The organism is Zavarzinella sp. (assembly GCA_041399155.1).
GTDB lineage: Bacteria > Planctomycetota > Planctomycetia > Gemmatales > Gemmataceae > JAWKTI01.
Genome location: JAWKTI010000006.1, coordinates 115344 through 230686, shown reverse-complemented (window position 1 = coordinate 230686; position 115343 = coordinate 115344). Strand labels below are relative to the sequence as shown.

General features: G+C 50.3%; 114 protein-coding genes and 1 tRNA gene (2 of these 115 cut by a window edge). 58 read left to right on the top strand and 57 right to left on the bottom strand.

Annotated elements, in window-relative coordinates:
* The 11 genes from R3B84_23150 to R3B84_23100 all read left to right on the top strand — a co-directional run.
* A protein-coding gene (locus R3B84_23150) for a universal stress protein (protein MEZ6143477.1) crosses the window boundary here: on the top strand, window positions 1-488 show its 3' portion. 442 nt of this gene lie to the left of the window's left edge; only the last 488 of its 930 coding nucleotides appear in the window; its start codon lies beyond the left edge, outside the window; it ends in the stop codon at window positions 486-488.
* Window positions 489-883: 395 nt separating this feature from the next.
* Window positions 884-1606: a uracil-DNA glycosylase gene (locus R3B84_23145; protein ID MEZ6143476.1), complete on the top strand. Its 723-nt coding sequence runs from the start codon at window positions 884-886 to the stop codon at window positions 1604-1606.
* A gap of 367 nt (window positions 1607-1973) precedes the next feature.
* On the top strand, window positions 1974-2396 hold the full coding sequence (locus R3B84_23140) for a hypothetical protein (GenBank protein MEZ6143475.1): 423 nt from the start codon (window positions 1974-1976) through the stop codon (window positions 2394-2396).
* 117 nt (window positions 2397-2513) lie between these two features.
* A complete protein-coding gene (locus R3B84_23135) occupies window positions 2514-2741 on the top strand; it encodes a hypothetical protein (protein ID MEZ6143474.1) in 228 nt (75 codons plus the stop codon).
* Window positions 2741-3343 (top strand): Imm7 family immunity protein, encoded by a 603-nt coding sequence (locus R3B84_23130; protein MEZ6143473.1) that lies wholly within the window; start codon window positions 2741-2743, stop codon window positions 3341-3343. Before R3B84_23135 ends, R3B84_23130 begins: the two co-directional genes overlap by 1 nt.
* 240 nt (window positions 3344-3583) lie before the next feature.
* Window positions 3584-3940, top strand: coding sequence for a hypothetical protein (locus tag R3B84_23125; GenBank protein ID MEZ6143472.1), 357 nt, complete (start codon window positions 3584-3586; stop codon window positions 3938-3940).
* 327 nt (window positions 3941-4267) lie between these two features.
* Window positions 4268-4498, top strand: a complete 231-nt coding sequence (locus R3B84_23120) for an addiction module protein (protein MEZ6143471.1) — start codon at window positions 4268-4270, stop codon at window positions 4496-4498.
* Window positions 4476-4778: a hypothetical protein gene (locus R3B84_23115; protein ID MEZ6143470.1), complete on the top strand. Its 303-nt coding sequence runs from the start codon at window positions 4476-4478 to the stop codon at window positions 4776-4778. The genes R3B84_23120 and R3B84_23115 overlap by 23 nt, the downstream gene beginning before the upstream one ends.
* A gap of 196 nt (window positions 4779-4974) precedes the next feature.
* Entirely contained in the window at window positions 4975-5532 is a 558-nt protein-coding gene (locus R3B84_23110) for a hypothetical protein (protein MEZ6143469.1), read from the top strand.
* Between the two features lie 252 nt (window positions 5533-5784).
* Window positions 5785-6441 (top strand): hypothetical protein, encoded by a 657-nt coding sequence (locus tag R3B84_23105; protein MEZ6143468.1) that lies wholly within the window; start codon window positions 5785-5787, stop codon window positions 6439-6441.
* Window positions 6442-6734: 293 nt separating this feature from the next.
* On the top strand, window positions 6735-6965 hold the full coding sequence (locus tag R3B84_23100) for a DUF4177 domain-containing protein (GenBank protein ID MEZ6143467.1): 231 nt from the start codon (window positions 6735-6737) through the stop codon (window positions 6963-6965).
* Window positions 6966-7094: 129 nt separating this feature from the next.
* Here R3B84_23100 and R3B84_23095 read toward each other — a convergent pair whose 3' ends face one another.
* The 9 genes from R3B84_23095 to dusB all read right to left on the bottom strand — a co-directional run bounded on the left by R3B84_23095 (window position 7095) and on the right by dusB (window position 17506).
* Window positions 7095-10454 (bottom strand): DUF1592 domain-containing protein, encoded by a 3360-nt coding sequence (locus R3B84_23095; protein MEZ6143466.1) that lies wholly within the window; start codon window positions 10452-10454, stop codon window positions 7095-7097.
* A 357-nt stretch (window positions 10455-10811) separates the two neighbouring features.
* Window positions 10812-10967 (bottom strand): hypothetical protein, encoded by a 156-nt coding sequence (locus R3B84_23090; protein MEZ6143465.1) that lies wholly within the window; start codon window positions 10965-10967, stop codon window positions 10812-10814.
* A gap of 39 nt (window positions 10968-11006) precedes the next feature.
* The gene (locus tag R3B84_23085) at window positions 11007-11237 is read right to left on the bottom strand and encodes a hypothetical protein (protein MEZ6143464.1); all 231 of its coding nucleotides are present in this window, start codon (window positions 11235-11237) and stop codon (window positions 11007-11009) included.
* Window positions 11238-11406: 169 nt separating this feature from the next.
* On the bottom strand, window positions 11407-12393 hold the full coding sequence (locus R3B84_23080) for a hypothetical protein (GenBank protein ID MEZ6143463.1): 987 nt from the start codon (window positions 12391-12393) through the stop codon (window positions 11407-11409).
* 109 nt (window positions 12394-12502) lie between these two features.
* A complete protein-coding gene (locus R3B84_23075; protein MEZ6143462.1) occupies window positions 12503-13465 on the bottom strand; it encodes a hypothetical protein in 963 nt (320 codons plus the stop codon).
* A gap of 280 nt (window positions 13466-13745) precedes the next feature.
* Complete coding sequence (locus R3B84_23070; GenBank protein MEZ6143461.1) at window positions 13746-14663, bottom strand: YegS/Rv2252/BmrU family lipid kinase; 918 nt, start codon at window positions 14661-14663, stop codon at window positions 13746-13748.
* Window positions 14664-14862: 199 nt separating this feature from the next.
* Window positions 14863-15294 carry a hypothetical protein gene (locus R3B84_23065; GenBank protein ID MEZ6143460.1) on the bottom strand — a complete coding sequence of 144 codons (432 nt, stop codon included), beginning with the start codon at window positions 15292-15294 and terminating at the stop codon, window positions 14863-14865.
* A 71-nt stretch (window positions 15295-15365) separates the two neighbouring features.
* A complete protein-coding gene (locus tag R3B84_23060; GenBank protein MEZ6143459.1) occupies window positions 15366-16223 on the bottom strand; it encodes a TIGR02452 family protein in 858 nt (285 codons plus the stop codon).
* Window positions 16224-16399: 176 nt separating this feature from the next.
* Complete coding sequence (gene dusB / locus R3B84_23055; GenBank protein ID MEZ6143458.1) at window positions 16400-17506, bottom strand: tRNA dihydrouridine synthase DusB; 1107 nt, start codon at window positions 17504-17506, stop codon at window positions 16400-16402.
* A gap of 154 nt (window positions 17507-17660) precedes the next feature.
* Between dusB and R3B84_23050 the strand changes: the two genes are divergently transcribed.
* The 7 genes from R3B84_23050 (at window position 17661) to R3B84_23020 (ending at window position 26108) form a co-directional block, all read left to right on the top strand.
* Window positions 17661-19100, top strand: a complete 1440-nt coding sequence (locus tag R3B84_23050) for a sulfatase-like hydrolase/transferase (GenBank protein ID MEZ6143457.1) — start codon at window positions 17661-17663, stop codon at window positions 19098-19100.
* A gap of 260 nt (window positions 19101-19360) precedes the next feature.
* A complete protein-coding gene (locus R3B84_23045; protein ID MEZ6143456.1) occupies window positions 19361-19582 on the top strand; it encodes a hypothetical protein in 222 nt (73 codons plus the stop codon).
* A 147-nt stretch (window positions 19583-19729) separates the two neighbouring features.
* A complete protein-coding gene (locus tag R3B84_23040) occupies window positions 19730-22144 on the top strand; it encodes a hypothetical protein (protein MEZ6143455.1) in 2415 nt (804 codons plus the stop codon).
* 365 nt (window positions 22145-22509) lie between these two features.
* A complete protein-coding gene (locus tag R3B84_23035) occupies window positions 22510-23178 on the top strand; it encodes a hypothetical protein (GenBank protein MEZ6143454.1) in 669 nt (222 codons plus the stop codon).
* Between the two features lie 446 nt (window positions 23179-23624).
* Window positions 23625-24701: a peptide chain release factor 1 gene (gene prfA / locus R3B84_23030; GenBank protein MEZ6143453.1), complete on the top strand. Its 1077-nt coding sequence runs from the start codon at window positions 23625-23627 to the stop codon at window positions 24699-24701.
* 56 nt (window positions 24702-24757) lie between these two features.
* Window positions 24758-25627: a peptide chain release factor N(5)-glutamine methyltransferase gene (gene prmC, locus R3B84_23025; GenBank protein MEZ6143452.1), complete on the top strand. Its 870-nt coding sequence runs from the start codon at window positions 24758-24760 to the stop codon at window positions 25625-25627.
* Window positions 25628-25886: 259 nt separating this feature from the next.
* On the top strand, window positions 25887-26108 hold the full coding sequence (locus R3B84_23020; protein MEZ6143451.1) for a hypothetical protein: 222 nt from the start codon (window positions 25887-25889) through the stop codon (window positions 26106-26108).
* A 16-nt stretch (window positions 26109-26124) separates the two neighbouring features.
* Here the strand turns inward: R3B84_23020 and R3B84_23015 are convergent, their stop codons facing one another.
* The 6 genes from R3B84_23015 to R3B84_22990 form a co-directional block, all read right to left on the bottom strand.
* Window positions 26125-26532 (bottom strand): hypothetical protein, encoded by a 408-nt coding sequence (locus R3B84_23015; GenBank protein MEZ6143450.1) that lies wholly within the window; start codon window positions 26530-26532, stop codon window positions 26125-26127.
* Between the two features lie 248 nt (window positions 26533-26780).
* Window positions 26781-29171: an RDD family protein gene (locus R3B84_23010; GenBank protein ID MEZ6143449.1), complete on the bottom strand. Its 2391-nt coding sequence runs from the start codon at window positions 29169-29171 to the stop codon at window positions 26781-26783.
* Window positions 29168-29875 carry a protein kinase gene (locus R3B84_23005; GenBank protein MEZ6143448.1) on the bottom strand — a complete coding sequence of 236 codons (708 nt, stop codon included), beginning with the start codon at window positions 29873-29875 and terminating at the stop codon, window positions 29168-29170. Before R3B84_23005 ends, R3B84_23010 begins: the two co-directional genes overlap by 4 nt.
* 234 nt (window positions 29876-30109) lie before the next feature.
* Window positions 30110-31552 carry a hypothetical protein gene (locus tag R3B84_23000; GenBank protein ID MEZ6143447.1) on the bottom strand — a complete coding sequence of 481 codons (1443 nt, stop codon included), beginning with the start codon at window positions 31550-31552 and terminating at the stop codon, window positions 30110-30112.
* Window positions 31553-31912: 360 nt separating this feature from the next.
* Window positions 31913-32473: a TIGR03067 domain-containing protein gene (locus tag R3B84_22995; protein ID MEZ6143446.1), complete on the bottom strand. Its 561-nt coding sequence runs from the start codon at window positions 32471-32473 to the stop codon at window positions 31913-31915.
* A 751-nt stretch (window positions 32474-33224) separates the two neighbouring features.
* Window positions 33225-33554, bottom strand: a complete 330-nt coding sequence (locus R3B84_22990; protein ID MEZ6143445.1) for a hypothetical protein — start codon at window positions 33552-33554, stop codon at window positions 33225-33227.
* Between the two features lie 86 nt (window positions 33555-33640).
* Between R3B84_22990 and R3B84_22985 the strand changes: the two genes are divergently transcribed.
* The 4 genes from R3B84_22985 (at window position 33641) to R3B84_22970 (ending at window position 36149) form a co-directional block, all read left to right on the top strand.
* A complete protein-coding gene (locus R3B84_22985; protein ID MEZ6143444.1) occupies window positions 33641-33997 on the top strand; it encodes an AHH domain-containing protein in 357 nt (118 codons plus the stop codon).
* A 2-nt stretch (window positions 33998-33999) separates the two neighbouring features.
* On the top strand, window positions 34000-34545 hold the full coding sequence (locus R3B84_22980; protein MEZ6143443.1) for a hypothetical protein: 546 nt from the start codon (window positions 34000-34002) through the stop codon (window positions 34543-34545).
* Window positions 34546-34823: 278 nt separating this feature from the next.
* The gene (locus tag R3B84_22975; protein MEZ6143442.1) at window positions 34824-35372 is read left to right on the top strand and encodes a hypothetical protein; all 549 of its coding nucleotides are present in this window, start codon (window positions 34824-34826) and stop codon (window positions 35370-35372) included.
* 183 nt (window positions 35373-35555) lie between these two features.
* Window positions 35556-36149, top strand: a complete 594-nt coding sequence (locus tag R3B84_22970; protein ID MEZ6143441.1) for an SMI1/KNR4 family protein — start codon at window positions 35556-35558, stop codon at window positions 36147-36149.
* Window positions 36150-36317: 168 nt separating this feature from the next.
* Here R3B84_22970 and R3B84_22965 read toward each other — a convergent pair whose 3' ends face one another.
* Window positions 36318-36539 (bottom strand): hypothetical protein, encoded by a 222-nt coding sequence (locus R3B84_22965; GenBank protein ID MEZ6143440.1) that lies wholly within the window; start codon window positions 36537-36539, stop codon window positions 36318-36320.
* 195 nt (window positions 36540-36734) lie between these two features.
* On the opposite strand from R3B84_22965, the gene R3B84_22960 reads away from it, so the two are divergent.
* The 3 genes from R3B84_22960 to R3B84_22950 all read left to right on the top strand — a co-directional run bounded on the left by R3B84_22960 (window position 36735) and on the right by R3B84_22950 (window position 38277).
* A complete protein-coding gene (locus R3B84_22960; GenBank protein MEZ6143439.1) occupies window positions 36735-36974 on the top strand; it encodes a hypothetical protein in 240 nt (79 codons plus the stop codon).
* Between the two features lie 6 nt (window positions 36975-36980).
* Window positions 36981-37760, top strand: a complete 780-nt coding sequence (locus tag R3B84_22955) for a hypothetical protein (GenBank protein MEZ6143438.1) — start codon at window positions 36981-36983, stop codon at window positions 37758-37760.
* 211 nt (window positions 37761-37971) lie between these two features.
* Complete coding sequence (locus tag R3B84_22950) at window positions 37972-38277, top strand: polymorphic toxin-type HINT domain-containing protein (GenBank protein MEZ6143437.1); 306 nt, start codon at window positions 37972-37974, stop codon at window positions 38275-38277.
* A 311-nt stretch (window positions 38278-38588) separates the two neighbouring features.
* Here the strand turns inward: R3B84_22950 and R3B84_22945 are convergent, their stop codons facing one another.
* Window positions 38589-38738 carry a hypothetical protein gene (locus R3B84_22945; GenBank protein ID MEZ6143436.1) on the bottom strand — a complete coding sequence of 50 codons (150 nt, stop codon included), beginning with the start codon at window positions 38736-38738 and terminating at the stop codon, window positions 38589-38591.
* On the opposite strand from R3B84_22945, the gene R3B84_22940 reads away from it, so the two are divergent.
* The 3 genes from R3B84_22940 (at window position 38685) to R3B84_22930 (ending at window position 43981) form a co-directional block, all read left to right on the top strand.
* Window positions 38685-39461 carry an IS630 family transposase gene (locus tag R3B84_22940; GenBank protein ID MEZ6143435.1) on the top strand — a complete coding sequence of 259 codons (777 nt, stop codon included), beginning with the start codon at window positions 38685-38687 and terminating at the stop codon, window positions 39459-39461. The two genes, R3B84_22945 and R3B84_22940, sit on opposite strands and share 54 nt — an antisense overlap.
* A 122-nt stretch (window positions 39462-39583) precedes the next feature.
* Window positions 39584-42574, top strand: coding sequence for a DUF1553 domain-containing protein (locus tag R3B84_22935; GenBank protein ID MEZ6143434.1), 2991 nt, complete (start codon window positions 39584-39586; stop codon window positions 42572-42574).
* Window positions 42575-42577: 3 nt separating this feature from the next.
* Entirely contained in the window at window positions 42578-43981 is a 1404-nt protein-coding gene (locus tag R3B84_22930; protein ID MEZ6143433.1) for a DUF1501 domain-containing protein, read from the top strand.
* A gap of 440 nt (window positions 43982-44421) precedes the next feature.
* Here the strand turns inward: R3B84_22930 and R3B84_22925 are convergent, their stop codons facing one another.
* On the bottom strand, window positions 44422-45909 hold the full coding sequence (locus R3B84_22925) for a sulfatase (GenBank protein MEZ6143432.1): 1488 nt from the start codon (window positions 45907-45909) through the stop codon (window positions 44422-44424).
* 238 nt (window positions 45910-46147) lie between these two features.
* On the opposite strand from R3B84_22925, the gene R3B84_22920 reads away from it, so the two are divergent.
* The 8 genes from R3B84_22920 (at window position 46148) to R3B84_22885 (ending at window position 54828) form a co-directional block, all read left to right on the top strand.
* Window positions 46148-46474: a DUF971 domain-containing protein gene (locus tag R3B84_22920; protein MEZ6143431.1), complete on the top strand. Its 327-nt coding sequence runs from the start codon at window positions 46148-46150 to the stop codon at window positions 46472-46474.
* Between the two features lies 1 nt (window position 46475).
* Window positions 46476-47285, top strand: coding sequence for an Mrp/NBP35 family ATP-binding protein (locus R3B84_22915; protein ID MEZ6143430.1), 810 nt, complete (start codon window positions 46476-46478; stop codon window positions 47283-47285).
* A gap of 17 nt (window positions 47286-47302) precedes the next feature.
* A complete protein-coding gene (locus R3B84_22910; protein ID MEZ6143429.1) occupies window positions 47303-47524 on the top strand; it encodes a hypothetical protein in 222 nt (73 codons plus the stop codon).
* Between the two features lie 600 nt (window positions 47525-48124).
* On the top strand, window positions 48125-49129 hold the full coding sequence (locus R3B84_22905) for a DUF1559 domain-containing protein (protein ID MEZ6143428.1): 1005 nt from the start codon (window positions 48125-48127) through the stop codon (window positions 49127-49129).
* 329 nt (window positions 49130-49458) lie between these two features.
* On the top strand, window positions 49459-50463 hold the full coding sequence (locus R3B84_22900; protein ID MEZ6143427.1) for a DUF1559 domain-containing protein: 1005 nt from the start codon (window positions 49459-49461) through the stop codon (window positions 50461-50463).
* A 318-nt stretch (window positions 50464-50781) separates the two neighbouring features.
* Window positions 50782-51189, top strand: coding sequence for a GxxExxY protein (locus R3B84_22895; protein ID MEZ6143426.1), 408 nt, complete (start codon window positions 50782-50784; stop codon window positions 51187-51189).
* A gap of 447 nt (window positions 51190-51636) precedes the next feature.
* Entirely contained in the window at window positions 51637-53517 is a 1881-nt protein-coding gene (locus R3B84_22890; protein ID MEZ6143425.1) for a hypothetical protein, read from the top strand.
* Between the two features lie 27 nt (window positions 53518-53544).
* Window positions 53545-54828, top strand: coding sequence for a hypothetical protein (locus R3B84_22885; GenBank protein ID MEZ6143424.1), 1284 nt, complete (start codon window positions 53545-53547; stop codon window positions 54826-54828).
* Between the two features lie 204 nt (window positions 54829-55032).
* Here the strand turns inward: R3B84_22885 and R3B84_22880 are convergent, their stop codons facing one another.
* The 6 genes from R3B84_22880 to R3B84_22855 all read right to left on the bottom strand — a co-directional run bounded on the left by R3B84_22880 (window position 55033) and on the right by R3B84_22855 (window position 61395).
* On the bottom strand, window positions 55033-56139 hold the full coding sequence (locus R3B84_22880; GenBank protein MEZ6143423.1) for a type III polyketide synthase: 1107 nt from the start codon (window positions 56137-56139) through the stop codon (window positions 55033-55035).
* A gap of 2 nt (window positions 56140-56141) precedes the next feature.
* Window positions 56142-57077: a hydroxymethylbilane synthase gene (gene hemC, locus R3B84_22875; GenBank protein ID MEZ6143422.1), complete on the bottom strand. Its 936-nt coding sequence runs from the start codon at window positions 57075-57077 to the stop codon at window positions 56142-56144.
* 143 nt (window positions 57078-57220) lie between these two features.
* On the bottom strand, window positions 57221-58543 hold the full coding sequence (locus tag R3B84_22870; GenBank protein MEZ6143421.1) for a PP2C family serine/threonine-protein phosphatase: 1323 nt from the start codon (window positions 58541-58543) through the stop codon (window positions 57221-57223).
* An 84-nt stretch (window positions 58544-58627) separates the two neighbouring features.
* Window positions 58628-59242 (bottom strand): tyrosine-protein phosphatase, encoded by a 615-nt coding sequence (locus R3B84_22865; protein ID MEZ6143420.1) that lies wholly within the window; start codon window positions 59240-59242, stop codon window positions 58628-58630.
* 39 nt (window positions 59243-59281) lie between these two features.
* Window positions 59282-60595 carry a hypothetical protein gene (locus tag R3B84_22860; protein MEZ6143419.1) on the bottom strand — a complete coding sequence of 438 codons (1314 nt, stop codon included), beginning with the start codon at window positions 60593-60595 and terminating at the stop codon, window positions 59282-59284.
* A gap of 50 nt (window positions 60596-60645) precedes the next feature.
* Entirely contained in the window at window positions 60646-61395 is a 750-nt protein-coding gene (locus R3B84_22855) for an SDR family NAD(P)-dependent oxidoreductase (protein MEZ6143418.1), read from the bottom strand.
* 240 nt (window positions 61396-61635) lie between these two features.
* Here R3B84_22855 and R3B84_22850 point away from each other — a divergent pair, with 240 nt between their 5' ends.
* Window positions 61636-62652 carry a serine protease gene (locus R3B84_22850; protein ID MEZ6143417.1) on the top strand — a complete coding sequence of 339 codons (1017 nt, stop codon included), beginning with the start codon at window positions 61636-61638 and terminating at the stop codon, window positions 62650-62652.
* A gap of 116 nt (window positions 62653-62768) precedes the next feature.
* On the opposite strand, the gene R3B84_22845 is transcribed toward R3B84_22850, so the two are convergent.
* Entirely contained in the window at window positions 62769-63176 is a 408-nt protein-coding gene (locus R3B84_22845) for a hypothetical protein (protein ID MEZ6143416.1), read from the bottom strand.
* Between the two features lie 574 nt (window positions 63177-63750).
* Between R3B84_22845 and R3B84_22840 the strand changes: the two genes are divergently transcribed.
* Window positions 63751-65268 carry a hypothetical protein gene (locus tag R3B84_22840; protein ID MEZ6143415.1) on the top strand — a complete coding sequence of 506 codons (1518 nt, stop codon included), beginning with the start codon at window positions 63751-63753 and terminating at the stop codon, window positions 65266-65268.
* Here R3B84_22840 and R3B84_22835 read toward each other — a convergent pair.
* The 3 genes from R3B84_22835 to R3B84_22825 form a co-directional block, all read right to left on the bottom strand.
* Window positions 65253-66227 (bottom strand): hypothetical protein, encoded by a 975-nt coding sequence (locus R3B84_22835; GenBank protein MEZ6143414.1) that lies wholly within the window; start codon window positions 66225-66227, stop codon window positions 65253-65255. The two genes, R3B84_22840 and R3B84_22835, sit on opposite strands and share 16 nt — an antisense overlap.
* Window positions 66228-66594: 367 nt before the next feature.
* Window positions 66595-67737, bottom strand: coding sequence for a trypsin-like peptidase domain-containing protein (locus R3B84_22830; protein MEZ6143413.1), 1143 nt, complete (start codon window positions 67735-67737; stop codon window positions 66595-66597).
* Between the two features lie 146 nt (window positions 67738-67883).
* A complete protein-coding gene (locus R3B84_22825) occupies window positions 67884-68783 on the bottom strand; it encodes an alpha/beta hydrolase (GenBank protein MEZ6143412.1) in 900 nt (299 codons plus the stop codon).
* Window positions 68784-69177: 394 nt separating this feature from the next.
* Here R3B84_22825 and R3B84_22820 point away from each other — a divergent pair, with 394 nt between their 5' ends.
* From R3B84_22820 to R3B84_22805, 4 genes are all read left to right on the top strand, one after another.
* The gene (locus R3B84_22820) at window positions 69178-69702 is read left to right on the top strand and encodes a sigma factor (GenBank protein MEZ6143411.1); all 525 of its coding nucleotides are present in this window, start codon (window positions 69178-69180) and stop codon (window positions 69700-69702) included.
* Window positions 69702-69977 (top strand): sigma factor-like helix-turn-helix DNA-binding protein, encoded by a 276-nt coding sequence (locus R3B84_22815; protein MEZ6143410.1) that lies wholly within the window; start codon window positions 69702-69704, stop codon window positions 69975-69977. The genes R3B84_22820 and R3B84_22815 overlap by 1 nt, the downstream gene beginning before the upstream one ends.
* Window positions 69978-70482: 505 nt before the next feature.
* The gene (locus R3B84_22810) at window positions 70483-70671 is read left to right on the top strand and encodes a hypothetical protein (GenBank protein MEZ6143409.1); all 189 of its coding nucleotides are present in this window, start codon (window positions 70483-70485) and stop codon (window positions 70669-70671) included.
* Window positions 70672-70783: 112 nt separating this feature from the next.
* Window positions 70784-70948, top strand: coding sequence for a hypothetical protein (locus R3B84_22805; GenBank protein ID MEZ6143408.1), 165 nt, complete (start codon window positions 70784-70786; stop codon window positions 70946-70948).
* Window positions 70949-70955: 7 nt separating this feature from the next.
* On the opposite strand, the gene R3B84_22800 is transcribed toward R3B84_22805, so the two are convergent.
* Both R3B84_22800 and R3B84_22795 read right to left on the bottom strand, forming a co-directional pair.
* The gene (locus tag R3B84_22800; GenBank protein ID MEZ6143407.1) at window positions 70956-71360 is read right to left on the bottom strand and encodes a DUF5684 domain-containing protein; all 405 of its coding nucleotides are present in this window, start codon (window positions 71358-71360) and stop codon (window positions 70956-70958) included.
* A gap of 187 nt (window positions 71361-71547) precedes the next feature.
* On the bottom strand, window positions 71548-73035 hold the full coding sequence (locus tag R3B84_22795; protein ID MEZ6143406.1) for a DUF1501 domain-containing protein: 1488 nt from the start codon (window positions 73033-73035) through the stop codon (window positions 71548-71550).
* A gap of 378 nt (window positions 73036-73413) precedes the next feature.
* Here R3B84_22795 and R3B84_22790 point away from each other — a divergent pair, with 378 nt between their 5' ends.
* The 3 genes from R3B84_22790 to R3B84_22780 all read left to right on the top strand — a co-directional run bounded on the left by R3B84_22790 (window position 73414) and on the right by R3B84_22780 (window position 77333).
* Window positions 73414-74808, top strand: coding sequence for an MFS transporter (locus R3B84_22790; GenBank protein MEZ6143405.1), 1395 nt, complete (start codon window positions 73414-73416; stop codon window positions 74806-74808).
* A 190-nt stretch (window positions 74809-74998) separates the two neighbouring features.
* A complete protein-coding gene (locus tag R3B84_22785) occupies window positions 74999-75823 on the top strand; it encodes a hypothetical protein (protein MEZ6143404.1) in 825 nt (274 codons plus the stop codon).
* A gap of 109 nt (window positions 75824-75932) precedes the next feature.
* Window positions 75933-77333 carry a sulfatase gene (locus R3B84_22780; GenBank protein ID MEZ6143403.1) on the top strand — a complete coding sequence of 467 codons (1401 nt, stop codon included), beginning with the start codon at window positions 75933-75935 and terminating at the stop codon, window positions 77331-77333.
* 96 nt (window positions 77334-77429) lie between these two features.
* Here the strand turns inward: R3B84_22780 and R3B84_22775 are convergent, their stop codons facing one another.
* Window positions 77430-79781, bottom strand: coding sequence for a DNA translocase FtsK 4TM domain-containing protein (locus tag R3B84_22775; GenBank protein MEZ6143402.1), 2352 nt, complete (start codon window positions 79779-79781; stop codon window positions 77430-77432).
* A 139-nt stretch (window positions 79782-79920) separates the two neighbouring features.
* Here R3B84_22775 and R3B84_22770 point away from each other — a divergent pair, with 139 nt between their 5' ends.
* The 4 genes from R3B84_22770 to R3B84_22755 all read left to right on the top strand — a co-directional run bounded on the left by R3B84_22770 (window position 79921) and on the right by R3B84_22755 (window position 82510).
* Window positions 79921-80373, top strand: coding sequence for a tRNA (cytidine(34)-2'-O)-methyltransferase (locus R3B84_22770; GenBank protein ID MEZ6143401.1), 453 nt, complete (start codon window positions 79921-79923; stop codon window positions 80371-80373).
* Between the two features lie 83 nt (window positions 80374-80456).
* The gene (locus R3B84_22765) at window positions 80457-80765 is read left to right on the top strand and encodes a hypothetical protein (protein MEZ6143400.1); all 309 of its coding nucleotides are present in this window, start codon (window positions 80457-80459) and stop codon (window positions 80763-80765) included.
* A gap of 181 nt (window positions 80766-80946) precedes the next feature.
* The gene (locus tag R3B84_22760) at window positions 80947-81633 is read left to right on the top strand and encodes a lycopene cyclase domain-containing protein (protein ID MEZ6143399.1); all 687 of its coding nucleotides are present in this window, start codon (window positions 80947-80949) and stop codon (window positions 81631-81633) included.
* A 46-nt stretch (window positions 81634-81679) separates the two neighbouring features.
* A complete protein-coding gene (locus R3B84_22755; GenBank protein ID MEZ6143398.1) occupies window positions 81680-82510 on the top strand; it encodes a formylglycine-generating enzyme family protein in 831 nt (276 codons plus the stop codon).
* Between the two features lie 69 nt (window positions 82511-82579).
* Here R3B84_22755 and R3B84_22750 read toward each other — a convergent pair whose 3' ends face one another.
* The 15 genes from R3B84_22750 to R3B84_22680 form a co-directional block, all read right to left on the bottom strand.
* A complete protein-coding gene (locus tag R3B84_22750) occupies window positions 82580-84133 on the bottom strand; it encodes a hypothetical protein (protein MEZ6143397.1) in 1554 nt (517 codons plus the stop codon).
* A 179-nt stretch (window positions 84134-84312) separates the two neighbouring features.
* Window positions 84313-85440, bottom strand: a complete 1128-nt coding sequence (locus R3B84_22745) for an AI-2E family transporter (GenBank protein ID MEZ6143396.1) — start codon at window positions 85438-85440, stop codon at window positions 84313-84315.
* Window positions 85441-85464: 24 nt separating this feature from the next.
* The gene (locus tag R3B84_22740) at window positions 85465-86343 is read right to left on the bottom strand and encodes a bifunctional 5,10-methylenetetrahydrofolate dehydrogenase/5,10-methenyltetrahydrofolate cyclohydrolase (protein MEZ6143395.1); all 879 of its coding nucleotides are present in this window, start codon (window positions 86341-86343) and stop codon (window positions 85465-85467) included.
* Between the two features lie 39 nt (window positions 86344-86382).
* Window positions 86383-87318, bottom strand: a complete 936-nt coding sequence (locus R3B84_22735) for a transketolase C-terminal domain-containing protein (GenBank protein ID MEZ6143394.1) — start codon at window positions 87316-87318, stop codon at window positions 86383-86385.
* A 33-nt stretch (window positions 87319-87351) separates the two neighbouring features.
* Entirely contained in the window at window positions 87352-88179 is an 828-nt protein-coding gene (locus tag R3B84_22730) for a transketolase (protein ID MEZ6143393.1), read from the bottom strand.
* A 213-nt stretch (window positions 88180-88392) separates the two neighbouring features.
* Complete coding sequence (locus R3B84_22725; GenBank protein ID MEZ6143392.1) at window positions 88393-89916, bottom strand: HD domain-containing phosphohydrolase; 1524 nt, start codon at window positions 89914-89916, stop codon at window positions 88393-88395.
* 567 nt (window positions 89917-90483) lie between these two features.
* Window positions 90484-90996: a hypothetical protein gene (locus R3B84_22720; protein ID MEZ6143391.1), complete on the bottom strand. Its 513-nt coding sequence runs from the start codon at window positions 90994-90996 to the stop codon at window positions 90484-90486.
* Window positions 90997-91128: 132 nt separating this feature from the next.
* Complete coding sequence (gene ilvB, locus R3B84_22715) at window positions 91129-92877, bottom strand: biosynthetic-type acetolactate synthase large subunit (GenBank protein ID MEZ6143390.1); 1749 nt, start codon at window positions 92875-92877, stop codon at window positions 91129-91131.
* A gap of 245 nt (window positions 92878-93122) precedes the next feature.
* Window positions 93123-93713 carry a 2OG-Fe(II) oxygenase gene (locus tag R3B84_22710; GenBank protein MEZ6143389.1) on the bottom strand — a complete coding sequence of 197 codons (591 nt, stop codon included), beginning with the start codon at window positions 93711-93713 and terminating at the stop codon, window positions 93123-93125.
* Between the two features lie 30 nt (window positions 93714-93743).
* Window positions 93744-94322 (bottom strand): hypothetical protein, encoded by a 579-nt coding sequence (locus tag R3B84_22705; GenBank protein ID MEZ6143388.1) that lies wholly within the window; start codon window positions 94320-94322, stop codon window positions 93744-93746.
* Between the two features lie 89 nt (window positions 94323-94411).
* Window positions 94412-94867, bottom strand: coding sequence for a DUF3592 domain-containing protein (locus R3B84_22700; GenBank protein ID MEZ6143387.1), 456 nt, complete (start codon window positions 94865-94867; stop codon window positions 94412-94414).
* A gap of 270 nt (window positions 94868-95137) precedes the next feature.
* The gene (locus R3B84_22695; protein ID MEZ6143386.1) at window positions 95138-96355 is read right to left on the bottom strand and encodes a glycosyltransferase family 87 protein; all 1218 of its coding nucleotides are present in this window, start codon (window positions 96353-96355) and stop codon (window positions 95138-95140) included.
* Window positions 96352-96612, bottom strand: a complete 261-nt coding sequence (locus R3B84_22690; protein ID MEZ6143385.1) for a hypothetical protein — start codon at window positions 96610-96612, stop codon at window positions 96352-96354. The genes R3B84_22695 and R3B84_22690 overlap by 4 nt, the downstream gene beginning before the upstream one ends.
* Window positions 96609-97415: a 3-dehydroquinate synthase family protein gene (locus R3B84_22685; protein ID MEZ6143384.1), complete on the bottom strand. Its 807-nt coding sequence runs from the start codon at window positions 97413-97415 to the stop codon at window positions 96609-96611. The genes R3B84_22690 and R3B84_22685 overlap by 4 nt, the downstream gene beginning before the upstream one ends.
* Window positions 97416-97502: 87 nt before the next feature.
* Window positions 97503-98519, bottom strand: coding sequence for an RNA polymerase sigma factor RpoD/SigA (locus R3B84_22680; GenBank protein MEZ6143383.1), 1017 nt, complete (start codon window positions 98517-98519; stop codon window positions 97503-97505).
* Between the two features lie 800 nt (window positions 98520-99319).
* Between R3B84_22680 and R3B84_22675 the strand changes: the two genes are divergently transcribed.
* On the top strand, window positions 99320-100360 hold the full coding sequence (locus R3B84_22675; protein ID MEZ6143382.1) for a diguanylate cyclase: 1041 nt from the start codon (window positions 99320-99322) through the stop codon (window positions 100358-100360).
* Window positions 100361-100513: 153 nt separating this feature from the next.
* Here R3B84_22675 and clpX read toward each other — a convergent pair whose 3' ends face one another.
* From clpX to R3B84_22650, 5 genes are all read right to left on the bottom strand, one after another.
* Window positions 100514-101857 carry an ATP-dependent Clp protease ATP-binding subunit ClpX gene (clpX, locus tag R3B84_22670; GenBank protein ID MEZ6143381.1) on the bottom strand — a complete coding sequence of 448 codons (1344 nt, stop codon included), beginning with the start codon at window positions 101855-101857 and terminating at the stop codon, window positions 100514-100516.
* 143 nt (window positions 101858-102000) lie between these two features.
* Window positions 102001-102348, bottom strand: a complete 348-nt coding sequence (locus R3B84_22665; protein MEZ6143380.1) for a hypothetical protein — start codon at window positions 102346-102348, stop codon at window positions 102001-102003.
* A 203-nt stretch (window positions 102349-102551) separates the two neighbouring features.
* Window positions 102552-103706 carry a nickel pincer cofactor biosynthesis protein LarC gene (gene larC / locus R3B84_22660; protein MEZ6143379.1) on the bottom strand — a complete coding sequence of 385 codons (1155 nt, stop codon included), beginning with the start codon at window positions 103704-103706 and terminating at the stop codon, window positions 102552-102554.
* A gap of 187 nt (window positions 103707-103893) precedes the next feature.
* Window positions 103894-103966, bottom strand: a tRNA-Val gene (locus tag R3B84_22655).
* Between the two features lie 81 nt (window positions 103967-104047).
* Window positions 104048-104335 carry a twin-arginine translocase TatA/TatE family subunit gene (locus R3B84_22650; GenBank protein ID MEZ6143378.1) on the bottom strand — a complete coding sequence of 96 codons (288 nt, stop codon included), beginning with the start codon at window positions 104333-104335 and terminating at the stop codon, window positions 104048-104050.
* Window positions 104336-104687: 352 nt separating this feature from the next.
* On the opposite strand from R3B84_22650, the gene R3B84_22645 reads away from it, so the two are divergent.
* Window positions 104688-106148: a HEAT repeat domain-containing protein gene (locus R3B84_22645; GenBank protein ID MEZ6143377.1), complete on the top strand. Its 1461-nt coding sequence runs from the start codon at window positions 104688-104690 to the stop codon at window positions 106146-106148.
* Window positions 106149-106386: 238 nt separating this feature from the next.
* Here the strand turns inward: R3B84_22645 and R3B84_22640 are convergent, their stop codons facing one another.
* The 4 genes from R3B84_22640 to rpmI form a co-directional block, all read right to left on the bottom strand.
* On the bottom strand, window positions 106387-107133 hold the full coding sequence (locus R3B84_22640; GenBank protein ID MEZ6143376.1) for a DUF2071 domain-containing protein: 747 nt from the start codon (window positions 107131-107133) through the stop codon (window positions 106387-106389).
* A 44-nt stretch (window positions 107134-107177) separates the two neighbouring features.
* Window positions 107178-107495, bottom strand: coding sequence for a quaternary ammonium compound efflux SMR transporter SugE (gene sugE, locus R3B84_22635; protein ID MEZ6143375.1), 318 nt, complete (start codon window positions 107493-107495; stop codon window positions 107178-107180).
* 118 nt (window positions 107496-107613) lie between these two features.
* Complete coding sequence (gene rplT / locus R3B84_22630; protein ID MEZ6143374.1) at window positions 107614-107982, bottom strand: 50S ribosomal protein L20; 369 nt, start codon at window positions 107980-107982, stop codon at window positions 107614-107616.
* 52 nt (window positions 107983-108034) lie between these two features.
* A complete protein-coding gene (gene rpmI / locus R3B84_22625) occupies window positions 108035-108235 on the bottom strand; it encodes a 50S ribosomal protein L35 (protein MEZ6143373.1) in 201 nt (66 codons plus the stop codon).
* Between the two features lie 845 nt (window positions 108236-109080).
* Here rpmI and R3B84_22620 point away from each other — a divergent pair.
* Together R3B84_22620 and R3B84_22615 are read left to right on the top strand one after the other, a co-directional pair.
* Window positions 109081-110004, top strand: coding sequence for a polymorphic toxin-type HINT domain-containing protein (locus tag R3B84_22620; GenBank protein MEZ6143372.1), 924 nt, complete (start codon window positions 109081-109083; stop codon window positions 110002-110004).
* A gap of 15 nt (window positions 110005-110019) precedes the next feature.
* Window positions 110020-110514, top strand: coding sequence for a HEAT repeat domain-containing protein (locus R3B84_22615; GenBank protein ID MEZ6143371.1), 495 nt, complete (start codon window positions 110020-110022; stop codon window positions 110512-110514).
* A 392-nt stretch (window positions 110515-110906) separates the two neighbouring features.
* Here R3B84_22615 and R3B84_22610 read toward each other — a convergent pair whose 3' ends face one another.
* Window positions 110907-111056: a hypothetical protein gene (locus tag R3B84_22610; GenBank protein MEZ6143370.1), complete on the bottom strand. Its 150-nt coding sequence runs from the start codon at window positions 111054-111056 to the stop codon at window positions 110907-110909.
* Between R3B84_22610 and R3B84_22605 the strand changes: the two genes are divergently transcribed.
* The 5 genes from R3B84_22605 (at window position 111003) to R3B84_22585 (ending at window position 115052) form a co-directional block, all read left to right on the top strand.
* Entirely contained in the window at window positions 111003-111779 is a 777-nt protein-coding gene (locus R3B84_22605) for an IS630 family transposase (GenBank protein MEZ6143369.1), read from the top strand. The genes R3B84_22610 and R3B84_22605 overlap by 54 nt on opposite strands.
* A gap of 178 nt (window positions 111780-111957) precedes the next feature.
* Complete coding sequence (locus R3B84_22600; GenBank protein MEZ6143368.1) at window positions 111958-112134, top strand: hypothetical protein; 177 nt, start codon at window positions 111958-111960, stop codon at window positions 112132-112134.
* 54 nt (window positions 112135-112188) lie between these two features.
* Window positions 112189-112665 carry a polymorphic toxin-type HINT domain-containing protein gene (locus R3B84_22595; GenBank protein ID MEZ6143367.1) on the top strand — a complete coding sequence of 159 codons (477 nt, stop codon included), beginning with the start codon at window positions 112189-112191 and terminating at the stop codon, window positions 112663-112665.
* A gap of 1076 nt (window positions 112666-113741) precedes the next feature.
* A complete protein-coding gene (locus tag R3B84_22590) occupies window positions 113742-114113 on the top strand; it encodes a hypothetical protein (protein ID MEZ6143366.1) in 372 nt (123 codons plus the stop codon).
* Window positions 114114-114392: 279 nt separating this feature from the next.
* Window positions 114393-115052, top strand: a complete 660-nt coding sequence (locus R3B84_22585) for an SMI1/KNR4 family protein (protein MEZ6143365.1) — start codon at window positions 114393-114395, stop codon at window positions 115050-115052.
* A gap of 53 nt (window positions 115053-115105) precedes the next feature.
* On the opposite strand, the gene R3B84_22580 is transcribed toward R3B84_22585, so the two are convergent.
* A protein-coding gene (locus R3B84_22580) for an SRPBCC family protein (protein ID MEZ6143364.1) crosses the window boundary here: on the bottom strand, window positions 115106-115343 show its 3' end. It continues 263 nt past the right edge of the window; only the last 238 of its 501 coding nucleotides appear in the window; the start codon falls outside the window, past its right edge; it ends in the stop codon at window positions 115106-115108.

Below are 115343 nucleotides of genomic sequence, written 5' to 3'. Positions count from 1 at the left end.
CCGACCCGGAACAACAGCCCACAGGGACGCCAACGATCAAGCATGTCGTGATTCCTTTGGATGGTTCGCGATTTGCTGAACAGGCACTGGCACCGGGTTTCGCACTGGCGAAAGAGTTTCAAGCGAGTGTTACGCTCTTATTGGTACTCGATTCGGTGGAAGATATTCGCGGCCTGATTGCCCGCATCAACAAACCCGGCCTCGACCTGGAACTGATTGAAAGGGCATTGCCTGCTGCCAAAGCGTATGTTCAGGGGGTTGCAGAGCAGCATTCGCACTGCGGCTTGCCCATTGAACAGAGAGTGCTGGAGCATGGCACCGCCTCTGCAGAAATCCTTGCCCAGGCTGGGTCACCAGAAACTCTGATCGCACTTGCCAGCCATGGGCATGGTGGGCTTTCGCGAATGCTCTTTGGCTCTGTCGCAGATAAGGTAGTTCGCGGTGCCGTTGGCCCTGTCCTGATTGTCCGTGCCGCCGATGAAGAATAAGATCGGCTATTCTGCATAACAATCTAGTACCTTCACCACTGGTTTGTTTTCATTCGATGCCTCCTTCAACAATATTTCCCCCGCACATATATTGCACGTGCGTATATTAATATATCCACTATCTGTATACTTGCTCAGTTTTTCTTAATTCCTGCATGATATCCTTCTGATTTTTCATCGCCATAAGTTCTGTGCATACAGTAGTTTGTGGCAATCACAATTATTTTGTGAAAAATCTCAAACTAACATTCAGGCGAATGTTTGACTGTACGTTTTCGTAGCCCACATTACACTCATGACCACAGTGCAGCAGCACACACAAATCCTATTATTGGGCCCCTTTTGCACAAAAAAAATAAACTGTCTCCAGAATCACCATTTTGTGGGGCCGCACAGTGCAGGCAGGACTATTCGACGAAGTACCAAATGAACCACGTGAACTTCCCCCACTGGGTGCCGAGTGGCTTGACGCGCTAACAGATGAATTTTCGCAGGATTACTGGCACACATTACATGAATTTGTCGCAGCAGAACGCGAAAGCCAAACGGTGTATCCTCCTGCAGAGCAAGTGTTTACGGCATTTCAATGGACACCGCTTTCCCAGGTGCGGGTGGTAATTCTGGGGCAGGACCCCTACCCAGGGAAAGGACAGGGCCACGGCCTGGCATTCTCCGTGCTGCCTGGTGTCCGCATCCCCGCTTCATTGCGAAATATCTATCAGGAATTGCAGGATGACCTGGGTATCGCACCGGTCAAGCATGGATTTTTGGAAAGCTGGGCAAAACAGGGGGTGTTTATGCTCAACACTGTGCTGACGGTTCGGGACGGCAAGCCCAACTCTCACAAAGGCAAAGGGTGGGAAAAATTCACCGATCAGGTCTTGAAGTGCATTAATGATCGCCTGCCAGACACCGTGATTGTCCTGTGGGGTGCGTCTGCACAGAAAAAGAAGCAAATCCTTACCAGCAAAGAACTTACGCTGATCGAATCGGCCCACCCGTCGCCACTGTCTGCCCACAGTGGCTTTTTTGGCAGTAAACCGTTTTCGGCTATCAACCGGGCGTTAACGGAAAAAGGAAAACCACCCATCGACTGGCAATTGCCCACGAGCGTTTAATCAAAATCAGACGAGACAGCGACCTGATTACCTTGAGACAATTGTGCCCACCATCATCATTCCTGCGAAGGCGGGAACCAATAGCAGAACCCGAAGGGCGTCCAATAAACAGACACCCACCACAGACCGTCATTCCCGCGTAAGCGGGAATCCAGTTTTACCCATGTAGTGTATCTTTCTGTATTGCAATCTGGTTTTTTCCTTGCACCCCTTAGATCTGCAGAGTAAAATAATGTCCAATGAGGACGTTCCTCATGATGTATCTTTGCATGCGCGTTGGAATATATCACACAAAAAGTGATAGGCAGAATCGCTGACAGAATAGACGGAATTTAATTCTGTCTAATTATAGTTAGGCCACAAAACCATGGGCATACTTAGCGACTTTCTGATCGGCGACGATGACACGGCGAAGGCGTATGACGGTATCTCCGCATTCGCGGACGAGGATCGGTGCCAGTTTCGGCGAATCACACCGCTCGAGGCCGCAGGTATTCTTAGTGTTTTGCGCGGCGGCGGGGATTCGGTCGAACTGATTGGCGAGTTCCCACTGCTGACCGAAGAAGATGCGGAGATGTGGACCATGCGTGTACCGACTGACATGGTGACTTCTCTAGCAGCACTAGAGGGTGATAAGTTGGCTGAGACAGCGAGCGCCTGTGCCGATGCAACGGTCGAAGAACTGGGATGGTCGAAAGAAGATTTTGAGCCTGTTCTTCGAGATCTTCACAACCTCGCGTTGCGTGCGCAAACAGATCAGAAGCAGATGTACCTGTGGAACTCGCTGTGAGTGTGGCCTAACCACCGGATGCAGTTGACCGGCTGCGCCCGCGATATGATGGGGTTGTCGGTTTGGAGCCTGTTCTCCGCGGGTGGCCGGCAACTGAGCCTTTTACGTTAGGTGCCAGTGGCGCCCACGTCGCAAAAGACCATCGAGGCGATCTACTGCGTTCCTGACGAAGTTCCAGTCGTTCAGGTATTTCTCGCAGGAACGGGACCTCAGATCGCCGAGATTTCAGCCGTCGATGGTCGCATTGTGATCGAGTTGCTTCAACACGGCCAAGGCACCTATCCGCTCATCCCGGTTGATGAGTTAGAGGCTGTGTTTCGCATCGCTCGTGAGCGGCTGCTCTGATGGCACCTAACCACCGGCTGCAGTTGACCGTCTGCGCCCGCGATATGATGTTGTTGTTGGTTTGGAGCCTGCTCTCCGCGGGCGGCCGGCAACTGAGCCTTTTACGTTCGCTGCAAGACGAGGAAAGAATGCTCGTTGGCTACGGCTGGTGTGTCCTCCGATCCTCACGTGAGGTGTATCGCACGGCAGACATTGACTCCGTGGACACCATTGATGATCAGGTCGACGCAGCCGATCGCGAACTGTGGGCTCATTTTCGCCAATGGATGGCAACGCATGATGAGTGCTACATCAAATGGGATCTACACGAAAACCTCAACAATCATCGTGGCATCCTGATGTTCTGTGTTTCTCGAAACCATCGTGCGTCCCATGTTTGGGGCATGATTCAATGGATTGCAGAGCATGGCACAGGCAGTTATGGACTCCTTTACGTGCATGACGACGAAGACCAGATCGGCAATCCTCATTACGGTCGCGGAGCCGACGATTTTTCAAATGCGTTTCGGGTACATCGCATCTCGAATGGATGCGTTACGGAGATGTCCGACCCGTTTCTTTCACCAATTGTACCTACGCTAAATCCAAGCGATTTGGCATAATCAGCAGCGAACAAGGCCGTGAACCGGAGCACTCAATTACGCGGCAATTGAAATCAAAGCCTTCCGTTCGTGCCCGGTTACGGCAGGCGTTAAGCCGGCCTGCTGCCGGCTTAACGGGGTCCGCGATTGAGCATATACTAAAAGTGACGGCCGCAAGTGGCCTAACATGCGATTGGAGCAGGATTCGCTTCGTATTCACTCCGCGACTCTGCTCAATCGCGGACCCGTTATCCGACTCAGATGAAACCAACTGAAAAGCACGGCTTCCCCGACGCTGATGTCCTTGAGTGGCGCCTGACTGACAGTGAACTGTTCGTGCGCATGTCGGACGTTCATTATGACGGATTTCTACGTGGCCCAGCGCAGCTACGATTTCCGCTACTATGCCCAGCTTCGGCGATGTACTACGAGCATGAATCGAATGTCTGGGCCGATTGTACCAGCGTTGAGCCACTCAAAGACTTGTGCGAATTCCACTTCAAGATGCGTTTCATGTACTCGCTGAAGGGGTTTGGTCGCGATACCGGTCGATGGTTGGCGGTCAGTATTCATTCTGATTCTGCCGACATTAGCTGGGATAGGCAAACCGTCGGATAACAAAAAATGCACCCGAGTCGCGAAGTCTGGCGTTTTGACAATGGAGAATCTCTCGTCGCGACCGGGTGATTTTGGTCTTTAAGCCGGCCTGCGGCCAGTTGAACGGGTCCGCGATTGAGAATATAGTAAAGGTAACGGCTGCAAGATCGAAACGAGCCAGATATTACTCACCGACATGCTTTCGCGGACTTTCTCGATCACAGGTCAGCCATCCTTTTGAATCCTTGTTTTTTTGTGCGGAGACTGAGTGATGGCCGTTCGTCTTGAAACAACAGTACTTTGCTGATCGCTGGCTCTTGGGATATAATACTGCTCGGAGGAAAACCAATGTCACTTGAAAGCATGCTCGCTGCACTTACACACCAGGAGAAACTCGATGCAATGAACATTCTGTGGCGGGACTTATCCGCGAATCCGGCGGGCATGTCTTCGCCCGATTGGCACGGTGATGTATTGTCCGAGCGGATGAAGAACCCATCCAGCAAACCTAGCTTGTCGCTTGATGCTGCTTTCGATGAAGTCCGGGAGCGGCTTAATGAACGTCGAACTCAGGGATGAGGCGCTTGATGATCTTGAGAATGGTGCCATTTTTTATGGCGAGCAATGTGTGGGTTTGGATGATTATTTCCTCACATGCTTGCGAGAAGACATCAAGAAACTTGAGACGACCGGTGGTGTTCACGAAAAGTACCATGGATTTTACAGGTCGCTATCAAATCGTTTTCCCTATGCAATCTACTACCTGATTGTGGAAGAAGTTGTTGATGTTGTCGCGGTTTTGGATTGTCGTCAAGACCCCGCGAAACTGAACACTCGACTCGGACGAACTAAGCGTTGAACGCGAGCGTGTCCGCGATTGAGCATATAGTAAAGGTGACGGCCTCAAGCGGCCTAAGTGAGCGATTGGAGCAGGAATCGCTTCGTATTCATTTCCGCGACTCTGCTCAATCGCGGAAACCGTTCGCTGGCAATGTCCATTTGACCAAGAATGAATACGCACGCGAGCAATAAACCCTTTGGTGAAAGAGGTCCATGTGTCGATCAAAGCGCGACTCGACGGCGTCACAAATGGATTGCACTCGAAGTGGCTGTCGGACACCATATCGGGTCGGCCGATGTTTGCCTACGTAAGTGATCTCAAGACTTGGGAGAGGCTTCACGTACTGTTCTCTCCCAAGGAGATCAAAACGGAGACGGCTGCGGTGGACGTATTTCCTGCAAACTGCCTCCCGATCGCCGTGGACCTGGGCTGCAATTACTTCGTGCTCACCGACGCAGGGGCCGTCACCTATTTCGATTATTCGGGCTTCTATTCAACGGACCAGGACGGTATAAACGTCTATCCCGTCGCGGCCACCTTCGAGCGTTTCGTCTCGGAGATCCGTGAGGGATATCAATCACCGTCAGGATCCCGAACCGCCAACCTGCTGCGGGCCGATTCTCAGATCGGCGGGACAGAGCGAGACGATATCTGGCATTTCGCCAAGCAGTCGCTCCAGTGTATCGAACGCAAGACTTTCACCAAATTCTTCGTTTCCGAGTACCGGACGGAGCCGAAATCCGAGGATGAGGATGAGGATGAGGATGACTGACGGCGTAGAACCAGCGGATGAAGTTTACCATGGTCGCCATTCCGGTTTCGCGCGGCATGAAGGTTGCAAGCGGCCCCGGCAGCTTAGCCTTTCCGTAAAGCCGGCCTGCGCCTTGCTTAACGACGCCGCGATTGAGCATATACTAAAAGTGACGGCCGCAAGTGGCCTAAGTGAGCGATTGGAGCAGGAACCGCTTCGTATTCACTCCGCGACTCTGCTCAATCGCGGACCCCGTTATCCGGCAGGAGCATCATGGCCAACGAGGAGCTTCTTCAGCAGACGTATGCCTCGCGGGACCGGTATGCCGCATCTCTGGGCACCGTCAACCCCGACGTTCTCGCGCCGCTGATCAACCCGACATTCATGGGCGGCCCGTCGTGGCCCGATCTTCGTCAAGCTTGGCGTGTCGTCCGGCGCGGCAGAGGCACGATCGTGATGAGCGACGGGCTCGCCGATCCGTTTTCGGATGAACCCGACAAGAACTCGGGCTTCGAACTCGAAGTCCTTGCCGAGACGTCCGACGAGCTTCCGGACCCAGTACAGGCGAGTTGGCTTTTTGACTTGGCGTATCAGGTGTCCCAGCAATGCGCTTATCACGGCGGCGTGCGTGCGCTGATCGATCGGCTGGGACTTATCTCGCTTGAATTGCCGATGTCCGTGGTCCTTGAACCGGTCGCGACCAGCAATGACACTGCCGGAGTTCTGCTGGGGATTACCCCGCCCGACTTTCCTCAGGAGTTTGAAGGTCCCTGTGGGATCGTGCGCATCGTCACGGCTAAGCTGCTTTGGCCAAGCGAATTGGACTACGCGGCCGCGGAGGGAAAACTTGGTCGCGAGGAACTTGCCAAGCGGTTCGCAGCGGACGGGACGCACCACCGATCGTCGCTGCTACGCCGGCCAGTCGTTTGAATGGTCACGTCGGTCAGGCCGCCGGATAACCCGCCGATGCACCGGACCGGGCCGGCAGTGTAGTTTCTGGCCGTCGAGCTCCGCTCGGTGCCGGCCCGGCCGGTGATCGGCCCTACGTTAAGCCAGCCTGCGACCGGCTTTACTGGGTCCGCGATTGAGCATATAGTAAAGGTGACGGCCGCAAGCTGCCTAACCACCGATTGGAGCAGGAATCGCTTCGTATCTACTCCGCGACTTTGCTCAATCGCGGACCCCGTTATGCGGCGGAGGCCTTGGGTCACGGAGGGGTGCTCGTGAGGCGGTGGGAGTACAAGACGATCAAGTTCGAGGCCGAGGGGTTCTGGCAGGGCGGCAAGATCGACGCCACCCGGCTGGAAGCCGCCCTGACCCAGTTGGGTGCGGTCGGCTGGGAGCTGGTCACCATCGTGACCGCCACGGCCGGCCAGGGGTGGACTAAGGACATCGTCGCCGTCCTCAAGCGCAGCCCGGAGGTCACCCCAGTATCTTCCTCTACTGAAAACTAACGTTTCATTACATCACGGTTGAAGCATCCGAACTCTGATAGGTAAAAGTGCTGATTCAGTGCGTTACGTTAGCGTCTGCTGCGGGCGTCAATTTCAACAATTTGCCTGCATTTCGTGCACCAAAAGGCACTATTTCGGCACCTGGGCGGTCAGCGGGCGTTTGTTCAAAAACTGTGGGCTCAGAATCACCGTTTCAAACAATACAGAAAACTTGTAGTCATTCTTTTTCAACTCTGCGGCCATCTGTTCCAGCAGTGGCTGGTCAGAAAGCTGCACCGATCGACCGAGCGCATAGCCCAGAAAATGCCGACAGAGCGTATCCACATAATCCTGCTGGCGGTGCTCCTTCACATAACGAATCAGGCCGGGAATGCCGTTCAGCTCTTCCCCACCTGGTAGTGAGACTTTCTGATCGATGGGCCGGTTTGCCAGGTCTTTGGTGCGGCTTCGGCCCAGTGGATCGAACCCTTCCAGTGCCACGCCAAGGTGGTCGAAATGCACATGGCACATCGCACAGCGGGGGTCTTTCGTATGATCCTGCAACAATTGGCGAATGCTTTTACTGGCAGTTTTTTCGCTGTTGGGCAGTTGTGCCACATCCGCAGGTGGGGGCGGGAAGTGCTGCCCTAACAGATGATGCACCATCCAGAAACCACGCTTTACCGGGCTGGTGCGTTCACCAGATGAATTTTTAGTGAGAATGGCTGCCGTGCCCAGCAATCCCCCACGTCCCATGGCGTTCAGGCCATCAATCGGCAGCCATAAATCCTGATCGGTGGGGAGGGTGCCTGCAGCAGCCATGCGTTCCCGCCAGAGTTGTTTCTGTGCGGCATATTGACTGTTCATGCCGTAATGCTTCGCCAGTGCCTCATTAATGAAAGTGCGGTCGGACATCACCACTTCCAGCACGGAACGATCTTCCTGAATTAACCACGACAACAGCCTGATCGGTTCCTGGTAAATCGCCTCCCGCAGTTTGTCATCGTAACCAGGGAAGGCAGCGGCATTAATCGGATCTTTTTCCCGATAATCGCGAAACCGCAGCCACTGCCCGAAGAACTCCTCCGCAAAAGCAGCGGACCTGGGGTCGTGAAGCATTCGCCGCACCTGCTTTTTCAAAAATCCGGGATTGCGCAACGTGCCCTTGGCCGCATGCGACATCAGTTCTTCATCTGGCACGGATGACCAGATCAGTAGGCTCAGGCGGGTTGCCAGCTCAACATCCGTGCGTGGGGTGGGCTGATTTGCCTGCACCGGCGTTTGATAAATGTAGAAGAAGTGGGGCGACATCAGGATGCCAGTCAGTGTGCCTCGCAGGGCCTCTTCAACAGATTGCCCCTGCTTGCGAAAATCATGATAGGTTTTTAATAATTGCTGTTTTTCAGCAACTGTCAGATACTTCCGATAGGCTTTGCTGGCGAGACTGGCCAATTGATCCAGTGCCAGCGATTCGGCAGTGGTTAAAGTTTTCTCATGAGTTGCCAACCCTTGCCGCACCTGGGCGAAAAAGCGGCTGATCATCACATAATTCAAATTATTCTTTAATGATTCGGGCGTAGAATCGAGTTTCACGCCCATCTTCTCGTAGTAAACTTTCTCAAACCGGCCCAGAAGTTCTTCCTTTACCAGGCGGGGATCTTCGGCACGCAGAAAGTCGAAGCGTTTATCCTGTAATACGTGGCGTTCGGAGCGTTCAAACCAGACAAACCCCCGCAACAGATTTTCCGCACTGCTGGTCACGAAATCCATTTCCTGCCACAATCGGTTCAGGTGGGCCGTCTGCTGTTCGTCCAGTACCTTGTTGACCAGTGGTAAATCGTCCCGAAAGAAGCCTTCCACCAGGTGGAAGCCCGCAGCCAGCCCACGAGAGCCATCCACATAGAAAAATCGATTCGGAAACACCTGGCACAACCGCTGGGCAGAATCGAGCAGTTTTTGCCGTTGTGGGTTATCGGGGTGCAGCACCGTCGCCACGACAGGTGGCTGATTTTCTGCCAGCAAGCCATTCGAAAGCTGCACGTAATACCCACACGATTTGTCGGTGGGATCGGCTTCCAGTGCCAGCAGCAACCGCTTATTATTCAGCTCTGGCAATAAATTTGCGGGGAAACGAAAATCGATCGTGGTGGGGCCGGACAGCACCAATCCTTTGGGCGAAATTGCCCCACCGGTGGGGTGTTTGCCGAAAGGCAGTTTCTGCCAAACTTTGGGCTGATGCTCTTTTAGCCAGTCAAACAGGTCCACCACTTGTTGCTTTTCGCGGTCCTTCTCATTTTTGGGAAACGTATCGGCGGTGGTCAAAATCAGCTCTTTACAGAGCAGCAGGCCCACCTTCTTCGGGTCCATGGGTGCGATTCGCAGGGTAAGGATGACCTGCTTTTCATCCTGAATTTTTTTCGAAGTGCGAAATCGCTCCGAACTAATCGACTGTGCGTTCACAAATCGGCTGACATCGCACTGATCTCGCTGTTGGGCAACCTGGTCACGGAAGTAAAGGTGGTTAATCGGCCAGTTGCCTGCGTTCGAACGGATTAGCTGGGGTTCGCGGTAACCGAACCGCTCCCGCGTATTGAGAACCAGCGTGGTAAACTGTCGAACTTTCTCTGGAATTGCCGTTGCCGATTCCGGTGGGGGTAATTCCTGCCAGGCGAGGCCTAATTGCTGCACCGCACCCACCTCGTTGTGGGCATTTGCCAGAAAATCGGCAACCAGCTTGAGATATTTGCCACTGAGACGCTGCTCTGCCGCCCACTGTTCCACGGTTTTGGTTTTTGATTCCGCAGAACGATAGCGATACCGCCACGCTGCCACAATATAATCGGCGGGATTGACCTGGTGCTGCTGATAAAAATCGATAATTGCCTGTTCGGTGAGTTTTTTTCGTTCGTTGTACGAGGTCACTTCAAACGGCGCGAAGGTGATGCCGTTGGGCTTGAGCACCAGATGGTTCGACACTTCCTGAGCTGCCTGCAGGTATTTTTTTAACAGGCTGGGCGACATTGTCAGCGATTCGCCCGTATTGTCAAATCCCTCTCCACCAGCGGGATCGGGTGGGAAGCTGCGAGTTGGCCGAATATCCACGCCGGTCAGGTCGCGAATACTGCGATTGTACTCCGAGTTCGACAGTCGACGTGGCAGCACCACACCTGGGTCACCCGCCTGTTTTCGGGCTTCGGCAAACAGCACCGTTTCGATACTGCGGACCACCTGGTTCCGCTCATCAATCGTGGGCTGTGGGGTGTCTTCGGGTGGCATTTCCCCACCCCGGATGAATTTGATCACATGATCCCACTTGCGGAAGTTGGCAATGATATCTGTTGAAGAAGTGAACTTTTCCAGGTTCAACTCCCCACGTGCGGTGCGTTGGTTATGGCACGAGGTGCAGTATTTTTTCATAAATGGCTGGATGGCTGTCGCATAATCGTCCGCATGCAATGGCACCACGGATGCAGTAAGAGCGAGAACCAGCAGAAAACGACAACAATTCATGGGAACTGTCAACCTCCGTGGGACAATGCAGTAGGTTCATTGTCGGAACACGATTGAAAACCGGCGGGTAAGCGATGGTGGCAAAACGACATATCTGGGTCGGTTCGTCCTGTTGACGAACAAGCCTGTACCATCAACTTCAGTATATACCCAATATGTGAAACGTAGCACTGGCATCCCGCCTGTGGCTGAACTCATGGGCGAGACGCCCATGTTACCCAGAGTTGTACATTCTTTATTGGTGAATCGTAGCACGGGCGTCCCGCCCGTGGCAGAACTCATGGGCGAGACGCCCATGTTACCCAGGACATCGACGGAAAAAGTCAAAGCAAAAACCACTAACGAAAATGCAACAGATTACTCTGTCGTTGTCCCAGTCACTTCAAAACTGCGGTCTTTGAGGCCGTTTTCTTCCAGAAACAGCACCAGGGGCATAGCAAACTCGCCAACTGCTTTCACATCGATCATTCCCCTGAGGACAACTGTTTCGCCGGGTGCTACGGTCAGTGGCATGGCATGCGATTGCTCCAAACTGAAGCAGGCACGCAGGCCTCAGCCCCCACCATAATTTAAAATCCGTCTGGGTTCTTTCGAAATATTGGTGATCGTTACATCAAACCGGTTTACACCAGTTTTGAAGCCCTCTGTGGGGGATTTCTGCACCACAAACTTGGGCTTTTTCTTTTCCAGTTCGGTGCGATAGTCCTGCCAGGCCAGCACCCCTGCCGCAACGCTCAGCAGTGCTGCCAACAGAAAAAGAGATCGATAAATCCAGCGAATCATGAGAGCCTCATTAAAACTGGGGACAATGGGCGTCGCACCTATCGTTCGGCAATGGTGGCCAGCGAAGGCATGAGATTATTCTCATGATAGCCGATAAACCGCACGGAACCATCGGCAATTCAATCAGCGTCATTGCACGTTGAACAATTCGATCAGGCGACATCGTTGATTATTCCACGGTGGTGGGGGTTACGGTTTTCAACCGCGCTCTTTTGGCCCACACGCGGAACAGGATAGCAAGCAACGAGGTCAGAATCACCCCACCCAGCAGCCAGTGCCACAATGGCCTCGGATCACGCCAGACAACACCTTCTGGCTCTGGCAATCCGTAATGGGAGAGTCGAAATTGCTTTGGATCGATGTCTTGAGCAATCTTCGCATCATAGTTTGTTACTGTTTCACCATAAACAGAGAACTGATTTGTTGAATCTTTATTCTTAGCTGTAGATTTCTTTAGCTGGATTAGTGGCACATCATCAGTGCTGTAAGTATAATTTGTTTCAACGACAACTTCTTCAGCACTTGATTTGTTATCAACGATCGTTACTAATGAACGATTAATACAATAAAAATTGGTAGGATCAAGAAAAAGTTTACCCTGATGAGTACGATACGGATGACCTCTGTAGCGGTAGATGTATGAAAAATTGATGACAAAGTAACCATTGTCTTGTTCTAATTCAACTACAGTAACATCCGGATGGTTTACAAACTCTGGCAATGAAATATTCTCATAGGTAAAATGAGGTGAAGTAATCGAGTAGTATTTTGGCCGTTCCTGTTTTGTTGAGTCCATCAGTTTTGTGTTAATAAGCACTGCTTCTTTACTGGGTATTTTTTGTGCTAAAGAAAAGGAGTAATACTGATTGATACCATAAACTTCTAAATATTTATCTTCGGCATAACCCATAGTAGCGATAATCAGACTATTCAATTTAGTTTGAATGCACTGCCGGATGTTTCTTTGTGTTCGTGTTCCGCTAGTGATCTGCTCATCCGATGTTGACTGAATATTAGGCTCGTAATCAGCAAAGTACTTGTGCCATTGCACTTTTGCTGTGTCGAGGTCGTTTGCACTGGACAATCCTGGAACTGAAAAACAGCCAAGAACCATCAGAATGCAAGATTGCAGTGTGTAAAGTAAGATGGACTTCATGTGCGACTTTTTATTTCTGGTGTTACCGTTGTTACTTTTCGTATGAAAAGATTCTGCATTTCAAACCCTTCGGCCATGTCACCGCCAGAGCAACAACCAAATAAGCGAATTAGTTCGTGGGGCTGGGGGTAACAGTTTTCAACCGCGCCCTTATGGCCCACACACGGAACAGGATAGCAAGTAACGAGGCCAGAATCACCCCACCCAGCAGCCAGTGCCACAACGGCCGAGGCCTCTCCCACACGACCCCTTCGGGTTCGGGAAGGCCATACTTGGTAATCCGAAAGTCTACTGGATTGACCTTCGCGTTGTAGTCAATTTTTTCGATATCTATTCGGTCAACAGATAAATATTTATCTGGAAGCTCGTTTCGAATAACCACGCCACTGAGATTCTGGTTGTTGTAGACAACCTTGGCATTCACTTGAAATGCAGTTCCTAGTATATTGTAAGAATAGGATAAGAGTCGATGACCATTGTTAGGATCAACAGTAATTTTTGTGTTTACAAGACTTACTCGAAATTCTTTTTTCGGGTCTGCTACCTGAATGTCTGGTACAGAAATAATTAATTTGTTATTATCATCAAACTCAAATAGTGTCTTGGGATTCTCGAGCAAAGTTTTTAGTTCATGCCCACCCACGGCAAGCACGAACTCTATAGGCATCATCGTACGCCTCTTGAGGGTCATTTGTATTTGCTCAAGACCCTCATCAGAATTCAAATCAACTTGTGTCGCTTTCCATGATTTATTGTCGTTCGATGTAATCTCATAGAAATATTTGTCATTATAGGATATCACCAGGTACTTAGCCAATTTATCAATTCTTGGGAAAGAAATCAGCTCTGAAATACAGTGATAGAAAGCTGGCGATTTATGAATAGTTAGCTTTTCTTTTTCTGTTTCAACGCCATTATCTGTTCTGGTGCGTTCTATCGACGCTGTTGAATAGGTAGTTACATCTGACTGCCATTGCAAAATTGATCTTTTTGCCAGCTCTACATCTGGACTCGCTGCCAGCGATACAGATGAGAGCAAATTCACGAAAAGTAATAAAGCTAATCTTTTCATTTGTTAGATCCAACGAAATTTTCTGGGTGGCTGCGAAAACCACCCAATTGCAGGGAGTGCGGTGAATGATGCCCCGTATATTTTGAGGCACGCAGTACACAGCAGGAAAACTGCGATAATGATTCGAATAACTAACCAGAACATCGGGCGTCCGGGCTGTAGTGGTATCCCACTTCACTTCTCAAAAAGCATTATAAACACACACATGCAAGTAAAAAATCAATTTTTTTTGATTTTTACTGATTGTGTTGTCGTCTGCTTTTTGAATTTTATGCCATTTTTACACTTTGTTGCTCTGCGTCACCAGTGGGCAGGCGGGTGGGAGCCAGATCGGAATCTGTTGTTCTGCAATTTCAATCCGGCAGTGGCTGGTGCTGCATGGTTCGCCATCAATCGATAGTTGAAACTCGGTGTCGGAACGAAGTTCGATCCAGGGAGTTTGCAGCACCTGAATTAATGAATCCGGCCCACTGTTGCCAAACAGAAAATCAAGGAATAACCCTGGGCTGTCAAGAAATGACGCACTGGGAATGACCCGCACATCCAGAAGACGATCATTCAGCAGAGCGTTGGGTGCAATCTGGAAGCCCCCACCGGCACGTCGACCGTTGGCAATCGACAGAAACAGAATGTCGCCTTGCCATTCCCAGTCGGCTGTTTTCAAGAACAATTCCCGCCGTGGCTGGTTCAGCAGCATCGTTAGTGCGTGAAATGTGTAGGCCGTTTTTCCTAATATAGCCTTGATTTCTTCCGGTGTGTTCGCAGTAACTTCGGCACCGAAACCACCTGTGATCGCGTTGACAAAAAACTGAGCTGGCGTGGGCGATACATTGTCGGCCAGCGTGGTAAACCTGCCCACATCCACGGGATGCAGCACACCGCTCTGCATCGCTGCCCATGCCGCTAGCGGATCATTCGCGGGTAACCCGCAGGCGGTGGCGAAATCGTTGCCGGTACCCAATGGCATCAGCCCCAGTGAGACTGCGTGGTGAGGGGCTTTACAAAGCAGATTCACCGCCAGATTAATCGTGCCGTCGCCACCCGCTGCCACCATTCGCTCGATGGTTGCCAGTTGTTTCAGGTCCACCGTGCGGGAATCCCACAGTTGGGGTGGTTCACCTGGCCATTCCGGCAGAAGTTCAGGCAGTAACTCGCTGGCCTTGCGATTCTGAACCACCGCAGTTCGTAATGATGCCATCTAATGCTCAAAAATTAGTGGGTGGGAACAATAAATGAGTGAAATTTCATTCATATTCCCCGCACCGAGCGGATGTCGCTGGTGGAGGATCAAATCATTTTATGTGGGGATGGAAACTTGCAATGAAAGGACAAGAGTTTAGACAACGATGCAATCGCAAAAATTCTATCCGACCTACGCTTTCATCGTCGGTTGAAAATTACTCAGACGGGGATGACTCCTCGGCATCGTATGGCTGATTTCTGTCTGCATAGAGTGTCCATCGTAAAGTTGCCCCCACTGCTGCCAGCCGTGATAAAGTCTCTGTGGAAAGTTGCTGTCGGAAGGCAAATGGTTCTTCCCGACAATCATAGCCAATATCAAACACGCGCAACGAAGATGCATCCCAGGCAGACCGCCATTGGGGCTCAAGCGATTCAACGGCAGACAACATTGAATTGATACTCTGTTCAGCTTCGGTGAACCAACCCCCACCCCAGGAGAAGCCACAAAACCACTCAACTTTCGATATCTGCACCACACGCCGCATCAACGCGAGCCCACGTTTTTCAAGCTGCTCAGCAAGTGCAGTTAAATCATCAGGTGATGTCAGATCAAGATCGGTATTCCGGTATTCCGTTTGTTCATCCATTTTGACCAACTCCGTTAGCACAATCAAGGCAATGTGAATAATCTGACTGATTCATGAATGTACGATAGCGTTCAGCTGGTTGCAAATTGATTGACAAATGGGCTAATTGTGCCCAGTGCATCAGAATGATCGAGCACAGCGAAGATCACAGTGCGGAATACGTTGCGGAAACGATCATCCTCGACAAGAAAATGATGAAACCACTTCGCGATGTTTGCAGGATCATTTCTGAATACTCCACAACCCCATGCACCCAGAATCATTGCATCGTGACCGTGGGTAACAGCCACTGCAAGAACCCGTTCGATCCTTTCAAGCATCGTTGCTTCAATCTGATCGAGTTTTTTCGTTTCGTTTCGGCGAATCGCACCTGCATTCACCGCCGGTGCAGTGATGATTGAAGTCAGGTATGGTTCTGGCAGCAGGTCATCATCATCGTTTCGAAACACAGGCACTTTTGGAGAGTAAATCATGTGATGAGTGTACAGACAGGTTCCACAATTGCGATTGCTGTCGTAGTATCCACGAACAGGATTGATGCAGGCATAAAGTCCTGAAGCCCGTGCCAGGCTTTCTTCCTGAGCCTGACTTCCATTGAGAAAACCACCCCCGGCATTCTTAGCGGAAGCGAAATTAAGGCAAAGCGGATGCAGAATGTTTTGTTCCAGTGCGAAGTGCCTTGCTGTCTCGAAGGTGGTGGCATTCACGACCTGGAACGTGGTATTCTGGCTGTAGCGGGTATTACTAAACTGAATCGTTGAAATCAGCCTGTCGAGAGACGCTGGGGTGTAAAGAATGGTGTCACGGACTGCCGCTTCCAGTTGATCTGCAATGCGCACGACTACACCATTTGGAGTCTGATATTCACCAAAAGTAAGTATTTCAACTGTTTGCTGGGCGATCAACGCACGCGTTTTGCGACTGGGCAATGCACATCCTTCATTATCGAAAAATCATCTTTTGATGACACATCGTGCCAGAAACTGGTTCGCATCAATTCAACTTTTGCCATGCTGCTTCGGATTTTCCTGCGATGGCCTTCACCAGTGCCACGTCAATTGAATTGTGCGGATACAACTTGCTTACTTTAAAGTGCATTTTCTCCTTACCAGTGGGCGATGGGGCCTTTGGGTACGGGAATGTTGGCGTCGCCAGCGTCCCATTCCACCCAGCCTTCTGGTGGGCCTTGTTGCAGCAACTGCTTCGCAATCGCTTCCAGTTGACCCACCGAACTGAGCATCACCAATAGTTGCTGGATATGCTTGCCGGTGCGTAACGCCTTCGCATACCAGGTGGCAATTTTGCGAAACTGCAGGCAGGCACCGTATTCCCCGCGCCAGGCCACCAGTCGGTACAGGTGGTCCATCATGAAGTGAATCCGTTCCTCGTAACTGCCACGTGGGCCTGGGTCGCCGGTGCGTACCCAGTTATCCAACTGGCGAAAAATCCATGGGTTTGCCAGTGCCCCACGGCCGATCGCAATCGCCTGACAACCGGTCACTTCGATCATTCGCTGGGCATCTTCAATCGTGCGGACATCCCCATTCCCGATTACAGGAATCCGATCGACTGCCTGCACCACCTGACGGATTCCTTCCAGATCGACGGTACCGGAAAACCCCTGCTCCCGGGTGCGGCCATGGATCGTGATTGCCTGAACGCCCACCTGCTCGAACTGATGGGCAAATTCCGGTGCGGTAATCTGGGTGGCATCCCACCCCAGCCGCATTTTGACGGTGACCGGAATCGACACCGCATCCACAATTCGCTTGATCATCTCGACGGTGCTGCCGGAAGTGTCGCACATCATTGCCGAGCCACCGCCTGTTTTCACCACTTTGCGAACGGGGCAGCCCATATTAATGTCAATCAGGTCGGCACCGTAATCCTGCACCCACTTTGCCGCCTGGGCCATTTCGTCTGGTTTGGAACCAAATAACTGCACCGAAAGTGGCTTGTCGTCGTCGTTAGTGGCCAGCAATTCCAGCGTTTTGCGAATCTGCTCCACCACAGCACGTGCGTTGACCAGATCGGTGGTGCACAACCCCACGCCACCGGCACCACGTATCGCAGTGCGGAAGGCTACGTTCGTATACCCAGCAAGTGGGGCAAGGCAAAATCGACTTTTCAACCCCACTGAACCAATGGAAAACGACTGGTGCCAAACCTCAGGCAACGTGGGAGATAACTGTTCTGATATTTGTATGCTCAAATGAAAAAACAACCTTCAAGGCTTTGATTGCCCGTTTGTATTCCATTAGTAAGGATAGCAGGCACCGAAAATGGTTCCAATGTGGAAAAATCGCGGGTAAGCATGCTTTATTCAGTGTATAATCGCGCTCGTTCCTGATAAATGCTTAACAATCATGAAGATACGAACGTTTTATTTAATATCAGCATTCTGTTTTATAACAGAATTTGTTCCCACCCTGTACGGTGCCACTGATCGCCCGAACGTTGTTTTGTTGGTTGTTGATGATCTGGGATATGGTGAACCGGGATGCTACGGTGGCACATCGATCCCCACGCCAAATCTGGATCAGATTTCCAAAGAAGGGGTGCGATTTACGCAGGCGTATGTCACAGCGTCATATTGTGCACCCTCGCGGGCAGCAATCATGACAGGTCGATTACAGCACCGCTTTGGCTTCACCACCAATCCGGTGGGGGCAATGAACTGCGAACCCGGCGTGGGTCTGCCCGTTTCCGAAACCACTCTGGCACAAATGCTGGTGAATGCGGGCTACCACACCAGCCTGGTGGGGAAATGGCATCTGGGTGGCACCGCACCAATGCATCCGATGCGACGAGGTTTTCAGGAATTTTTTGGCTTTCTGCACGAAGGGCATACTTACTGCCCGCCACCGTATGAGGGTGTTACCAGTTTCTGGCGACGCAAAGCCTTACCAGATGGCAAGTTAGGTCGATCGACTTCGAAGGACGGCAAGCAGATCTACTCGACGCACATGGGAACGCACGAACCACCCTACGATGCGGATAACCCACTGCTGCGTGGGAGTCAGCCAGTAGAAGAAAAGGCATTTCTGACCGATGCGCTTACACGTGAGGGAATTGACTTTGTAGGAAGGCACCGGGATGAACCATTTTTTCTGTACCTTGCCTACAACGCAGTGCACAGCCCGATGCAGGCACCGGACAAATACATGAAGAAATTCTCACATATTGAAGATGTGCACCGCCGGTTATTTGCGGCAATGCTGAGCAATCTGGATGACAACGTGGGTCATCTGTTGGCGACACTGAAAAAGTGGGAATTAGATGAAAATACTCTCATTATTGTCTTGAGCGATAACGGAGGCCCCACCAAAGAACTGACTTCCCGAAACGACCCACTGAGTGGAGGAAAAGGAAATCTGTTGGAAGGTGGTATCCGCGTGCCGATGTTGGTCCGTTGGAAAGGTAAGATCCCTGCGGGCCAAACGTGCACAGATGTGGTGTGGTCGCCAGATATTGTCCCCACAGTGCTTGGAGCATGCAACATCGCCGCACCAAAAAAGGTTTCAGATGGATTGAACCTGTTGCCATTGTTGAAGCGAGAGGCATCACTGCCAACCCGCACCATGATGTGGGAAATGGGACAATGGCAGGCACTTCGACATGGGAATGACAAAATCGTCCGTCAGCGACGCACCGGAAAGGAAGCCTGGCAACTTTACAGCCTGCAAAAAGATATTGCCGAAAAGCACGATCTGGCAGCAACGCTCCCACAGAAAGTAGAAGAACTGGCAACACAGTTTGAACAATGGCAGCAACTCATGAAAACTGAGAACAATTTTCAGAAATAGCGATCATCCACTGGAACAGATATCTGCTGCTGATTCACCTTGGAATGTGCACCACTCAAAATTATTAAGATTCCGGTGAAACCGATTTAAGCAGAAAGCATAATTTTCAATTTGACAAATCGATCCGGCTGTTTTTTCGAGGAAAAATTTGGAATTTGCGTCAATTTTGCGGATTGTAGCGGAAAAAATGGTCTAGGTTTCAGGTGCTTAATTCCGTGCATTGATTGCTCGGATGATTATTTATTCATGAGGATAATTTAATGAGATCTTCTTTTGCTCGTCTGAATTTGGAGTCTTTTGAAGAACGAGTGACACCAGGTGCCTTGAAAGTGGGTATCAGCAGCACAGTACAAATCGGTTCTGTGCTCGAATCCAGCACCAATGTCATTGTCGACAGTGGTGGCAATGTGCTTCCTGGTGGAAGTAATACGGGACCTGTTGTCAGCAATCCTCCTCCCCCACCGCCTCCGTCGAATCCATAACAAGTTCCTTATCTTCAAATTTATTACCATTTTCAGTGCCATTCAACGCGGCAACTGAACCTTTTCGTTTAAACCGGTTTACGGTTGAACTTCCCCTCACGAACAGCGATAATACGACGTATCCAAATCTGGGGGGCGACATCTGTCATGAATCGCATTTTTCGCATCTTTTTGTGTGCCACCATCTTTCTCACGGGTTGTTCCGACGGCAAAAAAGAACCAAAACAGGCCTCTGCATCGGCATCGGACTTAGTGGCACCCGCACCTATCGAACCTGTGGTGTCGAAAGATGCTTACTTGAAAAAATTAAAATCCCGCAGTCCCCTGCAACGTGAAGCGGGGTTGGACGATATTGCTCAGGTGCCGAAAGAAGCTGCAGAATGGATTGATGATCTACTGGAACTGCTGAATGACCCCACCTGCAGCCCCACAGGGCAACACTTTGACGACAAAATCAGCAGCGTGCGGGAAGCGGGTGTGCTGGCACTGCAAAGTATTGGTGCACCAGGCAAAAAAGCCCTCAATGAACGTGGGATTCGCATATTGCGAGATGGCTTGAAAGACCCAATGGGGGTGGTGCGGGAAGCATCTGCAGAAGCACTGGGCCTGATCGGACCTGATGCCCAGTATGCCACAGATGATCTGGCTGTACTGTGCGCTGATCCCGACGACAACATCCGCAAAGCGGGCTATCAGGCACTCAAATATATCAAACCAAAAAGTTCCGTGGCGATTGTTCGCTTGTTAATTAATGAAAATCCTTTCATTTGTCAGGATGCGGCCACGGCACTGCGTTGGTTGAAACCCTACGGTGCCGAAGTGGTGCCCCATCTGGTGGCAGCAATTAACAGCACCGCACTGGAAATGGTGAACCCCACAGTGGCGATTTATGTCCGGAATGCCGCTGCCGAAGCCCTGGGTGGTGCAGGTGTCGCTGCCGAAGCAGCCATTCCCGATCTGGTTAATGTCATCAATAATCTGGAGCCCACCGCACTCGAATTGATGATTCGACCTTCCAAACCCGGCCAACAGCCAAATAGCCGCACCGGTGCTGCGGTGGCGCTCAGCCGGATTGGCAAACCAGCCATCCCCGAAGTGCTGAAACTGCTGAAAAGTAACAATCCGGTTGCTCGCCACCAGGCGGCAGCTATTCTTGCCAACCTTGGCAACGATGGGGTGGAACATTGCGAAGCAGTGCTGGAAGCGTTACGCACGGAAACCACCAGGAACATGGCATCCGGGGATGTGATTGTGCAACTGGTTCAGACTGGTTTTGAACTTGGTGGCAATCCCAAAGAGGTGCTGGACCCAATTTCGATCATTCTGGCTGATGGTGGCGGCAATGCCCAGTTCGCCAGTATGGTGCTGGAAGGTGTTGGCCGCAGAGGTTATCCCGCAGTACCAGAACTGGTGAAACAGATTACTGCCGAATCGGAGACCGAATTTCTACTGCCACTGGTGCGGGCGTTATACAAAATTGGCCCTGCTGGCAAACCCGCCATTGCCACATTGGCCAAAAAGCTGATTCCGAGCAAAGATACTGTGCTGGGCAGGGATAAATTGGAGCCACAGGTGGCTCGCTACATCATTCTGTGCCTCAGCCAGTATGGTGCCGACGGTGCAGCAGCCATCCCACAGTTAACGCCATATCTCATGCACCCCGACGAAGGAATGGTTGTTGATACGCTGAAGGCATTTCAGGCAATGGGCAGCAAAGCGGCCCCTGCGGTACCTGGGATCATTAACAAACTGAAACAGGCATCCACCCGCGGGGTGATTCAGGAGCACTGCCTAGAAACTCTGATTGCCATTGGACCTACAGCAAAAGCCGCTGCCAGTACCGTAGGCGGATTGGTCACATCCAAAGATAGTGGTGTCCGGAAGCTGGCTCTCATCTGTGTGGCAAAAATCAGCCCCACAGAAGCTACGGTTCATTTGAAAAAAGGTCTGACTGATTCCTCCATGTCGAACCGTTTGGCGGCACTGCGGGCAATTGCCGAGTTGGGACCTGCGGCCAAAGATGCCAAAGCAGATCTGCAGGCAATTGTCAATAAACCCACTGCGAAAGATTTGATTCTGTGGGCCACGGTGGGGCTGATACAAATGGGAGAAAGTTCTACCACCAGTGTAAAAATCATCCTGGATGCACTGGCTGATCAGCGTAATCGCAGCCTGCAAGTCAGTGCGGTTGAATGCCTGCAGGTGCTGGATAGCGAACGCACACGGCATTTTGTAACACTGAAGGCACTGCTGCAGCCACCAGAACGGGCCAATCCGTTCCAAAAACGACTGCAAATCGCCATTCTGGGAGTGGTGCAAGCTGCTGGTCCTGCTGCAAAAGAATTTATCCCGGAATTACTGCCACTCTTAGCCGATTCCGATCAGGAATTGGTGCGGGAAACGATCCAGACACTCAAACAGTTGGGCATACATGCGATTGTGGCAGCCCCCCAGCTGCGCGACCTGGTGCGAAATGACCTGACCCACAGTAACATGGCGTACGATGCACTGCAAGTGATCGATCCCCCACTGATGAAAGAGCCGGAAGAACCGAAAGAGTAAGTAGTTGCGTCGATTCTGCGATCTTCCAGAACGGCGGCCCCTCAGGGCTGGGGATCATTTGATGGCATAAAGTGCTGGGTTTGAATTATTCTAATTACCAAGGCCAGCAAGACCTTCTATGGTCATTTCACAGGCACGAAGTGCCGTATAAGTCTAGCCCGGTCCGAAAGGGCCGGGTATTCGATTCCAAACAATTCCAAGGACTGTAGACCCGTCTAATTTTGAAACAGGCTTTGGGCACTTCCACCATTTTTCCAGAATTCGCGCAAACAGATCATTTTCGACCATTCTTCTGGTGTACTTGAGTGACAAAACTGAAAAACACTCAGCAAAAACGAAAAAACTGAATACAAGAGAGAACGGCAATGAACATGATCAGCAAATACTCAGTAGTAGCAATCGTAGTGGCAGCGGGTTTCTTCAGTGGTTCTGCCGCAAACGCACAATCCTGTGCGGTGATCGATCGGCTGGCTTTGCAACTGGATCGTCAGGCACGCGGGGTTCATGCCGAAGTGGATGCCCACTTCAAGAACACCCCACTGTACCGTCACTTGCACGAAGATATCGAGCAGATGGAAGCGTTGGCGGGGCAGATTCACGAACTGGCAATCCGAAACGCCGACTTCAGAACCATGAAAGTTGCGGTGCATGATCTGGATAAACTGAACAGTCATATTTCTGGACTGGTGGATCAACTGCGGTTTCACCCATGTGATCAACGGGCATACATCCACCTGAAATCGAGCGTGCTCGACCTGGACCGAACCATTGTGGCAATGCAGAACGAACTGTACCGCACCAATCGGGTTCCTGTTCATCCAGTACATGGTGGCCACGGGTTCCCCAGCCACGGCGGTGGTTTTCCTCGACACAGTGGTCATGGTGGGTTCCAAGGCCACGGGCACGGTGGCTTCCAGCAACCGGTGCAAGTTATTCCTCAGCCTGTGGTGGTGCAACAACCTGTGTTCGTGCCTCCCACCAAGACGATCACCATCGGTAAAGGTGACTTCCGCCTGGGCATCCGAATCCGCTAAGTGGTTGTGAAATAAGAAGTTCAGCAGTTCAAGATCCACCTTTCCGGTGGATTTTTTCGTTTTCCAGTTTCTTGACGTTACGTCGCCAGGAATACAATTTGTACCACTGATACTGGAGTTGTTGCCTTCATCGCCCACAGTGCCTGCAAGAGGATTTCTTTTTCAAATTGACCGCAAAGTCGCAAAGCAATATCCAATTGTCATTCCAGCCAAGGCGGGAATCCGGTGCAATTTGACTTCTCGGTGTCTTAGCGTTTTGGCGGTCAAATTCCCCTTGAGAGAGTGGGAGCACAAGGGATTTTTCACAAAAGATTGGGTTTCATTACAGATGAAAGGTGATTTCCATTCATTTTCAGCGATGGGAATACCAGTTTCCCTCATTCGATCTGCACAATATTCGTAACGTGCTATAAAATACACTTTTAGGCATTTGGGAAGTCGCTGACATGTGGCCGTCGCTGATTACAAAACTAGGTCGTTACCGCGAACTGGAAACCCTGTTGGGCGATCCCGAGATTGCAGCCAATCCGAGCAACTATAACCAGATTGCCCGCGAACTGAGTAGTCTGGGCAAACTGGTGAAACCCTACATCGAATATCAGGAAGTAGAAGCCAGTATCCAGGATGCAAAGGAATTGCTGGAACAGGAAGCCGATGAAGAGATGCGGGTTTATGCCGAAGAAGAGCTGAAAAACCTGCAAACCCGACTTGGCGAACTGAAAAACAAGATCGAAGACCAGCTTTTAGTGGATCCGGACGAAGACTTCGACAGCCTGTTTGTCGAAATCCGTGCGGGCACCGGTGGGGATGAAGCGGCAATTTTTGCAGGCAACCTGCTGGATATGTATACCCGCTACGCACGTGCAAACGGCTGGGCGATTGAGACGATTGACTACAGTGAAGGGGAAGCTGGTGGATACAAAGAAATCGTCTTCAGCCTGAGTGGCGAAGGCATTTTTCAGAAAATGCGTTACGAATCGGGTGGGCACCGCGTGCAGCGCGTTCCCAAAACCGAAACTCAGGGCCGAATTCACACTTCCGCTGCCACTGTGGCCGTGATGCCGGAACCCACCGAAGTGCAGGTGGATATCAAACCGGATGATATCGAGTTTGAAACGATGCGGGCCGGTGGTGCTGGTGGGCAGCACGTCAATAAGACGGAATCTGCGGTTCGTTTGTGGTATAAACGGGGCACATCCGACGAGATTGAAGTAAAATGTCAGGATGAACGCAGTCAGCACAAAAACCGCGAGCGAGCCATGCGGGTGCTGCGAAGCCGGATTTTTGAACGACAGCAGGCAAGGATCGCCCAGGAACGGGCCGAATTTCGCAAAAATCAGATCGGTTCCGGTGGCAGAAACGACCGCATTCGAACCTATAACTTCCCACAAAACCGCATTACGGACCACCGCATCAATCTGACTCTGCACACCCTCGACCAAACGATGATGGGCGAAATGGATGAGCTGATCAACGCCCTGCGGGAATACGACAAACAGCAACGATTGTCACAAATGTCGTAACTATCGCCCCGATAAGAACTTACAGATGACTGTGCCAAATTAGGACACCCCCACGAATGACATCGGATGTCTGGACCATTCAGCGCCTGCTCACCTGGACTGAAGACTATTTTCGCAATCGTGGGGTGGAGCAACCCCGCCTGGAAGCTCAAATTCTGCTGGCACACACCTTGGGGTGCAGCAAAATCGACCTCTACGTGCGGTTCTCGGAACTTGCGAGCGATTCCATTCGCCAGCAATACCGCGAACTGATCCGAAGACGCACCGAAGGCACCCCGATTGCCTATCTGGTGGGTGAAAAAGAGTTTTTCTCATTAAAGTTTCATGTTTCGCCGGCGGTGCTGATCCCACGTCCTGACACGGAAGTGCTGGTAATGGAAGCACTTCGGTTGATTGATGCCAAAAAACCTGCCCAGATACTGGATATGGGCACTGGTAGTGGCTGTATTGCAGTAACGCTGGCAAAATCGCTGCCCCTGGCCCACCTGCAGGCGATTGATCTGTCTCTGGACGCACTGGAGGTGGCAAAAGGGAACGCCGCACTCCATTCTGTGGGGGATCGGCTGCAATTTCTGCATGGTGACTGGTGGCAGGCCGTGTCACCGGATGCAACATTCGATCTGATTGCCACCAATCCACCGTACATTTCCGAAGCCGAATGGACCGAAGTGGATGCCGGAGTAAAAAACTTCGAGCCAACGATGGCACTGCTGGCCCCACCAGATGGGCTGAGGTTTTATCGTTCGCTGGCCACCGATGCGGCAGCACATCTGCACCACGGTGGGCATTTACTGGCAGAAATTGGTTACCAGCAGGGGATTGCGGTAAAGGAACTTTTTGCCGCACAGCCGGAATGGGCAAATATTCGGATTCTGAAAGATTTTTCCGGCAACGACCGCGTCCTTGCTGCAACTCGAACGATGTAATTCGTGGGAATGGTTGAAATTGTCGAATTCGTTCCCTGACAAAACATTTGTTTTCAAGCCAAAATTTGCTTTTCACTCTCAATTCTTCCCACGCATGAATTGCTGACTGTGGCGCGAGAAATTTTCTCAGAACTGAAAATTAGCCAAATTATTTCCCAATTCGGTTGACAAAATTCAAATTTGTATTTTGGTCCTGTTCTAGTCTGCAGTGTATGAAAGTCGAAAGATTCGCAGTCCTTAATTATTCGGTGATCAAGCGATGCCAGACAACAATGTTCGATTGAATGTGGAACAAATTGAAGAACGTACCCTCCCATCTGGTACTGTTGGTGTGGTAGTTCAGCAACCTGTTCAGATCCAGACCAATAGCGTGATGGTGGATAGTGGCGGTAACGTGGTATCCAACAACAATAATGGTGGCCAACCTGTGGTGGTAGCAGCCCCGCCGGCACCACCGCCCGGCAATCCTGATCGCCGCTAAAAAAGGGACCGTTCCTCTATCTGCTGGTCGCTTTCAGGGCATCGTCCAGAAGTTTGCCCCATTTGTCTGCGGCAATCATGTCACCTGTAGCCATTGCGGTGCGGTACTCCTTCGCTGCGCGCCATAATACTTGAAGTTTAATAGCGTTCAGGTCGTCTTCTGCTGGCAGAGAATAAGACACTCGCTGCACTGGTTCTGCATTGCTAACTGCTTGTTTGGCAGGTAGTTGCGCTGGTAAGTGCCCCACAAAAGCGGGTGCCAGTGCCTTTGGTGGTTCCTTGGTTTCGATAAATCGTCCCACAGGAATTGGTAACTGGCAATCATCCAACATATGTTTGGGTATGCGAATAATTTGTGCTTGCACACTTGTGCAAAATCCGAATACCATCGCAGCCATGCACCACATCGTCGATCGATTCCACATACAGTATCCTCCCTGTAGCAAATTCCTGCGTGACCGATAACGCAATTCGGCACGGACGACAAGGGTAAAATTTTCACCCACCCATCAGTGCAAATGCTGTGCTGGCAAAGGCTTGCGCTTGATGCAGAAATTTCCCGCAATCTGGCAATAGATTAATTTTTTCTCATGCATCTTGGAGATGCAGGTATCACGCAAACACAGATCCTTTTCTGTTCCAGAAATCTGTCGCAGTGTGGGAGGCAAAAAACCTAACGTGGGACAATGTAAGTCTTGAAAAGTTGATCAACGGGTGATCGCTCTGGTCGGCGTAATGCCAGAAAGAGATAGGCAACCAGTGTTGCGGGTGCCAGCATCAGCAGAAACAGCCGCAGGTCGTGCAGCTCAGGATGCTTGACGATGATCCACATTGCCAGAATGCACACCAGGTAAAAAGGCAGCCAGGTAAGCATTGATCGCACCAGCACAATCATGCGATTGGCCCGCAGACCATGACGATTGACAACCGCCACGCCAGCAATCCACATTCCAATACCACCGTTGAATACCAGGGCACAGAGTGGCCAGAAAAATAGTGCCCAGCCAGTTTGCAACAGCATCAGCGATTTACCGTTGCTGCTGCGGGCAGCTTCCAGCCGATCCTGCACGCGGGATTCGGTAATTCCACCCAGGTGGTTGGGGCTGATCGGCGGTAATGGTCGCTCTTCGCTGGCCAGTTCCGAAATCACCTGCTCAAACACTGTTCGCTCAAACTGATTCATATAGCTGTGCTGCTGTTCCAGCAGTTTTTCACTTTCATCCACCTCATGTTCCAGATAACCCATCACCACCTGGATTTCCTGCGGCGGCATTTTTTTCACCCACGCGGGGGCTTTTTCTGGTGGCAACTGCATCATGGCAGTCAGGGCATTGTTGCTGTCCTGTAAAGTACGGTATTCCTGGTGGGCGATGTAGGTCTGCTGGAATTGAAAAAACGTGGGAATCAACAACAACAGACCAAAGCCCATGCTCATCAGCAGACTTTGCACACCAATATGTGCCGCACGCAGGGTCGTGGATGTATTGCGTGGCATCGTTCGCAAGTCGTTCAGATCATGGGCTAATCGTTCCGGATAAATGTCGTCGGCAAATATCTGTTCAATGACCTGACGAGCCGCCAGTGGCAGGGGTGCCTCTGGTGGCTGCTGACAACACCGTGGCTGACCTTCAAATGCCAGCGTAATGAATTCACGCAGTAATTTTACTTCGTTTTCCGCATCAGCAATTTGCAGATTCCGTTTGTTGGGCAGTACAAAGTCGATAATTCTCAAACGACCATTCGGCTCCAGCCACAATTGTGCCAGATTGAGGTGCTCCGGCAACGAATCATCCTTCCGCCCACGGTCTATTTCTTCAACCAGTTGCACCAGCAGTGGGTAAATCTGTGGCCATTGCAGCGGTTTCGCCGGATCAACCACATCAATAAAAGCCGCCCCCAGGGGTGCGTTGAATGCCAGCCAGCGCATCCGTTGATTCTGCCACTGAAGCTCCCCACGGCCCGTATTTCGCAAACGGGTGGGGCCAGTATCGACCATCAATTCCGTATCAGCCGAAATCTCTTCCAGTTCAATCAGCAATCGCCGGCTCAGGGTAATATCTTTAGCCAGAAACAGGTGCGGGTGACCGGGTGGTTGCTCAATTCTGGCGAGGACTTCCACGCCCGGAATCGAAGGCAGGTCGCTTGATTTCGGTAGTGTTTTCGCCAGATCGTCCAGCCAGTTTCCTGCGTGGGCGGCAAACCGCAGTTCGCATTGAAGACGCATCCGAATAATGACCGCACAGTCGGTGGCCATGTCGTACAGGGCTCGAAAGCCCCACTTTTTGCGAAACATGATCGACAGGCCAATCCCGCCAGCCACCGCAGCGATCAGTGCGGTGACAATCGGCAGCCCGGGAATCATGATCCCCGTCCAGTTCATCAACTGCCTCGTCAGCCAGCCAAAATTGACGGTCAGAAAGACGAGAGCCAGAAATAACGACATTCGCGCCAGTGCCCTGGGGATGCCCGGCGGTTCTACCTGACGGTGGCGAATCACTCGCAAGCCGATCAGAATTTTCCCCAGAGTGGTACCATACCATCCCTCACCAACAGTGAAATAGCTGAACATGATGATCAGCATCGTCCACGAGGTGTTGAAGACCCCCACTCGAAAGAGTGGTTTAAAACCAGAAAGTTCCAGCAGAATATCAATTGGCAGTGCGACCAGTGCCACCAGCAGCAGATCGATGCAATAGGCCGCAATCCGCAGGCGTGGGCGGGCCGGCAACTGTCGTTCGGGCAACAGGGCTTCCAGATCTTCCCGCAATTCATCCAGTGTGCCATACCGCCGTTCGCGGTCTCGTTCCAGGCCGGTCATCAGAACCCGTTCCAGCGATTTACTGACATTTGGGTTCAGAATTCGTGCAGAGGCTGGCGATTCGGACAGCGTTTTGGCCATTGAACTGGTCAAACTGTCCGATTGGTGGGGGGCTTGACCTGTCAGCAGATAGAACAATGTGGCCGTTACCGAATAAACATCGGTATCAAAGCCAATCGTTTCACCCTTAATCTGTTCTGGTGCGGCAAACCATACTGTCCCCACAAAGGTGCCTGTGCGGGTCAGCCCTTTTTCGCGAGCATTAGAGCTGGAGCCAACCGCCTTGGAAAGTCCAAAATCACCCCCACCTTCACGTGGCCGTCGGCTGTCAGGAAACAGTTGGAAGGCTTGACATCGCGGTGAATCACCCCATTGCGGTGGGCTTCATTCAACCCATCAACGATCTCAATTGCCAGACGCACCGCCCGCAGCGGTTCCAGCGGGCCTTCTTCATCAATCAGTGTTTTCAACGTGTTGCCAGGCATTAATTCCATGGCAATGTAGGGCCAGCCCGCATCTGCATCAGCAATGAAGACGAACACACTATGGGGGTGGTTGATCTGACTGGCTAAGCGGCCTTCCTGCCGAAAACGCTCGACCGAGACGGCGTTATCCACCAGGCGGGGATCGAGCAGTTTGACGGCGGCAGGTTGCTGCGTTTCTTTGTGAATCGCCTCAAAAACGGTGCCCATCGCACCAGAGCCAAGCACTTTCAGCAATTTGAATGGGCCAATTTCGTCCGGCATCTGCCCACGGGTGCGGCCATTTCCAATGGGCATCAGGCCAGAATCGGTACCCGCAGAGCTGAGATCATCAAATTCGTACGTGCCGGTGGGGGCTTCATGTCCATCGGGAATTGTGGAAATTCGACTGCCACAATAGGGACAATAGCGGACGCCTTCCGCTAGTTCCGAGAGTGACCGCTGACATTTTCCACAGACAAGCTGCATGAACAGATACTGGTAAAAACCGTTAAGTGATTATAGCAGAACCATTTAGGGAAATAAAGGCACTGCACCTACTTCTCCCACGCAGGAGACTCTCTATCAGGTACGTTCGCACCACAGATCGGTTCATTTGAGGAAAAAATGAAAATTCGCCCCCCACCTGAACCCGGACAGGAAAATTAGTGAGTTTTCATTAATATAATAAACCTCTTTCAACCTGTCCTGATCCCACGTGGGTTACAGACCCAGGCGAAGGTGGACTTTTTCGGTCAATGCGGCCAGAGGTAAGCCAACAATCGAACGATCTAACGGACGATAGAATAACCGAATCAGCACCGCAGGTTGTTCTTTGGCCAGACTGGCATAGCCACGCAACAGATTTTCGATGTTGGAATAACCTTTGCGTCGGTCTGCCAGCACAATTCGCTGGCCTTCTTCATCGGCAATCACCTGCTGATCCCGCACCCGCCCCACATCGGTGGGTTTCAGCAGAAATACCGCTTCCTGTGGGGCCAGAGGGTGCATTAATTGCTGCCGAAATCGTTCAATTGCTGAACTGAAATCGGTGGCAGCGAACTGGTAAACACTGGCTAGTGCCTCATCGTAATCGCGGTTGCCCTGTTCAGCAGAGCGATCCCAGCGGATACGGGGATTAATGAGAAACGGCACCACCGCAGCCTGAGAAACCACCATAGGTGCGGCATAACTGGGCTGTTCCAGAATCTGGTTAACCGAACGATAGGCACGCACCGCGTACGAGTGGTAAATTTCGCCTGTAGCCACATTAATCAGGTTGCTCAACTCGATTCGCTGTTGTCTGGCATCGTCATCGGTGCGTTCGTAGGCTAATTCCAGCAGGGTCATATCTTGTTGAACGAAGCCTTTTTCGATCAGATCACTGGCGTGTAAATCCAGCCCCAGCACTTCATCGACGAAACTGTAATACACCGCTTCACTGGCCTCTCCAGCGGGGGCATCGTGGCGAATGTAGGCCCGAGAGGAGTTCAGAATGCCCCACAATTTGCCGATGGCGTCGCACGCCAGCATTTTCCGCTCATCATCGGAAATCCCTTTCATCTTGCAGGTCATCAGTAGGTTGCGATAGGCCATATTCGCACTGTTCAGGTTGACATCTGCCAGAGATTTGGCTGTTTTTTCAATTTTTTCAATTTTGCTGGTGGCAAACCAGTCGCCCGTGGCCACCAGTTCGGTCAGCAGGTGATCTGCATGATCAAGAGCATCCGCACGGGCCACTTTGGCTTTATCAATCCCCTTTTTGGTGGGGCGTTTCGGTGCGGAAGGGCCAAATTTCTTGCGATCATCCGCCGCCAGCTTCTTCTCCCGCTTGAACACCAGGTCGTCGCTCGGTTCCTGGGTGGTAAAACTGTCGGGGTTCTGAATGTAGGCCAGCAGCAAACCCAGGCTGTACTTGTCTGGATTGAAACGGCTTGGAGAATTCGTGCGAAATACGGGATTATTCGGGTCGATAAAGTCGGCTGAAAGATAGTAGGGGTCGCGCGCGGTCCCTTGTGCCTCTGCCAGCAGCCACGTGCCATCAGCAGAAACGCCCGGATTGAGGATGCGGTTGCCAGCAACAATTTCTGCAGCTTGTTCCAGCACATTTTCGTCCGGAGCCATGTTCCGGACCATTTCTTCCGTCAAGGGTACATTCAGCGGCATATCTCATTCCGTGGTGCAAGCAGGACGACCAACCATTACAAGCAAAAAACGACCAATAGATTACTGTACATACATGTCAATACTTGCCAAGGGCCATTTGAATGTCGGGGCTCTCAATTTTCCGCACGCCACGATGAATAGATTGATTCTGAATTGCCTTCACCCCCTTCCCTGCGCGGGATGGGGGCTGGACGGTGGCCCACCAGAAAATCCATCACCTGAAGAGAAAACCAAGACGATACTGGCCTTGCAGGAATGTTGGCAGGCAAATAGTTGCTGATTTCTGTAGCTGGTGGAGGCATTTGTAGCCGAAATTCAGGTCAACCTGTCGCAATCCCAAAAGTAAACGCGGTGTTTTCCTTATTCTTTTACTTTCTCCAGTACAAACATCACGGCTGTCTTTGACATCGGGTCAAAGACAGTGGGGCGTGGGATATTTTCTTCATCAGCAACAGAAATGATTAATTGATCATTTTCAAATTTAAATATCGCACGATCAACGGGTTGTCCCTTGCCAAGCAGATCAATCTTGAATGGTGTAGAGGCAGTGTCGATGATTAACTTCGCCGTTTGGCTTTTTCGCATCGCCTCATCGACCGTAACGGTGTTTTCTGCGATCGTCCAGAAAATATCGGTTGGTTTTCGTACAAAATCTCCCAATCGTACTTCAACCATTTTCCACTTCCCCTGGAACTTCATTAGTTCTGTGGGGTCATTCTTCATCTCAGGATTGATCTGATCATTCGCGGGAGAATTTCCCGTTTTTGCTGCTGGTGGAAGATCTCCTGTATTACCTTTCTGCAAGGTGTTCGTTGGCGGTTGCGTTGCGGTAGTAGAGGATTGGCCGCTTTTTTCCTGTTTATCACATGAAGTGAAGAACATACTTAGCACACAGAGCATCTTTGGATAAAAACACTTCATGGTAAAACCTTGCCACAAATGAAGGAATAACAACAACTCGGCCTGTCAAAGGAACGTGTACGTCAGGTTCAGGCTACCGCACTGAGCAAACTGCGTGCCGCACTGCAAGTAGCAGAACAGGTGTAATTGTAAATAACATACGAATAAGCTAAGTGCACGCCGAAATTATCACTCCGGCGTAGGCGGACATCCAATTCAACCAGTTTGAAGTGCCAGCACTTGACCAGTGCTGTTAGCAGCAAAAATCAATTTTCCGATCTCAAACGGCACTATTTTGGTCGATCGATCCAAAGAGGTGATAGCAATTTTGCAAAAATTCACAAAAAAGATTGATTCGCCGCAACTTAATACTGAATAAGCAGTTACGACAGCCATTTTTCGCGAAAAATCGTCCCGGCGATAAAAAAATTGCCAAAATTGGCAGACACGAGGATATATTATATGTGCGTGAAAATAAGTCCATGCTTTGGAATTGATCTTTGACAACTCGAAAAACAACACCAATGCTGCCCTGTGGTGTGAAGTGCCACCAATTCATTTGGATTGACTGGAACTTTCACCACGGGCAGGTTTTGCCTGAAAACCGCAGTTTGGCATCCCTCATTCCCGCGTAGGCGGGAATCCAGGGCGAAGCCTTGAATTAGCACAATTAATCCGAAACCACCAGAACCGTCATTCCCGCATAGGCGGGTACAATCTCAGGCAGTAAATTCGAAGAACAACCTGTTAACCGATGCCTACCTGAAAACCGTCATTCCCGCGTAGGCGGGAATCCAGGGCGAAGCCTTGAACAAGTAATCGCGTAGGCTGGAATCTTTGTGCCCCGAATCTGAATCTTCATGTGGGTGGCAGGATCATCCGCACCGCGGCCGAGGATCCGTTTTATGTCGAGTACCAGGGGTGGGTGCCCGCGAAGTTCCTGCAGCCCGGCGACCTGCTCCAGTCGGAGGATCAACAGTATCTGCCTGTCGAAGGCGTGGCCGACAGTGGCGAAGTCGAAACGGTTTACAACTTCCGCATCAGCGACTACCACACCTACTTCGTCGGCGACCCCACGTGGGGCTTCAGTGTCTGGGCCCATAATGCGAATTCTTCTTATAAGCATGTATCAAGGCCGCAGTAGTTGACGAGCATGGGACGACAATCAGAAGCCCTAAAAAGGTGAGGATGAGCAAAGCAGTAGAAGACCATCACCTTGCTTCCAACAATGGCGCTTGGAGACGTCATTTTGAAGAGTTATTTGCAGGCGCTGGGATGAGATTAAGTCATGTAAAAAATATTGTTCGTTTGGAAAATCATTATGTATCGCACGGTTTCTATAATTATGAAGTGTACACTAGGCTGGCTAAACGAGTTAAAGGACTCAGGAGAGGGTCAGCCGCTTATCGAAAAGCGATCGAAAGCGAGTTGACAAAAATTAGTAGAGAAGTCCAAGACCCATATTCAAGTTTGGGTGCACTACTGAGAAACCGAGCAAGCTGGTTTGAAAGTCATAATACAAAGCCATCAGATTTTGGATTATAAACATGAGCAGCCAATACTATTCGTTAATGCCAATTGGTCGTGAAGAAGATTGGTACTTGAAGGTGCCAGCAGATGTTACCGGCACAGAAATTGATGTGTGGTTATTTACCGATGGAACCAGGTATATGGGTGATAAGATATACATTGATGTCAAGTATGAAGGCAATCATAGTGCTATTACTTTTTCTGCATATGGTTTTCCGGTGCTGTCAGCCGAAATTGCCAACGAATTAGCCAAAATTTGCGGTGACGAAATCCAGTTAGTTGAATCAACAGTTAAAGGGCACGGCAACTATTACATACTCAATGTTTTGAATATTGTTGATTGCCTCGACCATTCCTGTGTTCGACAGTACTACCCAAAAGATTTTGAAGAAAATCGATTGAGGGGAAAACCCCGGGCAGTAGGGATGATGAAAATCGATACAACTAAGTTGAATCATAACAAGATTTTTCGTGTTAAAGACTGGGAAATACCGATTGTAGTTAGTGATGATGTATATAAGGTATTCAAGAAATTCGGTAGTGGTGGAATGCGGGCAACTTAGGAAGTTCCTATAGTCCATAGTGTTTTCGACTTCGACGATTATCTCCACGTTAACCCTTGACCATCCACGACGTGGCGCGGACCTGAGTGAACTACACGAATAATTTCCACATTATGTCCACACGACAGTCGGGCATTCAGAAATGAATTATTAAAGATTAAAAATGAAGTGAGAGATCCTTCAACACCCTTGGGCGGTATTCTGCGAACACCAGCAACAGTTGGCAGATTCGGATTTGAAAGTCGCAATAGTAAACCATCTGATTTCGGATTCTAACTATGAAAAATCGTTACTATTCATTAATACCAGTTGGACGTGAAACAGATTGGTATTTGGTTGCGCCGAAGGATACTTCTGGTGAAAAAATCAATCCGTGGATATTCGCTTCGGGAACCAAATATACTGGAGATTCAATTCACTTTGACGTTAAACGCGAAGGAAATCAGTCAGCAGTTACTTTTTTAATGTATGGATACCCTGTGATTTCGACGGAAGTTGCAAATGCTTTGAACAATGCTTGTGGTAGTGAGATCCAGTTAATTGAAACCACCATCACTGGATATGGTACATATTACATACTTAATGTATTGAATGTTATTGATTGTCTTGACCATTCCTGTGTAATTAGTTATTATGAAGATAATTATTTTTTAGAATATCGTCGCGGGCTACCCAGCTTTGTCCTTAAGTTGAAAATCGAAAGAACAAAGTTGCAACAACAAAAGATATTTCGTGTCAAAGATTGGAGGTTGCCAATTGTTGTATCTGAAGAGATATTTCAACTTTTTAAGGAATATCATGTCAATGGCTTCCGAATAGAATTATAGCGCTGCCGGTGCGCTCGTGCAGGCGGGCGAGCAGATTCGGTTCATCACTGCTCTGCTCCTGATACCGACCGCTTTTACACCCCTTGGCCAGCTGTCGGGCATTCAGACAGATGTTCATCGTGCAGCTGGCCATAGTGGCGGAGTTTCAATATATGTAAACTTTCATGAGCTAAAATATAAAAAATGAAAATCAATGATTCTAAATTTAAAATTGATCTGATAAAGCCAGTTAAGGCAGCTGATCATGAAACTATTACTCAATTTGAAGAAGAAATAGGTAACACTATACCAATTCAGTATCGAGAATTTCTGTTGCAACAAAACGGTGGCAAACCGAAATTGTATGTTGTTAAGTTTGGAAAGCGTCCCTATGACGATGCAGCTATTGATATGTTCTTAGGGGTCAAATGCAAGTTATCAAATAGTATTAAATTTTTCTTGGAGATCTACCAGGAAAGAATTCCTGAATGGACACTTCCTATTGCATCAGAAGAAGGTGATAATTTATTCTTGATTTCAACACGACAAAGTGATAATGGGGCAATTTTCTTTTGGGATCATGAGAAAGAACAAACGAAAAAAAGCTACAAGAAAATCGCTAAAGACCTGTATAATTTTCTGCAAATGCTACATCCACCAAAACTAATTGAATATCAACTTGCAAATGTTGTATATGATAATGGAGTTAGTGAAACCTTTCTTATTGACGCTAATTTTTGGTCAGTATCCAGAAATAAAGTTGTTGCTGTTAGTGAACTAGAAATTAATCCCGCATAGGCGGGTACAATCTCAGGCAGTAAATTCGAAGAACAACCTGTTAACCGATGCCTACCTGAAAACCGTCATTCCCGCGTAGGCGGGAATCCAGGGCGAAGCCTTGAACAAGTAATCGCGTAGGCTGGAATCTTTGTGCCCCGATTCTGAATCTTCATGTGGGCGGCAGGATCATCCGCACCACGGCCGAGCATCCGTTTTATGTCGAGTACCAGGGGTGGGTGCCCGCGAAGTTCCTGCAGCCCGGCGACCTGCTCCAGTCGGAGGATCAACAGTATCTGTCTGTCGAAGGCGTGACGTGGCGAAGTCGAAACGGTTTACAACTTCCGCATCAGCGACTTCCACACCTACTTCGTCGGCGACCCCACCTGGGGCTTCAGCGTCTGGGCTCATAATGCGAATTCTGCAGCGTATAGCGTACGACGAAGAAGAGGAATGCATTCCACAGAATTCACAACATCAAAAGGCAAGACCATTGTTTATGGTAAAGCGCAGATAACAAACGGCCCACATAGTAAAGCGCATGCAACATTAGTAAACCGCCAAGTTCGTAAGATGGTAGAAAGTGGTGACTAATTATATATCATCATGAATCGTTCATGGCGGACTGCATTGAATGTCACCAGAACGGGTGCAATCAACAAACGCCCTGACATTATCGGCGTCCGCAGAGATGGGAAAGTAGATGCATTTGAAGTATTATCAATTACTGATGATCCCCTAGAAACTAAAATTAAATTAAGAAACGGAATGGACTCTTTGCCTGAAGAGCATCAAGGAAAACCAAAAATTATTCGCGATTTGGTCATCAAGCGTAAAAGGAGATGACTTGTGGTGGAGGCTGATACAAGTTATAACTGCATTGCATTTTATGGCAACGATGAAACAGACTACTTGATAAATGCCAGATTACTGCAATGCATTCTGAATTGGATGGAGTCATTGAATTGTTGTCCGGATGTAATGAGCATTCATGGCGAAGGCTATACCCCAAAGTTGCTGTCATTCAAAAGGCAGAGATCTAAGCTTATCAAAATGAGTTTTAATAATATCACTGGATTTAATGTTATATCGACTGGTGATTCATACCTTAATCACTTTCACGGATATTTGATTAATGTTGTGGCGTCATTCGATAGCGATGAAAGATATTTTGTTATAAGTATAAATGATCAGTGTATGTCAATTGACCACCTCAATAATCTTCAGCTGATCCAATCAATTGCTGATTCGACAGGTTCAAAATACGGAATTAGTTATCAAAGAAGCTTTGATAAAGGTCCTGAATGGTATGCTCTTGGGATAGGGACGGGTGATGAGAATTCCCCAGAGGAATCGCTCGAGGTAGAGCGTCATGGACGATGGGGTTTAAGAATGGACGACGAAGAAATCTACAAAGGGAGTATAAGGGATCTTTATCCATATAATTATGTAAATGATTTTCAACTAAAGTTAATGATTGGCGAAATGCGGCTAAAAGATTTTATCACTGCGGATGCCAATCATGGCAGTCTGATTACCTTCAATAGCACTTTGAGCTTATGGCGGGTGACGGAAGAGCAGATTGCACGCATCAGACCCTTGGCAGTTGAATCTGGTATCATTTATTCGTAAGTCTTGGGCCAACATGAGAGAGCAGCCAGTCGCCTTTGAAGCCAGTTTGAGACGATTATGCAGTGTCGCAACAATCGTTACGACATTGATCAACATCTTAGATCTTTGACAACTTGACAACGAATCGCACAGTGTTAGGTTGCTGGGCGGTCGCAGCTTGCCCACCTGTGGGCTGGACGCAAACTGATTGGTATAGGGGCGGGGAGGGTGCATTGCTGCACTCCCCCTCCATCAGAGCCGGACTGGCAGAATCATCCGCACCACGGCCAGGCATCCGTTTTATGTGAAAGATCAGGGCTGTGTGCCCGCGAAGTTCCTGCAGCCCGGAGACCTGCTACAGTCGGAGGATCAACAGTATCTGCCTGTCGAAGGCGTGGCCAATAGTGGCGAAGTCGAAACGGTTTACAACTTCCGCATCAGCGACTACCACACCTACTTCGTCGGCGACCCCACCTGGGGCTTCAGTGTCTGGGCCCATAATTACAACATCGTGTCTGCTAAACCAAAATCAGATTGAAAATCGGTGTTTACAGATTTGGTGAGTTATGTTAAGCTGGTCAGAATGTTCAACCTAGGCAAGTCGACCAACCTTTGGAGATCAAGGATGATCCGACCGAACACTACTAAATGGAATCAAACCACCGATGATTTGCGTCGCCTGGCTCTGGAATCCGAGCATCCTCGTACTCGGGAGCGGTTTATGGCTTTGTACCAAATTGCTCTTGGTCACACTAACGCAACTGCTTATGCCGCAGAAATTGGACGTTGCGACGATGTGTTGTTGAACTGGGTTCATAAATATAACAACCATGGACCTGACGCCTTGATTTATCGGCGTACTGGCGGCCGTGTCCCCCTTTTGTCCAGTCGCAGATAGAGCAGATCGTTGATGCCGTTCTGAAAAGCGATCCGGTAGATCACCAATTGCCAGGCCACGGATGGACGATCAGGAAGTTGTGCAACTGGATCGGTTGTCAATTCCAGCGGTATGTATCTCGGAATACCGTGCGGCGGATCCTGCAATTAGCGGGATTGAGCTGGAAGAAATGCAAGAAACTGTTCGGCAAAGGGGACCCTGAAAAGCGGGCCGAATACCTGAAACAGTTCGCGGATATGTACCAGCAAATGTGTCGCGGCGATATCGTGATCATTTATATTGATGAATCCCATTTTCATCGTGATATGGACTTGGGCTATACTTGGTGGCGCAAGGGAGAATCGGCTTGGCGAGTGAGTGATTGCCCTCCGCTGTCCGATCGCATCAACTGGTATGGTGCTTACAATTTCAGTGCTGGTGCATGTTTGATCTGGAACGAAGGCAAATGCAACAAGGAAAACACGGCTGAATTTTTGCACCGAGTGAACGATTGGGTAGAAAGACAAGGTCGACGTGTTGTGGTAATTTGGGATGGAGCACCTTGGCACAAGGCGAAGTTCGTTCGAACCAAAGCCAGCGAGTTGGACATCGAAATAGTAGTTTTGCCCAGTTATAGTCCCGATTTCAATCCCATTGAAGGGTTATGGAAATGGATGCGTGAAGAGGTCACGCAACATTGTTGTTTTGCAACCTTGCGTGACTTGTTCGACGCTTGCAAAGGATTCATCGATACATTGAATGAAACTCCGGATGAAATAATTAAAAGACTGTGGCCAAGATTTGAAGTCGATCCTCAAGCGGAAAAACTCCGATTTTCAATCTGATTTTGGTTTAATTATCTTTTGGTATCTGCTCTCATCACCCAAGCCTGCCTTTTCTCATTTTTCTACTGCGGTGGGGCTGTTTTTCTGGTACCCTGTACCCATTCGGTGGGGAGCCTGGAAAAATGATCTTACAAAACGTTCATACGTGGGTGGTGCTGTGCGGGTGGCTGCTCGTGTCGTCCGTGCATGCCGAATCACCCGTTGATTTCCAAAAGCAGATTGTGCCTCTCCTGATTGATCGCTGTCTCGAATGCCACCGTGGGAGCGATCCCGCAGGTGGTTTGAATCTAATTTCACGCAAATCTGCCCTGCAAGGTGGGGATTCCGGCAAAGTGATTCAACCCGGAAACAGCGACAAAAGCATTCTCTGGAAACTCGTTGCGTCCGACAAAATGCCCCCGAAGCACCCACTGAAGGATGATGAGAAAAAACTCATTCAATTATGGATCGACCAGAACCTACCGTGGGACGAAGACCCGATTCGCCTGTTTGAGCATACCACTTCATTGCGTTCGGGCACCGACTGGTGGGCTTTTCAACCCATTGTGCGGCCAAATATTCCAGAATCACAATATGGCGATTCGTCAAATTCCATTCTCAGCCCGATTGACAGCTTCATTGCTGCAAAATTTCATGAGAAAAAATTAACTTTTTCACCGAAAGCCAGCCGACCGGTGCTGATCAAACGACTTTACCACGACCTGCTGGGTCTGGCACCGACGCACGAAGAGGTGCAACAGTTTGTGAATGATCCCGCACCCGATGCGTGGGAACAGTTGGTGCAGCGAACGCTGGCTTCCCCACAATACGGGGAACGGTGGGCCCGGCACTGGCTGGATGTGGTGCGATTTGGGGAATCGGACGGGTTTGAACGCAACGCACCGCGTGAGAATGCCTGGCATTACCGCAACTGGGTAATTGACGCACTGAATGCGAATATGCCTTACCAGCAATTTGCAGCGTGGCAGTTGGCTGGGGATCAACTGGCACCACAATCGGTGGGGGCGAAAATTGCCACGGGTTACCTGGTGAATGGTATTCACAATACTGTTCTGCCATCGTTACCTGTGGCACGCGAAACCGCCTTTCAGGACGAACTGGAAGAACTGGTTGGCAACGTGGGGCAATTGTTTCTGGGTTTAACCATTAATTGTGCCCGCTGCCACGATCATAAATATGATCCGATCACCCAGGAAGACTACTATCGCTTTGCCGCCAACTTCACCGGTGTGCGACATGGGGAAAGCCTCATCAAAGTGCCGATGAATGAAGAACAGTTGCAGGCACTTACCAGCAAAGAAGTTACGTTGAAACGCTCCCGCGATCAATTGTGGGAACTGGCGAAAAGTCGCCTGCCAAAAGAAGAAGCGGCCAATGTCGGCCCCGCACCACTGGCTGCGTGGGATTTCCAGCAGTCTGGCAAGGATTTGCTGGGGAATCTTGATGTTGAACTACATGGTAAGGCAAAATTCACCCCCACCGGATTGGTGGTGGATGGCAAAAGTGGCTACGCACAGTCTTCCGCGTTGAAAAGCGACTTGCAGGAAAAAACCTTGGAAGCCTGGGTGCAGTTGCCCACGTTGAATCAGGCCGGCGGAGGGGTGATTTCCATTGAAAACGGTGCCGTGTTCGATGCGATTGTCTTTGCCGAAAAAGACAAGAACCAATGGCTGGCGGGGAGTAATTTTTTCCGTCGCACTGCCTCTTTCAATGCACCACAGGAAACGGAAGCCACCCAGCACCCGGTGCATCTGGCCATTACATACGGCAGCGATGGCACCATTACCGCTTATCGAAACGGCAAACCGTATGGTACGGGCTATCGTGCCCAGGAACTGGTGACGTTTCCAGCAGGAAAGTCGCACGTGCTGTTCGGGTTGCGACACCACCCCGCAGGTGGGAACCACGTGCTGAACGGCACAATTATTAAAGCACGGTTATATAACAAGTCACTGACCAAAGACGAGATTGAACAGTCTTTCCGTGCCAGTTCATTTCTCAATTCGGAAAAGGTGCTGGAAGCATTAAAAGAAAATGAGAAAAAACAACTGCTGCAGTGGGACGCACAATTGGCCCACCTGAGGGCAGAAATTGCTCGACTGGCGGGAAGTCAATTACTGAAAGTCTACACGTTGAATACGCAGCAACCACCTGTCACGCAAGTACTTGCGCGAGGTCAGGCGGCAAACCCGGTGCGTGCCATCGGTGCCGGTTCTCTGTCCAAAGTTTCAGCGAAACAGCATTACGAATTACCCCACAATGCACCGGAAGGGGAACGACGCAAAAAAATTGCACAGTGGCTGACTTCCAGCGACAACCCTCTGTTTGCCCGCGTGATGGTCAATCGGATCTGGTACTACCACTTTGGCACCGCACTGGTGCAGACACCCAGCGACTTTGGCTTTAACGGTGGGAAACCAATTCACGCCGATCTGCTCAATTGGTTGACAGCGGAATTCATTGATTCTGGTTTCGATATCAAAAAACTGCACACGCTGATTCTCACTTCTGCCACCTATCAGCAAGCCTCGCACCATCGGCCTGATGCAGCGAATATTGATCGGGATAACCAATACTATTGGCGAAAATCGCCCAGCCGCATTGAAGGCGAAGTGCTTCGCGATCGGATGTTGCAGCACGCTGGTGTGCTGAATACCGAAATGGGTGGGAAGGGCTTTTCGGACTATCAACTGCTAAATAAAAACGGCACCGCCTACTTTTTGCCGGAAGATCGTGGGGGTTTTGCCCAGCACCGCCGAAGTATTTATCGCTTTTTGCCCCGCAGTGCCAATGGGGGTCTGTTGGACAGTTTTGATTGCCCCGATCCGGCTTCTGCCACCCCCACCCGCAGCCAGACAACCACCCCACTGCAGGCACTGTCGCTGTGGAATGGTGATTTTGCCCTGCGGATGGTGGGACTGCTGACCCAGCGGGCAGAACAGGCAGAACCAAAATCGGTCGACGCCCAGGTGACCTACCTGTTTCAACAGGTCTACCAGCGATCACCCACGTCGGAGGAATTGGCTCTCATTCGACCGATTGTGCAGAAAGAAGGCCTGCCACCGCTGGTGCGTGCCCTGTTCAACAGTAACGAATTTCTACACGTGGAGTAACGCATGCAACCAGAAACCATGATGCACCGCCGGAACCTGCTGCAATCCTTCTCCGGCCTGGCGGGCATTGCCCTGCTGGACCTGCTGAACGCGGGCAAGGTTGTTGCCAATCCTAAAGCCAAGGCAAAGCGGGCCATCCAGATTTCGCTTGTGGGCGGGCTCAGTCACCTGGATTCGTTCGATTACAAGCCAGAATTGACGAAAATGCATGGCAAAACCCTGAAAATGGACCACGCACCGGACATTTTCTTTGGGCAAATCGGGCGACTTCGCCAGAGCGATTTTGCTTTTCAGCAGCACGGCAACAGTGGGTTGTGGCTGTCCAATCTGTTTCCCAATATTGCGAAGCATGCCGATAAGCTGACGGTGATTCGGTCGATGTTCTCTGAAACAGCCAACCACACCCCCGGGTTGTTTCTGCTGAACAGTGGCTTTGGCTTTAACGGTTACCCATCGTTGGGAAGCTGGCTTTCCTACGGCATGGGTGCGATTACCGATGAACTTCCCACGTACGTGGTGCTGCCCGATGGCCGTGGCGATCCCACCGGAGGTGCGTCTAACTGGACAAGCGGTTTTTTGCCATCCGTGCACCAGGGAGTGGCCTTTCAATCGGGCAATCAACCGGTGCAGGATCTGCACCCACGTCAGGCGGTGCCCGCGTCGCAAGAGCTTGCAGCGAAAGAACTTCTGGGCAAACTCAACCAGCAGTACGGTGCCAGCCACCCCATGGAAGACCCACTGCTCAGCCGGATTGCCAGCTATCAGTTAGCGGCAAAAATGCAGCTAGCCATTCCCAAAGTGGCCGATCTCAGCCAGGAAGATGAAAAAACGAAGCAAGCCTACGGCATTCACAACAAAGCCACCCAGGATTGTGGAATTCGCTGCCTGCTGGCACGTCGATTGCTCGAAAAAGGCACTCGCTACATCCAGATCTATTCCGGTGGACCGATTGGTGGCAGCCCACGCACCAGTTGGGACGCCCACGAAAATGTGAAAACGAACCACCAGGCGGAAGCGGAACGGATTGACCAGCCAATTGCGGCCTTACTGCATGATCTGCACAACCGCGGATTGCTGGAAGACACGCTGGTGCTGTTTACCACGGAATTTGGCCGCACCCCGTTTGCCCAATCCGCAGCCAACGTAGTGGGCACCGGTCGCGACCACAATCGCTATGGGTTTTCATGCTGGATGGCAGGCGCAGGACTGAAACCGGGGATCGCGTACGGCACCACCGACAATGTGGGGTGGAAAGCAGCCGAGAATCCGGTCAGTTGGCACGATTTCCACGCCACCGTGCTGCACCTGCTGGGCCTCGACCACGAAAAACTGACGTTCTACCACAACGGCATCCAACGCCGCCTGACCAACGTCCACGGGGAGCTGGTAAAGGGAATTCTGGGGTAAGTACGAAGCATCTCAACTGGGCTGAGTTGACGGGAGTAGTCGTTTTTATTTGAATCTGGACTCTTTGGTTCTTTCTGGCCGAGATTTCTATACCCCAATTATTGCTTCAGGCACGAAGTGCAGTCTAGTTGTAGCCCATTCCGTAAGGGCTGGGGATTCTCTTTTGGCCCTGAAGGGGCCATTCTGTCAGCCCAGGGTGAGCGAAGCGAGCCCTGGGAAAAGAAATTACCATACCCGCGGCCCTGTAGGGGCCGTTCAAAATGAGTCTGTGTTCTGATTAAATCTGTTAGGTTCATCACTTCGAATTTGAACGGCCCCTACAGGGCCGAAGATTTTTTGTACCAGTAACCCAGGGCTCGCTTTGCTCACCCTGGGCTGACAGAATGGCCCCTTCAGGGCCAAAGAGAATTTATTTTCTAGCCAGCTCACTTTGCTCGCCTTTACGGAAGTGGGATGGGGTCTTTCGGGCCGATGGGTTGTCCTTCCCACGTGACCTGGCCGGTTTTTTTGTCATAAGTCAATACGCGGTGTGCACTTCCTGCAGTGGCAGGCAGATCAACCTTTGGTAACCACTTCGCCAGTGCGTCGCGGCGTTCTTTCGTTGCGGGTAGAATGGTGGCGTTTGGTGCCAGCAGGTTCGTCCATTCATTCGGATCGGCCTTCATGTCGTACATTTCTTCCGTGCCATCGGCATAACGGATGTAGCGAAACTGGTCATCCCGCACCGCATGGTTCCCCTGATTGTGGGTGGTAATCGCAGGCCACGGGCGTTTTTTGCTGGCATCCTGCAATTGTGGCACTAGACTGTGGCCATCCAGGTCGGCTCTGGCAGGTAACTTGCCCAGCTCCAGTAACGTGGGGAAAATATCCAGCAGTTCCGCGGGTTGCGTGCAGACCGCCTTCGCCGCACAGCCAGGTCCGGCAAAAATTAACGGCACGTGGGTGGAGCGTTCCCACAGCGTATTCTTGCCGGAGATTAATTTTTCACCCAGATGATAACCGTGGTCGCTCCAAAGCACCACAATCGTGTCGTTGGTGCGTCCTGTTTTCTCCAGTGCGTCCAGAACCCGGCCCACCATCGCATCCACAAACGCCACGCTGGCCAGATAGCCACGCACCAGTGGGGTGATTTCCTTAAAATCCTCTAATGTTTTCAGCCGTGGTTCGGGCAATTTCCAGTGCAGGTACCACGAAAACCGGGGTGTATCGTCTCGATCGTCCCGCTTGATGGGTGGTAATTGCACTTTGTCGATCGGAAACTTTGCGAACCACTCCGGTGGAGCAAAACAGGGCACGTGGGGCAGGCGAAAGCCCGCTGCGATGAAAAATGGCTGATCTTTGGGTGCCTCGTTCAGTGCCTGCACCGCCGCACTGGCAATTTTGTAATCGGCAGCGTCCTCTGCATGTTCGGGAAAAGGCCCCCAGTCCATTAACGGGTGGGGCTTGCCAGGTAGTTTGGCAATCCGATTCGCAGGTTTGCCCATGCCAGGTGCCGGGCCCCACGTCGCAAATTCGGCGGCACGCTCTGCCGGTTTGATTGAGCCATCGTGGTAAATCTTGCCACATGTATAGGTGTGGTAACCCGCTTTCAGGAAGGTTTGCGGCAGTGTTTGCAGGTTTTTGGTAGCAGGCACCTGCCGAATTCCTGGCTGCAGGCCATGAATGCCAGTAGAACTGGGGCGCAGACCCGTCAGCAGGCTCGAACGAGAAGGATTGCACAACGGTGCCTGACAGTGGGCATTGGTAAACAGCGTCCCACGTGCGGCCAGTTTGTCGATATTGGGCGAATACGCCTGCGAATGGCCTTTCAGGCAGCCCAGCCAGTCGTTCAGATCGTCAATCGCAATGAACAGCACGTTCGGTCGTTCCGCAGCCCACGTGGTGCCCTGGAATAGCCCCACGCACAGCAGGGAGAGGAGGATTCTCATATTTCATTCATTTTTAGGAGCCAATCGCGGTTCATTGTATCCCACCGTGGGGTTGAAAGGAAAATGAAAAGTGGGAGTACCATCTGCTGATCAACAACTGCATTCTGTTCAGAAGGCGAATCAGGCAATGACGCAGTGCGAAACTGAATCTGCACTTGTGGCCGCTTCACAACAGCTTTTCTTTGCAAATTCCGTAGCTTATTAATGTTTCTTTGCATTTAGTGCGTGGGATGTCGCGATGAATGATACCGCTCCAACTCGTCTCCAGCGGGTGGGGGATTCTCTGGAAATTGCCTGGTCCGATGGTGCCCACACCCGCGTTGCCTGGCAGAAGCTGCGAAAGATGTGCCCATGTGCCATGTGCAACGATGAACGCCAGAAACCGGTCGACCCTTTTCGGCTACTTTCGGACAAAGAACTGGCTGCCGGTGCCCCCGCACCGGTGAAAATGCTGCCCAAAGGCAACTACGCCTATCAGATTATCTGGAACGATGGGCACGATACCGGAATTTATACCATTGAATATTTACGGCAGTTGTCCACACCTGTCGAGTTGAAGGAGTAAGATGTCGAACGAACCAGCACGTAATCCTGCGATTCAGGATGTGAAACATATTATTGCGGTCGCCAGTGGCAAAGGTGGGGTGGGGAAATCGACCGTCTCGTTGAACCTGGCCATCGCACTGCAGCAACAAGGCCTGAAAGTGGGCCTGATGGATGCGGACATTTACGGCCCCAGTGTACCCATGATGACAGGCACCGGTGCGGTCGATCCCGCAATTGCCAACTTCCCACTGGAAAAGCATGGCTTGAAGCTGATGTCGCTGGGTTTTCTGCCCGATGCTGGCCGTGGGGTGCTGCTCCGCGGCCCGATGGTGGGCAAATGGGTGACCTCATTTTTGACCCAGATCCCATGGGGTGAACTGGATTATCTGGTGATTGACATGCCCCCCGGTACCGGCGATGCCCAGTTGAGCCTGTGCCAGACCGTACCAGTCACTGGTGCGGTGATTGTCACCACGCCACAGGATGTCAGCCTGATTGATGCGGTAAAGGCACTCAACATGTTCCGCCAACTGCACACTCCCGTACTGGGGGTGGTGGAAAACATGAGCTTTTTCGTCGGCGATGATGGCAAACGCTACGAACTGTTCAAGCACGGTGGGGGTGCAAAACTGGCCAAAGACAACGACACCCGCTTTTTAGCTGAAATTCCGATCCAGCCTCAAGTCGCAGAATGTGGCGATGCCGGCGTGCCAATGCTGCTGACCCACCCTGATGCTGCGGTTTCACAGGCTTACCTGGCACTGGCACGTGCATTGATCGAAGAAGTCAGCGGTACCACGCCCCAACCACTGCCAGAAGTGGAGTTGTAACCCACCGGGCACCATTCATGAACTCAAGTGATTTCGCCTCAATAATTGAAAATGGCATCATGGCACTGATTGGCAGCTATGTACTCTATTTCAGTTACAAAAAAATTGACCCGACGACAGAAACTGGTGCCAGACAAGCAGCAATGCTAGATAAATTTCGCCCTCTTTTCAAGTTCGGCGGAATTGCGATGATCATCTTCAGCATCTTGAAATTCCTGGCATATGCCGCCAAGAAGTAAACTTTCTCTTTCGCACCTAAACCAAAATCAGTTTGAAATTCGGTGTTTCTGGTATTTTTCGATCCAACCGTGGCTTTTGCCGTCGGCTCACAAACCCAACCGAGGTTGGGTTTCAGACGGTTGTGTCTACCAGAAGAATCTGAACGTGTCTACAACCGTCATTCCCGCGAAGGCGGGAAACCAGTACTAAACAATTGAGTTGGCAACTCAACATCATGTGTTGTGAGCCGACGGGCAGTGCTTCGGTGGAAATTTGCGGTCAAATCCTTGCCTGATGTCGGTCACGAAAGCACGATTTCACCCAAAAAGATGGCAGTGGCAAACTAATAAATGAGAAATTTTTGTTATTTCTATCGCAAAAAGAGAGAATTTATTCATAAGTATGATTTTCTGTAAGTTATTTCAAATCAATAACTTACGCAGATTTAAACGATTCAGCCAAGACAGGCCACCTGGAAAATTTTCAGGAAAACTTCATTTTTAACTTCCATTAATCCCGCGATTCGGCTAGGATGGGCAATAAGTGATGATGTTTTTTTCATTATTCAAAATGAAAACATGATCTTTCTCTAATCTTTCTTCTCTTTTGTGAGGAATCGTATGCCAGCCTCTCTCAATCGTCGGGGATTTACCCTGATTGAACTGTTGGTGGTGATTGCCATCATTGCCATTTTGATTGGATTATTGCTGCCTGCCGTACAAAAAGTACGCGAAGCAGCCAACCGGGCCAAGTGCACCAACAACCTGAAACAACTGGGTGTGGCGTGCCACAGTTATGCCGATGTGAACAGTGGACTGCCTTCCGCAATGATCGCACCGGGTGGTGGCGGTCTGAATCGCACCACGAATGCCGCGGGTTACGGTCCCAACTGGCTGGTGCTGATGCTGCCTTACTTCGAACAGGATAACCTGTATCGTCAGCAAGCGGCCAGTATCACTGCCTGGATGAGCAATTCGAACACAAACCATAACTGGCGCGCCATCCGTGGCACGGTGATCAAAACCCTGCAATGTCCGTCGGATTCACGCAATTCTGCTGCTTACAACGGCCCAGGTGGCAACTGGGCACGGGGCAACTATGCGGCCAATCTGGGGCCAGCGGGGCGAAATGCCAACGATGGTGGTGGCAACAATGCCGCATATGGCTTAAATGGTCGAGGGCCGTTCTGGTTTACTACCCGCCTACCCCACAATTGCATGAAAGTGGAAGGGATGCAGGATGGCTCCAGCAACACCATTATGGTTGGAGAAGTATTGGCAGGCTTTAATGCCAACGATTCGCGTGGAACCTGGGCTGCGGGTCATATCGGTGCCAGCAGCGTTGGCCGTTATGCCTCTGGCGACGCACAGTTGCCTAATTCCAGAAATACCGGTTCCGACGATGTCGCGGGCTGCCCCAACCCCAGCCCCTGGCAGCAAAACCTTGGGTGCTGGACTGGCTGCCCGGATAACAACCAGGCAACAATGCGTAGCCAGCACACCGGCGGGGTGAATGCAGCCATGGGTGATGGCTCCGTGCGATTCATTCGCGACAGCATCGCCCAACGAACGTTCTACCTGTTAGGAAGTGCTTCCGACGGCCAGCCAGTAACCAACGATAATTAGTGGACGGCACGCACTAAGAAAGCGGTGTTTTGGTTGAATCTGGCAGTAAAAAGTGAAATTTTTAACAGAAATCGCTTTATAACAAAAGAATTTCCTCATAATATTATTTTGGAGAAAATTGACGCAAGTTATTATTTTTAAAGGAATTGCGACAATTTCTGCAGCTTGGCGTTTTTGAATTTATCATCTGGATTTCAAGAAAACTTCATTTTTCTCTTCCACCAAACGAATTAATCGAGTAACATTCTTGTAACTTGATGATGGTTTTCTCATCGTTCGCATGGGGCCATGATCATTTTCTAATTTTTTCACTTAATGGTGGGGGTTTGATGTATTCCTCTCTCAAACGACGGGGTTTCACCCTGATCGAACTGTTGGTCGTGATTGCTATTATTGCTATTTTGATTGGCCTGCTGCTTCCCGCAGTACAAAAAGTACGCGAAGCCGCCAATCGGGCCAAGTGTACCAACAATCTGAAACAACTGGGCGTGGCTTGCCACAGTTATGCCGATCTTGGCAATGGTTTGCCTTCTGCAATGATTGCGATTGGTGGTAACGGTGTTAACAACGCCAATCAGATTGACACTTATGGCCCCAACTGGATTGTGCTGATGCTGCCCCACTTCGAACAGGATAACCTGTATCGACAACAGGAAGCCAGTATTACTGCCTGGATGAGCAACGTTAACACGAATCATGGCTGGCGTAATATTCGTGGCACGGTGATCAAAACCCTGCAGTGCCCATCGGATTCGCGAACCACTGTACTTTACAACGGTGGTGGTGGCGGTTGGGCACGCGGAAGTTATGCTGCCAACCTCGGACCAACAGGCCGGAACGCAAACGACGGCGGATCGACCAATGCAGGTTTTGGCTGGAGTGGTCGTGGACCATTCTGGTTTACCACGCGATTTCCCCACAATTGCATGAAAGTGGAAGGGATGCAGGACGGCTCCAGCAATACCATTATGGTGGGCGAGGTGCTGTCTGGCTTTAATGCCAACGATTCCCGCGGGACTTGGGCCGCTGGGCACATCGGTGCCAGTAGCGTTGGAACATACGCTGTTGGTGATGCAAGTCGAATTAACGATAAAGCTGGTGGTTCTGACGATATTTCTGGCTGCCCCAATCCTAGCCCAGCTCAGCAAAACTTGGGCTGTTGGACTGGTTGCCCAGATAACAATCAGGCAACTCTGCGAAGTCAGCACACTGGTGGCGTCAACGCCTGTATGGGTGACGGTTCTGTTCGTTTCATCCGCGATTCTGTGGCCCCTGCAACTCTCTACCAGTTGGGAAGTGCCAGCGACGGCCAACCAGTAACGAACGATAACTAAGTTCGGACCTCTGCATTAATTAAAATTAACTCATCTTTGCAGCCCACGTGGGACAGTGTTATCATTGTTCCCACGTGGTCTTCTCCACTAATTATACTTGAGCTTGGTAGTTAAATCCATTTCTAGCTGTATTCTGACAAATGTCAGGGTAATATATTTGACCGCCACGTCGCCAAGACGCCACGAAAGACGAAGATAACGTTTCTATGAAACAACCATATACAAATTCTGTTTTCATGTGACTTGGCGTTCATAAAGATAATCCAGTAATGGCTATTTGGGTTATGAACTCAGGGCATTCATTTTGCACGGTGATTTATGAGAAACGAGCCACCGATTCATGTAGATAAATTAGCGAATGCTGTAATTGATGCTGCATTTGAAGTACATCGGTTTCTTGGTCCTGGGTACTTGGAACGAACTTATGAAGAAGCTCTATCTATAGAATTTTCTCTACGAAAAATACTGTTTAGTCGCCAGCATGCAATTGCATTGTCATACAAGGGCCGTTCAATTGGTGAAGGGTTTTTGGATTTCCTTGTTGGTGGAGAATTAATTGTGGAGATAAAGACGGTAAATGCTTTGGCAGAGATCCACAAAGCACAAGTTATATCTTATCTAAAAGCAACAGGCCATACACTGGGACTGCTGTTGAATTTCAACGTACCTTTGATGAAAGAAGGTATTAAACGGATCGTTTATACCGAATCATCGATACCGGAGTAATTTAGGCTCAGGTGATAAGCCCCACTATTAAAGAGGTATTGACCGCCACGTCGCCAAGACGCCACGAAATCAGTAGTAACCTGGCAGGTATCTGGTTACAATAAACTTCCTAATCGCCATGACGCGAAATAGATTACAAGATTAAACTTCTATGAAATTACCATTAAATCTGTAATCTGTGTTCTTGGCGTCTTGACGTTGTGGCGGTCAACAATGATGATGCAGCAGGTATTTGCTTACAATAAATTGTCAAAACCACAGGACTCCAAATAGATTCTCAATAAAAGTTAATACACGAAACAAATATTAAATTTTTCTACTTTGTTCGTGGCGTCTTGGCGTCGTGGCGGTCAACAATGATGATGCAGCAGAATCCTGGCAGGTATTTGCTTAAAATAAATTGCCAAATCGCCATGACGCAAAGTAGATTTCAAGAAAAGCTAAACCATGAAACAACCATTGATGGCACGCACTTCGAAACGATTCTGGATATTTGTTCTGTTGCCACTGGTTCTGGTGGGGACAGGGCTTTCCCTGTTTCTTTATGATCAATTGACTCAACTTGCTGTTCCTGAAGCGGTTACGCTGAAGCCATTTGTGGCAACGCCGCCAGAAGTACCGATTATTTTTACCTCCCGAACGAATGCAAGTTCGCTGGAAGGTGCCACACCCGAAGGGGAGGGATTTACCTTTCCAGGGACCATTCCGTGGGCCGCACCGGAAGGTCGTTTGCGCCGACTCGATCCCAACGGCAAAGTGTACGAGCTGACCTGGGGACGACCGTTGCCAGATGGCACCAGCATCATTGATGTGATGAGTCCTTCGATCACGCTCGATGGTAAACAAATCCTTTTTGCGGGTCGAAAATCGGCCCCGGATCATGGCCACTGGCGGATTTTTCGCATGGATGTGGATGGGGATCAACTGGAACAGATCACTGGCCTGGCAGATGATCCTGGGTGCATCGCACTCCCACCGATGCGTTTTGCTACCGATGGCACCACGATTCCAGAAGCTACTCGGAAACAGATTGATTACGACGATATTGATCCGTGCGACCGTGGGAATGGCGAAATTATTTTCGCGTCCAGCCGCATCCCAGACCTGGGACGGGATCACGCACGACGGGCCACACAAATCTGGCACCGCTCGCCCCAGGGTGCGTTCAAACCGCTGTCTGCGAACCGCAATAATGATCGCTGGCCGATTTTAACCACCGGCGAGTGGATTATGTGGAGTAACTGGAGCAGAAATCGCGAAGCGGTGACTGCGGATGGCAAAGAAATCCGCCCACTGTCCGAAGGTGGGGCGTTTGCCACGCAGGGGACCGATCAATGGATGTCGGTGCGGCTGTTTCCCGATGGAATGCATTTCGGCTATATGGTCAAAATCCCACAACCAGTCTGGCGAAGCCGCCCATTATTTAACGGCAACATCTGCTTCATGTCCCACGATGCCGACAAACGTTATCGATTATTTCAGGCACCTGTGGGGTATCTGCGTTCCGCACCCAGCTCATTGGCCACTGAAACAGAAATGCCCGCTTTTGCAGAAAATCTGCTGCAGGAAGCCCCCACTGATTCCAGTCATGGTGCGTTACAGGCAATGGCCACACCCAGCCCCAGCCCAGGTGGGGTAATCCTGTTCGCAGGCCAAAAGGACAAAGATCCCACCGCATTTGGCATTTACCAACTGCCAGAACAGTGGGCTGGCGCATCGGCCAAACTTTTGTTTGACGATCCGAATATGGTCGATTCGGAGCCAGTGGCGATTTATCGCCGAAAAATCGACCTGCACGAACAAATTCCTGCAGTGACTACCTACACCCCACCCGAAGTGGTGCTGCAATCTGGCCGCACAGCCAAGGCACCGTTCGGCGAAATGGAAAGCCACTTTTTGAATATTCCGCTGGAGTACCCAATTCTGAACATGTCCACCGATGCGGGACAAGCCGATGTGGTTACCAACCCCAACACAGTTAAAAAGGTGGTGGTATATGGGGCTCATCGTGATCGGTTTGATTCGCCCGAAGTACCTCGTATCAAAGGACATTGGGAAAAACTGCTGGTGGTTGATTTAAATGAGAACCAGGAAATGAAAACCTTCGTTCCCGCAGATCCGTTGATGCCCACGGTGATTGCGGGTCTGGATGCCAATGACCGCATTGTCAACTGGACATCGCCTGCCACCGACAAGGCGGGGAAACGGGCAAAATTCTATGCCACTGCCGGCGATCACTATAGTGGCACACGGGCAAACGGATATGTATTCTGTAACGGCTGCCACACTGGCCACACTTTCCTGCAACTCGACATCGCAGAAAAATAACCGATCATCGCCCCACAAGGATTGGAAATGCAAGAATTGCTCTCGGGTTTGTTTGTGAATGATGCGCTCGATCAGGCTGATTATTGTGAGCAAATCCACAAAGCGCTCGAAACGGAAACGGTTGACGCTGCTACCCAGCAATACCTGATCGACAATATTTGGGGACTTGAAGAAGAATGTCTTGATGCCGCCCTGTGTGTGCTGAATGCGGGACCTCCCGTTGGTGACGCGTGGCATGCGTTGGTCGATCGTGCTGTTAAGATTCTGGCTGGCCGGAATCGAGAAGATCGCCGTTATGCAGCACTGTTCTTGCTGCATGTGGCTGGTGGACGTGTTGGCGCGGGTTATTCAGTTCATCCTCATCCCAAGTTGGAGACCGAAGCTGGCTGGGAAGCACTGATCAAGTGCCTGACAGACAAAGACAACGTTTTGCGACGTAAAATTCTTGAGGGGATCGGATACACGTTTGGCCACTCGCAGTTTCTGCGATTGGTACTTGATTTACTTCAGGCAGCAGGGCAGACCGATTTGCTAAATACCGCGTATGTCCGAGCTTTGGAAAACGGACAAAGTCTGTCGGGAGTCGCAGCAGTCCCCCCAAAAGAAGCCAATTTACCTTTTTGGCGAGTCTTGCAGATGATCCTGGAAGGTGAACATGATCACGCGGTTGCAGTGTTAGAGGAAAAGCGCTATTTCGAATCGATCATGATGTCCTTGAGCAACCCAGCTATCTGCAAATCGGATCAAGTACAGCAATTTTTTCCACGATTACTGGGATTAATATGCAAAGTCATTCAAACAGACCCCCAGGAAAAATACGCGAATGCGTTTTCAATAGCAGGCATACTTTGTTGCAAATTGGCTGCAGAGAACGTCGATTTGACACCATGGATCGATGTCCTGTGTACGTCAATGCAACTGACAAAAAATATGGGGCGTGTCAATCCACCCGCTGCGACGGCTGCTATTTGTCTGGCACATATTCAGACCCACAACAAACAAAATGGCCCATCGGTACTAAGCGAACTAATGGAAAGCAAGGGTGGGCACAGCGGGTTTGCGCCATTCGGCCTCGCCATTCAGGCATGGCTTTTAGGTGATGAGACACAATTGTGGGAACTCGTTCGCCATACAAACGCATCGGTTCGAGCACGCACCGTGGCGGCTTTTGCGCACATCATCAGCCAACTCTGGGTCAAATCCAGCACCACAGCGCTGATGAAGGCACTACTGGCGACACTTGCCGAGGATAAAACCGCACGGATTGCCAAAACTGCCCAGGCAGCTATCGCAAGACTGCCCAGGAAATAAGGGGCTATGAGAGGATTTTAATCAAAAGATATACGGGAAAAATGTGTATTTCCTCATCTTTCTTCAAGCGATCAAGAAAAGTTCTGCCACAATTAGATCACACGTAAAATATCAATTACGTAATTTAATTAACAGAAAGAATCTTAGCTGCAAGCTATTTGCGAAAAATGAAATCGGGAAAGTGGGATTCAGTGGGCATTCCGCTTATTTGAAGAGCATCATTTCCATGGTCAGGCCTGGGCCGAAGCCAATGGCCACCACCGGACCTGGGGAACGTTGTTTCCGCAGGTGGTTCAAAATGAACAGAATCGTGGCGGAGGACATGTTTCCATAGTCCCGCAGGATGTCTTTGGAGGCCCAGAAGCGATCCATCGTCAGGCTCATGGCAGAACCAACTGCTTCCAGAATCTTGGGACCACCGGGATGGACAGCCCAGGTACCCACATCTTTCACGTCCACCTCATATTTTGCCAGCCAGTTGGTCAGTGGTTCGCGGAGGTGGGCCTGAATCAGTTCGGGAATCTTTTTCGACAACACCATGTCAAAGCCATGATTGGCCACGTGCCAGCTCATCGCGCGGGCCGAATTGTCGAGCAGAATCGACCCGGTTGCATGCAGTTTCCAGCGATCTGACCCACTGCTGGGTGCGGCACGGCCCACCAGGGCTCCAGAACCATCGGAAAACAGGGCATTAGCAATAATCTTCTGTGGGTCCCAGCCATAATGGTAGTGGATGCTGCACAATTCCACCGAACAGAGCAGAATTCGGGCACTGGGGTCGCTTTCGGCATATGCCTGTGCCACCCGCAACGCATTAAATGAACCGTGACAACCCATAAAGCCAACGTTGGTACGCAGGACGTTACGGGGAAGATTCAGTTCCTGAATCAAATGGTAATCGTAACCTGGTGCAGAAAAACCAGTACAACTGACGGTAATCAGGTGGGTGATATCTTTTGCGTCGGTTTCTGAATTCGCCAGTGCTTTTTTGGTCGATTCCAGTGCAATTTTGCCCGCTTCTTCATGAAAAACCTGCATGCGGAATTTCGTCAGCGGGCCAGCATCATCCGGGGTTCCATTCGGGAGAAACGGCGAGCCGGAATGCTGCGTTTCATTCAGAATATCGTCCACGACTTCCCGCCCGATGCAGATATAGCGGGATTCAATTCCGGTTCCATTGTACATCGCGGGTAGCCAGGTCAGATTCTCCGGCGTTCGCGCACAGAGAATCTCTGCTGCGCGAAGGGCTTCTTTCTGGTTCAGTTTCACATCAGGTACTGCCGTACCCATACCTAAAATATCAAATGGCATTGTCAACCTTTCGGATAGGTGGCCATGCCACTCAGTAGTTGTTTCGCGCCTCGATCTACTAATAGTCGGGCTAATTCGTTACCTAAATCCACTGATTTGTCCATCATTCCAGTAACTGTATCTCCAATTCGTTGTTTTCCATCCGTTGAAAAAACAGCCCCCGTCAGTGAAAGGGTGTTTTCCTCATAGCGACTGAGGCAGCCAACAGGTACCAGACATCCCCCGCCAAGGGTGCTTAAAAAATGTCGTTCCGCCTGAACACACTGCCATGTGGGGTGATGATTGATTTTTTCCATCAACTCCCGAGTATTTTCATCTTCCGTGCGGCATTCAATCGCCACTGCACCCTGTCCCACCGCAGGTAACATCCAGGTGGGGTCAAGAATTTCGGTAATGTGCTGGGCGAGACCCAATCGAACCAGGCCCGCTTCGGCCAGTACGATGGCATCGTATTGCTGTTCTGCCAGCTTTCGCAACCGTGTTTCCACGTTGCCACGCAAATCCACCACGTTCAAGTCGGGTCGTCGCAACAACAATTGTGCTTTGCGACGGAGTGAACTGGACCCCACGGTCGATTGTGGGGGTAAATCGTCAAATCGGCTCCATTTCTGAGAAACCAGAGCATCCCCTAGTGGCCCACGTGGGGTGACTGCTGCCAGTTGCAGTCCTTCCACTGGGATGGTGGGCAGGTCTTTCAGGCTATGCACCGCAATATCGACGGTGCGGGCCAGCAATGCTTCCTGGATTGCCTTGGTAAAAACGCCAAAGCCACCAAAAGAGGAAAGAGGCACCGATTGAACACGATCACCATCGGTTTCAATCACCACAATTTCAACCGGAATTCCCGGATGAGCAGTTTCCAGCATCGACTTGACCAGTCTGGCCTGCCACAATGCCAACTGACTCCCACGCGTCCCGAGTTTTACCCCTGATTTCATTAGTTTGATATATTGGACAATCGTTGATGTGTCTTAATTTCATCAGCAGTGGGCAGAGAAAACCATTCCACTTCTGAGAAGATTGCGCGATTTTCAGGTCTGGACATAGATATCCTGAGGTTTGGCGCGAAAATGCCGCTTTTTCAGCCGCCTGAATTGTTGTCCCACTTCGGTTTGAATGATTCTTCTTTCGGTCGATTTTTGTTAAACGACCTGCTCAGCACATGAAGTGCCCGCGAAAACGATCGAAACGCCACCAGATAATCGCTGTCGATCATGCACCGCGTGGCTTCATCGACATGTTTTTTGTATTGCGTCCATTCGGTTTTCCATTCCCGAGCTTCTAATTGTTCTTTAATCTGCAGCGTCAGATTTTTCCAGCGATCGACGAGGGACTGGTCAATTCGGATCGGATACTGCCGATGAATATTGGCTTTGGTGGCGGGAGGCGCCTCCAAATCGGACTGTTCGGGTCGTTTTCTGGTCTGCATAATCAGGCCGATCATCCCTGCCACCATGGATAACAGCGAGCAGGCAAATAACAGCACGCCACCTTTCCAGGCAGCCATCGAGGCAACAACAAAGCCCAGAGCCAGCAAGATTCCTAACAGCAGCAGCCACATCGGCCAGGGGATTTTGCCAAGAAAACTTTTCTGAATTTTCTGCAGAAACTGCTTATCTGCGGGATCGATCGCCATCGATTCGGTGGTCTGACCAATTCTGACCGCAATGGCGGTAATGTTGTCCGGCCCACCACGCAGATTGGCCAGTTCGATCAGAAATTCGGTGGCTTCCGGCAGCGGCATCGAAGAAACGATCGCGCCGATTTCATCGGGCGTGACTAAGTTGGATAGTCCATCGCTGCACAGCAGGAACGCATCGCCCGATTGCAGTGGGTAAGGACCTTCGATATCCACCTGAACCAGGGCATCCGGCCCCAAAGAACGAACAATGACGTTCTTTTTGACATCTTCCATCTCTTCCGGTGGGATACCCAGGCGTCGAGCCAGTTCCCAGGAATAGCTATGGTCGTAGGTCAGTTGCTGGATGCTGCCATCGCGAATGCGGTACGCCCGGCTGTCTCCCACGTGGGCAACCCAGGCACCTTCACCCCGCAGCACCAGTGCGGTGGCGGTGGTGCCCATGCCGCGAAATTCCGGATTACTTTCGCCAATCGCGTGGATACCAGCGTTTGCTTCCTGAAAAGCTTTCCGCAGGGCATTGGCGGGGCCATCGGTGGCGATACATTTCACAAACTTCAGTGGGATTTCCTGCACCGCCTTGGCGCTGGCTTTCTCACCCACGGCGTGGCCGCCCATGCCATCTGCGACCAGATACAGATGGCCCACGGTGTGCCAGTTGTCCTTGTCAGGAGCTTGCTGCACTACAAACGCGTCCTGATTGTGGGGTCGTTTGATACCCACATGCGTTTTCGCCGAATGCTCGATCTCGTTAAAAAAAGACACGTGCAGCTTCCTAACCTTTTTTTCAACTCACAAAGAGTCGACCCCGAAAATTATATGTTACTAGCCAAGTAGCGATTGCTCAGTCTATGGTCGGTAGCTTTTCATAAAGTTGTATACATCGGACTCTTCTTTCAGTTTATCGTATCCAAAATCAATTAATTCCTGAATTGCTTCTTCGTTTGACCATTTTTGCACATTCATTCGGTAAACAGCGCAAAAACAGCCCGTACGGTGCACCCCACGGAAGCAATGAATTAATACTGGGTGGTTGTTTGGATTTCGCATTAATTCGATAAACCGGTCATAAGCAACACGGGCATTTTTTTCGCCATGATCCCCTTCGTGGTAACCAGGTCGAATCCGGACGTGCTGCACTCCCAGCCGCTGGCAGACCTGTTCTTCCCACTCGTCTGGTGGGGAAGGTTCGCCATCGTCCGCATAGCGCAAACTGACCACGGTGCGTATTCCATACTCCAGAATTACCCGTTCCAGGCCTGCCTCATTCAACTGGGCGGTGCGGTACAACTTCCCTTCATCGACCACTCGAAAATTCCGATAGGTTGGCTTGCGAAAACTGATGTATGCCAGTGGGCCAATGACGATAATTGCCGCAATTGCGGCCCCACCCAGGAGCTGAAGATAAAAGCCAATCCGCCGCAGGCGATCTGACGTAACTTCTTGATTTGAAAGTACTTCCATCAAATATTCTCTTACTGATCACCAAAGGGGGCATGCTGGTTAGATGACACCCGTAGTGGGATGATTCTTTCTGGACCGGCGACCTCGCAGCAACGACTTCTGATACGGTGGGGTGCTGGCCGTTTCCTGTTCCGAACTTGGTTCGCGGACAGGGTCGCATCGAAATACCACAATCAGCAGCAAAGGCAAATACCACAATACATAAACACCACCCTGATCGGAATACCAGAATTGCACGCCCACAAACACCGCACCCGTCTGGGCAACCACCTGTGCCAGCGTGCGTGGGGTGGGCCAGAACATCGTCAGCACGATAAAGGCACCGTACAGAATCATTACCGGCAGTCGGTAAGCCCAGTGCGAGCCCCGCCAGATACTTTCCGTGGTGGGTGCCTGCCAGCCTTTCCAATCAACAATATATTGATGTACACTTAAATAGTCCCGCAAACTGCCCGTCAGGAACAGAATCAGGGAGGTGACAATCAACATTAACACCGAAGAAATGAGAAATCCTAATAAGAACCGCAGAAAACCCCGACCACGATAATACCCCAGCCACAGTGGGAAGGCTAACACCGGAAAGATCATGCTGCCACAGGCAATCCCCATCATCGCACCCGCCAGGCTGGGGTAATTTGACCAGTAAATGGCTGCCAGCACAAAAATCATTGGCAGCACGTGGTGCACCTGGGAGACATGGTAGGCGGTATACGGCAACAACATATACAGGCAGGCCATCGACATGCCGGACGCCCGACTATGGAAATGCCGCACGCCTATCTGTACCAGCAGGACCGATACCCCAAGGTGCAGGATCATCACCACAATCCGTTCTACCCAGAAACGCGTGGTGGCTTCGCTTAAATTGACAATTCGCGTGGTGTTCGACACCACGTTCATCGCATTGTTCTGCACTTTTTCGAAGGTGGGCAGGCTTTTTCCCACGTCCACTGGGGAATCGGGAATGCGGCGAATGGCTACCACGCACAAACCCACAAACAGCACAATTGTCAGGCACAGAAGTGCCTGTTTGTTCAAATTCGGACGAATCAGTGGGCGTTTTTCCAATCCCAGGTCCAGCACCGTGCGGAGAAAGACCAGTGCCGATCCACCGAGCAACCAGATGTAGCTGACCTGAATGCTTGCAGGTGGCCCACCAGTACGCAGGTAATTGTGGGCCTGGTGCAGCATTAATAACCCAGGCGCTATGGAATAAAGCAGCAGCAGATCCAGGTTCCGCAGCGAAAAAATGTTCTTAAACCGAAAAAATAGCGTAATGACCAGAAAAAATGAGAAATAGAACCACGTCACCGAGTTCGGTAAGGTGAAATCGAAGAAAATGGAACTGAACATGACTGGAACATCGATCGGCAAATCAAAATCTCATGAGTTTTCATTCATTTCTAATAAGTAGAGCGGCCACCGGAGATGTCGTAGCACTGTCCGGTGGTGAAACTGGCATCCCCACTGACGAGGAAATGGACCAGTGCAGCCACTTCATCCGGTGTGCCGGTGCGGCCCATCGGGATCTTGGAAACCATATATTGCACCGTTTCGGGTGCGACCCCATCGAGAATTGGGGTGTGGATAACTGCAGGCGACACAGAATTGACCGTGATATTTGCTTTTCCAGCCACTTCTTTGGCCAGCGACTTGGTCAGGGCGATCACTGCAGCTTTGCTGGCAGAATACGGAGCCATCGTGGGGTTCCCTTCTTTTCCTGCCACAGACGCAATATTCACAATTCGGCCATAATTACGGGCCATCATGCCTGGAATGACCGCTTTGCAGAGCAAAAATGGGCCAATCACGTTCACATCCATCACTTTGGCAAATTCGTCTTTCTGCAGTTCCCACGAAACCACGGTGCGGCCAGTAATACCGGCGTTATTCACTACCAGATCGACCGGGCCCAGGCTGCTTTCGACTTCCTGCACAATTCGCTGAACATCAGCTTCGTTGGTCACATCGCCAATGACTGCCTTCCCACCGATTTCTGCTGCCACCGTGTGGGCGGGTTCAGGCGACATATCAAAAATGGCCACTTTTGCGCCGGCAGCAGCCAATCGACGGGCAATTGCGGCTCCAATCCCCTGACCAGCACCTGTTACAATTGCCACTTTCCCATTTAATCCGAAGAAATTGTCTGCCATCCGCAAAATCCCCACTGTATCTCCGCCTGCGGGAGAGATTATTTGATTGACCACACCCAACGCATCGTTTAGCATGGTAAGATATTAAAAGGATATTGAATAGGGTAGAATATCCAGTAACTACCGTCAGCAGCCTCTCCAGTTATTCAACATGCAACGGAGTTATTTTGCGGCACTGTTGCCAACGCTCGGCCAACATTGTTGTTATCTTTTATGTAATTGTTCATTGGAGGAGTCCCCATGTCCACCAAACCGGTGCGGTTCTTGTTGCTTTCTTTGGCCTTGCTATTACCATCCCAACGCACATGGGCGGAAGATGATCCTGAAGTCCTTTACAAAAACGTTGTGAACTCAGCAGTGTTTATTGTGGTTCCTGACCGCGGTGGGATTGGCATGGGATCAGGTTCGCTGATTGATGCCGAAAAGAAACTGGTTTTAACAAACTACCACGTTGTGGCCGATCAGAAGACGGTTTGGGTACAGTTTCCTGTCTACGATAAAAAGACGAAAGACATGGTGACGGACAAGAAAAAATATATGGACCGCATCAAATACGGTGAGGCATCCAAAGGGACGGTTCTGTATCGTTCCACGTCTCGCGATCTGGCGATTGTAGAACTCGACCGTGTCCCACCTGGAGCCAAGCCGATTCCGATTGCTGTGAAACCCGTGGGGCCAGGCCGCACCGTCTTTTCAATTGGTAGCCCTGGTGCCTTGAACCAGGTGTTTGGTTTTACAGAAGGCCGCGTACGTACTGTGGGACAGGATGAAATTGAGTATGTGGATAAAGATGATCCACGCTACACCTTCAAAGTCAAATGCCGTGTGATTACTGCCACCAATCCCACCAACCCGGGTGATTCCGGCGGCCCCATGTTTGACAACTCGGGTTCGATGGTGGGTGTTACTACAGGGGGGATGCCATCCCAACAGAACGTGAGTTACTTTATTGATGCTTCGGAAGTTCTTGGTTTCCTGAAAGAAAAAGGGATTACCCTCAGTGGCAAAGCTGGTACCGGAAGCGTTACTTCCATTGTGCCCAAAGATCCGAAAGACCCCAGCAATCCAAAGACCCCTGGTGCTGTAACAGATGAACTGGAAAAGAAAGCCAAGAACATTCTGGCGTTAGCAAGCGCCTATGCAGATGACCCCGCACTGGCTTCTGCTTACAAGAAAGCACTTTCGGATGTGATTTCCAAATATCCCATGACGAATGCTGCGAAAGAAGCAAAACAGATCCTCGACCGCCTGAAGTAATCGTTTCGATACTTGTTAGCTGACGGTATTGAATGATGCATTTCGGAAGTTGAGTAGAATTAATCCGAAGCGACAAATAGTTAGTTTTCAGCAATGCTTGTCCATTTGCGGACCTGCTACTCGCCCCAGAACCCTCGGATAAATGGCGGGAAGTTAAGGGCATCTGCCTCGGCAACACCGAACTCGCCCATCAGTTCAAGGAATGCAGCACGAGGCGAATTGCGGATCGACTCGCTGACCGGCCCGAACGCACGGCCTTGCCACAACCCCATACCATAAACGCTGTCGATTGGCCCAGCCCATGTAACGTAGTCGATGAACAGCCAGTCTATTGCACCACCCAGCCCAACTTCGGTCAGCAACCGATGAACTTCTTCCGGCCCTGGCTCCATGCCAGCCAATCCGGGCAATCGTATCCCTACACCAGAGAAAGGTGTGGTAATTTCACGCCAGACTGCTCCGACAGGAAGTGTTGTAGGCCGCTCAATAACTAAGCGAGCGAAAAAGCCTGTGAACCGATACACTGAAAACCTCCATCGTCACCAAACGAACGTCATTCCCGCGCAGGCGGGAATCCAGGGCACTATACTCAAACTACAACCAGTTAACCGAAACACCACGAAAACCGTCATTCCCGCGCAGGCGGGAATCCAAGGCGTAAACTTGAATTACCACCAGTAAGCCGATACTCACTAACAAACGTCATTCCCGCGAAGGCGGGAATCCAGGGCACTATACTCAAACTACAACCAGTTAACCGAAACACCACGAAAACCGTCATTCCCGCGCAGGCGGGAATCCATGTCTTTACATTTCGCCCACAAGTTTCGCCACTCCTCACCAACGGAGAGTGGCAAACAGTGCGGCCACGATGACCGCGGTCCGACGGCTTTCGATGCGTCCGCAGATTTGCACATTTTCCGCTTTTTCTTTATACTTTGGGATAATCTAAGTGTTGAGTCATTTGCTGAACATCCCAATTCGCGATCATACGGTGACACTCTATCTTCCTTTCGTACAAGGACTTAAGCCAGTGGTGCGAGAAACCAGGTCCCACCACCGGGCACCACGTGGGGCTGTGGCAGAGATGAGAAATTCATGAAAACCCTCCTTCAGACCATTGGGCTGTTACTGGTTGCCTGGATCATTGGCCTGTTTGCAGGTCGATCAGGATTGTTTTCCGATCCTGGAACCTTCTGGCATATCGAAACAGGCCGGCTGATTGCCGATAGTGGCTTTTTTGGAACTGATCCGTTTACCTATTCCCACACAGAGAAACCGTGGTTGCCCCACCAGTGGTTGGGCGAGTATGGGATGCACCAGATCAATGCCTGGGCCGGCTTTGATGGCTTGCTGATGGTGACGGTTGCCCTGCTGGTGGCATTGTTTGCCGTCCCACTGCTGCGATTATGGCAGCGAGGCTGGCATCCACTGTTCTGTGTGGTGCTGGCACTTCTGGCGATTGCAGCCTGTGCCGCAAATTTTCATGTTCGCCCCACCGTCATCACGATGATGGGAATGGCCTACACCTTTTTCATCCTGCACCTGTGGGACCAGCGAAAAATCAGCGGTGGTATGTATATGTTCGGTACCTGGATCGTGTTTGCCATCTGGGCCAATTGCCACGGTGGGGTGCTGGGTGGCGTTGCCACTCTTGGGCTTGCAACAGTTCTCTGGACTGCATGTGGGATCTGGCAGATCGGTAAAGACCCCAATTCCCGCTATCGACTGGAAGTGCTCTGGGTAACCCTGCTGGGCACGTTCGTTGCACTGATTGCCACCCCGTATGGCTGGTCGATTGCCAAAGTTTGGCTGCAGATTTACCAGATGCAATCGCTGACCACCATCATCCAGGAACATGCCCCACTGAAGTTGTTCAGTGCCACAGGCTTCCTGACGATGCTGTTGATGGCAGTGTATCTGGCCCTGCTTGCCAGTATCCCCCGCAACAAACAACGGGTGCTCTGGTGGCTCCCACTGGCATGGCTGCTCCTGACCTGGACACGAATCCGCCATGCACCTTTATTCACGCTGGGGGTGCTGATTTATCTGCCAGGGATGTTGGAAAGTTCGCGCTGGCTGCCTTGGTTTGCAAAACCAGAACGCGATTATTTTCGCCCACGGTCGACTGTGCCCACATTGCGATCATTACTGCTTAGCGTGGGTGTTTTTCTGGGTACTGTTCTCGTGGGAATCCAGTTGAAAACCAGTTTGCTGGGCAATGAAGCCCGCATTGCTCGACTGGATCTGAAACGCTGGCCCAGCGATCTGCTACCTGTTCTGCGAGCAGCAGAACCAGCAGATACCACCCGTGCCATTTTTAATGAACTGGAGCTGGGTGGCTTTATCGCCCACTTCACCCCACGGCTGAAAACATTTTGTGACGATCGTTGCGAATTATTCGGCGATCAGTTTCTGTGGGATTATGTGAAATACCGCGATGGCCTGTTGACGGGTGCGGTCTCCCCACGCCAGGCGATGCAGGAATGGATCGAACCATTTGGAAAGTTTGATATCGCCATTGTGCAGAATGAAGGAGGCTTCGACCGGATGTTTCGCGTGCTGGGCTGGAAGCCAATCCGTGGCCAGCACCACACCATTTATACCCGCAACTGATTAGAATGGTCGGAATTGCCGACAATCCCAATCATTTCATCCATCATCCGAACATCCAGCAACTCAGGGTTGATGCTCCACTGATTTGCCAGCTCGAACAAATCTTCTGCCTGAAAAGGGATGGTTGTTCGCTTGCGATCATCGTAGCAGCGAGGTTGGCCATCTTCAATTACAATACCCAGACTTTGCTCATCCTCATCCGGCTCACCCACATCCATCAGCGTGGTGCCTTGCTTTCCAAGCCAGCCGAAAGCCCGTTCGATTGTGCCGTTTTTTGCCCTGGCCCAGACGTACAGTTCGATTTCTTCCTGATGACAGAAATACTGTACGTCTGAAAATTGGCTGCTTAACTGTTCCAGCAGCATCGTCAGCTTGCCTGGCATCAGATACAACGAAGTGCTGGGAACCAGAATCCAATCACCCACGGGTGGTGTCACAAATACCTGGTTGTTGTAGGCAGCTTCAATTCCCTTCTCCCAGACACAGCGTGTTGTATCCTGCAATTGGAAGGCAGTGGCGACAGCATGTTGATCTCTCGTGTCAATCGCAAACCAGGCCATGTTTTTACCAAATGGCATCGAAAAAGATGGGAAATCCCGTCGCCGAAAATAGGGAACAAACAGATAACCAATCAGGAAGCCCAAAATCAGGCCATCAATCAATTCTTCGGGTACATAAGTAATTTTCGGAAACAGCGGGTCTTGCTGGTCATCACTGATTTCGCCATCGATCCATTCTTCGGAAACCTGGGTAATTTTTGGTAGTGGAATTTTTGTGGGAAGCAGAGGTTCCTGTGCAAGTCCATCTTTGCGTTCCTCCAGCACCTCTTCCGCTGCGACGTGAGCTTCAAAAGACCATCGCCTCCCGGGTTGTTGCGCCATGATGTCCCGCAGTTGGGACGAAGATTTCCCTGCAAAGTGTTCCTTGATGCGATCAATCAACTCCCGGTTCAGAAGCATGATTCCCTCATGGCTGTGGGTCAGAAATCCCGGTTGCTACTTGTGATATCGGGTTCGATTGCGATCGCAAACGTTGGGAATTTCACCTGATCTACTATTGGAGACAATTACTCAATGCTGTTCTTCGCTACAGGAAAGCTGGTTTGTTAAAAAGAGCCGTTGGCCCTCAAGCAGCATTCTGTCAGCCCATAGTGTGCGAAGCGAGCCCTGGATAACAGATGAAAAATCTTCGGCAGTGCAGTAAGGCTTTGTCGGTGCTACTTCAAGTCTTCGCACTGGATTCCCGCCTGCGCGGGAATGCGGTTGCTTGCACAACCGTCTGATTATCGTCTTATTGCAACACTTAACTTGAAGTATCTGATTTTGCTTAGCGGCGGGATTCGTCCAACGTAACACGCACATTCATCGCCTGACCATTTCGCACCACTGTCAGGATTGCCTGTTCGCCCGGTTTGTGGGCTTCAATTGCCGACAAAAACTCATCCATGGTGCGGACATCCTTGTTATCGACGGCGGTAATCAAATCTGCTTTCGATCGGTCAATCTGCACAAACTGAGTGACCAGTCCGCGTCGAAGCACACGAACTTCGGGCCCACGTAAGCCTGCCCGTTCTGCGGCACCATTTTCCGTCAGGCGGGCAATCAGTAACCCTTTCTCTGTGCGGTAAGCTGCCTCAATTCCCGCGTCTGGCCGCACTACTTTGCCAAAACGAATCAGCTCTTCGGACACGCGGCGGGCGGTATTTCCCGGAACAGCAAGCCCCACACCACTGTTCTGACCAGCCTTGCCAATGATTGCGGTGGTGATTCCAACCAGTTCGCCACGAGTATTCAACAGTGGGCCGCCCGAATTGCCTGGGTTAATGGCGGCATCCGTCTGAATGACATCCCGAATCAGTCGACCGTTATCCGCTTTCAGCGTGCGGCCAAGACTGCTTACCATGCCCGAAGTCATCGTGCGTTCCAATCCGAACGGATTGCCAATCGCATAGACATGCACCCCCACGGAAAGCTGATCAGAATCTCCCCAGGGAATCGGCTTCAACTTCTCGCGTGGGGCATCGATTCGCAGAACTGCGAGGTCGTTATTCGGATCGGTACCGATGATGCGGGCAGGAAAGCTGGAACCATCGGATAGCGTGACGTTGATTTCATCCGAACCTTCCACCACATGGTAGTTCGTTAGAATGTGGCCTAGCTGGGAGAGCACGCAGCCCGAGCCGGAACCCTGTCGGGTGGGTGGTAACAGCAAAAATGAATCATCCACACCTTTGGTGGTGATATTGACCACACTACCGTTGACCTGTTGATACACTTTGACGTTTGTCGATTCCGTTTCGGACAGCACCAACGGACGTGTATTGACGTCCGGCAGCAAATTCCCCTGAACTGGTGGTGGGGGCAACTTGGGTAAGCCAGGCTGAGCCAGAGTGACGGCATAAATCCCCAGGCCGACGCAGGCTACCGAAAGAAAGGTGAATAAAGCTCGTTCTGGTAAACGCGAAATCATTTTCCCTCTCCTGTACTAACTTCTGTGAACTCCAGTTTCTTCCATAAACGGTGGGCAAGTGACTGTCAAGTTAGTTAAACAGGGCAGTCACCACCCACCTGATGTGCGATCACGTTCGTTTAGATGCATTTCTGACCAGAAAAGTTTCACTTTGGCAGATGATCCGCAATAAACTTCTGCATCAGCTTTCTGTTATCTTCGGTTAGCACCTGCATGCTGTGGCCCACCTTTTCTACTTTGACAAATTTGCTGGCGACACCCGCCTTTTGCAGTGCTTCGTGCAGGATTTCGCTTTGTTTCCAGCCCACCAAATTGTCCTGCGTGCCATGAAAAATCAGAAACGGGGGATCATCTTTTGAAACGTAGGTCAGTGGGTTGGCTTTGGCAGCTTTCTCTTTGTTCTCTGGTATTGCCCCACCAATCAGCCGTGCTTCCGGTGCGTTCGGCGAATCGTGATCAATCGGCCCTTTCACCGTGGCGTGCTGGTTCATCAGCGTCAAATCGGTGGGACCAAAAAAATCGATCACCCCTTGCACGCGGTCGCTGATTTGCAGGTCAGCTTTCTCTTCCGCCAGTTCCTTCACATCGCCACTGGTGCCCAGCAGTGCCACCAGGTGCCCACCTGCGGACGCACCTGCCACCACGATCTTTGCGGCATTGATTTCGTATTTTTCCGCATTCTTGCGTAAAAAACGGATCGCCTGCTTACAATCCTGTATCTGTGCGGGGAAAATGGCGTGCTGGCTTAGCCGATAGTTGATCGAGCAGACAGCATATCCTTCCGACAAAAACGGAATCAGCGGATTGTTGCCATTTTTACTACCGCCCTGCCAGCCACCACCGTGCACCCAGATTAACAATGGTGGCTTGCTGGCCGATTTTGGCACGTAAAGATCCAGCACATTCCGTTCCAGGTGCGTGCCATAGGCCACATTTCGATGAATCGTGGTGCCTTCAGGCACCTTGGGCCCGATATTTTTGGGAACCTGGGCATACGCACCCAGCACCAGTGCGTGGCTGCAGATAATTGCTGAGAAAATCTTCATTTGTTGTCCGCCTCACTTTGTTCCATCAAAACCCCACCCATTGTACCTCAGGCAATTACAAACGGTGTCTTTTTTACGGCATGATTTTTGAAACTGGACTGTTTTAGAAAGCTCGTTTGATCAAATGACTAAGCAAATGTCCAATCATTCTGTTTCCACTTGAATCGTCATTCCCGCGTAGGCAGTACAGAAGCGCGAAGTACAACTAACAGACTCACGCCAAGTCTGAATAATTTTCAGGTTTGGCGCGAATTTTTATTTTTTTGTGCATTTCATTGACCTAATGGTGCGATTCAACGTAGGATAAAGTGGACGAATTGGACGTTTTGGACGTTTTGAATCTTTTGGACGTTTCCATCGTCTGATAGTGGTCACTTACGAAACAGGATCTCAGATGAGAACGAACCACCCGACCTCGAAGCGGAATTTGTGTCTTTCCGACAATAGCAATGCACCCCACTCGGTCGTCCACGAATCGTTCGAAGCAGATGATGCCTACGAACTTTACCAGCCAGAAAACGCCCAATCATTAGACTCTTCTCATAACTACATGCCAGACGACATCACGCGGGACATTGCCAAACGTATGCACTACGCTGCATTCCGCTGGAAACGCTCCAAAGGTGTGGCAGAATCCCGCAAGTGGCAGCAAGCGTACATTGCTCTCCGTGATCAGATTGTTCTTGGAAATCGCAAGTTGGTTTATCAGGCGGTACGCCGCCGAATGGCAATGTCGAACCGTGCCGACGATCTGATTGGAGATTGCCAGATTGTGCTCATTCAGGCAGTAGCAGCCTACAACCCATGGATGGGGATCAGGTTCAGCACCTATGCTACACCTGCCTCGTGCGGGCACTGGCACGTCTGGCCCAGAAATTATCGAACGACTGGCTCAGCAAGTCCGCTTCACTGGATGTGATGCCTGAAGGTGAACCCCGCCAGTCGAAGGAACCAGGGGCCAGCTCCAGCATTGCAGTTCCAATTGACGATTTCCTGCAGGCAGACCACCCACTGTTGAACCAGCGGGAAAAGAAGATCCTTAGTTTACGCTACTGCAATCCGGAAGGTGGCGAAGTAATTACCCTCGAGAAAGTGGGGAAACAACTCGGCCTGTCAAAGGAACGTGTACGTCAGGTTCAGGCTACCGCACTGAGCAAACTGCGTGCCGCACTACAAGTAGCGGAACAGGTGTAATCGTAAAGAACATACGAAGAATCTAAGTCCACGCTGAAATTATCACTCCGGCGTAGGCGGACATCCAATCCAACCAGTTTGAATTGCCAGCACTTGACCAGTGCTGTTAGCAGCAAAAATCAATTTTCCGATCTCAAACGGCACTATTTTGGTCAATCGATCCAAAGAGGTGATAGCAATTTTGCAAAAATTCACAACAAAGATTGATTCGCCGCAACTTTGGTTCTCAGAGTGCTCGTGGCTGTAGGTTGGCAGAGCGAATCATGACGGTATGTGAAACATTGAAACTAAAGGGTAGAAACGTATTGAATTATCTGAAAGAAGCGATCAGCGCATACCGAAAAGGCGAACCTGCACCGAACCTTGAAATAATATAGGTGAACGGTTACTATTCGTTAACCGTAGCACGGGCGTCCCGCCCGTGGGGAAAACTCATGGGCGAGACGCCCATGTTACGTTGGGTGGTATCCACGAACCAATTGCCAGAGTCGAGAGGCTAGCTTGTATGAATACCAGTTGTGGACTGAAGGTACTTTATTCGTTAAACGTAGCACGGGCGTCCCGCCCGTGGGAAAAACCCATGGGCGAGACGCCCATGTTACGTTGGGTGGTATCCACGAACCAATTGCCAGAGGCGAAAGACTGCTTGTATGAATACCAGTTGTGGACTGAAGGTAAGTACTTTATTGGTTAAACGTAACATGGGCGTCCCGCCCGTGGGAAAAACTCATGGGCGAGACGCCCATCTTACGTAGGGTGGTATCCACGAACCAATTGCTAGAACGTGTATTGGCACACCTGAAGAAATGAATTGGCCTGTAATTTCCATTGCAACACCATTTGGGATGACAATCCTTGATGAATCACCTGAAATTGGCAATCAGACAGATAAAGAATTGACCTGGCCGATTCTCACCAGGTATCACAATATCATCCATTTGTTGAAGGGCAATCTGGAATTGATGTTGTAATCAACTATTAGTAGCTGCCAGTCTGTGGGCGATAGCGGGCATCACCAAAACCAAGCAGTGGGTAAAAGATGAACGGCAGAAATGCCAAACCAATACCGTACAGAGCTTCCTTGCCAAAATTCTTCGCTACGTCGATTGCAATCAGGATGCTCACAACAAAGTTAACGAAGGGAATGAACATCAAAATGACCCACCATACTGGTTTACCAGCGATTTCCAACAATACGATCACATTGTAAATCGGTACAATCGCTGCCCACCCCGGCTTGCCAGCTTTGACAAAAACTTTCCATAATCCTGCGACAGTAAGAATGATCACCGCAAGATAAACTACAAAGATACCAATTCCAAATCCGGCTGCGCCTTCTAAATCCACTTCTTGTTGCTGTGCAAACAAAATTGGTTGAAACATGAAATATCCTCTTTGTGAGAGTTGTGCGAATCCATTTTTGCGAAGTGCAATTGGACTTCTTTTTGCATAGGCTCCCTATCCAATCAAGTCAAGTCTGTATGTAACAATATTTGATGAGGATTATGTAAGATAGTGCTGTAGGTACAATTTTTCTTTAGAAGCAAACAATCTGTCCAATTGACATTTGTTATGCAATCGCATCGGTCAGGACGCTGCCTTCGGAAAGAATTGGATAAGGTCTACCGCTGGCCTGATCGTGAAGAACGGTTTCCAGATCGTAGCCCAACAGATGGTATGTGGTGGCAAGAATATCTTTCGGTGAAATTGGCCGATCGACCACAGTGCCGCCAATGTTGTCTGTTTTGCCAATGACCTGACCGCGTTTGATACCCCCACCAGCCATCATTACGGAATAGGCCTGAGACCAGTGATCTCGCCCACCACCTTTGGCTTTGTTGATCTTGGGGGTGCGGCCATGTTCGCTAAGTACCAGCACGAGGGTTTCATCCAGCATCCCACGCTGATCCAGATCAGCAATCAGGCCGGAAAATGCCTTGTCAAACCCGGGCATTAACTCATCTTTCATCCGTGGGTAGTGTTCCCAGTGGGTATCCCAGCCGGAGCCTGCAAGCCCGAACTCATCCCAGAACACCGTCACGAAGCGAGAACCCGCTTCCACCAGTTTGCGGGCTGCCAGTGCGGCCTGCCCAAATACGGTCATGCCGTATTGATCCCGCAGGGCACTTTTCTCACGCGAAATATCCAACGCATCCCGCACGTGGGTGGAACGGATCAGATCGAACGCACCCTGCCGAAAATGATCGCGGTTGGTGGGGCTGGCCTTGGCCTGCGCCCGTTCCATCTGCTGAAGTAATGAGGTGCGTTGGTCCAGTCGGTCTAATGTCATGTCGACTGGCAAGGTGGCTGCCTGTCCGAGGGTGAACTGGCAGTCCGGTTCAATACCCACATACGGTTCATCGAATGTCTTGGTTGTGGTGGTCAGCGTTTTGGTGATCTGCTTGTTCGCTTTGCCAATAAATTCCGTAAAGTGGGGGTGGTATTTACTGCCCAGAAACGCCGCATAGGGCCCCGCACGGTGTACTTCACCAGTGCGGCGGGTGCTGAATGGCCATGGCAGGGCAATATTGTTCAGAATATTGTCCTGTTTGGTGCGTTGCTGCTCCAGATAGTTGACCACCGACCCCATGAACGGCCAATGTCGGCTGTCACGTGGATTCAGTTCCATCGGCACATCGATTTTCGGCACACCGGTCGTGGCATAAGCCACCCCATGGATTGGGTGGGCGTGCGTCACAGAACGCAGCACGGTGACACGGTCCATCACCTTGGCGGTATTGGGCAACAGTTCGCACACATCACATCCTGGCAGGGCCGATGGAATTGGGCGAAAGTCCCCACGGATCTCCAATGGGGCATCCGGTTTCATGTCTGCCAGTTCCAACTGGCTCGGAGAGCCATACAGGAAAAGCAGGATACATGATTTCGCCTTCCCAAAACCAGGCAGCGGGTTATCTGGCTGACGAACAGGCTTTTGTTCTGCCCGCAATTGATCGGACAGGTGGAGGCCCAACATGCTGAGCCCGCCAACCCACAGGGCGTCTCGGCGGGAAATACCATCGCAGAACTGCTTTTGAGAGCCGAGCACGCGCAGCATGTGATCACCTGTTTGGAAAAGTGTATTGTGTCAGAAAATGGCATGCAACGCAAGGAAAAATTCACTTCGGAAACTGGCGAAGCTGGGCGAGTCTAACTGCGATTTTCGGTGCCGAAAGTACCTGATTTTGATGTTTGTAGGGATGCCGGTTAGAAATCTGACTTGTTTATGAGAAATGCTTAATAAATCTACTCCGTGGTGCAGCAGTTCGATGCAGTTATCCAGCACAACAAATCAAACTGATCCCGCACCAAATGGGTACATGATCTGGTTTTCTTGCCAATTTCTTCTTGTTCGTGGTAGTTCTTGTTTGCGATTTTTGTGCCAGATCGTTACATTTTACTTTCACCATTTAACCGAGGGGATGTTTCCGATCCAATGAGTACCTCTTCCGCCGCACCCAGAGCAAGCCGCGTTCGCTATCTGGTTCTCCTGATGCTGTGCCTGCTGGCCATGATCACCTACATGGATCGTGCCATGCTGGGCAACGCCAAAGGCGACATCATGGGTTCCATCGGCAAAAGTGAACAGGATTTCTTCCTGATTCTGGTGGCTTTTCAATTAGCCTACGCCCTGTTTGAAATCCCCACCGGTTGGATGGGCGATACCTACGGCCCACGCAAAACGCTGATCCGCATTGTCCTGTGGTGGTCGTTTTTTGTGGCGTTAACCGCATTTACCGGCTGGAAATTTAGCTATGAAACCTGGTTTTACCTGCTGATCGGGATTCAATTCCTCTTCGGGATGGGGGAAGCGGGAGCCTTCCCAAATATGTCGAGGGCGTTATATAACTGGTTTCCTGCCAAAGAGCGGGGCTTTGCCCAGGGTGCGATGTGGCTTTCCGCACGCTTCATGGGTGGTCTGACCCCACTGGTCTGGCTGGTGTTTACCAAGTATCTTGGCCTCGACTGGCGGGAGACTCTGTGGAGTTTTGCCGCTGTTGCAGTGATGTGGTGCATCATCTTCTACCTGTTCTTTACCAACACGCCCAAAGAACATCCCAAGGTGAATGAGGAAGAGGCGAAGATTATTGATGAAAATCGCCAGCCACCATCAGGCCACGCAGGCGTGCCCTGGAAAGCGATTTTTGGTAACAAAAATGTGATTTTTCTCTGCCTGATGTACATGGTGACCAATTTTAACTGGTACTTCCTGATGTACTTTGTGCCGCGTACACTGAAAACGGAATTTGCCTCGTTCGGTGCCAAAAAAGGTGGGGATTTACTTCTTGCAGTCTTTGGTGGTGCCCCACTGCTGGTGGGGATGTTTGGCTGTCTGCTGGGTGGTTACCTCACCGACTTATATTTCCGCAGAACCAATAACCGCAAAATGGCACGCAGAGTGATCGGGATGGCTGGCTATGGTCTTGCGGGCTGCTGTTACATTCTTGCCGCACTCTCTGTGGGTAATCTGTACGCTTTTGCCATTTCACTGATGTTTGTCGGTTTCTTTAACGACCTGATTCTCAGCCCCGCCTGGGCGACGGCACAGGATATCGGTCAGCGTTACTCCGCCATTGTTTCCGGTGCGATGAACATGATTGGCAACCTGGGTGCTACGCTGGGCATTTTCATTTCCGGTCGAATCCTGAAGGCCCACACGGTCACCAATGATGCCGGAAACGATGAAGTGGGCAGTCAGGCTTACATTATTCTCTTCACCATTTATGCGATTATTTATGGTCTCGGGGTCTTTCTCTGGACGCAAATTGATGCCAGCAAGCCGATCACGGTGCCGGAAAAGCCCCACGATCACGAAACGGCGACTAGCTGACATATCAAATAATTGCCCCGTCTGGAATAGCTACCCTCTTTTGCTGTGACATCGATCTCAACTGTCCAGATTCTTTGCTGCATTCTAATTTGGCCGATGATGCATTCAACTGCAGCTGGCCTATAATCTACACGAAGGAAAGGCAAAAAATATGCTTAAGAAATGAAGTGTAGTTTTGGGAGATCAATTAATGAGAATTAAATTTGCTCTAGGCTTGTATATTATTTTTGCCCATTTTCCTTTGTTCGGCGACGAGCCAGATTCAGACAAAATACCTTATCTCATCTATCCGCCAAAACTAGATAATTGTTTCACTGAATTACAAATGATCATGAATAATAACTCTGAATGGTCACAATTTTCAGTGGATATCAATGGCAGTTTACTCATTACAAAAGATGATTTTTTGGATACAAAATCTTTGCAAATAAATAAGTTTAAAGCAGCTATTTCTCAGTTTCCGAAAACTGGAGAAAAATTGCCAAAATATCGGATTTATTACACAAAAAAGACCCCGAGTGATGAAGCGATACGTGTTGTTTACCATCTTTTTCTAGGGTTAAATAACGCTTGTACGGATAATAGAAACTGCGATATTGGCTCAGTAATTAGTGGCACAGAAAAAAATGATCACTGGCTAGATCGGGTTCGTTTTCACAAAGCTTATTTGACAGCAGGGCCTGATCAACGCAAAGAACCGGGGATTGGGAATACTTATGTAACCGCATATGCTGCTCTTACGCCATTCAGTAAGGAATTATTCCAGGCAACATGCGTTGTTAAATTCAAAGATCAATTCGATAAAAACTGGGATGGTACTTTCTCAAAGGAATTTGAAAGTGCAATTATCAAAGTAGTAGGGCAAGCGAAAGCGGAATCCAAATCAACAATTGCGTTCATTTGCAATTCCGAAGATGCCACAGTAGAAAGCCTTACAGAATTCAGAACTCTCACATTGCCCAAACTTACACAGAAATTGGGTTTTAAGTCATATATGATTTTTTTTCGTAGGTAGTTAACGACGATGTTATTCACTTCTACATCCAAATTTGCGGCACTTTTCATGAGAATCTTCCCATCGTTCGTGATAAAATAGTCGCGATTCTACCACCAAAGGAAGGTTCATGACACGATTCCTCTTCGGTTGCCTGCTTTTCCTGCTTGCCACCCCCCTGTGGGCCGCACCTCGGAACGTGGTGCTGTTTGTTACCGACGACCAGGGACAGGATGCCGGGTGCTACGGCAACAAAGTATTAAAAACTCCTCATCTGGATCGACTGGCGAAGGAAGGGGTGCTGTTCGATTACGCTTTTGCCACCACCGCAAGCTGTTCTGCCAGTCGCTCCGTCATTCTGACGGGCATGCACAACCATGCGAACGGGCATTACGGCCACCAGCACGCCTATCACAAATTCAGCAGCTACGACAATGTGAAGAGCCTGCCGGTTCAACTGGCCGCAGGTGGGTATCGCACCGCACGGGTGGGCAAGTACCACGTGGCACCCGAAGATGTGTACAAGTTCGATCAGGCGTTGCCAGGGAATGCACGCAACCCTGTGCAGATGGCCAACAATTGCAAAAAACTGTTTGCTGAAGCCAGCGACAAGCCATTTTTCCTTTATTTCTGCACCGCAGACCCGCACCGCAGCGGGGGCAGTGTTGCTGGTGATCCGTTGAAGCCGAACCCGTTTGGCAATACGCCAAAAGGATATCCGGGTGTGACGGAAGTGAAATATGACCCGAAAGATGTGGAAGTGCCAGCATTTTTGCCCGATACGCCGACTTCACGTGCGGAACTGGCACAGTATTACCAGTCGATCTCCCGCATTGATCAGGGCCTGGGGCAATTAATCCAGAATCTGCAGGAAGCTGGCCAGCTCGATAACACCATGATTATATATATTGCCGATCATGGAATCGCTTTTCCGGGTGCCAAAACCACCACCTATGAGCCGGGATTGCGGGCACCGTGCGTGGTGCGGAATCCGTTTGCGAAGCGGAAAGGCGAAAAATCGCAGGCAATGGTTAGTTGGGTCGATCTGACACCCACAATTCTGGATTTTGCTGGCATCAAAAATCCCGCACCCGCGATTCAGGGGAAATCGTTTCTGCCAGTACTGGATGCCGAACCCAAAAAAGGGTGGGATAAAATCTACGCCTCCCACACGTTTCACGAAATTACGATGTATTACCCAATGCGGGTGGTCCGCGAACGGCAGTACAAGCTGATCTGGAATATGGCCCACCCCCTGCCATATCCATTTGCGTCCGACCTGTGGGAGGCCCCCACGTGGCAGGAAGCTTACAAGCAAGGCCCCAAAGCGATGTATGGGAAACGCACGGTCAAGGATTACATTCAGCGACCAGCATTTGAACTGTACGACCTGGAAAATGACCCACACGAAGCCCAGAATCTGGCTGGGAAGACCGAGTATGCGGAAATCCTGAAGAAAATGCAGGCCGACCTGAAAGAGTTCCAGAAGCAGACAAAAGATCCCTGGATTCTGAAATGGGAATATGAATAAGCCGCTTGAGTGTCACATCCCTGGGAATCGCTCAAGCATCTCAGCATAGTGAGCATCATGCTTGCGACAATCCATGAAGTGCAGGCGAAACCTGCTCTAAGTCGAAAAAGTATCCTGATCTTCTGTGGAAAAATCCACTTCCAGTGGGTCATCCACATGGGTTTCGGTGGTTCCATTCAGCTTGTGATCCCACTGTTCCTGAGTCAGCAGAACTTCCCGGGCCTGGGCTCCATTGTAAGTGCCCACAATACCATCTTCGGCCATGTAATCGATCAGGCGTGCGGCACGTCCATAACCAATTCCCAGTGCCCGCTGGAGCAAGGAAACACTCCCACGGCCTTCGCGAATGACAATTTCAACCGCTTGCTGGTACAGGGCATCCGGTTTGCGGGATTGATCGGGAACGGTTGGTTCCTCATCCCCACAGTTATCTTCCTGGTTCAGGTTCAGAAGTTCGTTATCAAATTCGGGGTTTTCTACTTCGAGAAATCCGGTAACCCGCAGAATTTCCTGATCGCTGACGTAAGTGCCCTGTGCCCGCAGAATGGTGCTGTTGTTGGGCTGCAGAAACAGCATATCTCCCTTGCCCAGCAGTTTTTCCGCCCCCATTTCATCCAGGACCACGCGACTGTTCGAGCGGTCTGCCACCTGAAAGCAGATGCGGGCGGGCAAATTCGACTTAATTAAGCCAGTAATTACATCCACCGTGGGCCGCTGGGTAGTCAGAATCAGGTGAATACCTGCCGCCCGCGACTTCTGTGCCAGACGGATGATATGGCCTTCCACTTCTTTCTTCCTCGCCATCATCAGATCGCCCACTTCGTCAATCACGATGACGATGTAGGGCATGGTGGCGGGAATCAGATCGGCATCGGCCGGTTCTGCAGGTCGCACACGGCGAATAATTTCATCGTGGGTCAACTGGTTATAGCTGGAAATGTTCCGCACCCGGGCCCGTCGTAACAGGTCGTAGCGCTGTTCCATTTTGTCGACTGCCCACGATAAAATCGCTTCCGCTTTGGCGTTATCTGTGACCACAGGGTGCATCAGGTGGGGCAATTTCGCATAATCAGCCAATTCCACCTGCTTCGGGTCGATCATCAGCAGGCGACACTCTTCTGGCCTTCTTGTCAGCAACAGACTGATGATAATGGAGTTCAGGCAGACCGATTTCCCGGTGCCGGTCCGCCCGGCAATCAACAGGTGGGGCATATCAGCCAGATCGTAGACCAACGGCACGCCTTCGCTGTCTTTCCCCAGAATCATCGGCAGTCGGGCATGGGCACTCACTTCTTCGCAGGTTCGAATCAGTTCCCGCAGGCGGACGATGCTGCGTCGTTCATTGGGTACTTCGATCCCTACGGTATTCCGGCCTGGCAAGGGTGCCACAATCCGCACGCTCTGCACACGCAGGTTCAGGGCAATATCTTCAGAAAGGGCCAGCACACGGGATACCCGCAGACCAGTTTCCAGCGCAATTTCGTATTGTGTTACAACAGGGCCCGTATGGATTCCCACCACGGTGACTTTCAGGCCGAAATCAGCAAATGTTTTCTCCAACAGCCCCGCCACCTGCCGCAGATGGACTTCATCGTCTGTGTTTTGCTGAACAGGAGATTCATCCAGCAATTCCAGCCCAGGTAAGTCATTTCCGGGAATATTTGGCTTAGACTTGCGTGGCTTCACTTCAGGTGGGGCAGGGATTTCCTCAATTGGTTGACGCACCGCAGGTGGGATGCGCAGTGGTTGGCGTACCGGTTCTTTTTCTGCTTCCCGTTCCACTGGTGGTGGATTGCTGGCAAACGAAAAGACTGGTGAAGGTGATACCGCCTGAATGGTTTGGTCCAGCTCTGCCAGCACTTCTCGGGAGGCGAACAGTGATTTGGCCACCAGTCGCAGGCGTTGTGGGGCTTTTTCGACCCACTGGCCGGTGCGGGTAATGAGTATCCAGAAGCCAACCAGCAGAAAATCGAGACTGAGTACGACCCCAAATACCAGGCCTGCACTGAACAGCATGATCCTGCCAACAAACTCAAATCGTTGTTCCAATTGAATCGCGATAAAAGCACCCAGCGTGCCCCCGGGACCCACCAGTGGGCCCTGCCAGCGAAAGGCACCATACCAGTCAACAGCCAGACAGCAGCACGGCACCAGCACCGCCCAGCCGATTAGTCGACGAGCGATCGTTTTGAGGTCGAAGTGGAAGTTCAGTTCCAGCACAATGGCTATGCAGGCGATGAAGTACGCGAAGGCCCCGTACCCTAGTGCAAGGATCAGAATATTCCGAATTGCTTGCGCAGCGGGCAGCACCGACGGTAACCAGCCGGGGATGGTTGGTTCCGGTAATGTGGGCTGGCTGACCAGGCAAGCCAACTGGTAGAGCGTTACTAGAATAACGGTACCACTGAAGGTCCGAATCCAGGACTGTCGAGTGGTGTTTTCGGGCATAGCACTGATCCCTCGCGAAGCTCGAATAATTCTGTTGTAACTGCCAAACGGCGGATACTGGTGCTGGAGATGGGGTGTTTTTGCCCGAATCCCAAAAGCGGGATTGTGCAACCGTTAGGAATGCAACAACTGATTCAATATGCATATCGCACTGTGGGAACCGGAAATCCCGCCAAATACTGGAAATATCGCCCGTTTGTGTGCAGCAACCGACTGCCCACTGCACCTGATAGGTAAACTGGGTTTTCAGATCGATGATCGGGCGGTTGCCAGAGCAGGTCTGGATTACTGGCACCTGGTGACGATTCGTCACCATGAAAGTTTTGAGCAGTTTTTGTCTGTGGTGGGTGAAGAGAACATCGTCTGTATTGAAACTTCAACCAACCGCAACTACACAACGATACCGTTTACAGCGGACACCTGTCTGTTATTCGGCAACGAATCCAGCGGGCTGCCACGCACGATCCTCGAGCGATTTGCCGTGCAAACCTACACCATCCCGATGCCGGGTACAGGGGTACGCAGCCTCAATCTGGCCAATTCAGCCAGCATTGTGCTCTATGAAGGCCTGCGTCAACTGCACGGCTGGTAAAATCGGCAGCACATGGGGTGCAAACTTTACAAGTTTCCCCAAACTGCCTATTGTGCCAATTCTCTGCTTTCCGATGCAGTGGTATGAGCACGGAAGCACCCACCAGCGATCAATCCGTGGTAGCAATTACCACACCGGAAGCCTTGCGGCGTTTCGTGAAAGAATATTTGTGTTCCCACGATCATCTGGATCCGAAGCAGACCCCCCTCTACCAGGCGCGGCTGGAACGTGGGGGAAAATTGTGTGGCCTGCTGTTTCATGTGGAAGGGCCCCGCCTGCTACGCACTTCAGCAATCTGGGCCACCGAAGACCACTGCATTATCTTTTATGATTCCACCGGCCAGCGCTTTGGGGAAGTCAAATTAAGCGAATCTCCGGAACGGCTGCAGTAAAAGCAGATTTCTCCAGGTTGACACAACGCACAGGCATTTTTTGACCAAACCACTCCCAATGCGTTAATTTTGCCCCACAATGCAGGTTGTATTCGTGGGAAGATTGTGAAATAATGCCGACTGAAGTGTATCATTTGACCTTCACTCCCACCTGAGACTACTCGCGATGTATCTTCGTGCGATGCTTCTATTTCTGGGAGTGTGGTTGCTGTTGTGGCTGGCAAGGGCCAGAAATCGGCAGCTTTCGTTGCTTTCGGGCATCCTGACCATGCCTTTTGCCGTTCTAGGCTACATTTTTGTACCCGCCTACTGGTTGCCAGACCACCACGTGCAACTGTTCCGTGGGGTGGGCATCGAAGATTTTCTGTTCTGTTTTGTCAGCGGCGGGCTGGTCGGAGTGCTGATTGTCGTGCCGCACGGAGATCGCTGTAAGTTATTGCCAGAAAAGATCTTAAAGCGATATCTCATCTGGTCGGGAATCTCGCTTGCTCTGGTATTCGGTGCTGTCGCTGTGGGGTGCCATTCTCTGTATGCGTGCATCGGCAGTTTTATCTGCTGCACGCTGTTCTGCTACTGGCAACGCCCACAATCGATCGCCCCACTATTAAGAACAGGGGTTGAATTCTGCCTGCTGTACACCGCATTTTCGATTGTGTATCTGAATTTCACCCCCCACGCGGGGCGATTCTGGCAGGAAAGTGCCATTTCCGGCACTCGTTGCCTGGGGTTGCCCATCGAAGAATCACTATGGGCGTTCAGTTTCGGCACTGCCTGGCCAGTGATTGTAACATATCTCCTGCACGGAAAAGAAGACAGAAATACGATATTCAAAACCAAGTATGTTAAAGTAACTGAAATAGAACAGTAAGAATCAACCGGGCCTGAATCATTCCCAGGATCTTTAGGGATTCAATATGTTTCATTATGTACAAATACTGACTCTCCTGGTTGGGTGTTGTCTCAATGCTGCTGCTGCTCCAAAGCTTGAACTCAGACCGAAGCCAGGTGAAGAAAGAGATTTTGTGATCCACCCGAAACTGAAGATGCGGTTTTGTCGGATTCCGGCTGGAAAGGCGATATTAGGGGCACCAGATAGCGAAAAGCTTCGAACAAAAGACCAGAAAGAGCATTCTTTCACTACCCCAGGATTCTGGCTGGGGAAATTTGAAGTAATGCAGGGTGATTGGGAGTCGGTCATGGGAATGAATCCGTGCAGCTTTGCTAAAACGGGTGAAAATAAAATGTTGGTTGCCAACATGGATACAAGTCAATTTCCAGTAGAGAGCGTCAGTTGGGATGATTGCCAGATATTTATCAAGAAATGCAAACTAGCTGGCTTTGAAATTCGATTACCACATGAAGATGAATGGGAATATGCTTATCGTGGAAGCAAAGGAAATAAGCAAGCTTTTTACTGGGGTAATGAGCTGAATGGAGATAAAGCGAATCACCGAGGTGAAAGACCCTATGGCACGAAAATTAAAGGTAATACCCTCGAACGTCCTTGTCATGTGGGTACATATTCAAAGCAGGCTCCTCATCCCTGGGGATTGTGTGACATGAGTGGGAATGTTGCAGAATGGTGTGATAATTTATACCCAGGGAGTAAGTATCGTGTTTTCCGTGGAGGAAGCTGGAGCGATGAGGGAGAATTCTGTCGCGGAGCGATCCGCTTCCGAAACACACCAGACGATCGAAGTAAGGTCATTGGTTTCCGATTAGCGTTAATTCCAGAAAGCAAATGACCATCTCTTGACACTCGGTCTTGCTACAAAACAACAATGTCACCAACGACAGAGTTTCTTTTTTCCGAATCATTCACCGGGTACGGGGATCCGCAGCAAAGTCAATCGGAATGCACGCTCCTGTTCATCCTGTAGATTTGGTTTGCTTTTTTTGTCGCGTGCCGTTTGCAGGTATCGCTCCCACTGCTGATTTTCGCCCAGACTGCACAGAAGAAAACCCTCGTTCCACCGCTCATAATGTAGTTGCTTGCCAGAATAGCCATCAATAAGCTGTGCCGCAGGCAACTTTAATTCTTCCAGCTTTTCGGGATAGTGACCATGCTGAACACGATATTCTGCAACCGAGAAAGCAAGTTCAAATATCCTAGTTTGAATTTCCAGATAAGCACTACTGACAATAAGTCTGTCATAATTGCCAGTCAATTCAAGTAACACCCCATTGGCAATGTGAATAGCTCGAGTTCGTGAGCTGGATAAGATGGAAAACTTTGGTGGGGGACTTTGTTTCAATGATTCAATTACTTGTTGACAAGCCACGCGTTTTGCATTGATATCAGGCTTCTGAGAGGCTGCAATATATGCGTCAAATACTTCGTTAATCCTAAGCAGAATCTGATTATAATTCAAAGATCTTATGAACATTCGCTTGATTAATCCTGGCCTGGCTTGCAGATCTTCCAGTCTCATCAATTCGTTGACATCCCCATTCCAAGTAGTGCCATGCGCATGTTGTAGCAGATCGAGAATGCAGAAACGTTCACATTCGTCCAACTGTCTGCCTAAGCTTCGCCGAGGCGGTAGTTCTGAGAGTTGCTGATGTAATGAATCGAAAGCAAAGTTCTCTCGGGTCAACTTTGGGTAGAGGTAGCCACAAGCACCTTGGGCAAGTCGTATCACGGCCTGCCCTACGAGCGAATCAATTACCGTTCCAGCATTGGACTGGATCAACCGCCCTAGTCGCATGGCAGCATACAGATCATTCCAGGCATCCTGAATACGCTGCTCCTGGATTGCATTCATTGCCCGAACTTTGAAGTAATATGCAAGATTTCTGAACTTTTGTGAAAAAGAAAAGTTTGCTGCGAGCAATAAAGGTCTCGAAGAACCTGTTACCGGCACCAGTGGGTAATAATAGCTCGGTCGTTCAATCGCCCGCATAGCAATTTTGACTGGCTCTTCGTTCGCTTTCAGCCAGGCAGCTACTTCAGGATAATCAATTTTACTCCATGGTTGGTTACATTCTTCAGGAAGATCACCTCGTGTTCGCTCGGGATCGTTTTCATCTTTTCTGCTGAAATTCTTGAAATAGATCCCCTCACCTTTCGGTTCTTCGACTTCCAGCAATTCGTAGAACATCGGTGGCATTCGCTGTCCTTCCGGAAACGGGCCAATCGCCTGGATAAGCAATACCATGGCATTGTCATCCGGCTTGATATCCCCCTTTAGCTTTTTGTTCAGCACACCATAATAGTCGATATTCCCATCGGCATCATACGTTGTTACTCGCGTAGTTTCGTAACTGATGGTGCGGTTCAATCTTGCAGGCCAGACTGCCCATAACAGAATGCAGAATGCCAGTGTACCAGCAATAAACCACCATTTGTATTTTTTGATTCTGTGCATTTCAAATTCACTTTCACATGGATCAGTAGTGTCTCATTCTTACAAACTGCTGAGCAAACTCGTGGCAGCATTTTCCTGCCGTTGATTCAAACAACACCAGTTGAAGCAGGTGCCACATTGCGTATGAGTGCTGCAATGATTCAACTAACATCGCAACTTAAAAATGCTCTATCGAATGGCTAAAGTGTATCGGAGCCGTAATTGGGTTTTTTCATCATTTTCACCCCTTTTTCGGTACTCATGAGATTTGCCCAGGTTTCCCAGCCTTCGGTGTGCAGGCAGATTGCACGAATGCCAGCCATCACCGGCATGGCCAGAAACAGCCCCATGGTACCCCACACGAGATCCCAATAGAGGCACGCCAGCATCACGGTGGTGGCATTCAGGTCCATGCTGCGTCCCATCACCAGGGGTACAATCAGGTAACCTTCCACCGTTACCACAATAATGTAGATCAACATGATAAACAGAGCATGCCACGGAGAGCAGTTGATTAACGCATCCAGTACCGGCGGAATCCCCGCAATGATGGTGCCGATGTATGGGATGTATGAAAGCAATGCGGTCAGTAATGCCCAAGTCCACGGCTGTTTCAAATCCATCAGCGAGTAGATTATCCCCAGAAATAGTCCCAGCCCGCAGTTGACGATGGTTCGCCAGACAAGGTAAGAACGGATTGCCTCAATCATTTCTGTCAGTGCGTGGCGGACGCGGCTTTGAATAACGCCATTGGTGCCAAAGATTTCTCGAATGCGTGCACCAAGAAATGCCCCTTCCAGCATCATAAACAGCATCACAAACAGAATAATAATGCTTTGTAACAGCCACACTCCCACGGCTTTGCCAAGGACGACAAACTGGTTAACAATCACATCCCCTTCGAGGAATTTCTTCACATAGGCGAACACCGTGGAACGCTGTGGGTCGACTGGCATCACTCGATTCACGGAACCTGGGGCAACCGATGCCACCACATCCCGCGATTTGCTATAGATTTGCTCGAGACGATCCGTGTCGCGTGGGTTGGGCAATTGTTCCAGCATCGATGGGATGGAAAAGGCAAACCCCACAAAAATGGCGACATTCACTGCAACCACGGCCAGAATGACACTGAGGCAGGCAAAAAACCATGGAATGTGCAGTTTTCTGTTCAGCCAGGTGGCAGCGGGGTACAGGATCACCGCCAGCATGGCAGCGATGACCAGTGGAATAATGACTGTGTGGCCAAGATAAAGGGTCAGGGACAGGCCTAAAAAAGCCAGAATGTTCAGACCAATCCGAGTTGCCGAAGAAAGATTTGGTGCCATGAACAGTAACTCGCTGAAACTTGGTTAGGTTGGAAACAGTTTTGCTGCCCGCAATGTGTTATATAACAACATTGTAATGGTCATTGGGCCCACCCCTTTGGGCACCGGAGATAACCAGCTTGCAATTGGTGCGACCTGGTCTGCATCGACATCACCTACCAGCTTGCCATCGACTGAATTGATCCCCACGTCGATGACGGCTGCACCCGGTTTCACCATTTCGGCGGTGACAAATCGTGGTTTACCCACCGCAGCAATCAGAATATCGGCGGTGCGGGCAATTTCCGCCAGTTCTTCCGAATTACTGTGCACCACCGTCACAGTGGAATTACACGCCTGCGGGAAGTGGTGCGTGGGTTTCTGCATCATGATCAGCCCCAGCGGCTTGCCCACAATATTGCTGCGTCCAATGATGACCGCCCGCTTACCTTGGGTGGGGATGCCACTTCGTTCCAGCATCTGCTGCACCCCAAACGGCGTGCAGGGCAAAAATCGTGGGTAACCAGTCGCCAGCAGCCCCACATTTTCCGGATGGAAGGCGTCCACATCCTTTTTGGGATCGATTCGCTGGATAATAGCCGCTTCATTCATGTGGCGGGGCAATGGAAGCTGAACCAGAATGCCCGAAACCTGCGGATCCTGGTTTAGCTGGTCCACCAGGTGAAGTAAATCGTTTTCTGTGGCATTGTCCGGCAGGCGGTGCAGCCAACTGCGTAGTCCCACCGACTCGCACGCTTTTGCCTTATTACTGACATAAACTTCACTGGCGGGGTGGTTGCCTACCAGCACCGCTGCCAGTCCCGGTGGGGGTAAATTGCGGGCCACAAGGTGCTGGACTTCGCTGGCAATTTCTGCCCGAATTGTTTTGCTAAGTTCCAGCCCGCTAATGATTTGCGCTGACATGACCTGTTTGCCGTGTGGGAATATTCCCTAAGTGGAAGTTTACAGTAATTCCTTGGCAGCCTGGAAAATTGCCTGACTGTTCAAGCCATATTTTTCCAGCAGGCTTTCAGGAGTGCCCGATTCTGCAAACTGGTCGTCGATCCCCACAAATCGCATCGGGACCGGGTGTTGTTTCACCACGGACATGGCGATGACACTGCCAAGGCCACCGTGCAGCAAATGCTCTTCCACCACCAGAATCTTGCCGGTTTCTTTGGCTGCTGCCAGTACTGCTTCGTGGTCGCATGGCTTTACCGTGTGGAAATCGAGCACGCGGGCCTGCACGCCCGTTGCGGCCAACATTTCTGCTGCCTGCAGCGAAGGTGCTACCATCAGGCCATTGGCAATGATGGTCAGGTCGGTGCCAGCCCGCAACTGATTTGCTTTGCCTAATGTGAAGGTAAAGCCTTCGGGATAGAGCACCGGCACTACTGGTCGACCTGCACGCACGTAGGCGGGGCCTTTCATTGCGGAAACCGCTTTGATCGCCGCATGCATACTCGGTTCGTCGCATGGCACCACTACGGTGAAGTTGGGCAGGCTGCAGGCCAGACCCACATCTTCAATCCCCATCTGGGACGGGCCGTCTTCACCAATCGAAATCCCCGCGTGCGTGCCCACCACTTTGACATCGAGGCACGGAAATGCCACCGACATCCGTAATTGATCGTAGGAATTGCACATCACGAAGGTGGCAAAACTGGATACCCAGGCCTGCTTTCCGCAGGAGGCAAGGCCGCCTGCAACACCCACCATATTCGATTCGGCAATGCCCACATTAAAAAATCGTTCCGGAAACTTCTTGGCAAACAGTTCGGTGCGGGTGGAATTATGCACGTCACCATCCACCACGACAATATCAGCACGTTCTTCGCCCAGTTTGGCTAATGCAATGCCAAATGCTTCTCGTGTTGCTTTCCCCATGGTCATATTCATATTTTCAATTCTCTTGTATCTTGTGTGCGAGTGTTACAGGCTTTCAATGAAGGCCAGTGCTTGTGCGGTTTCTTCTTTGTTGAGTGGTTTGCCGTGGTGGTTGGGATCGGCTGCCAGAATGTCGTTAATCGGATAGCCTTTTTTCGTCTGAGAAATGATCACGCTTGGCTTGCCCCTGGTGTTGCAGGCGGTGGTCAGTGCGGCGATGCATTCTTCCAGATTGTTGCCATTGATTGTCTGTGCGGCCCAACCAAACGCTTCCCACCGTGGGGCGATTGGGGATAAATCCAGCACATCCTTGGCGGCACCAGTTTGCTGGTAGCCATTCTGGTCGACAACAGCAATCAGGTTATCCAGTTTGAACTTCACCGCAGACATGGCGGCTTCCCACACCTGACCTTCATTGATTTCGCCGTCACCCATCACCACAAAGGTTTTGTAGTTCAGACCATCGACGCGGGCTGCCAACGCATGGCCTACACCCAGCGACAAACCCTGACCCAATGACCCTGTGGACGCTTCCACACCGGGCAACCGTCGCATGTTGGGGTGGCCTTCCAGTTCGCTGCCCAGTTTTCGCAATGTCACCAGGCGATCCGCACTGAAGTAGCCCGCTTCAGCCATCACCGCATACAGCAGTGGTGCGGCATGACCCTTGCTGAGAATAAAGCGATCCCGATCTGCCATGGTGGGGTTTTTCGGGTCGAACTTCATGAACCCACCAAAGTAGATGGCGGTAGTCATTTCTGCTGCCGACAGTGAACTGGTGGGGTGACCAGATGCTGCGGCACTGGTGCTGGTGATGATCCCTTTGCGAATCCTCTTCAACCGGTCTTTTAATTCAGAAATCGATGCACTCACTGGAGAGCCCTGGGGTTAGTGCTGAACGAGCAATTTACGACAACATTTACTATTGAAAGGGTATGAAAAACGACCACATTCGCAAGTGCGTCTTAATGCTTCCCCGATTTGAGAAATTGCAGCCCCACGTGGGGAATGAACTAGGGCACAGACTGGTGAAAATGGGCAATTTGGGAAGCCCAGGAAAAATACGTTGTTTCCTGACAGGAAGGGTTACTGTTCGCCTTCGCGTTCCATTGCGGCATGGAATGCGTTTTCAATTTTGTCCCGTGCGGCAATAAATGCTTTGGCACAATCGGGGTCAAATTGGGTTCCAGCACACTTCAAAACTTCTTCAAAACCCTGTTCAGGTGTTTTGATATTCTTTTTATTGTACGGTCGTTTGGTTGTCATTGCATCAAAACTATCTGCAACAGCCAGCAGGCGGGCAAGAAACGGAATCCCTTCTCCCGCAAGACGATCCGGATAGCCAGTGCCATCCCACTTCTCGTGGTGGGAGCGTACGATTGGTCGCACCCCATCCAGGGCGGGAATGGAACGCAGCATTTCTTCGCCTTTCGCTGCGTGCGAGTTCATGATGTCCCGCTCTTCATCGGTCAGGCGACCTTCCTTCCCAAGAATATGGTCGGGGATCCCGATCTTACCAATATCATGCAGTGGCCCGCCGATACGGATCTTTTCAATATCATCTTCGGACAGACTCATCTGTTCGGCAATAATCAGCGAGTAAGTCGTCACCCGTGCGGTGTGCCCACCAGTATACTTGTCCCGCATTTCGATCGAGTTGGCCATCGCCGTAACGGTCTGCAGGAACATGTCTTTCTGCTGACGCATGAATCGCGCGGCTTCAATCCCCGCCGACACGTGGGATGCCAGTGCATCAGCCAGATACAGGTCATCCACGGTGAAGGGGCGTTGCCAGTAGTTGCGGTCGAGGTGGATCACACCCAGGTTGGTGCGGGGTGTTCGCAACAGAACGCTCAGTACAGAGGCCATGGCTCCCTCCACAATACTGCCCGAACCACTGAGTTCTTCATCTTCTTCCACAGTGGTGCACAGAATCGAACGACCTTCCTGATAACACTTCTGGGCAATATGTTTGCTGAACGTGGTGCGGCCCTGAGAGCCTTCGCGATCGCTGGCAACGGACTTCAGAATCAGTTCGTTTCCAGGGCCATCGGCCAGAATGATCGCCCCACGCTGGGCATCCAGCACGGAAACAGCATCATTCAGAACGGTTTTCAGTAGTTCTTCTTCAGTGGCACAGGTGGTAAAGTGGTAACCCGCGCGGAGCAGTGCCATTAACTGGTCACCCGGTCTGGGTGCCCGATTCCGGTCCATCAGCAGGCGTTCGACACCATCCTGCCACGACGAACTGGCTTCCGCTTCGAACAAAATCGATTCCGGAAGTGCCTGAGTGGGTAATTCAATAATTTCGTTTTTGCTGTCTTTGAGCTCCACCACCATGGCAACTTTGCCGAACTGCACAATATCTTTCTGGTGCAATTCCCGCTCGCCACTACCCAGGCGGACACCATTGACAAAGGTGCCGTTAGTGCTCGAAAGATCACGCACCCACCATGTCTGGTTGGATCGCCTGACTTCTGCATGCTGCCTGCTGACGGAATTATCTTCCAGGACAATTTCCAAATTGGATATTCTGCCCGCGCGAAGAAGCGATTCGGAGGTCCATTCTCTCCCTTTCGCTTCCCCGCTGATACCTTTCAATCGGATCATCGGTTACAACTCGTTCATTCCGTCCAGTCGAAACAAGACAATTAACCAGACGTCAGACTACTTCAAGCACGCTTGAGCGGAAACATCAATGTGCCGCCTTTCGAACTTTAACTCAAACTTACGAGCATGCAAATCAGCAGCTTGAGAATTTTCATAATATGCCACAAAATTCTTAAAGTCAGCACATTTTAACATCCAAAATTCGCTATTTTGCTAATTATTTTCATGCATGAGCTGAATTTTCTGTTGATCTAACAATCGCCTGAGTTTCAAAATGCTTGAACAGCTTTCATAACGCTTTCATTTTCACCATCCCAAGTGGGCCAGATAGCTGATATGTCAGGCAATCGCCGAATTGCACTTTTGATGTCATTTGATTGGTTGAACTTCGGGATTCTGAGCTGGATTCCCGCCTTCGCGGGAATGACAGATGTGGTGTATTAAAGTTTGTTGGTTGAGCTTCGGGATTCTGAGCTGGGGGAATGACGGTTGTGGTGTATTAAAGTTTGTTGGTTGAGCTTCGGGATTCTGAGATGGATTCCCGCCTTCGCGGGAATGACGGTTGGTTCAGTAGGCGAAATAATCTTCCACTAGAAACAGGTGATCGAAATCTGCCCGCTTGTCGTCAGGCGATGCGTCAATCCAGCCTGCTTCAACCAGCGCAAACACAACTCTGCCAATATCTTCACTGCGGTGCAATCCCCACCCTTTTAAGATTTCTACGCTGTCTTCACCAAATTCGTGATGAGTGCGTGAACGCAACAAGCGACAGAAGGCTGCGGCACCCAGGTGGGGCGGATTGTCATCCATCCCTGCATTCAAGGTGTGCCAGGAGATCTCTTGCATAACCACGTCGAACAGAGCGAATGCTTCCACATCGATTCCCAGTTCTTCGGCAAGTTCGTCAAACGATTTGGATGGTTCTTTACCTTGCACACGCTGTTCAAAGTCTATTTTGTTTAGCAAATCTGTAATCGCAGCGAGTGCGATGTCACTCAAGGTCGCATTCTGTTCATCGGCGACTTCCTGCAGTCTTTTAGCGATTCGATCATCAAGTTTGATCACGAGTGTCGTAGGCATGGGGAGTCGATCTCTGTGGGATAAATTGGTATGGAGGCTCGATGATGTTGCTCTATACCCACATTGAACCGTGGGCAACTTCCATAGTTACGCCGTGGGCGGAATGGGCCTAAGTTATTATCCGGCAATCGCTTACTTCTTTGCTGCAATCATCGGTTCGGTGATGATATCGTGCACCGTTTTGCCCGATGGGATCATCGGCAGCACATGTTCCTGGTGGGGAACCATGACGTTGAGCACGAATGGTTCTTCCGAGTGGATCATTTCCAGCAGTGCCGCATCCAGATCTTCTTTGGCAATCACCATCTTGGATTTGACGCCAAAGCCTGCGGCAATCGTGTTGAAGTCGGGGTACGGATCAGATTCCATCCCCGCACCCAGGTAGGTGTGACCTCGATTGCCACCGTGGAAGCGATCTTCCCACTGCACCACCATGCCGAGGTGCTGGTTGTTCAGCAGCAGCACCTTGGCAGGAATCTTTTCAACGTGGGCACATGCCAGTTCCTGCACGTTCATCAGGAAGCTGCCATCGCCATCGATATCGATCACAATTTTGTCTGGGTGGGCCACTTTGGCACCCATGGCGGCTGGCAGACCAAAGCCCATCGTGCCCAGACCACCGGAAGTCACCCAGTGGCGGGGCATATTGAACGGAAAGTATTGTGCTGCCCACATCTGGTGCTGGCCCACACCAGTCGTGATGATGGTTTTGTCGTGCAGTTGTTTTTCCCGCAGCAATTCTGCCAGCCGACGGATGGCATATTGTGGCAGGATAGCATCTTCACGGTCGTTAAAACGCAGGGGTTGCTCTTCACGCCAGCCATCAATCGTTCGCATCCAGTCGCCATATCTGCCGCCACCCACCAGATCGGCGTTCTCTTCGCGATCCAGCATCTGGTTCAGGCCTTCAATGGTTTCCCGCAGGTCGCAATTCATCGACACATGGGCCACTTTGTTCTTGTTCAGTTCCGAAGCATCAATGTCAACATGAACGATCCGGCCGTGCTTGGCAAATTCAGACAGTTTGCCGGTGACGCGGTCGTCGAACCGAACCCCGAAAGCCAGCAGCAGATCGGCATCATTGACCGCATAGTTCGAATACACGGTGCCGTGCATTCCCAGCATGTGCAGGCAAAGGTAATGTTCGTGGGGGAAACCACCGAGGCCGTGCAGCGTCAGTGCCACAGGAATGCCGGTTTTTTCGGAAAATTCGCGAATGGCTTCTGCGGAACCAGAATGAATCAGACCGCCCCCACCGTAAATGACGGGTTTCTTGGCACGGCGGATTTCGTTGATGATCTTCTGAAGATCGGCAGGATTCGGCTTCGGGCACACCCGATAGCCAGGCAGGTTCATCGGTGGGTCCCACTCGGGCACAATTTCCCGCAACTGCACGTCTTTGGGGATATCGATCAGCACGGGGCCGGGTCGGCCGGTGGTGGCCAGATAAAACGCTTCTTTCACCACGCGGGTAATATCTTCCGTGCGGTGAACGAGGTACTGGTGCTTGGTGATTGGCCGGCACACTTCCACCATAGGCGTTTCCTGAAACGCATCGGTGCCGATGACCGGCGTCGAAACCTGACCGGTGATCGCAATCATCGGTACGGAATCCATCTTGGCATCAGCCAGCACGGTAACGAAGTTTAACGCACCTGGCCCACTGGTGGCCATGCACAACCCCGGCTTACCAGTGGTGCGGGCGTACCCCTGGGCCATAAAACCGCCACCTTGTTCGTGACGTGGGAGAATGGTGCGAATGCGAGGGGCTACTTTCGTAAGCGATTGGTGCAGGGGCATGCTGGCCCCGCCTGGATAAGCAAACATGGTATCCGCACCGTGACGCAGCAGACATTCCACCAGAATATCGGCTCCGCTCATCAAATTGTTGGTTTCTCCAGCCATCGCTCTACGTCAGCCCTCGTTCAAAATGTTGTGTGCAGTTTCCGGAGAGTGGTTCTGCATCAAAAGTTCAGTATAGGAATCAACTTGGTAAGGTAAAAGAAGAATTTGTGTGTTCGTGAAGTTCAAATGGCAAAAATGAAAGATTTATGAGAAAACACCTGGCGCTTTGGATCAACACACGTTCCGATTGTAAATCGCATCATTCCCGCTCAAGCTGGACTTCAGGGATTTTCAGTCATGGGGAAGAAGTAAAACAGGTCCGATCTTAACACGTACTTCCGCCCAGTTATTAATGTACGTCCTTCGTGCCACATTTCATGTGGGAAAAACAACGCCTCACCCGTCTGAGGTGTAATGGTATACTCTTCGTTACGAACGCCATCCACCATTTCTGAAGAGTAGAACACCGTCTCACCACCGGAAAAACCATCATTGAGATAAAAAAGACACGAAAGCCGACTCCACACCTCTGGGGATTGTTTTACCAAGCCATCTTTGTGGCGTTTGAACCGCTGGCCAGGGTCATAACGATAAAAGCGAAAGTTGTCGTCGATCCCGACTGCAATCCCACCATCCAATTCCGGTGGCACGAAATGTCGACATCGTTCCCAAAGGACTGATGCCAATGTTGGATCTGAAAACTCTGCTCGATCGTTATCCCGAATCCCTGGAATCAGTTTCGGTCCGCTGGCTGTGCGAACAGCTGCTTGTTGAAATCCAATTTCTTCACCACGATCAATCAGATTGCGACATTCATCTGCTGAAAGGATACCGGACACATTAAAGAGATTCTCTGCAAACAAGTTTTTCATGGTGCTCATCTCACATGGATAACAGCGTACCTACGCATCGGTGCGGGCCTGATGAAATTGATATTCCTGTGCAATCTGTTCCAGATACAGAGCAATCGTATCACCATCTGAACAAGGACACTCGATCTCTTTGAAATGATGCAATAATTCCAGCGGTTTGGAATGGATTTTTTGCCAATAAGTTACTTCTCGAACACATTCACGTGTTTTGACGTACTGCAATGTTTGAAAACGCTGGTGCAGTAACAACATAATTTGGTCGCGTTCGATATCTTCTGCTGCCAGCCGCAACAATTCTCTGACAACATATTGGTGATACGTTTCACTTTCACGTTCCAACAGCATCGTCAAGCCCGCTAGACCTTCTAGCTGAAGTTGAAACAACAACTCTGTGATCGCTTCAAACCATAATAGATCCCAGTTGTCTTTTAAATCGGGTGTACCTGCTTTCTTTGCGGAGACAGAAGCTGACCATCGCTCTGGCAATTTTTCGATTTCTTTTCTGGAGAACAACTTTGCAATCCTCTTTGCTGTTTGTTCCGCTTCCTCACGCGGCATGGTGCCCAGTGCCACGGCAACCTGTGCGATTTGATCGTCTAACTTTGCCATATTAAAAACTCATTGATACCGAAATTTGTATCGCATCGTTATTTATTGGATTCAACGTGATATTACCGATCAGTTTCCTGTGATTGTGCTCAATTGTTGAACAAAAACAAGCCAAGTTTCTTAAACCATTCACTGCCAAAAATGCCGATGATGATACCGATGATGCCAAATGCTGTAAACATGACTGGAAATGACCAGATATGGTGAAAACTTCGTATCCTGGCATGTGCGATTTTCGTTGGATGGTAGAGAATTGTTACTTGTTTTCCAGTTGGGAATGGCTGATAGCCAGCTGTTCCATGAGACAGTGTTACGCGGTGTAAATTACCCTCATGGTCTTTATATTCGACAATGGGATAGCTAAAGCAATTTTTGAAACCATCAGCATCCGGAGTTTTGTCAACCTTCAGTTCATGGCCGACCACCACTCCTGCGGCACTGAGGGCGATTTTTAGAAACCTGACGGCATTGATGAACATCACCAGACCAGCCAAAAGAACAATACTACTGCAAACAATGGTCATCTTCAAAGCGAATTCAAACATAGTCTACTCGCAATCTAAACCAAAATCAGTTTGACATTCGGTGTTTCTGGTATTTTTCGATCCAACCGCGGCTAACCGTCGGCTCACAAACCCAACCGACGGTTGGGTTTCAGACGGTTGGGTCTACAACCGTCATTCCCGCGAAGGCGGGAATCCAGTACTAAACACTTGAGTTGGCAACTTAACATCATGTTTTGTGAGCCGCGGTTCGCATGATAGACGTTAAAACACCGATTTTCACATGAAATTGGGTTTAAATTATCTTACCAATTATCTATTTATCCAATTACTATCTTGATTCCAGGATTCTTTCCACAAAGCTATCCCAACCATCGTGGTGCACCAGGCAAGGATGGGTGTGCTGATCTGGACTGCTACGCCCAGGGTGCGTTGCTGAAACAATGTCAGTGGGGTGCTGAGCCAGAAGGTCCACCAGGCGATTGCAAACAGCACACGCCACGTGGGGCGAAGATTTGGCACGTGATACCATAATAGTCCGGCTGGGATAATTGCCAGCGTCCAGGAGTAAATCATCGTGTGGGGGGATGCCCACAATGTTGCGAGCACAATTGTCGCAAACTGGATCGGAAAGTGGTGCGGGAAACGCCGCACCACAAGGAATATCATTGTGGCACCGATCAACAGGCCAACCACGTTGCAAGTGCTTTCCAGATAAGGACTTTTGCCCAACAGCAGTGCCACGAAGCCACGAATACTGTGGACGTTATAATATTCGAATTTGTTATACTGGGCAATCTGGGGAAAATGACGCAGCCAACTCTCTGTTTCGATTCGCAACCAGAAGTAGCTGATGCAACATAACAGAATTGTTATAAAGGCGATGCCGATGCCCACACGGAAGTTCTTCCGCCAGGTGAATAATAGCCAGAAGAAGACCCCAGCCAGCAGTTGGGGTTTATACAACAGCAATCCGAATGCTACCCCAGCCCACGTGGGGAGACTACGACGGTAGCATTGATAACCAAGTGCAAATATAACCAGGCTAAGAAAAGTATTCTGGCCAAATGTCACGGTTGCCAGCACCGGTGCGAAACTCAGCACCCACGGAACACTGGAAGTGGGCATTTCTAACAGCCTGAGAGCAAGCAGCAGGCAGGTAAAACCGATGCCGGTCCAGATCAGCAAAGAGGCCAGATAAGGCAGTCCGCACGTGGTGCGATAGCAAACGGCATAGAATGGGGGATTACGTATTGGATCCAGAAACTGAGGCACTTGAAGCAGTTGCTGCTGTTTTTGGCGAAACTCGGTCAGGTCCGGAAAATCGTACAGTGTGGCGCCATGATTGGTGGCAAGCAGGTGGCCTGCGGTGTAGAATGCTGCGTGGTCGGTGCCGATGACTTGACCATTCGCATCGCGATTGCCATGACCTGCAAAGCAGGTGATCAACCAGACAATCCAGAAAATGGCCGCGATGGCTAAGCCCCACCGCAGGCGGGGCTGGAGGTAACGATCCCAACGCCTGATCATTGCAGCACATCGACCAGCAGGTCACGCGGGACTTGGTCGACCAGAGTCATGTCACCCAATGTTTTCGGCAACATGAAGCGAAACTGACCAGAAAGGTTCTTTTTGTCGCGATACATCACTTCCAGCAACGCTTCCACATCCCAGTGTGAGTGCCTTCTGGTTGGAAGATGAAATTTCTCTAATAATTCCAGTTGCCTGTGTGTCATTGATTGAGGCAAATCCAGCACCCGTTCTGCCAGGCGGGATTCATAAATCATCCCCGCTGCAACGGCTTCTCCGTGCAGCCAACCCTGATAGCCCCCAGCGATTCAAACGCGTGGGCGAATGTGTGGCCATAATTCAGTACCATCCGCAAACCTGTTTCCTCACGTTCATCCTGCTCCACCACGTCTGCCTTGCAGCGACAGGAAACCGCAATCAGGTGTTCGACGGCAGCAGGATCGCGAGCCAGAATCGCATCGATATTCTGTTCCAGCCAGACAAAGAAGGTGGCATCCAGAATGACGCCATATTTCACCACTTCGGCAAGCCCGCTGCAATATTCCCGCTCGGGCAAGTGATCCAGAAACTGGGTGTTAATCCAGACTCCTTTGGGCTGATAGAAGGCACCGACCAGATTTTTTCCTTCCGGCAGGTTAATACCCACTTTGCCGCCGACAGAACTATCCACCATCGATAAGAGCGACGTGGGAACCATTAACAAGGGTAAGCCACGGTTAAACGTGGCAGCAAGAAAGCCTCCCAGGTCGCCAACGACGCCCCCACCAACGGCAATCAGTGGGGTTGCACGGTCCACTCGCAGGCGGGCCAGTTGGGAATAAAGGTCACCAGCAACTGCCAGTGATTTACTGCTTTCACCCGCAGGCACGGTCAGCAGGTGGCTTTCAGGCAGGAAAGGCAGTAATTGTTCTGCCAGTGCTGCGGTGTTGGAATCTGCCAGCACCACGCAACGTGGACGTTTGGGATAGAGGTGGGCATAAAAATTGGCAAAAGTGGCCAGTTCGTGGACAATCGAGATGTTGTACGAACGAGATTCCAGCGAAACGGCAATCGTCTGCATGGTGCAGCACCGACCTGTGATGGGGAAAGAAAAAAGTCGACCACGAGGGCCGACTTCACCAAAACAACGTCAAAAGATTAAGAAAAACTAATCTAACAGGAGGTTCGATTCCCACCCCACCCGTTCCGCGTTGGCACGCAGTTTTTCGAGTGCACGGTTCTGGATCTGACGCACGCGTTCTTTGGAAATCCGCAGTTCGTGGCCGATCTGACGCAGACTCTTGGAGCCCTGGCCGTTCAGCCCGAATCGCATGTCCAGCACCTTGCGTTCGCGAGGACGCAGGTTTTCCATCAAAAAGCTCAGCGCTTCCTGACGTTCGTTGGTCATCTGCGTGGTCATGCTGGTGGTGTCGGGCATCGCTTCAGTTAATTTGAAGTCGCTGTCGTCATCCAGCACGGCATTCAAGGAAACCGGTGTGCGGGTTGCCGTCTGCAGGTGGGTTAAGTGTTCCAGAGAACTACCCGTACGGGAAGCCAGTTCCTGTGGTGTGGGCAGATGCTTGCCACCGTGGGCCAAAGCTTCGCTTTCCTGTTGCAGTAAACCCAGTTCCTGCAAGTGGTGGGGAGACAAGCTCACCAGGTGACTCTGGCGTGCCACTGCAATCTGCAGGGTCTGCCGAATCCACCACGTTGCATAGGTAGCTAACCGTGTGCCATGGCTGACATCGAAACGATCAATTGCCTGCATCAGCCCACAGACTGCTTCCTGAAGCAAGTCGGCGTAGCTCAGTGCGTGGTGGCGGAATCGCTTGGCAACGTGTGCTGCCAGACGAATGTTCGCAGATGCCAGGCGGTGTTTGTAATGCACATAGCGGTCGTGCAGTTTACGCACACCGGGTGCAGACAAATAAGGGCCTTCTTCGCAATATTCCCGAATGAACTGAGCCATTGGCCAGGGTTCATATGGTGGGCGATTCGGTTTCAGTGCCTGAAACTGACGCACCAGGGTTCGCACCAGTTCCTGCTTGCAATCCCAGAACTTAGACAGTAAATCCCGCTCTTCTTCGGGAGTCAACAGATCAGAAGAAAACGTTGTTAGCGATGCATGGTCGCCCGAAGCATCGTTGGTAAGAGAGGATGGCCGCTCCTTCTTTGTTGATTTCATATTCATCCCCGTAATGGACACGCTTGGTAAATCTTCCGTTGCATCAGGGAATTACAACCGTGTGCCAGATGCACCTTCAGTTTGTAAATCAGGTTTACTGGCGGGACGAATCCGTGTCTCACCCTGTTTCCTGGCATTATTTAAAGGTTGTTACAGAATGATTTGCTGACAACGGTTGACTTGGATAAACCCTTCGATAAGGTAGGTTGCAATAGTTTCGTTGCAACTGCTTTAATAATCCGTCTGCCCGACTGCAAAAATTCCCGTAACGATTCCTTTCACTTCCTTGCATGATCGACTGGCTCCGCACCTTGCAAAGCCAACTGCGTCGATTGCTCCCTCGTTCGCTCTATCGAAAAATAGATTGTAACTGATGTTAGCCCCTGTCACAAGTAGATAGTTGTGGAAAAATCAGAAAAGATCCCCTGTTTTCTGTCTCTTTACATCAGAAATCAATTCTGCGTGGGTGGCGTTCCGATTCTTGCGAACGCATCCACCCTAATTTCCCATATCTAGTGAAGTCGGCTTCTCAGCATCCTTATTTTTTCGACATTCCAATGCATCTACTTCACTATACCTGTTGCACCTCGAAACTTTTCAATCAGTCTGGGATGTTAAAACCGATTTTCGATAAAATTGCAATATTTCTAATTGGCAATATAAGAATATTGATGAATCTTCATTAAATTCTAACGTTTTTCAGGCAATTTTCACCGACTTGTCCGATTTCGTAAACTAGGATTAATGGAGTGAGTGTAGGGATGCACTTATTTTTATACCCCCTCCAGACGAGTAGACAGGTGACGCGCTATCGGCCCTCTATTCTATTTGTAGACGACGAACCAGCACTCCGGCAGTTGGCCTTGGCCCTGCTGAAGTCCGACTACGTTGTCCACGTTGCTGCCACAGGCGAGGAAGCCCAGATGGTGGTGGCACGCCACAGCATTGATATTGTCATGACCGACCAGCAACTGCCCGTGATTCAGGGAATCCCTCTGCTGGAGTGGGTGCGAGAGCACTCCCCACGCAGCGTGCGGGTGCTGATGACAGGCCAATACAGCCTTGATGAGGCTGTGGATGCGATCAATAACGGCGTGTGCCAACGCTTTCTGTTCAAACCATGGAAACCAGAGCAACTGGTCAATCTGGTGCGAAACGCCGCACGGACGTTTTTGCTGGAACAAAGCCATGAGAATTTACTCACAGAATTACGTCGGCTGAATCTTGATCTGGAAGAACGGGTGGCAGAACGTACCCGCGAACTGGCCCACACGTTGAATCAATTGGAACAACGCAACAATATGTTGCGAACGATGGCACTGACCGATGCCTTGACGGGATTACCCAACCGCAGAGCGATTGATCGCTTGGCGAAAACGGAATTGCTGCGGCGTGCCCGCACCCCGAAGCCATTCTCATTAATGCTGGTGGATGCAGACCACTTTAAGGATATTAACACCATTTACCTGCACGATGGTGGCGACCACGTGCTGCACTGGCTATCTTCCACATTGGCTTCCGCCGTCCGTGCGATCGATACCGTCGGCAGGGTAGGTGGGGAAGAATTTATGATTGTTGCCCCCGAAACCGACTTTCAGGGTGCCTACGTACTGGCAGAACGAATCCGCGAGACCGTGGAACAATCATCAACGATGTACAAGTCGCACGAAATCCAGATCACTGTCAGTATTGGGGTGGCAGTTGCACCGGAAGATGTTCTCCCGCCTTACGAGCAGATCCGCCACCAGGCAGGTCAGGCTCTCAGCATGGCTAAGAATAACGGACGAAACCGCGTGGAACTGGTTGAAATCCCCATTTTTGCCGGCCCATCCGCCAAGTAACCCAGAGTTAGGCATATCTAGTTGTAGTTCGAGTTAACTGCCCTGGATTCCCGCCTGCGCGGGAATGACGATTCTGGTGGGTTTCGTCTTATTGGATGCACGTCGGGTTTGGATGTAATTCGGCTTTCTGCCCTGGATTCCCGCCACGGAGACTCAGGCACTTTTCTTCGCAAGATTCAGAATGGCACCGGGATCTGCTGTTGGAGTTTCCGCACGCTTTGTGGGGCTACCAGGCTGCTTTTTTGCCAGATTCTCCACCATTTCCACCGTAACCACGAACTTATCTTTGGATTCCCGTTCTGGCAAGTCATACATAACGTCCAGCATCAGGTCTTCGATAATGCTGCGTAAGCCACGGGCACCTGTCTGGCGTGCTTTCGCCAGGCGGGCAATTTCCCGCAGAGCAGCTTCTTCGAATTCCAGCTCGGTATCTTCCAGTTCAAACAACTTCTGATACTGTCGCACCAGTGCGTTGCGTGGCTGGGTAAGAATATTCATTAAAGCATTCTCATCCAGCGGTTCCAACGTGGATATCACCGGCAAACGACCCACGAATTCGGGGATCATGCCAATTTCGGTCAGATCATCGCTGGTGACCTGGCTGAGCAGTTCAATATGGTCTGCTTCGCTGCGGTGGTCGGCATTAAAACCGATCGAACGTTTCCCCACGCGACGCGAAATAACGTCCTCCAGGCCCACAAACGTCCCACCACAGATGAACAGGATATTGGTGGTATCGATCTGAATGTATTGCTGTTCCGGGTGCTTCCGCCCACCCTGAGGTGGAACATTGGCAATGGTGCCTTCCAGCATCTTCAACAGCGACTGTTGCACCCCTTCGCCGGAAACATCCCGCGTAATGCTGACGTTGTTGGAAGTTTTGGAAACCTTGTCGATTTCATCGATGTAAATGATCCCACGCTGGGCCGATTCGATATCGAAGTCGGCGGCATGGAGCAGTTTCAGGAGCAGGTTTTCGACATCCTCCCCCACATAACCCGCTTCGGTCAGTGTGGTGGCATCGCCAATTGCAAATGGCACGTCAAGAATCTTGGCCAGTGTGCGAGCCAGCAGCGTTTTTCCACTGCCAGTGGGACCGATCATCAGAATGTTGCTTTTGTCCACTTCGACATCGGAACCGGCCATACTTGCAAGGCTCAGTCGCTTGTAGTGGTTGTGCACTGCCACCGACAGCACCTTTTTGGCGTGCTGCTGACCCACGATATATTCATCAAGTTTTTCTTTGATGGAACGTGGGGAAACGATTGGCTGGCTGCTTTGCTTAGGCGACTTGCGACGTTTTTTTTCCTGATCAATGATTGATGAGCACAGTTCAATGCACTCGCCGCAGATGTACACATCGCCCGGACCTTCAACCAGTGGGCCCACATCCCGATGACTTTTGCGACAAAATGAACATGCTGCTGCGCTTCTTCCGCGTCCCGCAGAGGAAGAAACTTTTTTGTTATTCGTATCTCCGCCGTTCGTTCCAGACATAAACAATCCCTGATCTGTGAACCGCTCCCGGTTCATTCGCTGAAGTGATTCTACGTATCGATGGAAGTTCTGCCGATCATCAGCCCGACTTTCCAGCTATATCAGAAACACTTACAACCTGTTGCAAACTCGTTTGAGGTCTATCAACTTGACAGCCCCGGGGGTACATCATCCGGATTATCCTGCGAAGACTTGTTGTCACTGGTGGCTGAAGGTAACGCATCTGCTGTTGCCGTTGCTTTTTTGCCCAGCTTCTGGATGATGCGATCATACTCCTGACGAGTAATCTCACCTTCTTCCAGCATTTCCCGATAGGTGGTCAGCAGCGAAGTGGGCTCTTCTTCTGCCTGCAATTCCCGTTTCCGCCAGCGATCCACTCGCTGGATGACCAAGGCACCTAACAGCAACACCACAACGGTCACGCCCGACCACAGTACCAGACGTTCTTCCTTGGTTAAGGCGAAAATCGGTACATACAGTAAAAACAGCATTCTCAGGCTACCCATGCCCGAACATACAAAATGCGTTTCAGCCAACTTCCGTATTCGCTATGCATTCCGTATCTTCGTACAAAACGAATTATAGCGCACCAACAGTCCGACTGCATCAAGAAGTTTTGATTACATGCAATCCTTGGAACAATTGTAGATCGCACATACCAAAGACTCCCCGCTCTTTCGCCAGACCAACAAGGCTACCTAATCGATCCAGCCAGCGTATGCAGATAAACTTCCCTGAGCGGAATCTGGTGCATTTGTGCAATTCTTACACAATCTTCGTACTCTGGCGAGAGAATTTTTACACCATTTTGCCAACCCACCTTTGCTTTTATGGGGCCATAGGGCGTTTCGACAGTGCAGATTTCCCGCTGCAGGGTGGTACGCAGGCACTCGTACCGACGAATTCCGAACGTTCCAGTTTCTTCAAAAATTATTTTTTCCAGTGCCAGCCGCACCCCTTCCGGTGCAATCACCCCCAACAGCGTGCCTGGTCGACCTTTCTTCATCTGCAGTGGCTGGGTGTAAACGTCCAGTGCACCAGATTCCAACAATCTTATTATTGTATAACCAATCCATTCTGCGGGCACATCGTCCAGATTGGTTTCCATTACCCAGACACGATCGGTAGAACTGGATGCGGTTTCACCCAAAAATAGCCTCAAAATGTTCGGTTGTTCCCAAAAATCGCGTGATCCTGCCCCACAGCCGATCTGCTGAATGGTCATCGGTGGCTGATCGGTGAATTCGTGCACACATCTTTTCAGAATTGCCGCACCGGTGGGGGTAACTAATTCACCTTTGACCACCGCAGCCGCTAAAGGCACCCCTTTCAGCAGGTGGGAGACCGCAGGTGCCGGTACAGGCATAATTCCGTGATCGCACTTCACCGTTCCAGAACCTGGCGGGACCGAGCGACAGGTAATCCGGCCCACCTGCAATGTATCAATCGCCAGTGCGGCACAGGCAATGTCTGCGATACTGTCCAGTGCCCCCACTTCATGAAAATGAACTTTTTCTAATGGTATGCCGTGGGAAAGTGCTTCCGCTTCACCGAGCACATGGAAAATGCCCAGCGCCAACTCCAGTTGGCTGGGCGTCAGGCTGCTGGCACGCAGAATCTGAGTGATTTCCGGTAAAAAACGGTGCCTCGTTTGATCTTCCGCCTTGATGGTGGCTTTGGTCGCCTGAATGCCGTTCCGTTTGACCTTTTCCACCTCTAATTGGATGGGCAGCCCAAACGATTGCAGTAACTGGTGAAACAACTGGGGATCCAGCCCGAGATCGAGCATTGCCCCCAGGTTCATATCACCACTAATGCCACTGAAACAATCAAAATGAAGTGCACGCACCGAATTACCTGGGAAATATTACGGATTTTTAAAAAGTAACACTGAAGAGCTATTATACGCCACCGTGGGGATCTGGCAGCACAATCAAATAGAATGACATTGGGAGATACCAGCAGATTCATTGCTCATGAGAAGATGAGAATTAGTTCAGAAACAGGATCCGGCCAGCGGAGTAAAAAGTGGAACTTGGGCGTTACTGGATTCGAACCAGTGACTTCCACCGTGTGAGGATGGCACTCTAGCCGCTGAGTTAAACGCCCTGAATAAGAGAACTTAATCTACTTGGAAAATGACAAGCCGTCTAGGTTGATCAAGTGAATTCTTGCGAAAGATAGGCCGGATTAGTTGGCACCATCATCGAAGCGTGGGGCCTGAGAGGTCACGCGTTGTGGTGGGCGAACTGTTTCAGGCTGTTGATTGACTGTGTTGGTATTGTTGTTGCCCATGGCACTTTCCATCTGATCTTCAATCCCACTCATGCCGCGTTTGAAATCGGTGACCGATTTCCCAAGCGAGCGGGCAATTCCAGGCAGATTACGACCGAACAACAGCACACCCAGTACCAGAATCACCAGGATTTCCGTGGTACCCAGACCAAACATCGCAAACATCGGTTTCATTGAGAACATGCTTTTTCCCTCCTCAGGGAGTGTTAATGCGGAGGTGCCAACCAAATACAAGTTTGAGGAGGTTGAAGGTAACCTCGGTGGTAAGCTTTCACCACCCACAGTGTTAATATACCCGATTGGGGATAAATTTGGCAAGAATTTTTCCCCACGCGGGTAAATTTCTACAAAATTGATAATCAGTATGATTCAGAAGCTGCCTGACTAACCAAATTCATGTATTTTCTGAAAAGTTACCAGTGAAATTTTTGCTCCCGTCTGACCGAATCAAGTTGGTTCCGTTACTCATCTTTGACAGAACCTAAATTGTCTTCTACCCTTAAGGGACTATTTTTTGTTCCCACGTGGACTCGTTATGCAAACCCATGCCCTGGTGAACGATCGCAAGCCATTATTCGAACCAATCGCTTCAACGATGGCGTTCGTACCGGCTTGTTCTCTCATTGTTCTCTCATTTTTGCATCCCCACGCCATTGTGGTGCTTGCGGGTATCGCGGGCGTTCTCATGGGCATCGCTGGTGCCATCTTCGTTGCCTCTCGCTACCGTCGAATCTCGTCGTGGATCTATCTGGGCGTATTCGCAATTGCCTACTTCACCTGCTGGTACTTTCAGCCCAGCGGTGCGGCAAAATGGGTGCACCTGGTGCAGGCAATCCTGCTGATCATTCCCTTCATCCTGATCCTCGATCGGGAGTTTACCAGTCGAAACGGTGCCGCACGCAAGGCCAAGTTCCTTTTATGGGAACTTTCTCAGAAAACCGATTGGCCCAAACAATTGACTGATATTGTGCATCTTCCCGAAGCAACCCTGTTGCGACAATACCTCCGGCGTGACCCACTGCCTGGTATTAATGCATTGATTCATGTGGATTTGCCTTTGCAGGTGCTGATTCTATTGGCATTGGAAGACCACCCATCAATTGAAAAAGCGGGTGTCGATCGACTGATTCTGCATGTGAATTCCAGCACCAGCCCGGAAGTGAAAGCGGCGGGGATGAATGCTCTTGCCCGTGTGCACAAAACACGACATCTTCAGGCGATCCTGCCATTTTTGCGGGATCAATCGAAATTGGTGCGGCGGGCCGCCTTACAGGCACTGATGTTGCAAGCGGATCAGCGTTGGACGGTGATCCGGGGTGGCATCCGCGACCATTTTGGCTTCCCACGGGCGGAACGGGATGGCCACCTGCCCTATTCCGAAAAACTACCCCCGGAAGCCACCGAAGACCTGATTCTCTGGATGCGTGAAGGTGGGATCATTGAAAAGCGGGCCACCAAATCGTTCATTCGCCACTGCGATAAGATTCTGCAGGAAGACACGTCCATGGCCATCGAACGGGTGGTAGGGTATCTGCTGAATCCTAAAATTCCCACGCCGATTCGTGTGGAACTGGCCCACAAGCTGAAGAAACTGGACTGGTTCCCGATTGAACTTGCATCGAAATTCATTGGCAAAGACCAGCCCACCATGCTGCGATTGATTGCCGCAGAAACGCTGCTGGCCCACAAAGAAGACCCACGGGCAATTGCCATTCTGGAAGAAGCGGCAGTTCAGCCCAACCGCGAAATCCAGATGGCTGCTGCGGTGATGGTGCAGAAATACTGCTGTATCGATCTTGGCCTGCCAGTAACGGGTGTGGTGCCCGACCCGAACACCCACGAAGCAACGAAAATCTTCCGAGAACTGCATCGGTGGTCAACCGAACTTGCCGCCTCCCGCAAGAAGAAACAGTCTGAAGTGGTGCCCATCGCCAAACCACTGAACACCCACCAGGAACTCCCTTCCCACACCGCGTTTGCAGAAAGTGTGGATTAGAGCAATTTTTGAACGTCTTTCCAGAAATTAATCTAGGCTGAGTTGACGGGGTCCATTCTTTTGCATTGAAACAGGCATCTTTGGTTCTTCATCGCCGAGATTTCGGTGCCCAATTATTGCTGTAGGCACTTCGTGCCTGAAGCAATACCTCCAGTGTTCGCACGTTTAAGTTTTCTTGCATCACAAATCATCCTGGTTCGTAATAGGAGGAGTTCTTTAATTCTTTGCTCTCGATTCTCTAAATCTGTTGCGAAAGCTGTACCATGGGCCAGATCACTACATCCACGCCAGTTGAAAAATGCAGCAATGGTGGGCCGTTCAGCGAGAAACCGTGTGGTGCGACCAGTTTCGTTGCTTCCAATTCACCGGTTGCCTGCTGGAGAGGCCACGGCACGTGGTGGACATCCGCACGTAATAATTTCCCACTGGGTGTTTTCGTGTAGAGACAGTAACGTTCTGTCAGAAAAGCTTCCAGCGAACCCGGGGCGGCCTCGAACACAGCCGACGTGGGTGCGTATTCTGCCCGGAACGATATTGCAGGATTGTCCGGACGTTGGGAACTGAACTGATACCGAGTTGGTTGCCTCTCGAAGGCTATCTTGGCAAAGAAGTAAGGCAGGTGAAAAAAGCGTTTCGCTGCCCACACAGCCACACGATTTGCCGCATCCAGACTGAGAAACCAGACACCCGGCTTGCCGTCCCGCTCGACATAAAGCCGCAGGTTCAGTTCTGGAAAGGCGGACAGCCAGGGAAGATTCGGCAGAAATCGTCGCATTACCCCGGACATGCGAAACGGCACCACGCCGACCCACGAGCTGCCATCGAATTCCTGAACTTTCAGTTCCGGTGGAACCAGTGGCTGCAGAGTGGCTGCAGGCACCCGCCAGTGGGCAAAAAGAAGATCCTTCCAGCTCTGCCGCCAGGTCCAACGGCCTTCTGGAACTGGCCAGCTTCGATGGTCGGTGCGTGAAAATGCAATATGCATCGTTCGTTTCAAACCGGGTAACAGCTAATGAAATCTTTGTTAATCTACTGAGAAGCAAATTTGAGACCGATCACCCCGCCGACGATCAACAACAGGCAAACAATTCGCCAGACTGTCAGTGGTTCCGCAAACAGGATGATTCCCAAAATGGCAGTACCAACAGCACCCACACCAGTCCAGATGGCGTAACCAGTTCCTACCGGAATGGTTCGCACCGCCCGAGCAAGCAGTCCCAGACTAATGATCATTGCTGCAATTGTCAGCACGCTGGGCCAGAATCTGGTAAAACCCTGGCTATATTTTAAGCCGATTGCCCAGCCAATTTCAAAAAGTGCTGCTGTAAAAAGATATCCCCAAGCCATAACGCACCTCTCGCGTTAGTGGAAGGGTCGTCCCTACCGAAGATTAGAACTGTCGAGTCGTCCCGACATGGGCAGGCAACCCCACGTTAACAGTGGGGGCGTTTACAATTGACGAACCTTAAGCAGTCAGACCGGCGGGCAGGTTTTTCTTTGCCAGCTCCACCAGTTGATCGAATGCTTCGGGGTGGTGAATAGCCACTTCCGACAGCGATTTGCGGTCCAACTGACAGTGGGCATTGATCAGGCCGGCAATGAAGGCGCTGTAACGAATGCCCCGCATGCGACAGGCGGCGTTGATCCGCACAATCCACAATCGGCGGAATGTCCGTTTGCGGACGCGGCGGTCGCGAAATGCGTACTTCCGGCCACGAATCAGGGTGACCAGTGCCTGTTTGTACAAATTATGCCGACTGAGACGAAAGCCTTTGGTCAGCTTTCTGGTACGTGCTCTTTTTCTTAAAACCGTTTTTCCACTGCGTGCTCGCATGGCAGATATCTCCCAAAAAGTAAATAATTAAATAATCGTCAGAAGGTTAAAATTACAGCCCACCCATCATGGTGATGTACTTTTTCGCCGTGGGGCCCGAGGTAATCCCGGGTCGGCGTGCCTGACGCTTACTCTTTGAAGTCCGACCGGCCAATAAGTGCCGACGCTTCGTGTGGGAGTATTTCAGCTTGCCCGTCGCGGTGATTTTGAACCGCTTTTTCATGCTGCGGTTCGTTTTGTTGTGCTTTGCCATCCCAATGCCCTTCCTGAAGTACAGTGCAACATTTCCAGATCATCGCCCCACAAGTGGGTACAGACCCGAAAACTGCCAGCCATTCGCGCCAAATTGATGGTTGAGGGCTAACTCATACGACCATCGAACCGGATCCGCGAGAAAACACTTTCTGCACGAAAGTATTCCGGTAGAAATTACCAGAACATATGATTCTACTGCCCGCACCGATGGTGGCCAGTTCGGAGCAGAAAAAATCTCCCACATGGTAAAAATGACCCCGCAGTGGGGGCTTTTTGGCAGGTTGGGAGGATCCACTGATATCAATTTTGCAAAAATTCACAAAAAAGTTTGATTCAACGTAAGTTGCGTCCAAATAAGCACTTGCGGCTGACAATTTTGCGAAAAAGCATCCTGGCGAGAAAAAAATTGCTCAAAAGAAACAGCTCGAGGATATATTATATATGCGTGGAAATAATTCCATGCTATTAACTGGATCTTTGACAACTCGAAAAACGACACAAGTAATGCCCTGTGGTATGAAGTGCCACCAATTCATTTGGACCGACTGGAACTTTCACCACGGGAAGGTTTTTCCTGAAAACCGAAGTTTGGCATCCCGAACTGAAAGCGGGAAAAACCATGGCGGTAAACTCGAAGAACAACATGTTAACTGATGCCTACCTGAAAACCGTAATTCCCGCGTAGGCGGGAATTAAGTGAGAAAGAATTGAATTGGTTATCCAAGACTTGTCTTGTGAGCCGACGGCATTAGCCGCGGTTGTCTTGAGAAGGTTGTACCCACAACCGTCATTCCCGCGAAGGCGGGAATCCAGAACGAAGACTGGAATTGGCATTCCAACCGTTTGCCTTACCAGGGAGCGAGGACGTCCCGTCCGCATCATTTCATTCTAATTCCCCCACTGCTTGTAAGCAAGAAGGATCTCTCTGACGACCTGATCGCCTGGATCAACGACCGACTCGATTCGGGCCTGCCGCTATTCTCTGGCAGCCTGCCTATCTACATCGAGGATTTCGTCGGCAGCAACCTGGTATTGTCTCGCGATGAGTTCAACGTTACCGGGCCAGTGGAAGCCAGGGCAGTTGAGGAAGTCTTCGTCAAGCTGGCACCGATTCTCAACGAGCACGTGCGTGGTCAGATCATCCGCACGACGGGCGAGCATCCTTTCTATGTCGAGAACAAAGGCTGGGTAAATGCTCAAGAGGTGAACAGTGGCGATCGATTGCTTTCGCACGACGGACAATGGCTCGAAGTTAGTGAAATTGAAGTGACAGATGAATGGGAAACCGTTTATAATCTGAGAATCGCAGAGTATCATACCTACTTTGTGGGCTGTGATGAGTGGGGCTGGAGCGCCTGGGCCCACAATAGTTGCGATCCAAGAGCAGATAAATCAACTAAGTCACAAGGTGAACATTATCGTGCGCGTGCGCAGTATTGGTGGAGTGAATTGCCTAAAGTTAAAAGATATGGAGCGACAGTAGCAGTATCTGAAGTAGATGGCATCGAAGTTGTTTCATTATACGCTAATATTGGAAAAGGGCAATTTCAGTTTTCACAGAAAGAAGTAAATGATTTTATAAACAAAGTGGCGTTCGCAGGAGGGAAAGCCACACACACTTATGGAAAAATACATGCTGAAGAAGCATTGCACATGAAGTATCCTCAAATACAAGCAATCGGGATCTCACATCCTGATGGACCATGCCAAAATTGTATGAATTATTTTCTAATTCGTGGTTATTTTAACCTATATTGGCCAGACTAAATTTAGTAGTTAATTATGAGCGATCTAGCAGCTTTACTCCAATCAGATAACCAACGCGATGTTCAACGCGCATACAATGAAATTCGAAAGCTTTCAAAATCACATGGTATTAGATCGCTGTATTCGCTGCTATCGAATTCCATGGCTGTTGTCCGCTGCAACGCTATAGAGGGAATTTGTGATATTTTCCCTCACGAAGCTGCTGCCGTATTACTATATAGCTTAAATGATTCCGACGCAGCCGTAAGAATTACTGCTATAGACTGGATATATCGATTATCGTATACTCCAGCTAGTAATTTGCTTGGATTACTTGCAATCAATGATTTAGAAGAGCTTGTACGCTCATGGGCATTGCTTGCGTTAGGGCGAGTTGGTGACATTGAGTGTATAAGCATTTTAGAGTTTGCTGCAAAAAATGATAAAGGAGTAGACCACGAAGGTCGCATGAATTCTGACCTTGCTATGAGATCAAAGCATCAAATTGAGGCTCGATCTGGAATTGAGTAGCAATTGAAAATGATACAAATTAACAGGCTTACTGCATTCGAGAATAACTATAGATTGTCCATTAAACCAAAATCAGATTGAAAATCGGTGTTTACAGATTTGGTGAGTTATGTTAAGCTGGTCAGAATGTTCAACCTAGGCAAGTCGACCAACCTTTGGAGATCAAGGATGATCCGACCGAACACTACTAAATGGAGATCAAACCACCGATGATTTGCGTCGCCTGGCTCTGAATCCGAGCATCCTCGTACTCGGGAGCGGTTTATGGCTTTGTACCAAATTGCTCTTGGTCACACTAACGCAACTGCTTATGCCGCAGAAATTGGACGTTGCGACGATGTGTTGTTGAACTGGGTTCATAAATATAACAACCATGGACCTGACGCCTTGATTTATCGGCGTACTGGCGGCCGTGTCCCCCTTTTGTCCAGTCGCAGATAGAGCAGATCGTTGATGCCGTTCTGAAAAGCGATCCGGTAGATCACCAATTGCCAGGCCACGGATGGACGATCAGGAAGTTGTGCAACTGGATCGGTTGTCAATTCCAGCGGTATGTATCTCGGAATACCGTGCGGCGGATCCTGCAATTAGCGGGATTGAGCTGGAAGAAATGCAAGAAACTGTTCGGCAAAGGGGACCCTGAAAAGCGGGCCGAATACCTGAAACAGTTCGCGGATATGTACCAGCAAATGTGTCGCGGCGATATCGTGATCATTTATATTGATGAATCCCATTTTCATCGTGATATGGACTTGGGCTATACTTGGTGGCGCAAGGGAGAATCGGCTTGGCGAGTGAGTGATTGCCCTCCGCTGTCCGATCGCATCAACTGGTATGGTGCTTACAATTTCAGTGCTGGTGCATGTTTGATCTGGAACGAAGGCAAATGCAACAAGGAAAACACGGCTGAATTTTTGCACCGAGTGAACGATTGGGTAGAAAGACAAGGTCGACGTGTTGTGGTAATTTGGGATGGAGCACCTTGGCACAAGGCGAAGTTCGTTCGAACCAAAGCCAGCGAGTTGGACATCGAAATAGTAGTTTTGCCCAGTTATAGTCCCGATTTCAATCCCATTGAAGGGTTATGGAAATGGATGCGTGAAGAGGTCACGCAACATTGTTGTTTTGCAACCTTGCGTGACTTGTTCGACGCTTGCAAAGGATTCATCGATACATTGAATGAAACTCCGGATGAAATAATTAAAAGACTGTGGCCAAGATTTGAAGTCGATCCTCAAGCGGAAAAACTCCGATTTTCAATCTGATTTTGGTTTAGTTGGAATTCTTGCAATCAAATTAAAAAATGTTCTTTGGCAATTTGCACCACCGCCCTACTGATTCGCAGGTAAGTTAAGCCATTAGTGAACAGGTGTCGAATGAATAATAATTGCTTATTTATAGCGATTTTTCTGAAGTTATTGCAGTTCCGCAAGATTGAGTTGAATGGTTTTACTTACTTGCGAATCAGTAGGCGACTCGCTGAACGCCGCGTGTGCGAACACCTGCTTCGCGGGCGATACGCCTTTGCGGACGCCTACTGGCAGCATGAGAGCGGATGTGATTGCTCTTGGCGATCTGCAGCTTTCGCAAGACGAACACGATCCGAAAGGTAGCATTTAAGCAAAAGCGAGTGAAGAAGTCTTCGTCAGACTGGCGCCGATTGTCAACGTGCACATGCGTGGTCAGATCATCCGCACCACGGCGGAGCATCCGTTTTATGTGAAAGATCAGGGGTGGGTGCCCGCGAAGTTACTGCAGCCCGGCGACCTGCTCCAGTCGGAGGATCAGTATCTGCCTCTCGAAGGCGTGGCCGACAGTGGCGAAGTCGAAACGGTTTACAACTTCTGCATCAGCGACTACCACACCTACTTCGTCGGCGACCCCACCTGGGGCTTCAGCGACTGGGCGCATAATGCAAAATATATAGATGGCAATTGGCATAATAGACCTGACGGTACTAGAATTAGATATGAAAATGGTAAGTTTATTAAGGAAGTGAATCCGAATGCAAGTTGGGCAATGCGAATATATGGGCAATTATCGCTTAACCGTTCTGCATCTGCATTGAATCCTCTTGGGCCGATGGATGCAATACTCCTACAACGGAAAACAACTTATTACACAAGATGTTGGAAAATTCCAAGGAACTAATAGTGAAGTGTGGAGTATCTGGGCAAAAAGTACCATTCGCATGAGAACTCCATTTAATGATATTCAGCGACGCAATATTGGTAGCAATGGCAAAATCTTCGATCCAGCACTTCCACCTGGCGGCCAAACAATAAAATTTTCATTCTACGGAACGTTAATTGTTGGTAGTTCGCTGCTTGCTTACGAATTATGGAAGTATTCAAAGTAATAAATTAGGTGGCATAGTGCTATACATATTAGTACTGTTTTTTACTGGTATTGCTGTATACATATTTGGAGATAGAATTCTCTTAATATTTTTTCGTTCAAACACTCACAGTTTCTATCGCTTTTGGATAATTCATATAACTAGTTTGCTTATGACTTCACTAGCCTTGCTGCTGTACTGGATCAATAGATGATTCAAGTTTACGTTCCTGCAGTGCTTCTGCATCAGGGAGATTTTCTTGTCATGCACGATAGGTGATTAGTTGCCTGCGAAATCCTGGGGTTACAGTCAGAACTACCCTTCTACAACCTGGAGATCGAAGAGACGCACCCGAAAAAATCAAATTCCCCACCCGAAAGAACACGTTCAAGGCAAATCTACCCAGAGGGGTGATATCAATTTTGTAAAAATTCACAAAACAGTTTGATTCGATGCAAATTATTACTGAATAAGCAGTTGCGACAGCCATTTTTCGCCAAAAATCGTCCCGGCGAGAAAAAAATTGCTCAAAAGAAGCAGCTCGAGGATATATTATATATTAGTGGAAATAATTTCATGCTATTAACTGGATCTTTGACAACTTGTTTATCTTTGGACTGTAGGGCTACAAAATGTAAGAAGAAGCTGAAGAGGAAGAAGCAGATTCCATCCATTGAACCTGCAATTTCTACAAGCCCACTATTAACAACTTGAAGAGGTGAGAAACAATTTTCATCACAGAAGACTTGTTTCAGCACAACAATATGGCAATCACCTATTCAGGTTACGGATCAAAATTGTTAAGTACTGTTGTGCTTAATTTTAGTCGTCTGCCCGGCCAGTCCAATATGCTTGGTGCGAAGCGGAGGTAGTATCGGTGGTACGATACATGATTAGTGAAGCGTACACCGGTCGATATCGTATGCATATCAACTTCGGTGGACGCGGCTTCTGGTGCATGTTTGATTACGCAGCAATTCCAGCACCAGAAGTTGAAGGCATTCATATTACCACTTCTTCAAACGCAGATTCGGTCACAGTGAGATGGTTTCCGGATCTCTTGCGCGGCATGGAAGCAGGATGGTTGATGCTTCAAGAGCATTACGCGCGGTTGCTGACGGGAGTACGTGTTGAAATCAGGAATATCTATGAGCACCAGGTAGACACCACCTCGAAAGGATGCGAGTACTACGGCAAAATGTTCATTGATTATCTGGGTAGAGATCTCGCCAGGCATGAATCCAGTTCTGGAACAACTTAGCCTGCAACAATCTACTCCCGTTCGGCGATGATCGCATACAGTCGGCAAGATTTTTACCCCCAATGCCGTGATGAGAGAAGGCCGACGAACCAAACAATTCTCCCAAGTTGGCGCTTGGCAACCGGGTAATACTGGTCGTTAGGCTGGCTTAACGTTAGCAGCGATTGAGGATATACTATGGTGACGCCCGCAGGCGGCTGAAGTGAGCGATTGGAGCAGGAATCGCTTCCTCATCAACTCCGCGACTCTGCTCAATCGCGAACTAGACAGGCGATAACCATGGCTACACCATTCGATAAGTCGACCGTAACCTGCATGCTTGCTGATCTTAAGTGCAAAGATCCGGGTTTTAAGGTCTTCGGTTCTACAGTGCATCGGTACGAATTGAATCCGCCGCTTCCCATCCAACAAATACAGGAATTTGAAGCGAAGTACGGCGTGAAGCTACCAGAGGATTATCGTGAGTTCATCACCGAAATCGGCAACGGTGGGGCGGGGCCCTATTACGGTGTATTTCGATTCGGTGAGCATGACGACTTCCGCGATTTTCAATCATGGGAAGGCGGGTATTTGGTAGGCGACTTGTCCGCCGAGTTTCAACATCAAATGGAATGGAATCTTCCCACTTCATTTTGGGCAAAATTGCCTGATCCCGGTCCTTCCACTCCAATTGAAGAAGAAGACCGCATGATGGAGGAATGGGACAAAGAACTTAACGAGCATTATTGGAATCCAAAGATCATGAATGGGGCAATTCCAATCTGCCACCTGGGCTGTGCGATTCGTCATTGGTTGGTCATCAACGGGCCGCAAAAGGGCTTTGTGTGGGCTGACGAGCGAGTAGACGATCTAGGTATTTCTCCCCTCAGGTCTGACTCAAAGCAAATGACGTTTTCCGATTGGTACATGTCATGGCTGCGTAGTCCACTCATTGTTTAATACACAATGGCTTCAAGAATCGCATTTCCGTTGTTTCGCGTCACCGTGCCGCATCAGATGGTAGATGCTGGCCAGGTTGCCTTCGCATATTCCACCAACTGATCCAAAGCAGCATTCCACCCCTCATGAAAGCCCATCGCCACGTGCTGCTGGCAACCTTCTGCGGTGGCGTGCATCGCCCGGGCAGTATATTTTGTCCCACCTGGCACCGATTCCAGTTCAATAATCGCGGTAAACGGCAGTTCGCTCTGTGGGACAGGGCGAAATCCTTCCTTCAATACCGATGTAAAA

Excerpts from the sequence above, each read along its gene's own strand:
- R3B84_22700 (MEZ6143387.1), bottom strand. The coding sequence starts at position 94,867 with ATGTTTGAATTCGCTTTGAAGATGACCATTGTTTGCAGTAGTATTGTT.
- R3B84_23020 (MEZ6143451.1), top strand. The coding sequence starts at position 25,887 with ATGCCAGACAACAATGTTCGATTGAATGTGGAACAAATTGAAGAACGT.
- R3B84_22705 (MEZ6143388.1), bottom strand. The coding sequence starts at position 94,322 with ATGGCAAAGTTAGACGATCAAATCGCACAGGTTGCCGTGGCACTGGGC.
- R3B84_22760 (MEZ6143399.1), top strand. The coding sequence starts at position 80,947 with ATGCTTCTATTTCTGGGAGTGTGGTTGCTGTTGTGGCTGGCAAGGGCC.
- R3B84_22975 (MEZ6143442.1), top strand. The coding sequence starts at position 34,824 with ATGAAAAATCGTTACTATTCATTAATACCAGTTGGACGTGAAACAGAT.
- R3B84_23035 (MEZ6143454.1), top strand. The coding sequence starts at position 22,510 with ATGAACATGATCAGCAAATACTCAGTAGTAGCAATCGTAGTGGCAGCG.
- R3B84_22855 (MEZ6143418.1), bottom strand. The coding sequence starts at position 61,395 with ATGGCAGACAATTTCTTCGGATTAAATGGGAAAGTGGCAATTGTAACA.
- rpmI (MEZ6143373.1), bottom strand. The coding sequence starts at position 108,235 with ATGGCAAAGCACAACAAAACGAACCGCAGCATGAAAAAGCGGTTCAAA.
- R3B84_23120 (MEZ6143471.1), top strand. The coding sequence starts at position 4,268 with ATGTCACTTGAAAGCATGCTCGCTGCACTTACACACCAGGAGAAACTC.
- R3B84_22790 (MEZ6143405.1), top strand. The coding sequence starts at position 73,414 with ATGAGTACCTCTTCCGCCGCACCCAGAGCAAGCCGCGTTCGCTATCTG.
- R3B84_22890 (MEZ6143425.1), top strand. The coding sequence starts at position 51,637 with ATGAAACAACCATTGATGGCACGCACTTCGAAACGATTCTGGATATTT.
- R3B84_22970 (MEZ6143441.1), top strand. The coding sequence starts at position 35,556 with ATGAAAATCAATGATTCTAAATTTAAAATTGATCTGATAAAGCCAGTT.
- R3B84_22750 (MEZ6143397.1), bottom strand. The coding sequence starts at position 84,133 with ATGCACAGAATCAAAAAATACAAATGGTGGTTTATTGCTGGTACACTG.
- R3B84_22835 (MEZ6143414.1), bottom strand. The coding sequence starts at position 66,227 with ATGCTTCTGAACCGGGAGTTGATTGATCGCATCAAGGAACACTTTGCA.
- R3B84_22645 (MEZ6143377.1), top strand. The coding sequence starts at position 104,688 with ATGCAAACCCATGCCCTGGTGAACGATCGCAAGCCATTATTCGAACCA.
- R3B84_22640 (MEZ6143376.1), bottom strand. The coding sequence starts at position 107,133 with ATGCATATTGCATTTTCACGCACCGACCATCGAAGCTGGCCAGTTCCA.
- R3B84_22910 (MEZ6143429.1), top strand. The coding sequence starts at position 47,303 with ATGAACTCAAGTGATTTCGCCTCAATAATTGAAAATGGCATCATGGCA.
- R3B84_23125 (MEZ6143472.1), top strand. The coding sequence starts at position 3,584 with ATGAAACCAACTGAAAAGCACGGCTTCCCCGACGCTGATGTCCTTGAG.
- R3B84_22785 (MEZ6143404.1), top strand. The coding sequence starts at position 74,999 with ATGAGAATTAAATTTGCTCTAGGCTTGTATATTATTTTTGCCCATTTT.
- R3B84_22935 (MEZ6143434.1), top strand. The coding sequence starts at position 39,584 with ATGATCTTACAAAACGTTCATACGTGGGTGGTGCTGTGCGGGTGGCTG.
- R3B84_22860 (MEZ6143419.1), bottom strand. The coding sequence starts at position 60,595 with ATGTTCAGTTCCATTTTCTTCGATTTCACCTTACCGAACTCGGTGACG.
- R3B84_22965 (MEZ6143440.1), bottom strand. The coding sequence starts at position 36,539 with ATGAGCCCAGACGCTGAAGCCCCAGGTGGGGTCGCCGACGAAGTAGGT.
- R3B84_22680 (MEZ6143383.1), bottom strand. The coding sequence starts at position 98,519 with ATGAAATCAACAAAGAAGGAGCGGCCATCCTCTCTTACCAACGATGCT.
- R3B84_22650 (MEZ6143378.1), bottom strand. The coding sequence starts at position 104,335 with ATGTTCTCAATGAAACCGATGTTTGCGATGTTTGGTCTGGGTACCACG.
- R3B84_22815 (MEZ6143410.1), top strand. The coding sequence starts at position 69,702 with ATGCCTGAAGGTGAACCCCGCCAGTCGAAGGAACCAGGGGCCAGCTCC.
- R3B84_23050 (MEZ6143457.1), top strand. The coding sequence starts at position 17,661 with ATGAAGATACGAACGTTTTATTTAATATCAGCATTCTGTTTTATAACA.
- R3B84_22725 (MEZ6143392.1), bottom strand. The coding sequence starts at position 89,916 with ATGATCCGATTGAAAGGTATCAGCGGGGAAGCGAAAGGGAGAGAATGG.
- R3B84_22895 (MEZ6143426.1), top strand. The coding sequence starts at position 50,782 with ATGAGAAACGAGCCACCGATTCATGTAGATAAATTAGCGAATGCTGTA.
- R3B84_23105 (MEZ6143468.1), top strand. The coding sequence starts at position 5,785 with ATGGCCAACGAGGAGCTTCTTCAGCAGACGTATGCCTCGCGGGACCGG.
- R3B84_22590 (MEZ6143366.1), top strand. The coding sequence starts at position 113,742 with ATGATTAGTGAAGCGTACACCGGTCGATATCGTATGCATATCAACTTC.
- R3B84_22915 (MEZ6143430.1), top strand. The coding sequence starts at position 46,476 with ATGTCGAACGAACCAGCACGTAATCCTGCGATTCAGGATGTGAAACAT.
- R3B84_23000 (MEZ6143447.1), bottom strand. The coding sequence starts at position 31,552 with ATGCCGCTGAATGTACCCTTGACGGAAGAAATGGTCCGGAACATGGCT.
- prfA (MEZ6143453.1), top strand. The coding sequence starts at position 23,625 with ATGTGGCCGTCGCTGATTACAAAACTAGGTCGTTACCGCGAACTGGAA.
- R3B84_23065 (MEZ6143460.1), bottom strand. The coding sequence starts at position 15,294 with ATGGATGAACAAACGGAATACCGGAATACCGATCTTGATCTGACATCA.
- R3B84_22695 (MEZ6143386.1), bottom strand. The coding sequence starts at position 96,355 with ATGATCAGGCGTTGGGATCGTTACCTCCAGCCCCGCCTGCGGTGGGGC.
- R3B84_22600 (MEZ6143368.1), top strand. The coding sequence starts at position 111,958 with ATGGTTTTACTTACTTGCGAATCAGTAGGCGACTCGCTGAACGCCGCG.
- R3B84_23115 (MEZ6143470.1), top strand. The coding sequence starts at position 4,476 with ATGAACGTCGAACTCAGGGATGAGGCGCTTGATGATCTTGAGAATGGT.
- R3B84_22585 (MEZ6143365.1), top strand. The coding sequence starts at position 114,393 with ATGGCTACACCATTCGATAAGTCGACCGTAACCTGCATGCTTGCTGAT.
- clpX (MEZ6143381.1), bottom strand. The coding sequence starts at position 101,857 with ATGTCTGGAACGAACGGCGGAGATACGAATAACAAAAAAGTTTCTTCC.
- R3B84_22735 (MEZ6143394.1), bottom strand. The coding sequence starts at position 87,318 with ATGAATATGACCATGGGGAAAGCAACACGAGAAGCATTTGGCATTGCA.
- R3B84_22820 (MEZ6143411.1), top strand. The coding sequence starts at position 69,178 with ATGAGAACGAACCACCCGACCTCGAAGCGGAATTTGTGTCTTTCCGAC.
- R3B84_22930 (MEZ6143433.1), top strand. The coding sequence starts at position 42,578 with ATGCAACCAGAAACCATGATGCACCGCCGGAACCTGCTGCAATCCTTC.
- R3B84_22925 (MEZ6143432.1), bottom strand. The coding sequence starts at position 45,909 with ATGAGAATCCTCCTCTCCCTGCTGTGCGTGGGGCTATTCCAGGGCACC.
- hemC (MEZ6143422.1), bottom strand. The coding sequence starts at position 57,077 with ATGAAATCAGGGGTAAAACTCGGGACGCGTGGGAGTCAGTTGGCATTG.
- R3B84_22990 (MEZ6143445.1), bottom strand. The coding sequence starts at position 33,554 with ATGGGCCCAGACACTGAAGCCCCACGTGGGGTCGCCGACGAAGTAGGT.
- R3B84_22920 (MEZ6143431.1), top strand. The coding sequence starts at position 46,148 with ATGAATGATACCGCTCCAACTCGTCTCCAGCGGGTGGGGGATTCTCTG.
- R3B84_22685 (MEZ6143384.1), bottom strand. The coding sequence starts at position 97,415 with ATGCAGACGATTGCCGTTTCGCTGGAATCTCGTTCGTACAACATCTCG.
- R3B84_22800 (MEZ6143407.1), bottom strand. The coding sequence starts at position 71,360 with ATGTTTCAACCAATTTTGTTTGCACAGCAACAAGAAGTGGATTTAGAA.
- R3B84_23140 (MEZ6143475.1), top strand. The coding sequence starts at position 1,974 with ATGGGCATACTTAGCGACTTTCTGATCGGCGACGATGACACGGCGAAG.
- R3B84_22830 (MEZ6143413.1), bottom strand. The coding sequence starts at position 67,737 with ATGATTTCGCGTTTACCAGAACGAGCTTTATTCACCTTTCTTTCGGTA.
- ilvB (MEZ6143390.1), bottom strand. The coding sequence starts at position 92,877 with ATGAGCGGAGCCGATATTCTGGTGGAATGTCTGCTGCGTCACGGTGCG.
- R3B84_22595 (MEZ6143367.1), top strand. The coding sequence starts at position 112,189 with ATGCGTGGTCAGATCATCCGCACCACGGCGGAGCATCCGTTTTATGTG.
- rplT (MEZ6143374.1), bottom strand. The coding sequence starts at position 107,982 with ATGCGAGCACGCAGTGGAAAAACGGTTTTAAGAAAAAGAGCACGTACC.
- R3B84_23080 (MEZ6143463.1), bottom strand. The coding sequence starts at position 12,393 with ATGAAGTCCATCTTACTTTACACACTGCAATCTTGCATTCTGATGGTT.
- R3B84_22690 (MEZ6143385.1), bottom strand. The coding sequence starts at position 96,612 with ATGATTTATGAATCCCGCCTGGCAGAACGGGTGCTGGATTTGCCTCAA.
- R3B84_22905 (MEZ6143428.1), top strand. The coding sequence starts at position 48,125 with ATGCCAGCCTCTCTCAATCGTCGGGGATTTACCCTGATTGAACTGTTG.
- R3B84_22780 (MEZ6143403.1), top strand. The coding sequence starts at position 75,933 with ATGACACGATTCCTCTTCGGTTGCCTGCTTTTCCTGCTTGCCACCCCC.
- R3B84_22740 (MEZ6143395.1), bottom strand. The coding sequence starts at position 86,343 with ATGTCAGCGCAAATCATTAGCGGGCTGGAACTTAGCAAAACAATTCGG.
- R3B84_22765 (MEZ6143400.1), top strand. The coding sequence starts at position 80,457 with ATGAGCACGGAAGCACCCACCAGCGATCAATCCGTGGTAGCAATTACC.
- R3B84_22770 (MEZ6143401.1), top strand. The coding sequence starts at position 79,921 with ATGCATATCGCACTGTGGGAACCGGAAATCCCGCCAAATACTGGAAAT.
- R3B84_22775 (MEZ6143402.1), bottom strand. The coding sequence starts at position 79,781 with ATGCCCGAAAACACCACTCGACAGTCCTGGATTCGGACCTTCAGTGGT.
- R3B84_23040 (MEZ6143455.1), top strand. The coding sequence starts at position 19,730 with ATGAATCGCATTTTTCGCATCTTTTTGTGTGCCACCATCTTTCTCACG.
- R3B84_23015 (MEZ6143450.1), bottom strand. The coding sequence starts at position 26,532 with ATGTGGAATCGATCGACGATGTGGTGCATGGCTGCGATGGTATTCGGA.
- R3B84_22825 (MEZ6143412.1), bottom strand. The coding sequence starts at position 68,783 with ATGAAGATTTTCTCAGCAATTATCTGCAGCCACGCACTGGTGCTGGGT.
- R3B84_23075 (MEZ6143462.1), bottom strand. The coding sequence starts at position 13,465 with ATGAAAAGATTAGCTTTATTACTTTTCGTGAATTTGCTCTCATCTGTA.
- R3B84_23090 (MEZ6143465.1), bottom strand. The coding sequence starts at position 10,967 with ATGCCACTGACCGTAGCACCCGGCGAAACAGTTGTCCTCAGGGGAATG.
- R3B84_22805 (MEZ6143408.1), top strand. The coding sequence starts at position 70,784 with ATGAATTGGCCTGTAATTTCCATTGCAACACCATTTGGGATGACAATC.
- R3B84_22885 (MEZ6143424.1), top strand. The coding sequence starts at position 53,545 with ATGCAAGAATTGCTCTCGGGTTTGTTTGTGAATGATGCGCTCGATCAG.
- R3B84_23095 (MEZ6143466.1), bottom strand. The coding sequence starts at position 10,454 with ATGAATTGTTGTCGTTTTCTGCTGGTTCTCGCTCTTACTGCATCCGTG.
- R3B84_22980 (MEZ6143443.1), top strand. The coding sequence starts at position 34,000 with ATGAGCAGCCAATACTATTCGTTAATGCCAATTGGTCGTGAAGAAGAT.
- R3B84_23005 (MEZ6143448.1), bottom strand. The coding sequence starts at position 29,875 with ATGCAGCTTGTCTGTGGAAAATGTCAGCGGTCACTCTCGGAACTAGCG.
- R3B84_23045 (MEZ6143456.1), top strand. The coding sequence starts at position 19,361 with ATGAGATCTTCTTTTGCTCGTCTGAATTTGGAGTCTTTTGAAGAACGA.
- R3B84_22720 (MEZ6143391.1), bottom strand. The coding sequence starts at position 90,996 with ATGCCTACGACACTCGTGATCAAACTTGATGATCGAATCGCTAAAAGA.
- R3B84_22755 (MEZ6143398.1), top strand. The coding sequence starts at position 81,680 with ATGTTTCATTATGTACAAATACTGACTCTCCTGGTTGGGTGTTGTCTC.
- sugE (MEZ6143375.1), bottom strand. The coding sequence starts at position 107,495 with ATGGCTTGGGGATATCTTTTTACAGCAGCACTTTTTGAAATTGGCTGG.
- R3B84_22850 (MEZ6143417.1), top strand. The coding sequence starts at position 61,636 with ATGTCCACCAAACCGGTGCGGTTCTTGTTGCTTTCTTTGGCCTTGCTA.
- R3B84_22900 (MEZ6143427.1), top strand. The coding sequence starts at position 49,459 with ATGTATTCCTCTCTCAAACGACGGGGTTTCACCCTGATCGAACTGTTG.
- R3B84_22810 (MEZ6143409.1), top strand. The coding sequence starts at position 70,483 with ATGAATACCAGTTGTGGACTGAAGGTACTTTATTCGTTAAACGTAGCA.
- R3B84_22615 (MEZ6143371.1), top strand. The coding sequence starts at position 110,020 with ATGAGCGATCTAGCAGCTTTACTCCAATCAGATAACCAACGCGATGTT.
- R3B84_23070 (MEZ6143461.1), bottom strand. The coding sequence starts at position 14,663 with ATGGCATCATTACGAACTGCGGTGGTTCAGAATCGCAAGGCCAGCGAG.
- R3B84_22710 (MEZ6143389.1), bottom strand. The coding sequence starts at position 93,713 with ATGAAAAACTTGTTTGCAGAGAATCTCTTTAATGTGTCCGGTATCCTT.
- R3B84_22865 (MEZ6143420.1), bottom strand. The coding sequence starts at position 59,242 with ATGGAAGTACTTTCAAATCAAGAAGTTACGTCAGATCGCCTGCGGCGG.
- R3B84_22665 (MEZ6143380.1), bottom strand. The coding sequence starts at position 102,348 with ATGCTGTTTTTACTGTATGTACCGATTTTCGCCTTAACCAAGGAAGAA.
- R3B84_22985 (MEZ6143444.1), top strand. The coding sequence starts at position 33,641 with ATGAGCAAAGCAGTAGAAGACCATCACCTTGCTTCCAACAATGGCGCT.
- R3B84_23085 (MEZ6143464.1), bottom strand. The coding sequence starts at position 11,237 with ATGATTCGCTGGATTTATCGATCTCTTTTTCTGTTGGCAGCACTGCTG.
- R3B84_22795 (MEZ6143406.1), bottom strand. The coding sequence starts at position 73,035 with ATGCTGCGCGTGCTCGGCTCTCAAAAGCAGTTCTGCGATGGTATTTCC.
- R3B84_22745 (MEZ6143396.1), bottom strand. The coding sequence starts at position 85,440 with ATGGCACCAAATCTTTCTTCGGCAACTCGGATTGGTCTGAACATTCTG.
- R3B84_22995 (MEZ6143446.1), bottom strand. The coding sequence starts at position 32,473 with ATGAAGTGTTTTTATCCAAAGATGCTCTGTGTGCTAAGTATGTTCTTC.
- R3B84_22840 (MEZ6143415.1), top strand. The coding sequence starts at position 63,751 with ATGAAAACCCTCCTTCAGACCATTGGGCTGTTACTGGTTGCCTGGATC.
- R3B84_23130 (MEZ6143473.1), top strand. The coding sequence starts at position 2,741 with ATGGCACCTAACCACCGGCTGCAGTTGACCGTCTGCGCCCGCGATATG.
- R3B84_22960 (MEZ6143439.1), top strand. The coding sequence starts at position 36,735 with ATGAATCGTTCATGGCGGACTGCATTGAATGTCACCAGAACGGGTGCA.
- R3B84_22880 (MEZ6143423.1), bottom strand. The coding sequence starts at position 56,139 with ATGCCATTTGATATTTTAGGTATGGGTACGGCAGTACCTGATGTGAAA.
- prmC (MEZ6143452.1), top strand. The coding sequence starts at position 24,758 with ATGACATCGGATGTCTGGACCATTCAGCGCCTGCTCACCTGGACTGAA.